The organism is Paenibacillus sp. MCAF9 (assembly GCF_052114265.1).
Lineage (GTDB): Bacteria > Bacillota > Bacilli > Paenibacillales > Paenibacillaceae > Pristimantibacillus.
The window spans coordinates 1-95,245 of the sequence record NZ_JBFREL010000022.1; the positions used below are offsets into that span (position 1 = coordinate 1).

At 44.3% G+C, this 95,245-nt stretch carries 73 protein-coding genes and 2 pseudogenes; 11 read left to right on the forward strand and 64 right to left on the reverse strand.

Features of this window, described 5'->3' with window-relative positions; translation table 11 throughout:
- Positions 1-94: 94 nt before the first annotated feature.
- A pseudogene (locus AB4Z45_RS24175) lies at positions 95-300 on the forward strand (transposase); the annotation flags it as partial.
- Positions 301-422: 122 nt separating this feature from the next.
- Here the strand turns inward: AB4Z45_RS24175 and AB4Z45_RS24180 are convergent.
- From AB4Z45_RS24180 to AB4Z45_RS24235, 12 genes are all read right to left on the reverse strand, one after another.
- Positions 423-1,970, reverse strand: coding sequence for an ABC transporter substrate-binding protein (locus AB4Z45_RS24180; RefSeq protein ID WP_441912157.1), 1,548 nt, complete (start codon positions 1,968-1,970; stop codon positions 423-425).
- An 83-nt stretch (positions 1,971-2,053) separates the two neighbouring features.
- Positions 2,054-2,944, reverse strand: coding sequence for a carbohydrate ABC transporter permease (locus AB4Z45_RS24185; protein ID WP_076267076.1), 891 nt, complete (start codon positions 2,942-2,944; stop codon positions 2,054-2,056).
- Positions 2,945-2,959: 15 nt separating this feature from the next.
- Positions 2,960-3,865: an ABC transporter permease gene (locus AB4Z45_RS24190; RefSeq protein WP_372238971.1), complete on the reverse strand. Its 906-nt coding sequence runs from the start codon at positions 3,863-3,865 to the stop codon at positions 2,960-2,962.
- A gap of 251 nt (positions 3,866-4,116) precedes the next feature.
- On the reverse strand, positions 4,117-5,688 hold the full coding sequence (locus AB4Z45_RS24195) for a response regulator transcription factor (protein WP_441912158.1): 1,572 nt from the start codon (positions 5,686-5,688) through the stop codon (positions 4,117-4,119).
- A 2-nt stretch (positions 5,689-5,690) separates the two neighbouring features.
- The gene (locus tag AB4Z45_RS24200; RefSeq protein WP_441912159.1) at positions 5,691-7,436 is read right to left on the reverse strand and encodes a sensor histidine kinase; all 1,746 of its coding nucleotides are present in this window, start codon (positions 7,434-7,436) and stop codon (positions 5,691-5,693) included.
- A 92-nt stretch (positions 7,437-7,528) separates the two neighbouring features.
- Positions 7,529-9,799, reverse strand: a complete 2,271-nt coding sequence (locus tag AB4Z45_RS24205; RefSeq protein WP_441912160.1) for a glycoside hydrolase family 3 N-terminal domain-containing protein — start codon at positions 9,797-9,799, stop codon at positions 7,529-7,531.
- A gap of 129 nt (positions 9,800-9,928) precedes the next feature.
- A complete protein-coding gene (locus AB4Z45_RS24210; protein WP_441912162.1) occupies positions 9,929-11,032 on the reverse strand; it encodes a Gfo/Idh/MocA family protein in 1,104 nt (367 codons plus the stop codon).
- A 22-nt stretch (positions 11,033-11,054) separates the two neighbouring features.
- A complete protein-coding gene (locus AB4Z45_RS24215; protein WP_441912164.1) occupies positions 11,055-11,924 on the reverse strand; it encodes a sugar phosphate isomerase/epimerase family protein in 870 nt (289 codons plus the stop codon).
- A 506-nt stretch (positions 11,925-12,430) separates the two neighbouring features.
- On the reverse strand, positions 12,431-13,339 hold the full coding sequence (locus tag AB4Z45_RS24220; protein WP_441912165.1) for a fumarylacetoacetate hydrolase family protein: 909 nt from the start codon (positions 13,337-13,339) through the stop codon (positions 12,431-12,433).
- A 41-nt stretch (positions 13,340-13,380) separates the two neighbouring features.
- Positions 13,381-14,154, reverse strand: coding sequence for an SDR family NAD(P)-dependent oxidoreductase (locus AB4Z45_RS24225; protein WP_441912167.1), 774 nt, complete (start codon positions 14,152-14,154; stop codon positions 13,381-13,383).
- 66 nt (positions 14,155-14,220) lie between these two features.
- Positions 14,221-15,381 (reverse strand): UxaA family hydrolase, encoded by a 1,161-nt coding sequence (locus AB4Z45_RS24230; RefSeq protein ID WP_441912168.1) that lies wholly within the window; start codon positions 15,379-15,381, stop codon positions 14,221-14,223.
- On the reverse strand, positions 15,378-15,701 hold the full coding sequence (locus AB4Z45_RS24235) for a UxaA family hydrolase (protein ID WP_441912170.1): 324 nt from the start codon (positions 15,699-15,701) through the stop codon (positions 15,378-15,380). The genes AB4Z45_RS24230 and AB4Z45_RS24235 overlap by 4 nt, the downstream gene beginning before the upstream one ends.
- 212 nt (positions 15,702-15,913) lie before the next feature.
- Here AB4Z45_RS24235 and AB4Z45_RS24240 point away from each other — a divergent pair, with 212 nt between their 5' ends.
- Positions 15,914-16,786, forward strand: a complete 873-nt coding sequence (locus AB4Z45_RS24240; RefSeq protein WP_339204815.1) for an AraC family transcriptional regulator — start codon at positions 15,914-15,916, stop codon at positions 16,784-16,786.
- 134 nt (positions 16,787-16,920) lie between these two features.
- On the forward strand, positions 16,921-17,787 hold the full coding sequence (locus AB4Z45_RS24245) for a phytanoyl-CoA dioxygenase family protein (protein ID WP_441912171.1): 867 nt from the start codon (positions 16,921-16,923) through the stop codon (positions 17,785-17,787).
- A gap of 120 nt (positions 17,788-17,907) precedes the next feature.
- Here the strand turns inward: AB4Z45_RS24245 and AB4Z45_RS24250 are convergent, their stop codons facing one another.
- From AB4Z45_RS24250 to AB4Z45_RS24325, 16 genes are all read right to left on the reverse strand, one after another.
- Positions 17,908-18,705 carry a polysaccharide deacetylase family protein gene (locus AB4Z45_RS24250; protein WP_441912249.1) on the reverse strand — a complete coding sequence of 266 codons (798 nt, stop codon included), beginning with the start codon at positions 18,703-18,705 and terminating at the stop codon, positions 17,908-17,910.
- A 96-nt stretch (positions 18,706-18,801) separates the two neighbouring features.
- Positions 18,802-20,514 carry a hypothetical protein gene (locus AB4Z45_RS24255; RefSeq protein ID WP_441912172.1) on the reverse strand — a complete coding sequence of 571 codons (1,713 nt, stop codon included), beginning with the start codon at positions 20,512-20,514 and terminating at the stop codon, positions 18,802-18,804.
- Between the two features lies 1 nt (position 20,515).
- Positions 20,516-21,598 carry a glycoside hydrolase family 88/105 protein gene (locus tag AB4Z45_RS24260; protein ID WP_441912174.1) on the reverse strand — a complete coding sequence of 361 codons (1,083 nt, stop codon included), beginning with the start codon at positions 21,596-21,598 and terminating at the stop codon, positions 20,516-20,518.
- Position 21,599: 1 nt separating this feature from the next.
- A complete protein-coding gene (locus AB4Z45_RS24265; RefSeq protein WP_441912176.1) occupies positions 21,600-22,670 on the reverse strand; it encodes a TolB family protein in 1,071 nt (356 codons plus the stop codon).
- 26 nt (positions 22,671-22,696) lie between these two features.
- Positions 22,697-25,039, reverse strand: coding sequence for a helix-turn-helix domain-containing protein (locus tag AB4Z45_RS24270; protein ID WP_441912177.1), 2,343 nt, complete (start codon positions 25,037-25,039; stop codon positions 22,697-22,699).
- A 52-nt stretch (positions 25,040-25,091) separates the two neighbouring features.
- Positions 25,092-26,705, reverse strand: coding sequence for an extracellular solute-binding protein (locus AB4Z45_RS24275; RefSeq protein WP_441912178.1), 1,614 nt, complete (start codon positions 26,703-26,705; stop codon positions 25,092-25,094).
- Between the two features lie 79 nt (positions 26,706-26,784).
- On the reverse strand, positions 26,785-27,591 hold the full coding sequence (locus AB4Z45_RS24280; RefSeq protein ID WP_083681751.1) for a carbohydrate ABC transporter permease: 807 nt from the start codon (positions 27,589-27,591) through the stop codon (positions 26,785-26,787).
- A 100-nt stretch (positions 27,592-27,691) separates the two neighbouring features.
- A complete protein-coding gene (locus tag AB4Z45_RS24285) occupies positions 27,692-28,672 on the reverse strand; it encodes an ABC transporter permease (RefSeq protein ID WP_441912179.1) in 981 nt (326 codons plus the stop codon).
- Between the two features lie 419 nt (positions 28,673-29,091).
- The gene (locus tag AB4Z45_RS24290; RefSeq protein WP_441912181.1) at positions 29,092-34,197 is read right to left on the reverse strand and encodes an S-layer homology domain-containing protein; all 5,106 of its coding nucleotides are present in this window, start codon (positions 34,195-34,197) and stop codon (positions 29,092-29,094) included.
- Between the two features lie 102 nt (positions 34,198-34,299).
- A complete protein-coding gene (locus tag AB4Z45_RS24295; protein WP_441912183.1) occupies positions 34,300-35,346 on the reverse strand; it encodes a dienelactone hydrolase family protein in 1,047 nt (348 codons plus the stop codon).
- 4 nt (positions 35,347-35,350) lie between these two features.
- Positions 35,351-36,343, reverse strand: a complete 993-nt coding sequence (locus AB4Z45_RS24300) for a zinc-binding dehydrogenase (protein ID WP_441912185.1) — start codon at positions 36,341-36,343, stop codon at positions 35,351-35,353.
- A 31-nt stretch (positions 36,344-36,374) separates the two neighbouring features.
- Entirely contained in the window at positions 36,375-37,328 is a 954-nt protein-coding gene (locus AB4Z45_RS24305) for a zinc-dependent alcohol dehydrogenase (RefSeq protein WP_441912187.1), read from the reverse strand.
- 9 nt (positions 37,329-37,337) lie between these two features.
- Positions 37,338-38,342: an SGNH/GDSL hydrolase family protein gene (locus AB4Z45_RS24310; protein ID WP_441912189.1), complete on the reverse strand. Its 1,005-nt coding sequence runs from the start codon at positions 38,340-38,342 to the stop codon at positions 37,338-37,340.
- A 22-nt stretch (positions 38,343-38,364) separates the two neighbouring features.
- Positions 38,365-39,183: a carbohydrate ABC transporter permease gene (locus AB4Z45_RS24315; protein WP_076267100.1), complete on the reverse strand. Its 819-nt coding sequence runs from the start codon at positions 39,181-39,183 to the stop codon at positions 38,365-38,367.
- A gap of 5 nt (positions 39,184-39,188) precedes the next feature.
- Positions 39,189-40,058, reverse strand: coding sequence for a carbohydrate ABC transporter permease (locus AB4Z45_RS24320; protein WP_076267101.1), 870 nt, complete (start codon positions 40,056-40,058; stop codon positions 39,189-39,191).
- An 89-nt stretch (positions 40,059-40,147) separates the two neighbouring features.
- The gene (locus AB4Z45_RS24325; protein WP_441912191.1) at positions 40,148-41,524 is read right to left on the reverse strand and encodes an ABC transporter substrate-binding protein; all 1,377 of its coding nucleotides are present in this window, start codon (positions 41,522-41,524) and stop codon (positions 40,148-40,150) included.
- Positions 41,525-41,681: 157 nt separating this feature from the next.
- Between AB4Z45_RS24325 and AB4Z45_RS24330 the strand changes: the two genes are divergently transcribed.
- Both AB4Z45_RS24330 and AB4Z45_RS24335 read left to right on the forward strand, forming a co-directional pair.
- Positions 41,682-43,499 (forward strand): sensor histidine kinase, encoded by a 1,818-nt coding sequence (locus tag AB4Z45_RS24330; protein ID WP_441912192.1) that lies wholly within the window; start codon positions 41,682-41,684, stop codon positions 43,497-43,499.
- A gap of 40 nt (positions 43,500-43,539) precedes the next feature.
- Entirely contained in the window at positions 43,540-45,093 is a 1,554-nt protein-coding gene (locus AB4Z45_RS24335) for a response regulator (protein WP_441912194.1), read from the forward strand.
- Positions 45,094-45,256: 163 nt separating this feature from the next.
- Here the strand turns inward: AB4Z45_RS24335 and AB4Z45_RS24340 are convergent, their stop codons facing one another.
- The 11 genes from AB4Z45_RS24340 to AB4Z45_RS24390 all read right to left on the reverse strand — a co-directional run bounded on the left by AB4Z45_RS24340 (position 45,257) and on the right by AB4Z45_RS24390 (position 62,790).
- A complete protein-coding gene (locus AB4Z45_RS24340) occupies positions 45,257-47,626 on the reverse strand; it encodes an S-layer homology domain-containing protein (RefSeq protein WP_441912196.1) in 2,370 nt (789 codons plus the stop codon).
- Between the two features lie 44 nt (positions 47,627-47,670).
- Positions 47,671-49,293 (reverse strand): extracellular solute-binding protein, encoded by a 1,623-nt coding sequence (locus AB4Z45_RS24345; RefSeq protein WP_441912197.1) that lies wholly within the window; start codon positions 49,291-49,293, stop codon positions 47,671-47,673.
- A 31-nt stretch (positions 49,294-49,324) separates the two neighbouring features.
- Positions 49,325-50,215 carry a carbohydrate ABC transporter permease gene (locus AB4Z45_RS24350; protein WP_441912199.1) on the reverse strand — a complete coding sequence of 297 codons (891 nt, stop codon included), beginning with the start codon at positions 50,213-50,215 and terminating at the stop codon, positions 49,325-49,327.
- A 33-nt stretch (positions 50,216-50,248) separates the two neighbouring features.
- Positions 50,249-51,175, reverse strand: a complete 927-nt coding sequence (locus tag AB4Z45_RS24355) for an ABC transporter permease (RefSeq protein WP_441912201.1) — start codon at positions 51,173-51,175, stop codon at positions 50,249-50,251.
- Between the two features lie 247 nt (positions 51,176-51,422).
- The gene (locus AB4Z45_RS24360) at positions 51,423-52,427 is read right to left on the reverse strand and encodes an N-acetylglucosamine kinase (protein ID WP_441912203.1); all 1,005 of its coding nucleotides are present in this window, start codon (positions 52,425-52,427) and stop codon (positions 51,423-51,425) included.
- A gap of 18 nt (positions 52,428-52,445) precedes the next feature.
- Positions 52,446-53,450 (reverse strand): LacI family DNA-binding transcriptional regulator, encoded by a 1,005-nt coding sequence (locus tag AB4Z45_RS24365; protein WP_441912204.1) that lies wholly within the window; start codon positions 53,448-53,450, stop codon positions 52,446-52,448.
- Between the two features lie 130 nt (positions 53,451-53,580).
- On the reverse strand, positions 53,581-55,809 hold the full coding sequence (locus tag AB4Z45_RS24370) for a family 10 glycosylhydrolase (protein ID WP_441912206.1): 2,229 nt from the start codon (positions 55,807-55,809) through the stop codon (positions 53,581-53,583).
- 503 nt (positions 55,810-56,312) lie between these two features.
- Positions 56,313-57,527, reverse strand: coding sequence for a formaldehyde dehydrogenase, glutathione-independent (gene fdhA / locus AB4Z45_RS24375; RefSeq protein WP_339204842.1), 1,215 nt, complete (start codon positions 57,525-57,527; stop codon positions 56,313-56,315).
- Between the two features lie 91 nt (positions 57,528-57,618).
- Positions 57,619-58,551 carry a hypothetical protein gene (locus tag AB4Z45_RS24380; RefSeq protein ID WP_441912207.1) on the reverse strand — a complete coding sequence of 311 codons (933 nt, stop codon included), beginning with the start codon at positions 58,549-58,551 and terminating at the stop codon, positions 57,619-57,621.
- A 365-nt stretch (positions 58,552-58,916) separates the two neighbouring features.
- The gene (locus AB4Z45_RS24385) at positions 58,917-60,191 is read right to left on the reverse strand and encodes a Gfo/Idh/MocA family protein (RefSeq protein WP_441912209.1); all 1,275 of its coding nucleotides are present in this window, start codon (positions 60,189-60,191) and stop codon (positions 58,917-58,919) included.
- 208 nt (positions 60,192-60,399) lie between these two features.
- Positions 60,400-62,790: an AraC family transcriptional regulator gene (locus AB4Z45_RS24390; protein WP_441912211.1), complete on the reverse strand. Its 2,391-nt coding sequence runs from the start codon at positions 62,788-62,790 to the stop codon at positions 60,400-60,402.
- Positions 62,791-63,027: 237 nt separating this feature from the next.
- Between AB4Z45_RS24390 and AB4Z45_RS24395 the strand changes: the two genes are divergently transcribed.
- Genes AB4Z45_RS24395 through AB4Z45_RS24405 form a run of 3 tightly spaced genes read left to right on the forward strand, consistent with a single transcriptional unit; the run spans position 63,028 to position 66,542 of the window.
- Positions 63,028-63,981 carry an ABC transporter permease gene (locus AB4Z45_RS24395; RefSeq protein ID WP_441912212.1) on the forward strand — a complete coding sequence of 318 codons (954 nt, stop codon included), beginning with the start codon at positions 63,028-63,030 and terminating at the stop codon, positions 63,979-63,981.
- 52 nt (positions 63,982-64,033) lie between these two features.
- A complete protein-coding gene (locus AB4Z45_RS24400) occupies positions 64,034-64,900 on the forward strand; it encodes a carbohydrate ABC transporter permease (protein WP_441912214.1) in 867 nt (288 codons plus the stop codon).
- 49 nt (positions 64,901-64,949) lie between these two features.
- On the forward strand, positions 64,950-66,542 hold the full coding sequence (locus AB4Z45_RS24405) for an ABC transporter substrate-binding protein (protein ID WP_441912216.1): 1,593 nt from the start codon (positions 64,950-64,952) through the stop codon (positions 66,540-66,542).
- 192 nt (positions 66,543-66,734) lie between these two features.
- Here AB4Z45_RS24405 and AB4Z45_RS24410 read toward each other — a convergent pair whose 3' ends face one another.
- From AB4Z45_RS24410 to AB4Z45_RS24425, 4 genes are read right to left on the reverse strand one after another with little or no spacing between them, the layout of a single operon-like run.
- Positions 66,735-68,093 (reverse strand): hypothetical protein, encoded by a 1,359-nt coding sequence (locus AB4Z45_RS24410; RefSeq protein ID WP_441912218.1) that lies wholly within the window; start codon positions 68,091-68,093, stop codon positions 66,735-66,737.
- Between the two features lie 25 nt (positions 68,094-68,118).
- Entirely contained in the window at positions 68,119-68,889 is a 771-nt protein-coding gene (locus AB4Z45_RS24415; protein WP_441912220.1) for a DODA-type extradiol aromatic ring-opening family dioxygenase, read from the reverse strand.
- A gap of 6 nt (positions 68,890-68,895) precedes the next feature.
- The gene (locus AB4Z45_RS24420) at positions 68,896-69,555 is read right to left on the reverse strand and encodes an alpha/beta hydrolase (RefSeq protein ID WP_441912222.1); all 660 of its coding nucleotides are present in this window, start codon (positions 69,553-69,555) and stop codon (positions 68,896-68,898) included.
- Positions 69,556-69,578: 23 nt separating this feature from the next.
- The gene (locus tag AB4Z45_RS24425; RefSeq protein WP_441912224.1) at positions 69,579-69,980 is read right to left on the reverse strand and encodes a DoxX family protein; all 402 of its coding nucleotides are present in this window, start codon (positions 69,978-69,980) and stop codon (positions 69,579-69,581) included.
- 142 nt (positions 69,981-70,122) lie between these two features.
- Here AB4Z45_RS24425 and AB4Z45_RS24430 point away from each other — a divergent pair, with 142 nt between their 5' ends.
- Positions 70,123-70,674 carry a helix-turn-helix domain-containing protein gene (locus tag AB4Z45_RS24430; protein ID WP_441912226.1) on the forward strand — a complete coding sequence of 184 codons (552 nt, stop codon included), beginning with the start codon at positions 70,123-70,125 and terminating at the stop codon, positions 70,672-70,674.
- Positions 70,675-70,832: 158 nt separating this feature from the next.
- On the opposite strand, the gene AB4Z45_RS24435 is transcribed toward AB4Z45_RS24430, so the two are convergent.
- The 11 genes from AB4Z45_RS24435 to coxB form a co-directional block, all read right to left on the reverse strand.
- Positions 70,833-72,182, reverse strand: a complete 1,350-nt coding sequence (locus tag AB4Z45_RS24435; protein WP_441912227.1) for an ABC transporter permease — start codon at positions 72,180-72,182, stop codon at positions 70,833-70,835.
- Complete coding sequence (locus AB4Z45_RS24440) at positions 72,142-73,044, reverse strand: ABC transporter ATP-binding protein (RefSeq protein ID WP_441912229.1); 903 nt, start codon at positions 73,042-73,044, stop codon at positions 72,142-72,144. The genes AB4Z45_RS24435 and AB4Z45_RS24440 overlap by 41 nt, the downstream gene beginning before the upstream one ends.
- 17 nt (positions 73,045-73,061) lie before the next feature.
- Positions 73,062-73,979, reverse strand: a complete 918-nt coding sequence (locus AB4Z45_RS24445; protein ID WP_441912231.1) for an ABC transporter ATP-binding protein — start codon at positions 73,977-73,979, stop codon at positions 73,062-73,064.
- 12 nt (positions 73,980-73,991) lie between these two features.
- A complete protein-coding gene (locus tag AB4Z45_RS24450; RefSeq protein WP_339204857.1) occupies positions 73,992-74,378 on the reverse strand; it encodes a GntR family transcriptional regulator in 387 nt (128 codons plus the stop codon).
- Between the two features lie 29 nt (positions 74,379-74,407).
- Positions 74,408-75,133: a hypothetical protein gene (locus AB4Z45_RS24455; protein ID WP_441912233.1), complete on the reverse strand. Its 726-nt coding sequence runs from the start codon at positions 75,131-75,133 to the stop codon at positions 74,408-74,410.
- A 250-nt stretch (positions 75,134-75,383) separates the two neighbouring features.
- A complete protein-coding gene (locus AB4Z45_RS24460; protein WP_339204859.1) occupies positions 75,384-75,845 on the reverse strand; it encodes a DUF420 domain-containing protein in 462 nt (153 codons plus the stop codon).
- 35 nt (positions 75,846-75,880) lie between these two features.
- Complete coding sequence (gene ctaG, locus AB4Z45_RS24465; protein WP_441912235.1) at positions 75,881-76,777, reverse strand: cytochrome c oxidase assembly factor CtaG; 897 nt, start codon at positions 76,775-76,777, stop codon at positions 75,881-75,883.
- Positions 76,778-76,868: 91 nt separating this feature from the next.
- The gene (locus AB4Z45_RS24470; protein ID WP_076267149.1) at positions 76,869-77,186 is read right to left on the reverse strand and encodes a cytochrome C oxidase subunit IV family protein; all 318 of its coding nucleotides are present in this window, start codon (positions 77,184-77,186) and stop codon (positions 76,869-76,871) included.
- 3 nt (positions 77,187-77,189) lie between these two features.
- A complete protein-coding gene (locus AB4Z45_RS24475) occupies positions 77,190-77,807 on the reverse strand; it encodes a cytochrome c oxidase subunit 3 (RefSeq protein ID WP_076267150.1) in 618 nt (205 codons plus the stop codon).
- A complete protein-coding gene (ctaD, locus tag AB4Z45_RS24480) occupies positions 77,804-79,651 on the reverse strand; it encodes a cytochrome c oxidase subunit I (protein ID WP_076267396.1) in 1,848 nt (615 codons plus the stop codon). The genes AB4Z45_RS24475 and ctaD overlap by 4 nt, the downstream gene beginning before the upstream one ends.
- A gap of 74 nt (positions 79,652-79,725) precedes the next feature.
- Complete coding sequence (gene coxB, locus AB4Z45_RS24485) at positions 79,726-80,778, reverse strand: cytochrome c oxidase subunit II (protein ID WP_076267151.1); 1,053 nt, start codon at positions 80,776-80,778, stop codon at positions 79,726-79,728.
- Positions 80,779-81,146: 368 nt separating this feature from the next.
- On the opposite strand from coxB, the gene AB4Z45_RS24490 reads away from it, so the two are divergent.
- On the forward strand, positions 81,147-81,875 hold the full coding sequence (locus AB4Z45_RS24490) for a YhcN/YlaJ family sporulation lipoprotein (protein ID WP_441912236.1): 729 nt from the start codon (positions 81,147-81,149) through the stop codon (positions 81,873-81,875).
- Between the two features lie 81 nt (positions 81,876-81,956).
- On the opposite strand, the gene AB4Z45_RS24495 is transcribed toward AB4Z45_RS24490, so the two are convergent.
- A complete protein-coding gene (locus tag AB4Z45_RS24495) occupies positions 81,957-82,931 on the reverse strand; it encodes an aldo/keto reductase family protein (protein ID WP_441912237.1) in 975 nt (324 codons plus the stop codon).
- Positions 82,932-83,085: 154 nt separating this feature from the next.
- Between AB4Z45_RS24495 and AB4Z45_RS24500 the strand changes: the two genes are divergently transcribed.
- Entirely contained in the window at positions 83,086-83,418 is a 333-nt protein-coding gene (locus AB4Z45_RS24500) for a winged helix-turn-helix transcriptional regulator (RefSeq protein WP_076267153.1), read from the forward strand.
- A 1-nt stretch (position 83,419) separates the two neighbouring features.
- Here AB4Z45_RS24500 and AB4Z45_RS24505 read toward each other — a convergent pair whose 3' ends face one another.
- The 9 genes and pseudogenes from AB4Z45_RS24505 to AB4Z45_RS24545 form a co-directional block, all read right to left on the reverse strand.
- Positions 83,420-84,292: a DUF421 domain-containing protein gene (locus tag AB4Z45_RS24505; protein ID WP_441912239.1), complete on the reverse strand. Its 873-nt coding sequence runs from the start codon at positions 84,290-84,292 to the stop codon at positions 83,420-83,422.
- 445 nt (positions 84,293-84,737) lie between these two features.
- The gene (locus tag AB4Z45_RS24510; protein ID WP_441912240.1) at positions 84,738-85,475 is read right to left on the reverse strand and encodes a GTP cyclohydrolase II; all 738 of its coding nucleotides are present in this window, start codon (positions 85,473-85,475) and stop codon (positions 84,738-84,740) included.
- A 100-nt stretch (positions 85,476-85,575) separates the two neighbouring features.
- On the reverse strand, positions 85,576-87,339 hold the full coding sequence (locus AB4Z45_RS24515; protein WP_441912250.1) for a glycoside hydrolase family 2 protein: 1,764 nt from the start codon (positions 87,337-87,339) through the stop codon (positions 85,576-85,578).
- Between the two features lie 38 nt (positions 87,340-87,377).
- Positions 87,378-89,852: a family 43 glycosylhydrolase gene (locus AB4Z45_RS24520; protein ID WP_441912241.1), complete on the reverse strand. Its 2,475-nt coding sequence runs from the start codon at positions 89,850-89,852 to the stop codon at positions 87,378-87,380.
- A gap of 3 nt (positions 89,853-89,855) precedes the next feature.
- Positions 89,856-90,692, reverse strand: coding sequence for a carbohydrate ABC transporter permease (locus tag AB4Z45_RS24525; protein ID WP_441912243.1), 837 nt, complete (start codon positions 90,690-90,692; stop codon positions 89,856-89,858).
- 40 nt (positions 90,693-90,732) lie between these two features.
- A complete protein-coding gene (locus AB4Z45_RS24530; protein ID WP_076267158.1) occupies positions 90,733-91,626 on the reverse strand; it encodes a carbohydrate ABC transporter permease in 894 nt (297 codons plus the stop codon).
- 58 nt (positions 91,627-91,684) lie between these two features.
- Entirely contained in the window at positions 91,685-93,061 is a 1,377-nt protein-coding gene (locus AB4Z45_RS24535) for an ABC transporter substrate-binding protein (protein WP_441912245.1), read from the reverse strand.
- A gap of 164 nt (positions 93,062-93,225) precedes the next feature.
- Entirely contained in the window at positions 93,226-94,284 is a 1,059-nt protein-coding gene (locus AB4Z45_RS24540; RefSeq protein ID WP_441912247.1) for a GntR family transcriptional regulator, read from the reverse strand.
- Positions 94,285-94,741: 457 nt separating this feature from the next.
- Positions 94,742-95,245: pseudogene (locus AB4Z45_RS24545) on the reverse strand (ABC transporter substrate-binding protein); the annotation flags it as partial.

Below are 95,245 nucleotides of genomic sequence, written 5' to 3' on the forward strand. Positions count from 1 at the left end.
ACACTTATCTTATTTACTCTCCACTATCGGTTCGCGCACATTACAATCATACGACGATCATCGCCGATGCTGGATATGGTCAGTCTGAGTTATTATGCGCTACAAGCAGCAAGCAAGGGAGAAACTGAGCTGCGAGGAAAGATATTCGCTGTCGGTAAGACGAATGATTGAACCCGAAAGTGTTTTAGGGCAGATAAAGATTAACCAAGGATTCCGGCGTTTCTGCTTCGCAGCTTGCCTAAGATAAGTCTGGAGGTCGGGTGGCTTTCGCTTGCCCATAATCCTATGAACCAAGCATAGACCAGAATAGAAAAATAGCAGTACAGGAATAGCTCTCCTGTACTGCTACCAATACTCCCGTTCAAAGCGAGCTATTCCTCAGCGAGCTTGATGCTTATGGGACAGCCCCATTCAGCTTCTTCCTATTTTTTAGCTGCCGCCCAAGCGTCCAGCTGTTTTTGTTTCTCGGCGATAATTTTGTCTATTCCCGCTGCTTTCAGCTGTTTATTGAATTCAGGCAGCTTCGCAACAGGATCGACCGTTCCGGTCTCCAGTGCAATTTTGTACTGGTTTTGCACATTCGTTACTGCCGCAATTTCTGTTTTGACGGCATCTGCATTAAAAGTAAAGCCAAGCGCTTTTGATTTCACGGCATTTCTATTAAACTCAGCCAGCTGATTCCAAAGCTCTGGATCATCGCCATTCCAAATGTGTGAAAGCGATTGGTTGCCAAACATCCAGCCCATTTGCAGGTTGTAGCCTGAGTTTGTTGCATCCACGCCTTGCGGGTAATCAATGACATTGTCGGAAACCTTCACGTAATGCTTGTTCTCAATCCCGTAATCCAGCAAGTTGATGAAGTCTTTATCGGTATACATCATATTCAGCAGCATCATCGCTCTCTCAGGGTCCTTCGAGTTTCTTGCGATACTCCACATAATGGAAGTAATATTATACGTCGCTGTTGCTGCAGGGCGGAAATGTACCGATACCATCTCTTTGCCTGTAGATCTTGATTCCTGCGTCTCAATACCCGGCTTCATATGGGATATGAACGAGAATGCCTTGCCCGATTTAACTAAGTTGTATTGCGTCTCAGTGCTTGTAGCTGCATCCTTGGCAATATAACCTGCTTGATTCCATCTTCTCACTGTATTCAGCATTTCGGCATATTCCGGCGTCTCATACATATTCACGACCTTCAGGTCGTTGTCATAGCCTGGAAGCACGCCAAAGCCTTCGCCCAAGTTATCAAAGTAGCTGAGAACAAAAATATCGAGAATAGATGTTCCATACTTAACTGTCGGAATCATATCCGGTTCATTATCTTTAATTGTTTTGAATACAGCGTCCAAATCATCCAAAGATTTAATCGCGGCAGTATCAATGTTATATTTTTCAACCAAATCCTTGCGCATCGTGATGCCATAATCTGCTGCCAAATCTCTGATACTTGGTACTGCATATATTTTTCCATCGATTCTCGTCGCATTCAAGAACGCAGTATCAAGGGAGTCTAGCGCTTCCGTAACCCCTTGTCCATTCTCAGCCAAGTATCCATCAAGCTCAAGAAGCTGCCCTTTAGCTACATCTTGGCTGTAGGTTCCAAGTCCGCTTACGATCAAATCCACCTGTTCATTACCCGACATCATTAGTGTCTTCTGCTGAGCCCATGCGCCAAAGCCGATAGGTACCAGCTTTACTGTCGCATTGATTTTTGCCTTCGTCATTTTGTTGATTTCATCCTGAACCAGCTTTAAATCCTTAGGCTCGCCCCCGACTGGAAATACCATAACTAGCTCAACAGGCTTAAGCTCCCCGCTGCCGTTGCCGCTTTTTCCTTCTGCTGTTTTCCCGTCGTTGCCCGCGTTAGTGCCCTTGTTGTCTCCATTGCCGCATGCACTGATCACCATTGCGAAAGCTAGTACGATTAAGAGAAGCGTTTTTGCCACAAACTTGTTTTTTCTCATTGCTGTGACCTCCCTATTTTTATTTGTGATCCGATTCTATCTATAAATGCATGATCCATGCCGTTATAGCGTCTATGAAAGATTTATCCTTTAACAGCACCAATCGTCAGGCCTTTAACAAAATACTTTTGGAAAAACGGATAGGCGATCAACAGTGGAATGACCCCAATTGCGGCCATTGCCATCCGCATTGGAGCAAGCGGAATATTCGCTCCAATATCTGCATTACGGCTGCCTGCCTGCGTAGAAGATTGTAAAAACTGTACGTCCAGCAATATTCGATTGAGAAGGTTTTGAAGGCTATAATAATGACTATCTGTAAGATAGATTAAGCCATTAAACCAGTCATTCCAATATAAAATAGTGTAAAATAATCCTACTGTAGCAAGCACCGGCGTCGATAGCGGCAATACGATCCGGTAAAATATTTTCCATTCCCTTGCCCCGTCGATATAGGCGGATTCAATAATCGCTGTCGGAATCGAGCTTGCAAAAAAGGTTCTCATCAATATGATAAAAAATCCGTTCATCAAAAGGCCCGGTATGATTAAGGCCAGCATCGTATTTTTTAAATCAAAATAGTTGGTGTAAAGCAAGTACGTCGGTACAAGGCCTCCGTTAAACAGCATCGTAAAAAATACATAAAATGCGAGCGTGTTGCGAAACGGCATTTCTAGACGCGAAAGCGGATAAGCGACCATCGCAGTAAGCGTAAGTCCAAGCGTCGTACCAATTATAGTCGTTAAAACCGTAATGCTGTATGCCCTTATAATGTCAGAAGAGCTGTTCCACAAATAGTGGTATGCGGAGAAGCTGATTTTATCTGGGAAAAAAGCATAACCGCTGCGAACGAGCTCCATATCATCGGTAAGGGAAGCGGAGAACAGCAGCCAGAACGGCATGATGCAGAAAAAAGTGAACACTAGCATAACGATGTTAATAATCCATTGATAGAGCTTCCCCGATGCTTGCATAATACATCTCCCTTTCTAAAACAACGCGTTGTCTTTGTTGTATTTTCGTACGACCGCATTCGATAAAATGACCAAAATGAATCCGACCAATGCTTGGTACAAACCTGCGGCCGAGGACATCCCGATGTCGCCGAGGTTAATCAATGCTCGATAAACATAGGTATCAATCGTATTCGTAACTGGCATCAGCGCGCCTGTGTTAAGCGGAACTTGGAAGAATAAGCCGAAATCGGAGTAGAATATACGTCCAATGGCGAGCAAGGTCATAATCGTAATAACCGGCGATACGAGCGGAAGCGTAATCTTCGTAATTTGCTGCCACCGGTTAGCTCCGTCGATCGTTGCTGCCTCGTAATACTCATTATCAATGCCGATGATTGCTGCCAAATAAATGATGCACAAATTGCCTACGCCTTTCCACACGCTTACGAGCGTTAAAATCCATGGCCAATACTTGGTCTCACTGTACCAAGAGATAGGATCAAGCCCCATCATCGGAAGCAAGGTTTTGTTCATGAATCCGTTCTCAACATCGAGGAAGCCGAGCACCAGATAGCCGACAATAACCATCGAGATTAGAAAGGGAAGCAGGATCAGCGTTTGATACAGCCTTGATAAGAAACGTTTGCGAATTTCATTAAGCATTATCGCAAGCGCTAATGCAATCCCCGTATTCAACAGGATAAAGGTAATATTATAAAGCAGCGTATTTCTTGTAATGATGTAAGCGTCCGTTGTTTTGAACAAATACTCAAAGTTTTTAAAGCCAATCCAGTCGCTGCCCATAATTCCTTTCGCAAAATTGATGTCCTTAAATGCGATCACGATTCCGAACATCGGCAAATAGTTGTTAATCAGCAGGTACAAAAGGCCGGGCAGCGCCATCAGCACGAGGGCACGGTATTTCTTAACCTTTCTCATCTCCGATGCGAATGCTGCTTTCTTCTTCGTCTTCAATGAGACCTGCTTCATATTGGAGGGTGACGTCTCAGGATTTGCTTGCACGGGTCTCAACCACCTTTGGCTTCGTTTAATATGTTGCTTAACTAATAGTAGCGCAAACAAAATAGAGCCACTACTAATAATCCGACATCCGACTTTCGAGTTTCCGACATCATAAACGGGAAAAGAAAAATGCCGTCAGAGGGTCTCTAATCCTCTAACGGCATCGTTTATTTGGACGGACAGCCTTTGCGATAATACTGGGGTGTCATCGATACTTCTTTTTTAAACAACGTAGAAAAATACGAAAAATTCGAGAAGCCAACCGCGAGTGCGACGTTGCTGATCGTAGTATCGGTTCTTGCGAGCAGCTCCTTGGCAAGATTGATTCTTTCTTTCAAAATATAATCGGATATCGAGAGCCCCGTCTCTTTCTTAAACAGTTTAACGATGTAATCTGGGCTTAACCCAATATAATCGGCGATATATTGTCTGGACAGCTCCTCATCGATGTGAAGCGCAATGTAGCGCTTGATCTTCTCGACCACCGTCTCCGTCGAATCCAGCTTTTCCATATGGACGAGCGCCTTCTCAAGCACATCCCGCACCCAATTCTGAAGGTTCGTCACGCTTCGTGTCGCTGACAAAATACGCTCTGGCGTCAAATGGTCCGAAAAAATTTCATCCGCGCGCAGCCCCTGCTCATGCAGCGTATGCAGAACCATTTGCAGAAAGCTTTGATAAAATTGCTGCAGCCTTTTGGCTCCTAAGCACTCAATTCGTTTCCATGAATCCAAAAACTGCTGCGATTCATCGAGTACCTTTTTCTTGTTTCCTTGCTTAATGAGCTCCGACCATACATTCATGGGCGGCATTGGAATCTGCGATTCCTTCTTTATTGGATCATCGATGAACATCACACAGTCTGCCATATTAACTTGATCCTTTTTAAAAGCGATCAAGCCTTCCACCATATCCCGCACTTCATGGACTTGTGCCGATTTGCCAATATAGCAGGACACGTGACAATATAAATAATGATTGCTCATCTCAATAAAAGACTGACAGCGCCTTTTGATTTCTTTGCTAAAGAGCTTGCCATCTTCTGTTTGCATAACATCCTGTGCAAACACAATGAGCATGTAATCAGCGTTCATCCGGACGATTTGTGCACTAGCAGCACGCTGAATAACGACCTCCTCAAGGGCGTTGTGGAGCGCATACTCCATAATTTGCAAATCACGGGCGGTTAATGATTTCTCCCAATGCTCGATACTGATAAGAACCGGTAGAAATGTCATAGACCTCGTGTACGGAAGCTTCTGCTTGCCGATAACCTCCAACATTTTATCCTGATTAGACGGAATGGCTTGCTTCAGTACATCCTGCCAAAAACGCTCGGCCGCCATCGTTGCCGATTCCCGCTCCTTCCTGATTTTCTCGATTAGCTTCGTCATCACAAGCTTCAATTCATCATGCGGAACGGGCTTCAACAAATACTCGAAGCTGCCAAGCTGAAGAGCTTTTTTCGCATATTGAAAATCAGCGTGACAGGTAAGGAAAACACATTCGGTTTGGGGATACTGTTCACGCACCCATTCAAAGAGCTCCAGCCCGCTGCCCTGCGGCATTTCAATATCACAAATCATCATATCAAATGGCTGAAGACTAAATTCCTCCTTCGCTTGCCGAAGATTATGTGCGAGAGTGACACTTATAATCCCGAGCTCTCTCCAGTTCACACTCGATTTAATGCCATTTGCGATAAAGATTTCATCATCAACGATTAATAAACGGTACATATTCACGACCTCATTTCTTTCGTTAATGGCATCGTTATTTCAACTGCTGCACCATCTTCGTTATAAAAAGCCATGCTCGCCTTGTCCCCGTATAACAGTCGCAATCTGCGTCTTACATTCCAAATGCCAATATGCTCGCCATCTTCATTCATTAAATTAATTTCCTGCTGCAGCTTCTGCAAGACCTCCTCGGAGAAGCCGCGGCCAGTATCATGAATTTGAATTCGCAGCCTCTCTTCTGGCATCAATTCGCATCTTCCAATCGTTATCGCAATATGAGTCGGCTCATCCGTGTTAATTGCATGTTTTATCGTATTCTCCGCAAAGCTTTGAATAATTAACGGAGGAATATAACAATCCCTCAGCTCGCCATCAACAGCGATGTCGTACGTAAAGCTTCCGGGAAAGCGGAAGGTCTGGATTTTCAAATAGTTTTCACTATGATTAAGCTCATCCTGCAGAAGCACGTAATCCGTCTGGCTGCGGAACATAAACCGGAAGTAGCGGATCAAGGAGAGGGACAGCTCCTGTATTAATTCGTACTTTCTCTCTTGCGCCAAGTAATAGACGATGTTGAGGCTATTCAAAAAGAAGTGAGGGTTAATTTGCAGCTGCAGCTGTTTCAGCTCTGCTTTCTGATTAATCAATTGTTCCTCATAAACGTCAATTTTCAATTGTTGAATATCGCAGACCATGCTGTTGAACGTTTCGTTCATCATTTCGAATTCATTGGAGGTCGGTTTATTCGGTATTCTTGCCTCCATATAGCCTTCTTTGATTTTGCGCATGGCGACAATAATTCGATTGATCGGCAGCAGGACCACTTTACGAAGAAAATACAGAGCAATCACTAGAATGAGAATCGAGCCTGTCGCAATAAGCACAATGATTCTTTGCAGATAAGGAAGCTTCTCCAAAATATTTTGCTCGGGTACGACAGCTACTAATCCAAATTCACCTTTGCCTGATTTTTCGCCCATGACGAGGTAATTGTTGTCTTCGCCGGAAAGCTGATACGTCTTAGAGATATAGGATAAATCGATTTTGTTTTTTTCGAAAAAGTCCTCGTCCTGAAGCGGCCTATTGCTCTCATCAACAAGCAGCGACCTGCCTTCCGAACCGAGGTCTAGAAAGTCCAGCGGGTCCATAACTCCATCCACATTTACCCCTGCCCCAATGTACAGGTTGCCAGCCTTAATCATATGCAGCAAATAATTTTGTTCTTTCAAATTCAGCACAGACCATTTATCGTACTGATAGCTTTTCATCGCTTGTTCATCGTTTAGAAGCGCAACAATTCCATCCTTGATGAAATCATTGTTGGAATAAGCAGAGCCCGTCAGCTTAGGCGCGAACAACAAATCCTGATTCAAGGGTGAATAAATAAAAAAATAGTCCAATGCTTTATAATAAGTCGCATTGTCTCTTAACTCTGTAAATAGCCAAATTCGCTGCAAATTGTATAAATCTACATCTGCTTCTGGGAGACTATCGAGAATATTCAAACCGGATTCTTCCGCAGTAAATTTGAGCATGTAGCTATCTATATCCTCAAGCGTCGTATCAATTAAACCCATGTATAGATTAAGCATATTGCTGTTGGACTGCGCCACTTGATTACGAACGACATCAATGGAATACAAATTGTTATAAATGAGAAAGGAAACCATCGGAATCATAATAAGCATAAGCCCTGTTACCAGCTTAAATCGAAGCGAATTAAAGAGAGAACGATTAAGTAATTTCAAGTTCTGCTAAGCCCCCATTTGCCTCTTAAATAAAAAATAGAGCTATATACAACTATTAGCCGGGGATTAATCCCCGGCCGCGCTTTATCAAACTATTTTTTCTTGCCGTAGCGTTTTGTCCTATCATCGACGATAATCCCGCTCCAGTTTAAGCCATATGCAAAATCATAGGCGTTCCCCTCGGAATCAACATGTACTTCCATATCGTGTGCAACATCTTCCAGCTGCTCCTCAACGGTCTTCATATTAGCAGGCATCTGCATCGGCAGCAGCCCTGAAGGCTCTGCTTCACCGGTAATAATATCTAGAATCGCTTGGTCCTGTACACCAAATGCAGCAATGATTGCATCGGCCTCTGCTTCAAATTCTGCAACGATAGAAGGCTTCGATAATTGCAGCGACACAATGACAGGTTTGCCTTTCATAACCTCTTTCGTTCTCAGTACAGCCTCCAAGTCCGAAGCATTTGTGGTCGTTACCGTTTTCCCCTTATAGGAGCGGTTTAACACATCTCTATCATCGCCGGCTATACTAATTTCCCTAGCATGCTCTGCGGTATAAGGGGCGTATTGCAAGCTTATCGGAACATAACCGTTTCCACCTGCTTCAGCATCTGCCTTGCTGTATCCGCTGCCGGAATCTGCCCCTGTAATGAACACCATTGCAAAATCAGCTGTCTCCGGGTCATCCGTTACCTTGAAATATTTCTGTATAACATCCATATTGACGGGATATCCGTCAAATGCAGCAGTCGGGAATCCGATCCAATTGGTACCTGCTGGTCTGAAGCGTTTAGGAATATAGACCGTCTTCAGTTTCTTTATCGGGAGAACGTTTCCTTTGTTTTTAAGCAAAACGAGTGATTTGAGCTGCGCTTCGTAGCCAGCTGTCATGAATTCAGCATTGCCGACAATGCGAGTGGTTTGTTCTGGATCGCAATACGGGTTCTCGAATAAGCCGACGCGGAACATGTTCTTCAAGAGCCTTACCGCTGACTGCTCAAACCTTGCTCGCATATAGGCTTCACCATGCTCTGCCACACCGATACGGTAAGCTTCAATGACAGGACCCGCGTCATTATTTCCACCGAATTGATCTACTCCGGCCATAAGTGCTTTGTAATGACGCTCCGAAACGCTATAACCTTCCTCAACCCCCCATGCACGTCCTCCTGGAAACAATCGTGTAATATCAGTGCCTTCATCGTCCGTAATTCCCCAGTCCGTGCACACGACACCATCGTAGCCATATTTATCACGAAGCAGGTTGCCGATGATGTGATCGTTGTAGGCGTTGCCCACATTCTCGCCATTCACCTGATCTTGATTATAGGAAATCGTATAATAAGGCATAATTGCCGATGCTTTCTCCGTACCCCCCGAGAGCTTGAAAGCGCCGTCCAAGAATGGGATCAGATGCTCCTCGAAGTTGTTGCCTGGATATACTGCAAATTTGCCGTATCCAAAATGAGCATCTCTGCCGCCTTCTCCAGAACCGCCGCCCGGCCAATGCTTGACCATTGCATTTACGCTTCCTGATCCCCAGCCGTCTGATGGAGACTCTTCTTCAAACGAGGTCTGAAACCCGTCGACATAGGCTTTTGCCAAATCGGCTGACAGTCTTGAATCCTCTCCGAACGTGCCGTCGAAGCGTGACCATCTTGGATCGGTCGCGATATCGATTTGGGGAGAAAGAGCGGTTGCAATGCCAAGCGCCCTGTATTCCTTAGCAGCGATCTTCCCAAACTGATGAACAAGCTCAGGATCAAAAGCTGCTGCAAGCCCCAGCGTTTCGGGCCACATGGAAATTGCGCCTCCCGCCCCTGCATTATATTCCTTGCTCGCATCGGACCCATGGCGCGGATCGCTGCTGTTATTCGCCGGGATGCCCAAACCTGTACTTTCGGCCAAGGCTTGTACTTTATTGTTCCAATGAGCAGCAATCTCCGGGCTTTCTACAAAAGTAAGGAGCACATGCCGCAGATGGTCTTGGGTTAAAAACTTTATTTGTTCATCGGATAAATCATGCGGCTTCGCACCGCTCTCCGAATACGGCTTGCCATTATAAGAGGCGGTGAAAAAGCCATGCGAAGCTGGAACAGCCTGATGCGCGCTGTACAACATCAAACCGGCAATTTGCTCGATGGACATTTTTGAGGCTAAATCCTTTGCTCGCTCTTCTGCCGGCAAGCGCCAGTCCTCGTATTTATCCAGCTTCCCATCCTTATTGAGGTCTTTAAATGCAAAACCATCTTCCACTATAATATTTACGCCTGAATTAGCTGAATATCCGAGTGTTGGGCCACCTTCATTTTTTACATATGTAATCGTTTCCAATTTTGTTTCAGTCCAATGATCACTCATGTCATTACTGCCTCCTAGGACGATTATCATATTCAGACATTAACGTATTCCCTCTCACTAGCGGAAAAACCTTCCCACTGATGGAAAGGCTCCCTTTTATATTGTTACTCCGTTAAATGAATTGAAACTTTATTCAAATTCTACAACTTTGCCCGTTTCAGCTGACTTATAGATCGCTTCTAAAATTTGCGTGACCACATAAGCTTGCTCTGGTTTTACGAGAGGCTCGGTATCATTAATAATACTATCCAGCCATTGTCTTGCTTCTTTCACCCCATCATCCTCAGCCCCTGGACCGAAGTAAGCAATGCCCCCGCTAAAGGAAGGTTTCGTCTCCACAAGCTGTCCGTGTTTGGCGCTATTAAAGATGACATCGCTTTTCCCAAACGTTGAGCTAGCTTTCATCTCTGCTCCGCCTTCTGTCCCGCAAAGCGTAGTCATCGCCTCTTTAGCATCGGTTGTATTTAATATCCACGACGCCTCCAAGAAAATCGTAGCGCCGTTTTCCATTTTAATAAATCCAAAAGCCGAGTCTTCTACATCATATCTTTCCGGGTCCCATGCCCCCATCATATTGCCTTCGAACTTATCCGCCATTTTATGATAGACAGAACCACTCACCGATTTCGGCTTATAGTTATCCATGAACCATAATGCCAAGTCCAGCGCATGCGTGCCTAAATCGATTAACGGTCCGCCGCCCTGCTGCTCTTTATCCAGAAAGACCCCCCATGTCGGTACTCCGCGTCTGCGCACGGCATGAGCTTTAGTCATATAAATGTCTCCTAAATCACCTTCGCGGCATGCCTTATGCAAAATTTGAGAATCATTTCTAAATCTATTTTGATAGCCAATCGTCAGTTTCTTGCCTGTCCGCTTTGCCGCATCTACCATTTTTTTGGCTTCAATTGAGTTGATCGCCATTGGCTTCTCACACATAACATGTTTGCCCGCTTCTAGTGCATCAACTGTTATATAAGAATGCTGCAGGTTCGGTGTTAATACATGAACAACATCAATTGATTCGTCTTCGAGCAGCTTTTTGTAATCGACATAAACTTTAGCGCCCTCGCTTCCAAAATCCTGAGCTGCCTTTTGCGCTTTCTCTTCAATAACATCACAGAAGGCAACCATATCACCCATATGTGAAAGCTTGGCTAACGATGGCATATGCTTTTGGTTCGCGATACCGCCGCAGCCGATGATACCGATTTTAAGTTTTCCTTTGTTCATTGAACATTCTCCTCCTTATGGGCTATACATATTGTTGAAGCACGGTTAGATCCTTGCGAATGCTGCCAAACTTGTCTTCCGACTCGCCCTCGTTCTCCACAAGCGCATAACGGACATGCCCCATTGCGCGGATTTGTTCGTACACAGCTGCAAAATCAAACCTGCCTGTGCCAAGATCAACGAAGTCTCCAGGGCCAATATGCTTCTGATAGATTTGAAATGGTTCAAGCCCCTCTTCGCTGCCTTGCTGCATAGCTTCCATAATATTGAGCTGGCCGGATAGATTATTGCTTATATCCTTCTGGTGGACAATATCACAACGATCGCCAAGCTTCTCTAACACATGAATCGGATCTATGCCTGCACGTACGACCCATGCCATATCGATTTCAAATTTCACATAGGATGGATCTGTATTTTCCAAAATCAAGTCGAACAGCGTTTGATCACCGACCGCTTTAAACTCATGCGCGTGATTATGCAGATAGAACTGGAACCCGCCATCCTTCATTTTTTTGCCGATACTGTTCATTTGCTCCGCAGCTTTCAGCGTATCCTCACGATCTTTGATCCACACGGATGGAAGCACGATTCGTTGGCAACCGATACCCGCGTAATACTTCATAAGCGAATCCCACTCATGAGAAATCAATTCTTGCCCTGGCATCGTGCCTTCATGAACCGCTACTGCATTTAGACCAAGCTCACGAAACTTATCTCGAACCGCTTCCATAGGAATTTCATCGATATATCGTGTAAAGGACTTCATATTGAATCCAATAAGCTCAATATTTACATACCCTGCGGCAGCAACCTTCTCCAGCGTTCCAAAGTAATCCTCACCAAGCTCCCTGTATACGGAAAAAATATTAATGCCTGCTTCAATAGTCATTCGGCGAAATACCCCCATCTCGATTGGTTGATTGTGTTCTTATTTATTATGATAGAATACCGGAGACTTTCTTTCTTTCACGTATCCGTCATTCTATTATTGAATTTCCGCACTGTGGTTGTCGGAATGAAAGATTTGTCGCCAACTTTTTGGATAAAAAAAGGGACTGTCTCAAAAGTAGAATGACCTCCACTTGAAACAGACCCTGCTTTTTTTGGATAGAGCTTAGGCAAAACGATATCCTTCCCTCATCCTACTTATAGCTAGCGAACCTAATAGCCCTTATTTAAAAGATTCATCATGGCTTATAATTGTAACGAACTCTAGAATCGTTATTTCGAGAAACGTTGCTCATAACCCCCTTATAAAGCATGCAATAACGTTAATAAGGTTCGTTAAAATTAAAGAAAGGAAGCCCGTTCATAGCCAACCGCATGTCATTCTTTAGTAATAAAAAAAGAAAGCCTCAATGATACAGGCTTTCTCCACTCGCTGATCTATGCTGTTTACTGAACTTCCTCTACAAACCGATTCGTCAGCGAACCCAGCTTCTCGATTTCGATCGTAACCGTATCGCCAGCCTTCAGCCATACCCGCTTCTCTTCCGGGTAGCCGAGTACAACACCCTCAGGCGTTCCAGTAAGAATAATATCGCCTGGCGACAATGTCATATGCTGTGAGACATAGCTTACGATTTCATCACAGCTAAAAACCATATCCGAAGTATTGGACTGCTGACGCACTTCACCGTTAACAGTGCAGCCAATGGACAGATTGTTAGGGTCTGCAATTTCATCTGCAGTGACCAAATAAGGACCGAGCGGGCTGAACTTGTCCAGTGATTTGCCAAGCAGCCACTGCTGCGTGCGCATTTGCAGATCCCTTGCGGACAAGTCGTTGACGCAGCAATAACCGAATACATGCTCCAGCGCCTGCTCCTTCTCAACATACTTTGTTTTCTTGCCGATGACGATAACCAGTTCAGCTTCGTAATCAACCTGACTTGTCACCTTTGTTGGAAGCGGAATATCTTCTCCATGAGCAGCTACGGTGTTATCGAATTTATTGAACAAAATCGGATATGCAGGAATTGGAGCGTTAGTCTCATGCGCGTGTTTGCGGTAGTTCAGTCCGATGCAAATAATTTTGCCCGGCTCGGTTACACATGGCCCGAATGTAATATCCTCTTCGCGAAATAGGGCATCAGAATATTGTTCTGAAGCTGCGGAGACTTCCTCCACAAACTGGCTTAACGTACCAAGCGCATCCGAACCACCTTCAATCACTTCCATAACTGCTGTCGGTACATTCGGCTTATTGTTGATTTTCAGTGCCTCAACGATATCCAAGACGCCACTCGCTAATTTAACTCCTAAATGAGAGCCATTTTCTTTTTTAATGACAAGCAATTTCATAGTTATCTTCCTCTCTTTTGTGGATGATTCATACTGCCGCGTCAGGCATTTTTGCCGAACACGACGCCTCCATCAATATAAAGCGGTGAGCCCATCATAAAGCTCGACTCATCGGATGCAAGAAACAGTGCTGCCTTCGCTACATCTTCCGGACGGCCTAATTCATTGCTGAGCTGCCGTGATTTTAGCGATGCGATGGCAGCCTCTGGGTCCTCGTAGGAGGTGCGTAAATAGTTTTCAACAAACGGCGTCATAATCGTACCCGGCAAAAGTGCATTTACACGAATATTGTACTTAGCATAATCGACCTGCATCGATTTGGTAAGTGCCAGTACCGCTCCTTTGGTAGCTGCATAAGACGCGCGGTTTGCAAGCCCCATCTCTGCAATACAGGAAGACATGTTAATAATCGTGCCGCTCGCTCGTTCCATCATATGAGGCAGGACATACTTGGAAGGCAAATAAACCCCGCGAATATTGACCCGGATCACGCGATCCCAGTCATCCGGCTCCACCTCATGAAGCGCCCCTACACCGCTAATGCCGGCATTATTGAATAGGACGTCAATTCGGCCGTGCGCGGCAATCGTTTCGCTTACCATGGATTGAACGGAATCTGGATCCGTAACATCCGCATAAACAAACGAAGCCCGCCCCCCTAGGGAGTTGATATCTTCTACCGTTTCCTTTCCTTTATCTGCGTTCAGATCGTTAACAACAACAAACGCGCCTTCCTTGGCGAATAGCAGCGCCGAGCTCCTGCCAATACCTGAACCTGAACCGGTAATGAGGACAATTTTATCCGCTAATCTCATATACTAAGCTCCCTTCTATATTCGAATTCATGCCCCAAAACTAACCACGTGGCTCACAAAATGTTTCTATAGGCTAGGTCCGATACGGTTAATGCTGAATTCTTGATGGCCCAGCGTTTCTGCCTTCGTCCATTTCCCATCCGCTACATCTATGATTTCTTGCCATATTTTCTGTCCTGCCGACTCCAAACTCAGCATGCCGCCCAGCATATCGCTGACGTCCACGTCCATATTATCTTCCATCCGCTCAAACATCCGTTTGTTCCCTGTAATTTTGATGACTGGCACGACTGCTGCCCCCGTTGGCGTTCCTCTTCCCGTCGTAAAACAAACGATATGAACGCCCCCCGCTGCCATGCCCGATACACATTCGATATCATTGCCCGGCGAGTCCATGAAGTAGAGTCCGCCCTCCGGTATTTGTTCTGCGTATTCGATAACTCCTTTAATGGGTGCTTTCCCGCATTTGCTAATGCAGCCTAGTGATTTCTCTTCAATTGTAGAAAGACCGCCTTCAATATTGCCGGGACTCGGATTGCCGCCCCGCATGTCAGCGCCCATCCGCTCTACCTCTTTCTCGAAACGGCCGACAATATGATACAGCATATCCGCCGTTTCCGGCGTGGCACAGCGCTGTGCCAGCACATGCTCGGCGCCGATAATTTCGGTCGTCTCGCCGATAACGATTGTTCCGCCTGCTGCGATTAAAGAGTCCGCGGCCTCGCCAAGTGCCGGATTCGACGACAAGCCGGAAGTGGCATCGGAGCCGCCGCATTTCACGGCTACCTTGAGTTTTGACAGTGGAACAGGTACTTTCGGCTGACGCTCAAGCTCCGCCATCATTTGTTTGGCTAGCTCCGTTCCATGCTGGATCGCTTTCACCGAGCCGCCAACCGACTGGATATCAAATACTTCAACTAGTTTGCCGGTTTTACGAATATCCTCTGCAAGCGCGTAGGGATCCACTACCTCACACCCTAGACTGATGATGATCACTCCGCCTACATTTGGATTTTTCCCAGTTCCCGACAGCACCTCGAAAGTACGTTCCTTGTCCGCTCCGATCTGGCTGCAGCCATGCTGATGAGGAATGGCCACAGTACCTGGTACTAGCTGCATGATTCGGTTGCAAACCTGATTGGAACAGATGACCGTTGGAATGATGAGCAGATGATTGCGAATGCCAATATCTCCGTTCGCTCTTTCGTACCCCATAAATGTACTCATGCTTCCACCTTCCCGGCTATATCGCCTCTGCCGCGTATTCCTTCAATATTGTGGACATGAACATGCTGCCCCGCCAAAATGGCCATACTCGCTCGCCCAATGGTTTCGCCGTATTTCCGCACTTCCTGTCCTTCACTAAGTGCCTTAATCGCCAGCTTATGTCCGAATGGGATAACATCAAGTGCTTTTATTTCATGAATTTCCTCACCATCTCTGTAGCGAATGGTTTCTTCAGCTTCAACATCACGCAGCGCCATCACAACATGATCTCGGTCATCCATAATTAAAGCATCGACGTCATCTGTCATTTGTTGTTTCATTCAGCCACTCCTCCATCTTTTGTTCGTTCATGACTAATCGGTTTACTATTCAATTTTTAATCGTTATCCTTCATAATAATCGAGCATTTAAGATATGAAAATTGCGAGAAAACGCTTAAACATACCCTATTTTGACTATTATTCGGATAGTCATTACACTAGTACCGAACAGCATATTTTTATATCTTCCTCATCAAGGAGGTACCGCCAAAATGAAGCCGATTCGCAAGCAATTTGATGCTGCTGCTTCTTTTCCATTCGAATTCAGCTATCGTGCGGTAAAGGATTCGCATAATGAGCTGCCCAACCACCTGCATGATTGGCATGAAATCGTCTATGTCCATTCGGGAAAAGGCGTGTTTTTTATTGATGGCTCCTTCTATGCCATAGAACCCGGTGATTTATTTCTGCTCCCTGGCAACACCGTCCATCGTGCATTGCCGGATGAAGAAGCTCCGTTGACGGTGAGCGCCATTTATTTTCACGGACGTATCGTTCAATGGGACTCCTTAGGCGATACCTTTTCTTTTGTTCAATGCTTTGAGGAGGCTAACAAGCGGAAGAGCCAGAAGCTCAGTCTGGATACATCCGACCAGCACTTAATAGAAACGATGCTGATTCATATTAACGATGAGTTGACGATGGATAAACCAGGGCGCCGCCATGCTGCCGTCCTTCATCTGCTCCAGCTGCTGCTTCTGCTGAATCGCCAAATACCCGCTCCAACAGCCGAACGGAAACATACGGGTGCACCGGAGTGGATGAGGCTAACGCTTCGTACAATCGACGAACATCCTTTTGGTGACGTCAGCCTATCCACGCTAACCGCCAAAGCGGCAGTGAATCCATCACATTTTACGCGTGTCTTTAAGCTTCTTACTGGTATGACGCTAACTGAATATGTCACGGCAAAACGGATCAGTCACGCCAAGGAGCTCCTTCTATCCTCGGATGCGCCAATCCATGCGATAGCGAGCGAATGCGGGTTTGAGAGCCTGCCACATTTCCATCGCACATTCAAAAAACTAACAGGAACGACGCCAGCCGGCTACAAACGCAGCAGCCTATCGTCAGACTTTAAATAGGCGCAGCAGGGACTTCATGTTAAGCAGTTTAGCGGATGTATTGATAAATCATCGTACTGTTATCTAAATACAGCTTCAGCTCCTATTTGGTACGATGGGTTCAATTGTTGATAACGAATAGGAGGAAATAAAACATGACAAGTCCATCTAATTTCGGTAGTTTAACGAATGAACAAATTGATTTTTATAATGAGCAGGGGTATCTTGTGCTTCCAAATCTGCTGTCGGAACAGGATTTATCGCCCGCCAAAGAAGCGATGAATAAGAAAGTATCCATGATTGCAGATGAGTTAATGCATGCAGGACTTATTAGCGATAAACTGGAGCATCGGCCCTTCAAATATAGGCTCGCGGAGTTGTTTGCGGATTTGACCTCAGAGGAATTTCTGAACTACGGTAGAAGCTGGCGTGATAGACTGCCTGGCTACTTCGATTTAATGAGCAATCCAAAAATTTTGGATGCTGTGGAATCCTTAATCGGGGGAGAGCTTTTTTCCAATCCGGTCTACAACACAAGACCCAAAATTCCGAAGGTTGCTGCTGGAGCAGTGCCTTGGCATCAAGATAAATCGTATTGGCCCGATGCCAATTCTAATCCTGTCATAACCGTTTGGATTCCTCTTGTCGATGCGAACGAAGTCAATGGCTGCTTGCATATCAAGCCTAAGACTCATCGCACGAAGCTATTGGAATGGCATAGCGAAAGCCATACAGGTACAGGCTACACGGCGTTGCATGAAAGCCAGCTGGGTAAAACAAAAACTGTCGTCTTGCCCGTTCCAGCTGGAAGCGCGATTCTTTTTAATGACCGTTGTCTGCATATGTCCACCCCCAATGAATCAGACGAGGTGCGCTGGAGCGTAGATTTGCGATATCAACCAACGGATCAAGATCCTATGCCATCCCATGGCGCAGGTTTTCTAGCAAGAAGCTATCTTCACCCTGAAAGAGTAGCCACTCTGGAAGATTGGCTTGCAGAAAAGCCCGAACACAACACATAAAATAAAAGGGAGGACGCCGCACTACTTAGTTTTTTTCAGCCAGAAGAGCGAGATATGCTCTTCTGGCTGTTTATTTTATACGCTGCAGAACTTCAGGAATGGCGAAAGCTTAGCCTTATTTTAAAACTGAGTAACTTGACCTGCACTAATTCTAATAGGCTTATCGTCCACGCTTATCCAGACGTCGAGCGCAGAAGGGTTATGAACAATGCTTCTATCGACTGAGAATCTAAGTCTCTCGAGCGCTTGCATATAGGCTATAATCTCTGCATTCGTAGCATGCCAGATGGTATCGTTATCCTTTAGCAGCTCCCCCGCTTGATCAATAATCTCCCAGTTATCGTCATTGTCAAACTCATAGCTATGGCCCCAAACATAAAGCAAAGACATTCTACTAAACCATTCCTTAAAGTCTTTGAAAATTTCAACTTGTTCTAGCAATTGTTTATGATGACATGTTGGATGCCAACGAAGCGGATCAGCTGGCATATCGAATCTGCCATTGCTGTTCACCGTTCTAGCATATTCAATTCCAAGCGCTGGAAGCATCGCAACGACTTTGTCATTATAAGTTCCAAAAGGATAACTCATTCCACGTACCGGATATTGTACAAGACTCTCCAGCGTCCGCCGATCTTCCAAAATTTCATGTGCTACTTGATCTGGTGGAGAGATTTCTAGAAAAGGGTGACTAACCGTGTGCGCAGATACTTCATGGCCTTGAAAGAGCGTCCTAACCTCTTCTGCTGTAATATATCCCTCGCGCCCAAGAAAACCAGAGTTAAGATGAAAGGTACCTTTGAAGCCATACTGATTTAATTTCGCTACGAGCTGCCGGTCTTGAGTGCGCCCATCATCATAGCTGAAGGTCATAGCCTTCGTTCGTCCTTCTGGAAATAACGTGTACTGAACTTTCATCACATTTCGTCCTCTCTTATTCTCTTTGCTCAGCTGGACTATACACACTGCTAAAAGAAAAACCCATCAGTTCGATGGGTCAAGCTTTGTGGATAATTACAGCATACTAGGCTTCAACTGCAAAGTAAGCGCTATATCCTCATTATTCCAGCTTGCACTAATAGTTGCAAGCTCTTTTGTACGTTCGATTTGCGGCTTGAAGCTCTCGACTTCTTCTCCTATGCAAAGAGAGAAAAGAAATGCAGCCTCGTTCAGTTTTTGAAAATCAATAACCTTCTTTTCACCGGTATGAAGTACAAGGTCGATGCCGAGCAAGTCACCCTCCCTAGTTACTTCCCAGCTCCAGTCTCTTACTACCTCGCCTGCACTCTGATCATCAAAGGCTGCAAACCAGCTGCGCAGCAATACCAGCGTCTCCCCTATTCGCAGGCTAACACTGCCTTTCTCCACTACGGTGCTGACCTGATCCAAAGCGCCGCCAATTTCCAGACGGAATCGCAAATCTGACGCTTCGATTGAGCCATGAATCATATCCAAATTCGGGTGGGTATCTCCGCCATTGATGACAAAATTCACTCCAAACAACAGATGGTTCTCCCGCTGCTCCCCATGAAAAATAGCAGAACAATAATCATAACCATCGTGCAGCGCACGCAGATGCAAGTAAGTCGCCTCGCCGCCATTATCAACATAGCCGAGCAAAGTCCTTGTCTGGTTCCACATAATCTCTTTGTTGAAGCTGCCGAGTGAATAGGTCGGCGTCATATAAGTAGTTGCCCACTTCTCTTTACCGTTCCCATTGATCCCGAAGCATTCCCTTATCGTCCGCTGACCGAGCGTAAGGAACCCTTCTATATATTGCTCTGGACATACAGCGCCGCACTTATACCAATCTTCATAATAAGGAAGTTCATCCTCCGTATAGAAAGCCAGCTTTCCTCCGGTTGCTAGTTGTAGAAAAGCTTTGCTTTGAGGTGTAAGCAGCGTTTTGTAACAACGGCTGTGCGGACCGGACCACTGCCTTGTACCGGCATGAAAATGATCCGCTACACTTTTCCATGCGATGTTCAGCAAGTTGTTTCCAAGCTGCTTTGCATGGGCATTGCTCGTTTCCGTTACAATAGCAGACAGCTCCAAAATAGCAACATAAGTGTACGTCGGACTATTATATTCTTGGAACGCCTGCCGAGGCATTGTATAGTTATGCAGCTTTTCCAGTCGTTCCAATCCGTATTTTGCATAATCCTGCCGCTCGAACCATTCACCAGCGATGAGCGTAACGAATGCTCCCATAATCGCAATGTTAGTGTAATGCGGTCCAACATTCCGAATGATAATCGCGTCACAGGCATTACAAATAGCTTGTTTCACCGACTGCCGCAGCGTCTCTGGCAGCCTTGCATCGTGCCTTGAAATGATCAGCACAAGCAGCTTGCCGCAAAAGTCAGCCCAGTTCCAATCAGGAGGGGACATTTGATCAAGCGGCTCCTCATAAAACCAAGACCAGATACCGAACGTATTGCGGCTCCGATCTGTATCCTGCAAGGAAACGATTTGCTCAATGATATCGAAAGCACGCTGCTCATAATGTTCTTTCCCTGTATCCAGCAGACCCAGCGCATAGCTGAGCGAACTCCGTGTTGAATGGATAAAATCAGCCTGTTTAATGGTCGTATGATAGCCGGGACTACTGAAGGGTGACCTAAGTAAACGGTTTTCTGAATTGTACTGGGAGTCTAGGGAATCAATCAGCTCAATCAATTTGTTTCTGTTATCGAATGAATGATTAGAATTGTCCACTATGTTCATTTCATCCCTCACCTGTAATCAAGTTATCTTCGTTTGCTTGCTCAGAAGTCAGCAAAAGCTTAAATTCTGTCAACAGCTGTAAAGTTAAGCCTTGCCCATAAAGTGTCGGATAGATCGGAATCTGATTATAAGCGTCCACGGATGGCATAATAGGTGTTCCGCCCGAGACACCTGCAACTTCACCATTAGAATTAATTAGCGACAACACTTCCGATAGCGTTCGCTCAGCCGGCTCCAGAAATGAGGCGTCAAGCATACCTGTGTTGACCCCTCTAAGAAAACCGCATGCAATTCCAGCACTTGCCGAGGTTTCTTTATACGTATCCGTGCGATCCAGCACCGTATGCCACAGCCCGTCTGCAGCCTGACAAGAGCGTAGTGCAGCGGCAAGAGTGGAATATCGTTTGTTAAGCTCTGTTGGTATGGCTGCTAACCCGCTGATTTCACTTACAATCTCGGGTATGCTCATAACGATCCATGCATTGGCGCGAGCCCAACGAACCGCTGATAAATGGTTGCCTGCCTCACAGTTCCAGCCGTGAAATAACAATCCCGAATTCGAATCCTGCAGCAGCTGCAAGTGAAGCATGGTCTGCTCTAGTGCCTCTGTAGCCAACTGTTTATCACCCGTCGTTCTCGCCAGCCTAGCTAGAAATAAGACAGCCATAAATACCGTATCTGCCCAAACCTGTTCACGGAATTCTACCGCCTCCGTAACGGTGTGCTCGAAAGCCCGCTCGCGTGTGCGCGGCGCTTCATTCAGCATCCATTGTGAAATTTCCTGTGACTTGGCGAGCAGCCAAGCCTCTCCGGAGCGGCGATATAAGGAAGGAAATACGGCAAAAGGCGCCATTGCATTAATTACTTTCTGAGCATCGGCCTTATGCTTATTCTGCTCTACCCATTTTTCTACGTACTGGATCGCTTCTTCTTGCCCTGACTTCTCACCATAATCCAAAATTGAGATGATACCGACACCAGGAACCCAGTCCCACTGGTTCATATCCATGCCCCAATTCCCCTTATGATCATCGGTCATATAACTGTAGATCTTGCTCATTGCCTCTGCAATCTGCCCTGTCATATCAGTTCTCCTCAGTTAATTGATCAATGTCAATGATGCCAATCCATAAGTGCTGATCCTCATCTGCAAAAGTAAACGACACCTTTTTACTATCGGGACTGAACATGGGGTGGGGATGCCCAGGATGATCTCTCCATAGAGGCAGCTCGCACAGCAGCTTGGAGGTTCGCTTCTCCAAATTGATGAGGACGATTTTGCTTACCTTCATTCCCTCTTCAAACGTATCCGCAACGGCATAACGCCCATCTGGACTCGGCGCTACATGCCAGTACCTGTAGTCGCCATTGATAAGTTCATGATCTTTGCCCGTTTTTTCAACCCGATATACTCCTGTTGGTTTTAGCGGGCTTTGTGGATACTTGACGAAATACAGATACTCCCCATCTGCTGCCCACATCTCGTGCCCCACATATTCCACATGCTCACCTGTATCCAGCCGCTGCTGGCGAAAAATATTACGTATCTCACGCGTCGTTGTATCCGCAACGTAGATACGATCTGCAATATGGTCCGTCCTGCCCTCATGGGCAAAAAAAACAAGCTGATCATAACGAGGATTAATCATCGAATGATTCGCAATAGGGTAGGGCTCTTTAAACCCCGGTGCAGCAACAACAGAGACCTCACCTGTGAGGACCTCAACAATCCCGATTACCCATTCCTCGCCGCGTTTCCAGTAAGTCCCTATTTTCTTTCCGTCATTTGTGATGGAGAGTGGACCATACACCTCAGTCCCAGCCTCCATTCTGCATACGTTACGAGACAGCATCGTATGCAGATTAAACTCATAAATCGCAGATCCGACATAATAATAGAAATAATCATTTGACGATACAACGCCGCATCCCCAGCTGAGGTTTTCTATCAGTGTTTCAACCGCACCCGTCTCTATATCAAAAAGAACATAACGCCCTTTAAAGCTCGCATCTATATCTGTACAGACCATAATATTGCAGCTGTCTGCCATCCAGGTTTGTGCTGTAAAATAGTTTTGGCCGGTATCCGTACCAGGGTTCCCAACAGCCTGAATAGCGATATTCGTTAAAGGATCCTTCAATTTGCGAATGATCATGCTTCACCTTTCCTCTCCTCTATATTTCAAACCTCTCCATCTTGTTCTCTCCGCGCCCGCTCTCTGAATTCCGTAGGCGTTAGCCCTGTTATTTTCTTGAATAATCTCACAAAGCTATTCACATTTGTATAGCCTACACCCTCCGCAATATCGCGTATTTTCTCTTCTGTATCCTTCAGCAGCTGCTTGGCCTTGTTCATGCGCGTCTCCATCAAATAATCGATAAAATTGCATTCCTGCTGTTCTTTAAACAGCTTGCTGAGATGAGATACGCTCAAATGAAATTCGCTCGCGAGCAAATTAAGCGACAGGTCGCTGCGCATATAATGTTTTTGAATATAGAGCATCACATTGTCAATGACATCATTTCGTTCTCTGCTGCTTCGCTTTTCCTTAATTCGTTCGATGAAGCTCGAGAGTGATTGTATCGTAAAGGCCTCAAGATGGTGCAGCTGCTCATACTGGTTCAACATTTCAACCATGTACTGCTCCGGCAAAATCCCCTCGGGGTCAACGCCAATTTCAACAGTGGCTGTCGCGGCCTTCATCAGGCATTGTACAATCAGCTGCATAATCATTTCCGGCGGCACGACATGCTCGGTGAACGATTCGAACCATCTGTGTACTTGCAGCTTCATCTTGTCTGTATCTGACACCTTAACCGAAGCGACAATCCCATCTGTCATCGCAAATAATCGGTAAAATTGCGGGGATTGCTCACTGAACACATCCTCTTTCGTAATAATCGAATTGCTCCCCATTACGAGCTTATAGCTCAGCGCCTCAAGCGATTGCTTATAGGAGCGATGAATTTCGTTGACCGTTTCAACAATATCTCCGATGCCAATCGTAATCGTGCGGTTAAAATACTCCTGAGCGAAATCCTTCATTAAATCAGCTACTGCGACCGCCCGCATCATATGGCGCTGCGGATCATCTTGATCACCGAAGCTCATAATGACAGCGCATTTGCCAATGCTCACTTCCACTGCAATGCCGCGGCTCTCCGCATTCATCAGCTCCTCTGCTACATTGCAGAGCGCATAGGCATAAAGCTGCAAATCCCGCGGCGAAGCAATTTCATGCTTGTTGTCAAATTCAATGCTCATGACGACATAATGCTCTAGATACAAACTAATGCCAAGCATATCCATATAAGGCTGCAGCACTGCAATATTTTTGCGTTTCTCAGAAAGCAATTCAGTGAGCAGCTGCCATTTGATAAGCGGCTTGCTCTCAATCACCTGCTTATGCAGCTCTTCCCGATCTTGTAAAATATGCTGTACCGTCGATTCGAAATATTGAAATTCATCCGTATATTTCCGTGTTGTTCCTTCCTTCGGATGGATTGTCAAATGCCGAGTCATCGCCTGAATAAAACGATTAACTGGCTTGAAAATCCAGCGGCCTACCATCGCTGCCGATGCCGTCGCCACCACAAACAATACAATGGCAAGAATAAGCAGGCCATTGCGAATGGCATAAAGCGGCTTTAGAAACTGCGCTTCTGGCACTACCCGAACAATATTCCATCCCGTATAGTCTGACTTCACATAAAAAACGGAAGATGCTGTCCTTTCAACCTGCTCAGAAAAATGGCCGCTCGTTTCCGAGGCATTCAATATTTGGTTAATATACGGAAATTCACTAATGTCCTTGCCCAGCTTGCTCTGGTCTGCATGCAGCACCACGATGCCTTCACTATCCATAATAAAGGTCTGTCCTTTATCCATCGCAGCCGTATTGCGTATCAAGCCGTACAGCAGATCCTCCTTAATATTTACGGCGATCGCACCTTCCCGCGTACCTGACGAATGAATAAGCGGATAAGAGCGTACCAGCGTTACAACATTGCGGTATACCGGATATTGCGAATGATTAAGCTGTACCTTGCGAGTCGACATCCAATTGAAGTATCCATCATACTGCTGAAATTCTGGAATCCATGAAAAATCCAGCTTATAATCCTGTTCAGTCAATACATTTCCTGAAACGAGCCGCTGCGTGCCATAGGAATAAAGATCGATGGAAAAGAGATAATCAATACTATTAATCGCATTCGTAATTAGAGTGGATACGCGGAAAGCATTGTTCTTACTCTCCAAATCGGTCAGCTCATCATTGAAGAACCGTCCCACCTCAGACGTCTTCAGCAGCTGAATTGCCGATTTATCAATATGCTTAAGTGACAGCTCCAGCTTCTGATCCAGCTGTCCTAGCAGTTCCATGTTCGTACTGGTCAACTGCCGCTCCAGCTGTCGGTTGAATACGGAGTACGTCAAAAATGCAGAAGAAAAAACGAGGAAGAACAGCAGCATCGATAGTACTGCAACCGCTTTTACAAGCCGCCGATTTTGTACGAGCTTCATATCTGTTCCTCCTTCATTTTTGTCTTATCGCGCAAATGCTATCTAAAAGAATCTAGAAGCTGGCTTTATTGTCTTCATACCACTTCTGGGCAATCTCTTCTGCTTTTTCACCGCCAAGGCGTTTCCATTCCTTGCGAATCTGGTCCAGTGCCCATTGACCTGTATATTTGTCTCCTTGGGTTACGGCATTAGCACGTGTTTCCTTAATGAAGGTATCCAGTGTTGAACGGATTTCATTAATTTCATCAAAGCTTGGCTGATATGGAATATCGCGGCGGAACTCATTTTTCAACGCAATATCGAGCGATTCCATATCAAGCTTAGCAATGCGCTGTGACAAATCATCGCTGGCAGCTTGAACAAGCAAATTCTCAGCTTTAAAGCCGCTCTCGTCACGCAATACCGCGTATTCGCCTGCATAAATCACTTCTTTTGTAAATTTGTCTGGATCCAGACGCTTTGCAACGTCACCTGCCTTCTCATAGTGCACGCCTTCCTCACCATTCACGAGTGTGAACCAGCCCTTCTCCAAAATCCAGTCCAAATACTCCATCGCAGCCTTCGGGTTTTTCATATCCTTATTGAAAGCGACGTAAAATAGCGGCGATGCTTCTTGATACGTACCATATTTGCCATGCGAAGTAGCTACAGCCTCGAGTGGCTCTGGTTTTGCATCCGGCACATTGATGAGCAGATCCTTCGTCATAATATCCATATTGCCGCTTCCCCATTGCCCCATATAGATTCCAGCTTTACCTGTTGTCCACAACTGGGTTGCACGCTGATTGTTGCTATCCGTTAAATATTCACGATCAACAAGTCCCAAATCATACAGCTGCTTCTCCAGTTCAATCGTTTCACCAAAACGATCAAGGGTTGCACCATATACCATTTTCCCATCTTCCACATACCATTGATTGTTCATTGCCGCATATAGAGCAGAGTAAATATCGAATGTCGTATGACCGACTATTGGCGTGCTGTCTGGGTAGCGTTCTTTCATCGCTTTGGCTACAGCAACAAGCTCTTCCACTGTCGTCGGCCTCTCAAGCTTCAATTCGTCAAGCCAATCCTGTCTTATCCACATGCCATGGTTTACAATGCCGGTAATCGCACGTTTCGTCACTGCCGCATAAACTTCTCCATTGAAAGTAATATAGGGCAGCAAATCCGGATTTTCTTCCAAATATTTTTTGTAGGTCGTGCTGTATTTCTCAATATAATCACCGATCGGTTGAATAACTCCTTGGGTGACCAGCTTGCCAATATATGTCCTGTCATATTCCCACAGCAGGTCCGGCGCTTGTTTCGATGCAATCAATACGTTAAGCGCATCCTGTGCTTGGTTACGCGGTACAGGTACGATCGTTACATCAATACCCGATTCCTCGCGAATCCATTTTACCCAGCGATTTTCCTCATAGGTACCCTCATCGCTTGACACTGCTCCTCTATCAAACGTGGAAATGCTGACCTTCTTAGGCATCCCATCATAGGGGTCTTTCTCGCCTGTAGAGGACTCGTTGGCAGGTTTGTCAGTGGCCTTGTTTGTTGTACTCGTAGAGCTGCTGTTTTCCCCACTGTTGGAACACGCCGTTGCCAAGAGTGCCATGATCATAACCAGCATAAGCAACATTTTTCCTTTTTGTATTCTCCTCTGTTTCATACTTGACCTCCTACAAAATAATTTTTTTATATCAAAATGTGCATACTTGGCACCCTTGATATTCAGCTCATGCCGTACATTATCCTTTAATCGAACCAAGCAGCACGCCTTTAATAAAATGCTTTTGCAAAAATGGATACACACACAGAATCGGCACGATAGCAAACACGACTGCTGCAGCCCGAATGCCTTCCGGTGTAATCGAGATTTGCGACACACCTTCACCGCTTCCGCGCAGCAGTTCTGGACTTACCAAATCGATCATCTGGTACAGCTTCACCATCAATGACACTTTATCCGTACTTCGAATGTAAATTAAGACATTCATATAGGAGTTCCACCAGCCCACGGCATAGAACAATGTTAATGCAGCGATGACCGGTTTGGAGAGAGGCAGTATGATTCGCCATAAAATAGTGAAATCACCGGCACCGTCAATCGCAGCGGATTCTTCCATCTCGTCAGGCAGCCCTTCCAGAAACGACTTCATTACGAACATATTGTAAGCGCTTATAAGTGCTGGCAGCCAAAGTGCCCAATACGTATTGGTAAGTCCAATGCTATTGATAAGCAGAAAATTAGGAATCAATCCGCCGCTGAACAGCATCGTAAATAAAATAGCCATCAGCATGACATTTCTGCCTTTTAATCTTGCTTTAGAGAGCGGATAGGCAGCAATGATCGTAAAAATCATATTCAACGCGGTGCCGATGACCGTAATGATGATGGTGTTCTTCATCGCTACGATTAATTGGCCGTCTTTTAGCAGCTTTAGATAAGCTTCCACATTGAAATCAACAGGCCACATGAAAATTTCTGCCGCATTGATTGCCCTGCTGCTGCTGAATGATACAGCAATCACGTTAATAAACGGAAACAACGCCATGTAGGCAAGCAGCGCCAGCAAGATGTAGTTAAGCCAGCGAAATATGACCGAAAAAACGCTTTGTTTTCCAAGCTTCAGGTTGCATCACTCCTTTCATCCCTTACCACAATCCTCGTTCTCCCAGCGCCTTAATGATTCGGTTCACCGACACAATAAGAATGAGCGCAATCAGTGATTGGAATAAGCCTAATGCGGTTGTGTAACTGTACTGCAGGTTGACAATCCCCCTTGTGTACACGAAGGTACTGATAACCTCGGCCACACTCGTTACTGCCGGATTCCGCAGTGCATAGACCTGCTCGAAACCAACGTCCATCATTTTGCCTACTTGCAAAATAAGAAGAATCGCAATCGTACTGCGAATGCCTGGCAGTGTCACATGCCAGATCTGTCTTATTTTATTGGCGCCGTCAATTTTGGCCGCTTCATACAACGTTGGATCAATTGAGGCCATCGCAGCTAAATAAAGAATCGTCCCAAATCCAGCTTCTTTCCAAATGCCCGACACAATGAACGTCACCGGCCACCATAGCTTATCTGCCATAAAATAGATTGGCTCTATTCCAAATGCCTTCAATAAATAATTCACTATGCCTGTAGATGGCGATAACAGTGCAATAATGATGCTTCCGAGGACGATCCACGAAATAAAATGAGGAATGTACAGCAAGTTTTGCAATGTTCGTTTGTACCACTCCACCCGAACTTCATTGAGCATGATTGCTAGCAGAATCGGAGCAGGAAACGCAAAGAGCAAGCTGTACAGGTTAAGCAGCAGCGTATTTTTTAATACGATATAAAACTCGCGACTGGCAAACAACTTTTCAAACTGCTGGAACCCTACCCAAGAGCTTCCCCAAATCCCATCGGATAATCGATAATTTTTGAAAGCAATGATTTCCCCAGCCATCGGTGCATATTTAAATAGCAATAAATAGATGGCTACTGGCACTAGCAGCATATAAAGAAATCGATTGCGTTTTAATTCCTTCCGCATGGATCTTATCCATCTCGAGCCTGCTCCTGCTTTGGGCATTTTAGGCATGGGAGCTAGATCCGCTGACTGCGAATGTTGCTTCAAAGTAATCCCCCTTTCTTTTGGCATGTTATCATTCTGTTCAGCAACGCCTTGCCAACTTAACGTAACATGTACAGCTGAATGCGGAAATCTCCACTTTTTGTGCTGCTATTCCTTCACTCTGAAAGCGCACCTTCCATTTTTGTGATGCTATCCCTTTTTCATTATCTATCGGCTGAAATCCCTTTATTTACTTGAGATCTGGGATTTCGGAATACAAAGTCGAAGTTAGAGAGGCAAGCTTGTGAAGCGCTTGAAATTGTTGCCTACAAGGTTTTCATATGAACAACATCTCGCTAATAATAAAAAAAGATCACCCGTATTAGGTGATCTTTTTGTTTCAACTATAAACTTTGCCCACATTTTATGATTTGAAAAATTCGCTCGTATTTATTAATCCTTTTATATAGTCGATCACTTCATTAAGACTTACTCAAATGATTAATTATTATTAGAATGAACTGTGCTGCCTCTGCTCTCGTAGCATTAGATCTCGGATGGAACATATTATTCCCTTTTCCCTGCACGAGGCCCGCTTCATTTAGTGCTGCCACAGAAGGCATTGCCCAAATAGGTATGTCCTTGGCATCAGCAAACTCGACATTCATATTTGTATCCTTCTTGAGTCCGAGTGCCCTTGCGACTAGTACGGTCATCTCCGCACGCGTTATAGGCGCATTAGGAGCAAATAAATCGAGACTGATGCCAGAAACAAAGCCCGCTTTCACAGCGGCTTGCACGCTTGCTGCATACCATGCATCCTCTTTTACATCCTTAAACATCTGCTCATCCTGAGAGGCTTCGAGGTTTAAAGCACGAACTAAGAGAGAAACAAATTCCGCACGTGTCGTATTGCCTGAAGGCTTGAACATGGAATCATTCACACCGTTCACAATATGCTTTGCCGACAACACTTGAATCGTTCTTGAAGCCCAATGAGTAGTGAGCATATCGCTAAACGTCTTTTTGAATTCCAAAACTGCATATTTGCTCAAATGCTGAAGTTTAACTGTTAATGTTTTGGTACTGCTGTTTACCTTCCCACCTACATACTCCCAAACCTTAGTCAGCTCGTTATAGTAGTAAATCCCGAGAAGCTCCTCATCAACACCATTGGCATCATAGGGTAAAGTAATCTCTACACCGCCYTTTTCCCCTTTAACTTCGACCACGCTGCCGTCTGTCTTTTTTAACTTCATGCTAATTTCATATACCTGACCTGCAATCGTTATTTGTGCAGCTGCATTTTGGGAGGCAGTCCGAATGTCTCCCGATTCTGTCACTGGCTTAACCTCGACTTCAATTGCTGCCCCTGCCTCATTATTGATCTGTCCTTTCCAAGCAGTAAGCAGTTCTCGATCAACAGTAACAATTACCGAACCCGCCACTACGGATAAAGGATGATCTCCAATTTGCGCTAATGGAATCGATACGACAGATAGGTTATTGCCTAGCTTTACTATCGCTTTACCATTTTCTACTGACACTATGCTTCTAGCCGTATTTCCATTGCTTCCGCTAGAACCATTATTACCGCCATTACTGCTGTCTGTCGAAAAGTCTAATTGATCTAAATATTTGATTTGCCCTTTGGGTTCATTCCCATTAAAGCTCTGAATCCAATTCGGATCCGTAATAACCCAAAGCTTTCCATCCCTAATTCCCCAAGCCTTGCCATCCGCCGAACTATAAAGCACCTGTGTCGTACTTGTCGCATTTGGATTAAGTACCTGTACCGTTGTTCCATTCTCCAATACCGTAAATTCATTCGTAAAATAGGCATCAATCTCTGGCAACGCTCCTAGGTTTTTGCGGTAGCCCATATAGACGGTATTTCGTTTGCCAGCCTTTAAGCTTCCCTGTGCCAAAAGAGCTTCGCCGTAGAGCGTTGTCGCTGGATCGTCCTCCAAGCTGACGACTAAGACATTCGTAGCTGTATTGGGATCAAAAGTAGGCACAACCCATTTATTATCGAAGGTTTGAAGCGTGGCTCCGCCCCGATAATCATTACCTGGGAGCACGACATTCCGTCTATTCAGCATCCACCATGTCTCTCCAGCAGGATATACGTAATAAACTTCTGGTAGATAAGTTTCAATATGTGCTAGAGAATCAGGAGCTAGAATCGCATCCTTGTATTCTTTGAGCCAATCGAACTGGATCGGTTTCGCTGTATAATAAGCGTAAGATTCTTGGCATGATGTAAAGTAATCGCAATTAAAGAGAAAATCATAGATGCCTTTGCTCCCTGCCTCCAATACCGAATCAAAATGATTAAACATCGTTTCTTTGTCCGGATAGCCCTTCTCGCCGGATTGATATTTACGTTCCATATTTTCGTCCAGCTGCGTTTCCGTCGTTAAAAACCATAAGGTTTGTGCCGATTGTTCGATTAGCGAAAAGGTATACCCGGATCGTTCTCTCACCAAGTATTCCGTATCGCCGTAAATTTCTCCCCCAACGCCCGCGAACCCTCCAGTCTGCTTGTCATTAATAAAGTATTTCCTTGTGGTTCCAGCGTGTTTGAACACGACGGGCACGTCAACGACACTATTTATCGCATCTGCAAATTTCATTAAATAATCGTTATATGAGCCCTCTCTGAAATCGACAAAATCATCCCATAAAATGCCGTGATAAGCATCCGCCGCATACGTGGAACCCGGGTTACCCTTGTCAACTAAATACAATTGGTTGTTCCACACAGCCGATCCTTCTCCCCGAACTATGGGCACTAAACGCGCCGCCGTTTCATAAGATTCAATGGGACTGCTCATTTTCCAAGCCTCATTTAGAGCATCCAATGTGGCGTATTTCTGCTTTAACCAATCCACAAATTGAGCACTGTATATGGGAGAGTCGAACAGGTAACCCTCGTCGCTGTTGTATATTCCTGATTCGTTCGTAACAGGATCAACAAACAGTCTAAAATTGGGGCCCAAGGTCACCTTGCCAAGCGTGTCTACCATACTATTAATAATTGAATCTCCAGCATCCCAGATGTTCCTCAAAGTATGGCCAGAATACTTAACCTTAGGGGTAAAATAAACCGTATAGGACGTACTATTCGCACTCGGAAGAACAACATCTGCGTAAAGCTCAAGTGTAGTGGAACCCACCTTCCGAATATTCTCTTCACCGGATTGAATAACTTCACCCGTAGCCGGATTCATGACCACATACAGCGCTGATATAGCATCCTCATAGCCTGAGATTTGAGATGTTGGTACCGTTAAGGTCACTTCTCCGCTGTTCACGATATTCTCTTTCTTTAATACACCCGCTCCTTCATACGCTCTTGGCATATAAGCGGAAAGGGTCAACCCTTGGGCTCCTTGAACTTGCAGGCCGTAAGTAAAGCCTTCCTGGTCTAAGTAATCCAGCATTTTCTGCCATGCCCATGCCGGAACCTCCATGACAGCCGTATTGATATACATATCCATTGCGCCATGTGCCTTCATATATTGCAGCACTTCTACATCCTTATCCCAGTTGACTTTATTGGCTGCAGCATCTGTTTTGGAGTAAAAGAGCAAATAATCCGAAGTAAACATACCGCCGATCGGCACGAACGGTTTGCCATCCCAAATCATCGTATGCGATTGGTTAGCATACCAGAAATGAGATTGCCCCAGCTTTCCATCGGTAAAAGTACCGTGCGTTAAGGGCTTGTAATTCGTATTGGACGCAGCGACGTTTACTTCAACTTGTCCTGCTGTCACCTGCTCTGCTTTCAATTTGTGGAGGCCCCATTCCACGGTATAGCTGTCAGCAGGCATTCCTTCCGGCAACTTAAAGCTAAACTGTTCCTTTGCTTCAACATTAGCTTGGAGCCCGGAAGTATTCACAGCAGCAAGCTCGGCAACATACCAAAGGACATCGCCTTTATAAAAGCTTAGATATGCTGTCGTATCGAAATCTATGGCTTGATTCAGTCGATAAGCAACAGCCCCGGAAAATGATCTAGCACTTGTCTGGGTCGGCTGCAGCTGCAAGTTAGTGATCGTTGCTCCTAACACAGGTACAGCAGTGTTCGCATCTTCTTGTTCGATATTCAAATTGCCTACTTTAAGCGATTTCTCTCCATCAGCTGCATTAGTATAATGACTATCCACAATACCGGTACGGATTTCATTTTTTCCTTTTGGAGCATTAAACGGGACCGTTAACTGAATCGTTTCCGTATGCTCCTCACCAGCCGCCCAAGCTGTTTTATTAAACTCCTTAACCGCCCGGGTTACGACTTCTCCCTCATAAACTAATTCAACGAAGAAGCTTAAGGTTGCATTGACTCGCGCTATGGCTTTGTTCGTGACTGTAACTTTTACTTGCTCTTCATGATTCGCCAACGTTTTATCTAGCGTACCTGTTACGTATTCATATTTAACGGCTGCCTTATCAAAAGGTTTAGTTAAACCATTTGGCTGCCATTCCCAACCGACTGGTACGACGGCGATTGCATCGATGCCTTGATTGTACAAACCATCACTTGCTCCTTGCCTTGGCGTATTGGTTAAAAACGCTAGGTTATGCTGTCCTTTGCTCAGCTCTGCGCTGCTTAATTTATGCCAGTAAAAGGGCATACCTTCAGCCACAAATATGGAACCCTCCGTCATAACAGGCGGGGTTGCATTGGAACCTTCGTCCAGCTTCCAGCTCCAAGGGGACATCCAAATGCTTATGCCGGTTGCTAGCACCCAGATGTCGTAGCTTCCTGTTTGAGGTATATCCACTTGATACTCCGCAGTTGCCGCGGTAGCTGGCGTATTGGTTTGCAGTAAGAGATAGGTACCACCGCTTGCCAGTGAATCAGCCGTTCCATGATAACCTCCCTGTACTGAATCAGCATTTTCTCCTTCTGTCCATGAGTAACCTTCTTCCACTGGCTGTTCAGGTATAACGGGAGCTGCCGGTTTATTCAAACCATTCGGCTGCCATTCCCAGTCATCAGGTACGATGGCAATGGCATCGATCCCTTGATTATATAAACTATCGTTTGCCCCTTGCCGAGGAGTGTTCGTTAAAAATACTAGATTATGCTGTCCTTGAGTCAGCTCGGTACTATCTAGTTTATGCCAATAAAAGGGCATGCCCTCTGAAACGAAGATCGCCCCTTCCGTAACTACGGGAGGTGCATTATACGAGCCCTCGTCCAGCTTCCAGCTATACGCAGACATCCAAAGACTCATGCCGGTCGCCAGCACCCATATATCGTAGTTTCCTGTTTCAGGGATATCTACTTCATACTCTGCAGTCGCAGATGTGCCTGGCGTATTCGTATGCAAGGCGAGGAACTTTCCTCCGCTTGCTTGCGATTCATCGTTCCGATAATATCCCCCTGGAGAAACAGATAAATAGTCTTCCCCTTCTGTCCACAAGTAAGCATCTGCCTCTGAGGTACCATCCCTTAAAGTGTTCTCGTCAGATGCTGCCCCATTCGATATAACCGGTAAGCTTGAAAATAATAAGAGGAAGACAATCGTCCATGTCATCCCCTTCTTTAAAGCTTTAAACCTCTTGCTCCTCATGATTAAAACCCCTCTCCTTTTATTAAAGCGCTTACATTAATGATGATATGATGTCGACTCAATATGGTAAATGGAGTATTCGAAAGTCGCAGGGGGAATATTTCACATTCGGACCGCTTGGCAGAACCACTCCATTGCTCTATCGTTTATGTCCAGTTCATGAGCTCCATCAAATACTTCTCTCGACAATCGGTGCATGATATTCAACTGCCCATAAAGCTCAGCTAGTTTGTCCAGCTCTTTACGCGCATGCGCATAGTGGAACAGCTCATCCTTTTTGCCCACCTCAATATGCAGAAATCGCGGACAAATTAATCCAGCTACTTCTGCGTCTAGAAACGTATTGCCAGCATTAAACCAGGTAAAATCAGACCAATCATACTTAAAGCGATCGTTGAAAAAACAGGATGAGTACACTGCCTTAATACGAGTATCCGCTGCTGCTGTAAAGAGGGTATAAAACCCGCCATAAGATAAACCGATCATACCGACTTGGTCAGCGGCGATATCATCCCGTGATAATAAATAATCAAGGCTCCGCTGAATTTTATAAATTTCCACCGCAGCAATCGAGCTGCCTACCTGCTTTAATTGTCTATCGATAGACAGTCTGTCATACGGAGAACCATATTCCCCTTCCTTCCAGAGCAGAAGCTGTGGCGCAAATACAGCGATGCTCCTTTGGAGTACTCTCCGCGTCATATCATGATAATTCGTAGGACCATAGAAACCGGAACATAACTCCGGCGTACCTGCTCCTCCATGCTGTGAGATCACGAGAGGAAACGGCCCCTCCGACAGCGGCAAGAATAACAGGCCATACGTCGTCAGACCATATCCCCCTTCAACGATAACCCTATAAATTTTGCTTAAACGATCCTGGGCAACAAATTCAACCCGAGCATTAGGTATGGATGAATCGAGTGCGGGATCACTCAGCGGCCACCCTAGCATCGCTTTGAATTTCTCTCGATAGAGTTCTAGCTCCGCTTCATATGCATCTATCGATGAGGTGTCCGGACGGAAGAACTCCGCCCGATTCTGATCCCCGGCTGCACGCATACGCTCGATGAAGAGCTCGTATTCAAGCTTTTGTTCCTCACGATACCGGTTGCCGATATTTGGAGCTTCTACATATAAGTCGTCCATAGAATCACTCACCCCAGTTCAAAACCACACCCAAACAGGGTTGATTTTTATCCAGGATGAGATTCCATGCTTCTACTGCTTGATCCGCCGGAAACTGATGCGTAATGAGTGTTTCTGTCTGCAGCCAGCCCTCTTCTATCCCGCGAATCGTCTCATTCATTCTTTGATTATCCCAGCCCGAGGGATTGTGAAGAGTAACTTCCTTCTCCCGTAGAGATTGGATATCAATTCTGCCATCCGTCCCTAGGAACCCCGCTGAAACCAGATGTCCGTTATGACGCAGGTAGGGAAGACATTGGTAGACCGCCGTGAGCGAGCCTACCGTATCAACAATAATGGAGAGATCGGGATACAGCGAAGCAAGCTGCTCGCTTACATCGTTCTTGGAAGTGTTCATCGCGACTGCTTCATCCGGAAGAAGCGCTAACCGATCCTCATGTCGACCCAGCACGGTAACCTTTGCCCCCCTGTGGATTAAGGTTTGAGCTGCCCATTGGCCGACAAGACCGTCGCCAATGACGATAGCCTGATCCCCTTCCTTCACCGGTGGTCGAGAGCCGCAATTATAGCCAACTTGCGTAAGCACAAGTCCCGCAAACGCCACAGCTCTCATCCCGTCTGGAATTTTCCATACTTGGGTAACATCCGTTACTGCTGGGCTGACATGGCCTCCCTCGTTGAATGCCATCCCCTTTACTTTGCTTACCGTGGCAAATACGCGCTCACCTGCTTGAAAGCCCTCCACCTGATCACCCAACGCTCTAATTTTACCGACCTTTTGATAGCCGTTGATCTGTGGAAAAGGCAAAGTATCACCTTCTATGTAAGGGACTTCTCCCGCAATTCGTTCGCCCTTAAGGAAGGAAGATTCCGTTCCAATACTAATCCAAGAATGCTCCACGTCGATGACGATATCACGACTCTCTAGCTCAGGAACGGTTACCTCTTGATATTCAACCTTGCCTTTATCAACGAATACAACACCATAGCCTTTCATTGCCAGATCCCCTCCGCCTTGTATATTGGACTTAAATATCGAAATCGGTTTGCGGATAAAAATATACCTTAATCGCTTCCTGCTTATTTAATAAATCAACGGCTTCTTGATACCGATCAAACGTACAATGATGAGTTTGCAGACATTCCATGTTTAATTTCTTATTCCCCACCAGGTCGATCAGCAGCTCATGATCCCTTGGACCAACATTGCGGTATTTATAAGATTCCAGCTTCATTCCCTTGTACCACAGACGCTCCGGATACTTCACTTCTCCGCGAAGAACGCCAAATATAACGATATGTTCATCTACGTACTCAATCAGATTTTGCACAGAAGCGGCCGCCCCGACACAATCGTAGCCTAAATCGAATTGCTGACCCTGCAGCTCATCGACAAGGCAAGTCTCGCCAAGCCCAAGCTCACGAACCTGCCGTACTCGCGTTTCATTAATATCTACTCCGATAACACGTGAAGCCCCCCATAGGTGCGCCACCTGAATGGCCAGCATTCCCGCAGGTCCAAGACCGGACACGACGATAGATTTGCCCCGCAGATCGCCAAATTGCATGATTCCAATTACTACACATTTCAATAGTTCAAGCGATACTGCTTGTTTATCAGAGATGTGATCTGGCAGTTTGATGAGCTCCTCTTCACGGAAGCATAAATACTGCGCATAAGCCCCATTACCATCCAAATGCTCAAGGGCAGCCACACGGTCCCCCACATTCAGCGTACGCACGCTTTTTCCCACCGATTTGACTACACCAGCCAGCTCATGTCCTGGAAACCCCGGGGGTAATGGGTAATCGGGAGATTCATTATAATTAAACATATTGCGGCCAGCCATCATATTCATATCCCAGCGCGGACAAGTCGACACCATCGTTATTTCGACTAATACCTGATCATCATGGGGCTGCGGAATATCATGGTCTAAAATGGTATACGTATTCGCTCCTGTAATTTGCAAAGCTTTCATAGGACAGCATCACCCTTCAATTAGATGTAAAAATGCTTGATAATAAAGCCAATGGCCATAATCATTTGGATGGTTAATATTATTGAGAAGAAGGCTCTCCGGCGTTTTTCCTGCTAGTAGTTCTCTTTTCCATATCTCATTCACATCGGCAACGCCGATATCATATTCCTTCCCCAAACGACGAAGAACTTCAGCGTAACCATCCATCAGCCCACTCGTATATTTCCACAATGGATTTGGCTCGCAAGGCGTAACAAGCACAATATCTGTTTCACAGCTCCGCATCGTAGATTCTATAATCGTTCGAATATTACTCTCGTAAATAGCATAAGGTACTGCCACTTCTCCCTCGAATAGATTCTGATCATTCATCCCGTAGCCTATCGTTAGAAGATCGGGTTGATTAGACACAATATCCTGCTCTATGCGGGCTGCGCCTCCCGTGCTTGTTTCTCCTCCTATTGCTTTATTAACAACACGAAGGTTTCCATCCGAGCTTATAGCAGATAGCCGATGCGCAAAACGTTGATAAAAAGTATAGCTATCCTCACTTGCCTCTCCGCCTTCGCTAATGCTGTCACCAAAAACCACATAAACCGCTTCTTGTCCGGCATTAAGCTTTTTCATCGTGTTTTTTAATAAACGACTAGCCGCTATGCCCACTCTAACATTAAAATGATGTTGCTCCCGCTCATATTCGTAGTCTATAAACACAGTGAAACTGTGATTGCTGTATTCCTCAAACAAATGATGATCAAAGTTCGGCTTCTGAAAAAATACATGGTCAGCCCAATCCCGTATACTGCTTGCGACCGTTCTTGCAATCAGCCCAGTTTCATAATCAACAATAAAATCCTTTCCTTCTTTATAACTAACCGACTCCACATGCTCGGAATTCGTATGTGTTCTTAAGCTCAAGCTTCCTTTGACGATCGGGTGGAATCGCAGCTGCTGCTGTTCTTGCCCCACAAACACGAGTGACTCCGCTGTTTGTTTCACGTTATGCACTGACATTTAGCAAACCTCACCCTCCCATTTAACTTTTCACTGCCCCTGCCGTTAAGCCTTCAACGATGTACTTTTGCAAGAATAGATACAATAGAATGACCGGCACGGATACCATAACCAAGTCAGCAAAAACCAGATTCCAATCCGAGGAATGCTGACCAAAGAAAAAGTATACGGTCAAGCTTAAGGTGAAGCGGCTCGCCGTATTTAAGAAATAAAACGGGGTAGTGAAGTCATTCCATACCGACATAAATGCAATAATTAGGACGCTGGCGCTTACCGGCTTCAGCAATGGGAAAATAATCTTCCAAAACAAGCCGTAAGGGCTAACTCCGTCAATCATTGCGGCTTCATCCAATTCTCTTGGAATGCTATGAAAAAAACCGATGTATACGTAGGTTAGAAAAGCATAATTCCCAGCAATATAAAGCAAAATCACGCCTAAATAAGTACGAACCAGATGCAAATCAAACATCAGCATATACGTCGTAATAATGGAGGAAGGCAATATTAAGCCGGCAATAATAACCGTTTGCAGCAGCCTGCTCACCCGGTTATCTCTCCGTTGAATGAAATAAGCGGACAGTGAACAGAAAATAACGATAAAGAATACACTAATGACAGTTAAAATCGTTGTATTCCATAATGCCTGAGGAATCTTGGCATTTACGAACACATCTGAATAGTTATGCCATAGGTTCCATTTCGTCGGGAAGGATAATCCTAAATCTGAAGCCTCCGCCTGTGTTTTGAAGGAGTTCACAACGACCAAGTAGATAGGAATGGCGATAATACAGCTAATGAACACAGATAGAGCTTCCCATAATGTTTTACGCAATACTCGCATTCCACTCACCCTCTGTTGTCTTTATTTAGATATTTGTTCGTTATGGATACAAGGACGAGAATGATCACAAACAATAACAAGCTAGCGGCAGTCGCTTCCCCATTTCTTCCTTGCGAGAAACTTTTGTAGATCATTGTGTTAATTACGCTAGAAGCATTCCCTGGACCGCCTCCAGTAAGCGCATAAACGATATCGAATACTTTTAATCCGCCAATGAGCGAAATAATAATGTTGGTATTCACAACGGGGAGAATCATCGGGAATATAATATGCCTCTTCTGCTCCCAATTTGTTGCTCCGTCAATCTTGGCGGCTTCAATCATCTCTTTCGGAATGGTCTGAAGTGCTGCCAGAAACAAGATGACCGTTAATCCCGTCCACTTCCATATTTCAACAAAGGAGATGGAATACATCACGATATGGCTATTTGTAAGCCATTGTTGGGTTAGAAAACCAAGCTGAAGTTTCTCCAATAACACATTGATAAATCCGCGGCTTGGATGATATAGGGCTGTAAATGCCAGTGATACAGCAATCGGGCTTAAGATAACGGGAAAGAAAAGGGCAGAGCGCAAGAAATTTGTCGTTTTCAGCTTTTGATTCACAAAGTTAGCTAATATAAATCCAAGTCCGACTTTACCGACTGTGGTGACCACTGTGAATATAAACGTATTTTTGAATGCAATGGAACTGCTCGAATCATCAAATAGGGAAATGAAATTTTCAAACCCTACGAGCCGCGTGTAATGAAAGGTCGCGTCTAAATTGGTGAAGGCATAAAAAAAATTTGAAATGGCTGGCCACACGAAAAAGATTAAAAAGATACAGAGACCTGGAGCTAGCATAGAGTACCTGTAGTAATGACGCTTCAGCATTTAGTTGCCCTCCAAAAAAGAGAGAGAGTTTCTTTATTTCAGAAACACTCTCCAAATTTGCTTTTCCTATCGACTATTTCTAGCAAGCTTTACTTGAAGTTTGGATCATCCTTGGCTTTGGCGTTTTTCACTAATTCTTTCTGTTCCGCTTCTTGCACCTGCTCAGGAGTTTTCGCGCCTGCTACTAAATCCTGAAGGAAGGCTGGATAATCCCCAGCTGCATATTGAGTAATGCCACTTGAAGGACTGACACCAACTGGGCCGGCTCTCCCTTCTTCTGCAAGCTTCTGAGCATCAAGCTCGGCAGGTGTCAGTAGCGTATTCGTAACCCCTTTAATCGTAGGTATACCACCCTCAGCACCGAAATAAATATTCTGAGTCTCTACGGATTCAAAGTAGTTGACGAACTTCTGTGCTGCTTCTTGCTTACTTCCTTTTACTACATACACTGCACTTGGCGGGAAAATCCCGGCCATATTCTTACCTGTATCATTAAAGGGAATTAGGAATGATCCGATATCATTGACTTGATCTGGGAATTTCGTGGAAATGTCGCTCATGACCCAAGTAGCCATCGGATACATAGCTGCATCTCCATTTGTCAGAGCTTTCTGTGCATTATCATACGTATCGGATAAAAAGTCTTTGTTTACATAACCTTTATCAACAACATCCTTAAGGAACGTAATGCCTTGTCTCTTGGCAGTAAAATCGGACATCGTTCCTTTATTCGTATATGCATTATTTGTTATTTCCTGCAGGTTATCCTGTGCCGCACCGGATTGAAGTGATGGAATTTGCAAGGTCCACGCATCTTTGGCCGACAAATACACCGGAACCTTCCCCGCTTTACTAACCGCCTCAGATAAGGCCCAGAATTCTTCCATTGTGGTTGGGATTTGCAAATTCAAGCTTTCAAAAACCTTTTTGTTATATATCATAACTGCCATATTTGATCCCCCGAAAGGAGCAGCATAGAAGGTCCCCGACGAAGCAAATGCATCTATCCATATATCCTTGTTGAAGTTAGCCATCCAGGGTTGATCGTCCTGCGGAACGAATTGCTCCTCTGGCTTACCTAAGCCGTCGCTTTCTTTAACAGCTGGATAGAAGAACAATAAATCCGGCTTGTCATTCGTCGCAAATCGAGTTTTGATTAGATTATCTCCATCAGTACCCTCTGGAAGCTTCTCGATTTCTAAAGTGAAGCCCATTTTTTCAGATGCATCCTTCAGTACAGCTTCCATACCGCCCTTTAACCAGCTCGTGTGCATAAGTGCTTTTAATGTGACCTTTTCTATCGGTGCTGATGGTGATGCATTTTCTGTAGTTGGAGCAGCAGTGCTCTCCGATGGCGTATTCGTTGCATTACCGTTATTCTTCGCTCCTGCACAAGCTGCTAAAACAAGCAAGGTAAGAACCATTACCATCCATAACAGCGTTCTCTTTGTGGTGAGACCCCTCATGTTCATTCCTCCAAATTTGTGATGTAAATGCTTACAAAACCAATGTTATGTTTTTTGCTTCTTATCGTAAATGGCGAATTTGAAAGTACTAGGGGAAATATTTCACACTGGCCAAGGCTGCATTTTTAATGTGTTATACTGAACGGGGAGGTCGTCTATGCTGTCTTTCAAAAATTTACAAACGAAATTATATGTGACTTATTCGCTTGTCCTCATCGTCATTGCACTCATTATCAGCACTCCGATGTATGTTTATTTGAAAAATAATATTGAAACCAATTTAAAAGAAAATGTGGACAAGCTTGTAAGCGGTTACTCCAATTCTCTGGATGTTTATTCCACCATTAATAACAACGTAACCACCCAGCTATATATTAATCGTGACAATTCCAGCTATACTGCCGTCCAATATTTAAGCTCTATCGCATATCTCAAAAATACGAGTCCCACCGAAACGTTACAGTCCGAAAAGGCCATTCAAAACTCCCTTTACTTGAATGCTGCCGTCTATCAAACGATTCATAGGATTAATTTGTTTACGTCAAAAGGTGATTTCTACTCAACTAACGAAGCTGACGTAGATATTATGCAAACCATCCTTGCGAATGATGGATTTAAGAATGTTCAAGCTGCGAAGGGCTCTTCCTTGTTGAATTTTTCGGAGAAGGACAGATGGCTATCCCGTGATTCCGAAGCCGTCTTTTCATTTCTGCGTCAGATCAGCTGGGACTCGCATCCCGTTGGTTTTCTTGAAATCCAATTCAAAGCCTCCGATTTATTGCATGTAGAGGAATTAGATTCGAAGCACGATAAACAAATTATGATTTTGCAAGCAGGCCAGGTTCTTTATTCGTCTACTCCCCTTCCTACAGAAACCTCTTCCCACAAGCTATCTGCTATCCTTAATAAGGTTGGCATAGCAAGTGCAGGGAACGGGTTCATGACTAATGAACAGGGAATAGATGAATTTTTCATGTACCAGACCTCTGAGAAAACAGGCATAACCATTGTGGCCATTATTCCGAAATCCCAATTATTTGCGCCTTTGCTCTTATTTCGTAATGTCACGATCATAAGCGTTCTACTCCTTATTGCCATCTCGGTTTTTGTTTACTTTATTCTCGCCAAAATTTTAACGCATCCTCTTAAAAAGCTAAAAAAAGCGATTGATTCTATTAATTTAGGTGAAACCAATCAAGCCTTTATTGAAAATAAATTTCATATGGGTGAAATCGAAATTATTAACCGTTCCTTTCTAGCCTTGAACCAGCGTTTACAAGATAGTCTTGAGGAGACTGTTCAATTCCGAACCTTGCAAATGCAAGCAAAATTCGATGTGCTTCAAGCTCATATCAATCCTCATTTTTTATTTAATATGTTAGGTGTCATTACCGTTTTATCAGATAGAGGCCAGCAAAAGGCTGTATCGGACACAAGTAGAAAACTTTCTCAATTCTTACGATATTCGATTTCCTCCGGCTCGTCGATCACAACCGTAAGTGAGGAGCTAGAATTCGCACAGCATTATTTGGATCTATTAAAATCTCGCTATCAACACCGGCTACATTATGATATAGAAGTTCCTGAATGGCTTTTAAATATTCAAATTCCCAAATTAATGATTCAGCCTATTATAGAAAACGCCATTCAGCATGGTTTATCGGATAGCGATAAGCAATTGAAAATTCAAATTATCGGTAAAATAATTGAAAATAAGTGGGAGATACGAATCAGTGATAATGGTGTCGGGTTTGACCCTGCATCTTTGGAAACGTTGAAGCACAACATTCAAGGCTATCTTGAACGCATTCAAAATAATCAAACATTAAACGAGCCTATTTCAATTGGAGGAATGGGCCTAGTGAATACGATTGCTAGACTTCAGCTCATGTTCAAGGAGCAATATCAATTCTCCTTCGGCAATAACGAGGATTGCGGAGCCTATGTATGTTTCCATGGCTACATCAAACTTTAACATAAGTTCCCTAACGTATCATGTAATGGAGGCGGCTGCCATGAGGATTATGATTGTTGATGATGAACCCTTCTACATGGATCATCTTAAAGAAGTAATTGAAAACAGCGACTTTAGCAAAAGAGAGCAGACCCAGATTGTCGCCCAATGTATTAGCGCTAGCCAGGCACTGGAAGCCATACTGACCGTTCAACCCCATTTAATCTTTACCGACATCAAGATGCAGCTCATGAACGGGATCGAGTTTGCAGCCATCATTCGGCAAAATTGGCCTCATATCATCGTCGTAATCGTGAGCGGTTACTCATCCTTTGAATATGCCCGGGATGCCATTCGGGCCAATGTGGAGGATTACCTTGTCAAGCCGGTTGATCCTACAATTATCGAACAATTATTAGATAAGACGAACACACGCATCAGCATGGAATCCTATCTTCAGCAGCAATCTTTATTAAATGAATTGCTCGAAAACAAGAGTATAGAGGGAAGTATCCAAACCACTTTACAGCAGTGCTTTCCATTCTCTAGCTATTATGTGTTTTGCTTCAACAAACCTTCACCTTTACAAGACAAGGAACGATCTCCTTCTCTGACGGAGCAAGAAATTCACAACAAATTATCGTCAAATCCTTTATTGCTAAAGAACGAGAAGGCTTGGATCGTTTCAAGAAATGATTTCAAAAGGGGATTTATTATCCTCGGATTATATCAATGCGGCGACCAGAGGATTAAACAACTTGCTGAGGAAATTGTACTGATGATCGGCGGTTCAGGCAGTCACCCTTCCATCGCCGTTAGCCGAAGCTTTAACGATATCAGGCAGCTTCACCAGGTTGCGAACCAGCTTCACGATGAGCTGTACCATCAACTGGTCATTGGACAATCCAAGACGATCTTTTTATCTGAGCAACAACCCACTTTAGAAAAACTCAATCTGCTCCTAAGCAGCACCGATGAGAAGAAAATTGTTATTGCGGTGGATAAAAAGGATTGGAAGCTGTTAAAAAAAATTATCTTCCATTGGTTTGAGCAGTGGGAGGAGCACTCCTGTCCGAACCTCTATATACAAAGAAATGGCAAGCAAATGGTTCAATGGTTAGAAAAGCATTTCCGCACATTAGAACCCCTCACAAGTATCACAACGGAGAAAGAAATGGAGGAAATCATTGAATCCGCCTACTCCTATTCAAATGCTGCTGAGGATATCTGGAACTTGCTATCGCATATTTTCCGATTTGAAGACCATGACCCCGCCAGTAACAAAGGAGTCCGATTAATTGAACAAATCTCCGACTATTTATCCGCAAATTTGAGCGAAACAATTTCAATGACTCATATTATGGATCGATTTCAAATTTCGAGTACCCATTTAGGAAATCTATTTCGCAAGCATCATGGAGAAACCTTTGTCGAATATTTAACTACTCTCCGCATTAATAAAGCGAAGGAGCTCATGCGAATTCATCCAGAGATGCCTCTAAAAGAAATTTCTGAAATTACAGGTTATACAGATCGGCACTATTTCACCAAAGTATTTAAGCTCGTTACAGGTAAATCCCCGACAGATTATAAAGATCAGCTCCTTCAAGAATAGGAGTTCGAGATTTAGGAATTATCCTCCTAATCAGATTTTATAAGTATTAAGACAGACTAAAGCGTCAGCGTTCCATTTCAAACCTAGAAAAAAGAAAAGAACTTCTTACACCCGCTCCCAGCGGAGCGTGTAAGAAGTTCCGATCTATACAACATGGTTTTTGCTACTTTCCTTCATCTCCTGCGATAACCTGAACATTAGTGTATACTGCCTTATTATCACTTGTACTAGCTGGATTGCTTAGTGCCAAGCCTATATAGACATCATCATTCATATTCGTTTCAAAACTGCTGACTACCGTCCAGTCCACTCCATTATCTGAAATTGAACCGGTAAATACATTGCCGCTGCGATTCAGCTTAAGCCACAATGGCGGACTACCAGCCATCGTCTGATCAACGGTGCCTCCCCCCTCATTTTCCCGATATTGAAAGGTGGCTCCATTAACTGGAGTAACCATCATGTCTACATGCTTGGCGTCCACGTCCAGCGTCTCACGAATCATCAAGCCTGCTTTGGCCCACTCACTCATTTCTTCCATCACAGTCACTTGCGCTATAATCGATCCATCCCCATGCAGTGGCTTATAAATATAATTTAATAGATCGTTATTTCCCCAAATATCGGTTGAACTTCCTGTTAACGTGAATGTCTCGTCCGCCGCATCATAGGATGCATCGCCAGTCTTCAACCCGATATTTCTAGCTTTCCAAGGCTGTGGCAGAACAGCATTATAATCATGCTCCACAGGCGGCTCCCAGCCTGCAGTTGGCCAAGCTCTTCTCGCATCGATTGCCTTAAGCACATTCCAATCCCAAGCGCCATAATTAAAGTAAGAGAGATGTGTAATAGTAGGAAAGCTCTCTCGAATTCCGCCATAAACCGCTTGATATTCGTCATCCGTCCAATTGTCATCGAGCGTCGGCACGATCGCTACTCCAGAACCCACAAGGAATAATGTATCGGATAAAATCCCGTTCTCGTCATAGACCCATTCCTCATCGAATCCCCAATCATCGAAATAAGCCATCGGAGCGACAAAATTTATTGCATCCTTGAACTTCGAAGCATTCTGGCCAACCTCAACGAATTCAGGAGGCAAAATGAAAACGCCCAGCTCCATGCCCGCTTTAATCTCATCGATATCCTCACGAACATCCTGCACATAGCCGCCGATTTGATCCGTTCTCCATTCATTCCATTCATTCCTGCGAGTAGAATCTTCATCAAAGTTAATATCCAGCGGCGAATATCCGTATATGCTCTCGTACAGGTTAACCGTATAGCTGCTTACATCCATATTGTAATTATCGAATCTCAACCAATCGAGAACCACGCCATCTATATCATAATTGCTTACGACCTCTTCAATAATCGAGCGCTCATAAGCTTGAACATCGGGATGGATCGGGTTGACGAAATACTCGCTGCCATTCGAGCCAGTATAGGGAACTGCATTACCGTCTACTAAAGCGTGCATCTGCCAGCTAGGATCCTTATGAAAGGCTGCCTGATCATGGAACTGAGGAATCCATGCACGAACCTCGATACCCTTCAGATGCGCCTGCGTGATCACTTGGGAAAGAGCATCAAAGCTCTCATAGCCATCGGCTATGGGGGCGATCGCACTGTTGTAGAATACATGGCCTGAAGGCACTTCATCGTCTTCGTCCTGCTTGACACTCATATTAATAATATCCACATTGTACTTAACGGCTTGCTCAACAAAGTCCGCTACGTCACTTGCACTCCGAAACTGGTTAACCGTTCGCACCGTGATCTCGGTTTTGAAAGGCGTATTCTCTTCTTTAACTGGCGAGGTTACTCCCCCGTTGCCGTTCCCTCCATTATTGCCGCCGTTATTACCGTTCCCACCAACATTCCCGTTTTCCGGTTTGATGGGAAGCTGGCTTAATTTAACTTGCAGCGAGCGATCCAGGATAACCACCAACTCCGCACGTGTCAATGGATTCAAAGGCTTAAATATGTTTGCAGAATTATAACCGCGCATTATTCCGTGAATGACCACATTACTAATAGCTTCCTTGGCCCATTCGGCAAATTGTTCACTATCCGAAAACTCCATCATCGCTGCATTTTTGTCCACTTGCAATTGAAGCAACCGATTTATGACGACAGCCGCTTGCTGCCTTGTAATGAACTCTCGCGGCGCGAATTGCTTTGCACTCTTGCCGCTGATATAACCCGCTGCGACAGCCCTTGCAACATCTTGATAAAACCAACTATGCTTAGGCACATCTTGGAAGGTCAGCTCCGATTCATTCGTGAATTGAAAGGATCGATTAACAAGCGCTACAAATTCGGCTCTTGTTAAAAGCTGATTCGGCTGAATTGAACCATCCCCGTAGCCTTTCAACCAACCCTTATCCATCCATTCTGTTAATTCCTTATTAGCCCAATGATTGACAATATCCCGTTCCGATTCTGCCTCTGCTGCAAAGCTAAATGAAGTGAATAACATACTAAAAATGAGCATTAATGCAACGATCCTATATGATTTTAATTGACTCATGCTCCGGCCCTCCTATTGTAGATCTGGGTTACACCTTGCTCCAATCAATATTCGGCATTAATTTTCTTAACATTCGCCTGCCATTTCTCGGTTTTAAATTCGAGCAGCCGCTCCAGCCCTGCTTTTTCTGCGTCATTTGCTGTTTTCTCCATGATGGATGCGACCTCATCATCAGATTTAGCAAATACCATATTTGCAAAGGCTACAGTGAAAATATCAGAGATTTGCTGTGAGATAATGCCGAGCTCTGAATCAGGCAGCGGATCCACATTGACGAATTCGGTAATGTCCTTCGATGTCGCCCAAGTGACAGAGCTTTGCGCTATCGTCTCCCATGATCTTAGCTTCTCCGACAAGGCCATCTCCAGGCTTACCTTGGCTTTATCGATAAAGGTCGTGTTGCCCGCCCAGTTGAAATCTTCGAATTTTCTCATCGTTTCCGAACGCTTATTGACGTCCCCACTTTTATAGTTTTCATTCGGAATTGGCGATCCGTCCTCATTTTGCTCATCCCAATAAAGGCCTTGCGGTCCGAAGAATAGAACCTTCTGTCCTTCAGGTCCAGTAAGCCAGTCATAATAAGCGAAGATTGCTTCGGGATCTTTGGCTTCGGTCGTAATAACGTTGACATTCCATCCTAAGCTCTCGAATCCACTCACAAAAATATTCTTTTTGTCCAATCCAGCTTTATGAATCGGCCAAATAATTTCGTAACCACCGTCTGGTTTAACCTTAGTCAATTCACGATGCCCTTCTGCTCCGTAAGTTGTAATATTCGATTCGACCATAACAGCCACTCGGCCTGTGTTTACTTTTTCTTTGACTGCATCCTGGGTTTGTGTAATGGCATCTTGGGTAATCAATCTCTCTCGGAATAGCTTGCTAATATACTTCATCGTTTCCTGAAATGCAGAGTCCTCATAGATCGAGACTAGCTTGTCGCCTTCCAGATAACCTCTCATGCCGATGAATTTGCTAGTTACACCTTCTTTGAAACCTCCGTACAACAATTCCAAGCCTGCGCCTTTCTCCCCAACTTCAAGCGGTACAACATCTGGGTACGTGTCTCTGACTTTAATTAAGTAATTGTATAGATCATCGAATGTTTCCAGCTTCGGCCTGCCAAGTTCAGTATAAATTTCTATGTTGACCATCCATCCGCCGTTCCCAAAGGTTCCCGATGTATACCAATTTGGAATTTGATAGATTTTCCCATCCTCGGAACGAAGCAGATTGAGCGTAGATTCCTTCACATACTTTTTGAAATTGGGATACTTATCGTAATACTCATCAAGCGGCACAAGCTTACGTGCTTGAACCAAGCGATCGACTGTCGCACCGCGATCCGTAAATATGACATCTGGCAAATCGTCAGAGACAATCATCGTGTTCAGCTTCTCTACCGATGCGCCGCCAGATTGAATCGGCTTAACGGTAACTTTCTTGTTGTCCAAAATCCATTTGGTTGCTTCGTTATCCGCCCAAGGTGCCGTAGTTAACCAATCATAATGACCATAAAATGAAAATGTTACCGGCTTTGGACCGTCGTTTCCTCCGGAATTATCCGGGTTGTTCGATACTTGCGGCCCATTGTTGTTGTTTGAACAAGCAGCCAGAAAAACCATCAGGACAATCAATAACGACACCCATCTCAATCTTGTATTCATTTTTTCCCCTACCTTCTTTTTTTTATTGGGACTATCCCTTTATCGAACCGATCAATACCCCTTTGACAAAATATTTCTGCAGGAAAGGGTAGGTCAGAATGATGGGAATAGTAGCAACCATCATCGTAGCCATCAGAAGAGACTTTGTCGTTATGCTTCGGTTTCTGTTGATATGTTCCATTGCAATTGCATTGCCGGACGACATTTCTGTCATAATATTCGAATTCATAATTTGCCTTAATAAGGTCTGAATAGGCAATAGCTCATCCTTGGAAATATAGATAGCGCCGGTAAACCAATCATTCCAATGACCCACCGCCGTAAATAATCCAATGGTAGCTATAATTGGACCCGATATAGGCACAACAATTCGAAAAAAGATTCCGTAATTGCTGCATCCATCGATCTTCGCTGATTCTTCCAGACCATCGGGAAGCGCGGAGAAAAAGGTACGGAAAATGATCATATGATAAACACTGATCAATCCCGGAATAATCATGACCCAGAACGTGTTCATCAATCCAAGGTTTCGCACCAGCAGGAAGGTAGGAATTAATCCGCCGCTGAAAAACATCGTTACAATGAAGAAAATCATATAGTAGTTCCGTAGCTGTAAATCTCTCTTAGACATCCCGTATGCCAGCAGCGACGTAACGAATACGGACAGAATCGTGCCGATCACTGTACGCATCACCGAGATCCAGAATGAATTCAACAATCGAGTATCCTTAAATACAACATTATAATTTTCAAGTGTAAATGCCCTCGGCCAGATCGTAACTCCGCCAAGAGCCGTATCTCTTCCTTCATTAAAGGAAATAACTAGAGAATTCCAGAAAGGATAGAACATCACGATTCCCAAAATGATCAGGCTCGCATATATCAAAGTCTGAAATACTTTATCGCCCGTGCTAAGCCTCATGCTTGCATTCCCCCCTTTATATTGCAAAATGAATTACCAAAGACTAACTCCCGCCCTACGTGCCACTCTATTCGCTATTAGCAGCAAAACAACACTAATAATAGATTTGAACAAACCAACAGCTGTCGCGTAAGAGAACCGTGAATTTTGAATGCCTACTCGATAAACATAGGTATCTATGACATCTGAATATTCTCTGAGAATTGGATTGGAGGCCAGCAATAGAATATCTTCAAATCCAGCACTAAGGATCCCGCCAATGGCCAATATCATGAAGATGATAATAACCGGGGTTATACATGGAAGTGTCACTAAATAAATTTGCTTAAATCGGCTTGCTCCATCTATTGATGCAGCTTCATACAGCGTTGGATCTACTCCAGCAATGGCGGCTAGGTACACAATGCTTGCAAACCCAACCTCCTTCCACACGTTGACGCTTACTAGAATCGACCAGAAGTACTCAGGGATGGATAGAAAATTTATGGGATGCTCTATGAGATCCAGCTTTGCGAGAAGAATGTTCACTGTACCGTTATCAACCGATAACAATGAGACGACGAAGCCGGATACGATGACCCAGGATAAAAAATAAGGCAGATAACTGACCGTTTGAATGATGCGCTTAAACGCCATATTTCGAATCTCATTAAGCATGAGAGCCAAAATAATCGGTGCTGGGAAAGAAATGAGCAGCTTTAAAAAACTGATAGCTATCGTGTTGCGCAGCACATTAAAAAATTCCGGAGCATTAAAAAATAGCCGAAAATTAGTCCATCCCACCCACCGACTATCCCAAATCCCTGCGAAAATGTCATATTGCTGAAAAGCCATTAACACCCCATACATCGGAATATAACTGAATACAAATACGAAAATGATTCCAGGTAAAACCATAGATTGAAGATCCCATTGTTTCATAAATAGGCTGCGTCTAGTTGGCTTTGAGTTGATTTTCATTCGCCTTTTGCTCCTTTGCCAAGATTAAATAAATCAGACAACATAGGTATTTAATATCTCTATTAATACTAGTTCGATCCGCTTCTAACTGCTGCTACTGCTGCAGTTCATCCTTCCGATAGGAATAGTTCTAACAATGCAATGGAACCGCTTTCAGCATACGAAAGATTCAATGGCACCAAATCTGATCAGGAGCATAGCTGGCATGATTCGATTACAGATAATTCCCACTCACTATAATTATTTTTCACATCGTTTTTTGAACATTTTGAATATTTCGAATATTTTTTAGCTTAAATTCGGTTAAGCTATTCATAATATCGGGTGATACCTCCTCACCACTGCTCTCCATGGCTAGAATGAGAGCACCAACCGCCGGCTCTGTATTTAAAATAGTAATCGAACAACGCGGCGCTGCTTGCTTAGCCTTTCGTTCAATAATACTCCGCAGCAGCCCGTCCTGATCGCCGCGTGTCAATATACTGCCTGCCAAGACAATATCGAATTTCTCCTCGTTCATAGCTAATCGATTGATAGTTGCTGCGGCCGCTAAACCCAATTCTTCGCCCTGCTTTACCAAGATACGCCTCGCTACTTCATCCCCTTGCTGCACGGCATCGAACAACAATCTTGCAACTTCGACAGGCAAATAGTTGGAGTAATCAAGGAAATTATCCCTTAACGCCTCGACGCTTTCATACCCTAATTTATTTATCAGCAAATTCGATAAGCTCGTTTCTTCCTCTCTTCCCTCCCAGGCACGCATTACGCTGCGGAATACCTCTATACTCAAATCTTGCCCTCCGCCAAAGTCACCGAACATATAGCCGAATCCCCCGCATTGAAAGGATTCGCCTTTTCTGTTCATTCCCGAGCAATTCACCCCTGTTCCACAGATAAGAACAACACCAAATGGATGATTCGTTCCTGCTCGAAGCGCTATTGTTGTATCACACGAAATATTTGTATTCGGAAGATTCATCTTCTGAATGATTGGCCTTAAGATGCGATAGTCGCTTTCTCTGTCCGCACCAGCTAAGCCAAACCAAGCAAATTCGATTTGATCAACGGTTATCTGGGCTTGCCGTAATGCATCTGAGACTGCACTACGCAGGCTATCTTCCGCTTGATCACGATTTGTTTGGTGATTGCCGTTTCCCCCACTTCCTACACTCAGAATGGTTCCCTCAGAATTAGAGACGAGGGCATAGGTTTTACTTCCCCCTGCATCAATACCCATATAGTATTTCAAGTAAATCGTCACTCCTATTTATATCGAGTTATTTTTTCTCAAGTAGGCCGTTGATTCTCTAATTAATAATTGGGGCGTAAGCTTGGTGATCGTCGTTTCCTGAATCGTGCCGTTAATATGCTTCAGGAGCAGTTCAACACCGATAGTGCCTAATTGTGCTTCAGGCTGCCTTACAGTCGTTAATCTTGGGAAAAACCCAGCAGCCAGCACCTGATCATCATAACCTACGACTGAAATATCATGAGGAACACTTAGCCCTTCTTCGCTTAGAGCATGGATAACCCCAAGTGCAATGAAGTCATCTGCTGCGAATATGGCCGTCGGCAGGCTGTCATCTCTAATCCATTTCTTAGCTACCTTGTAACCATCACTTACCGTAAACTGACTATACTCAATAGCAAATGGGGTTAGGCCTGCTTCGGACAAGGCTTGCAAGTACCCCCTTCTTCGCTCCTTGACACTCAAGAACAGCGTTGGTCCCCCAATATGGGCAATCTCCTTATGTCCTAGATCTATCAAGTGCTTCGTTGCCTCATACCCACCTAAATAATTGTCTACAACCACACTCGATACATCCTCATGCTCTTCTTGATTATCCAGTAGAACGAAAGGAATATTCTTTCTTTTCAACTCGGCGATATAGCTTTCTTCTTCAATCGGGGAGAGGACAATAATGCCATCCACCCTGTCCTTCTGAAATAAGAAATTGCTGGTGTCCCCTTCCCCCTCATTTTCCGAAATAGACAAGGTTAGAAAGTATCCTTGCTCTGCTAATTTCCGATTGGCTGCCTTAATCACTCTATCGTAAAAAGAATCGTTAAGATTCATAATGGTCATGCCAATAATTCCGGTCTTTCCTCGAATCAGGCTTTGGGCAGCGGAGTTGGGCTGATAATTCAATTCTTCCATCGCCTTTAATACCTTCTCCCTGTTCTTTTCACGAACAGATGGTGCATTATTGATGACTCGGGAAACCGTTACAACAGATAAGCCGGATTTTTTTGCCACATCATGTATATTCACTGTAATGTTGTTCTCCTTTTAGTAAGTATTAAAGTTAAATCCTTTTAATTTCAATGTGATGCTAGCATCCATCCAGCATTGTGTCAATCCTGGATGGATGCTAAGCGTTGTGTATCCTATAAATAGCTGCTTAACGCACAATCTTAACCTCATTGAACAAGGCCTGATTGGAGGTAGAACTGCCTGGATTGCTTAGAGCCAGCCCAATGTAAGCTCCGCTGTTCATGGTCAACGTGCGTCTGCCAACCTCTGTCCAGCTGACCCCGTTGGAGGAGATATAGCCAATGAATTGATTGTTTATTCGCTCCAGCTTAACCCAGCGAGGCAAGGACGCGGCAGTTACAGTGTCCGTTGTTACGCCTCCAGCTGCCTGCCTGTATTGAAATGATGCTCCATTGCTAGGGGTGATAAGCATGTCGACATGCTTCGCATTGGCACCCAAAGTCTCACGAATCATGACTCCCGCTTTTGCCCATCCGTTCATATTTGTCATATTGGAAACCTTAGCGATAATCGATCCATTACCGGTTAACGGAAGATAAGCATATCGCATTTTGTCTGCGGTTCCCCATATATCAGTGTCTCTGCTCGATAAAGTATAAGTTCCTGACTGAAAATGGGCAGCTCCTGTAGTCGAGTTAATATCCGTGGTTTTCCACAGTACAGGCAAAGCGCCGCTAAGCGAGACATGATCGATTATCGCTTGACTATTGGCCGAGCTGCTCGAATTGCTCAGTGCCAAACCTATATACACATTACTGCCCATTGCGATTGATGCGCTGCTCACTGCGGTCCAGTTCTCCCCATCTGTAGATATCGAGCCTGTGAACTGATTGCCGCTGCGCTCCAGCATTAACCACGACGGAGGAGCTTCAGCTATAATATGATCGACTGTGTTCCCTTGGTTAGCTGCGCGGTATTGAAATGCGGCTCCATTCACAGGAGTTACGATCATGTCCGCATGTTTAGCATCCACAGCAAGCGTTTCACGGATCATTAAGCCTGCTTTCGCCCAGCCATCCATATTATTCATTCCTGCAACCCTAGCAACAATCGCTCCATCCCCTTGCAGAGATTGATAGATGTAGTTTAATTGATCCTCATTGCCCCATATATCCGATGCGTTGCCTGACAATGTGAAGACCCCGCCGCTATAGTTAGCACTCCCTGGCTTAAAGCCAATATTTCTTGCCTTCCATTCCGTTGGAATATTCGCTGCATAGTCTTGTGCAACAGGCCAGGTCCTTCGCGAATTAATATCGCTTAGCACGTTCTCATCCCAAGCTCCATAGGAGAAGAAGGAGAGATGAGTCACTTGTGGAAAGTGATCTCTAATACCGCCATATACCTCCTGATATTCATTCACTGTCCAATCGTTATCCAGTGTTGGAACAATCGTTACTCCAGAGCCAGCAAGCGACGATGTATCTGACAAAATCCCATTGGCGCCATAGACCCATTCCGTATCAAATTCCCAATCATCAAAATAAGCCATTGGTGCAACAAAATCAATCGCATCCTTGAACTTCGCAACATTCTGACCAACCTCTGTGAATTCCGGCGGCAAAATATAAACACCGAGCTCCATATCTGCTTTTATCTGATCGATGTCTTCACGAACGTCCTCCACATAGCCGCCGATTTGATCCGTTCTCCATTCATTCCATTCATTCCTGCGATTAGAATCCACATTAAAGTTAATATCGAGCGGAGAATATCCGTATATACTCTCGTATAGGTTAACCGTGTAGCTGCTTACATCCATGTTGTAATCGTCAAATCTCAACCAATCGAGTACCACGCCATCTATATCATAGTTGCTTACAACCTCTTCAATTATCGAGCGCTCATAGGCTTGAACATCAGGATGGATCGGGTTGACGAAATATTCACTGCCATTCGAGCCTGCAAAAGGGACTGCATTGCCGTCAACGAAAGCGTGCATTTGCCAGCTTGGATCCTTAACAAATGCTGCCTGATCATGGAACTGGGGAATCCATGCACGAACTTTGATACCATACTGATGCGCCTGCGTGATCACATGCGAAAGCGCGTCGAAATTCTCATAGCCGGCGGCAATCGGGGCAATCGCACTGTCATAGAATACATGACCAGAAGGCACCTCATCGTCTTCATCCTGCTTCACGTTCATACTAATAATATCGACATTGTACTGAACAGCTTTTTGAATGAATGCCGTTACGTCAGCGACATTTCTAAATTGGTTAACGGTCCGCACAATGATCTCGGTTCCGAACGGTGCTTGTTGGCTTGCCTGAACTCCTAATGAATGAGTAGGAAATAGAACACTGACAATTAACACAAACACCAGCAATTTCAAACCTTTTGTTTTAATCACCCTAACATCTCCACCTTTTTCGTTAAAAGTTTAAAGCATTTAACTTTCAGGCTAAAAAAAATGTTAAAACCGTGAGATCACATTTTGAACGACTAACTGTTTGATGATTAAGTCCTAATATTGGTTAGTTTTTCAAGTTGTTATTCAAACTACTGCAAGCATCTCGAAAGTTTAAAGCTTTTAACTTTAGCTAGATATTATCACTCAATCGGAAATACGTCAATAACTGGAAGAAAAAATATTGTTCTTCAGTGCTAAGTGATTCGGTACTATACTGACAAGAGGAACACTACATTCAGGATGTGTATCAGGTGCCTCGCATTTATCCGATCACGTTCGCAGTGGACACAAAGGGAATAAGGGGGTAGAAAAAGGAAAAGAACTCCTTACACCCGTCCCCAAGCGGAGCGTGCAAGAAGTTCCTATCGAAATATTGGAGTTACAGCATCTACTTGTTCAACCTAAGCTTCTTCGACATACTCCCAATCTGGATAAAAACTACATTATTTAACGACGCCATGGGGATCTATAACAAATTTCCGGGAAACGCCGCGATCAAAATCTTGATACGCTTTTGGTGCATCATTTAATGAGATAAGTGTGGCATTCACGGCTTTAGCAATTTGTGCACGTCCGCTCATGATCGCCATCATTAATTCTCTGTTGTATTTCATAACTGGCGTTTGGCCTGTCACAAACGTGTGGGACTTCGCCCAACCGAGACCAAAACGAATTTTCAATGTTCCAATTTTCGAATCCTCATCCACAGCACCCGGATCCCCTGTTACATAAAGTCCCGGAATTCCTAAGCTGCCGCCTGCACGAGTAACTTCCATAATGGAGTTCAATACCGTTGCTGGCGCTTCGCCATGCCCCTCCCCATGCCCATGCGCTTCAAAACCAACACAATCTATCGCCGAATCTACTTCAGGAGATCCCAAAATTTGATCAATTTGTCCAGCCAAATCACCATTCTCACGCAGATTAATCGTCTCACAACCAAAGCTTTTCGCTTGGGCTAGACGCTCTGCATTCAAATCGCCGACGATAACAACCGCTGCCCCTAGCAATTGAGCAGAATGCGCTGCAGCAAGACCTACCGGACCTGCACCGGCAACATATACCGTTGAACCCGGGCGAACCCCAGCACTAACTGCACCATGGTAACCTGTTGGGAAAATATCGGAGAGCATCGTTAAATCCAGAATTTTTTCCATTGCTTTCTCTTTATCTGGGAACTTCAATAACTGAAAGTCTGCATAGGGAACCATGACATATTCGGATTGCCCGCCCACCCATCCGCCCATATCCACATAACCATAAGCAGAACCAGGACGGTCTGGATTGACATTTAAACATATATTTGTATTACGTTCTTTACAACTGCGACAACGTCCGCAGGCAATATTAAAAGGAACAGAGACCAAGTCACCTTTTTTTATAAACTCGACATCACGACCTACTTCAATGACTTCACCTGTTATCTCATGGCCTAAGATAAGACCGGATGGAGCCGTTGTCCTTCCTCTAACCATGTGCTGATCGCTTCCGCAAATATTCGTTGTAATCACTTTCAGAATAACCCCATGCTCACATTTACGTCCTACATTCAATGGATTGACACCCGGTCCATCCTTCAATACCAAGTCTGGATAAGCGGTGTCTCGTACCTCAACACTTCCCGGCTTACTATAAACAACTGCCTTGTTTCCAGACATGTACTCATCTCCATTTACTAGATTATTTAATTACAGTTTAGATGCTTTATCCGCCTGTATGCCTAAATAATGACGATTCTTTACCACGAAATTATGCAAGTGCAAGCTTAGTTATACGTCCATCGAAAATCCATTCCGCAACATAGACAGAACCCTTGGAATCCACACAAATACCATGTGGTGAACTAAATTTATTATCCCTGTAGTAAGACTTAGGCAAATTCGGCCAGCCTGCTTGTTTGTAAGCCTGCTGATCTTCACCTAAATGACAGATCAACCGATCATTTTTGTCGAAGATCGTAATCCGACTGTTTAAGTCTGGGAAGAAGAGATCGTCTCCGTGATAATAGAAGCTGCAGGGCTGATCCATATCATCGACGATGGCTCTTTTGAAATCGCCCTGTAGAGTGAAGACTTGAATCCGATGATTGCCACGATCAGCTACATAAACTTCTTCCATACCGCTGCGAATATCAATCGAAATACCATGCGGGCAGTTCAATTGTCCTAGTTCCGTACCTTTCCCACCCCAGGAACGGATATATTCTCCTGCTGCTGTATATTGATGAATCCAGCTTTGTCCATACCCATCGGATACATAAATATCACCATTTGCCGAAACGGCTACATCTGTAGGGACATATTTAAGCTCCTCGTTATAAATATCAGGACGATCAGGTGTTCCCAATGTCAATAAGTGCTTTCCGCTCAAATCCATTTTAACAACATTACCGCGAGCTGTGTCTGTGATATAAAGGTATTCGCTATTTTGCTCCTTATGAAGATAAAATCCGTGTGCGCCACCCTCGAACTCTTCGCCCCAAGCCTCTTGAAACTCCCCGTTCTGATTAAATTTGAAAATGGAGGGCTTTCCTGTATGAAAGACATAAACATTATCCTGTTGATCTACGACGATTCCATGTGTATAGCCAAACTCCAAGTGAGAAGGAAGCTTTGCCCAGCCTTGAACAAGATTGTAGCTGCGTGCCGTATTTCCTAATTGCGGTGTTTTGTTTGTGATCATATTTAAATCCTCTTTTCCTTAGTTGAGTGATTAACTTTTTTGTTAGCAAACGCTATCATGAATTGGCTCATCATTTGATTTAAGATCAGCTTCTACCCGCCCACGAATCAAAAAATGATAGTGTTGTCTGATATGATAAACTCCCAAACTAAATTAGTCTTTGAACTAACGAGACTTAATTTTGCACTATGTGGACATTTTGATAAAAAAACGGAGATTTGATCATTGGCTTCTTCATTAAAAGAAGAAGGGAAGGCTTTTCTGCCTCTCCCCTCTGTACGAAAAGGCAGGCGTTTTTTCTGCAAACGACGCTTTCGGAGACAAGCAGGACACACACAGGAACAAAGCCAGACTGAAAGGCACAATCAGTTACTATTCTTTAATTCATTGATATAATCAGCCATCAAAATAACTCGGCTTTCCAAACGCGATTTTTCAGCGGCGAAAGCAATCAGATGGCTCTTTACAGAGATACCTGCACCTGTAAGCCCTTCTTCCTTCCCATCACTCCGAACAAGACGTACGAAATCGCTCATTATACCTGTATCACCGCCGCCATGACCTGCCAAGTCCGTATCCAAAGTGATAGTCTCCGTCTCTCGAGTAACGAAGCTTGTCACTTCAATTACATTCTTCTCCATATCGCCTCTGATCTGACCATGAGTGCCCATTAGCTTCACCGAGCGTCCGCCTTCATAAGTAAATGCGCTCATTGTGAACGCAACCGTCACTTCATTTGCAAATTCCATGTTCACTACCTGATGATCGACCACATTGTTATCGCAATGATACACGCATCTTCCATATGGCCCACTTTTCAGTGCTCGAAGCACTCCCTCATCACTTGTATCGTTGCTAACAACCGTGCGAAGCACTTCACCCACCCAATCATCTCGTTCAATATACATTTTAGGTGCATAATAAGGGCAGCTGTCCTGTACCGGGCAACCGTCCAAACAGTACTTAGGCGCGCCTTCCGGTGCACTTTCTTTGCGGAAATGAGTTAATGAGCCGAAAGATGAAACTTTAGTACAATCTGCATCAACAAGCCATTGTAATATATCCATGTCATGGCAGCTTTTTGCCAGAATCATTGGACTCGAAACCTCTGAATCACTCCAGTTTCCTCTTACAAAGCTATGTGCTTGGTGACGATGTTCTACATTTTCAGTATGTTGAATTGAAACGAGTTTGCCGATTTTTCCCTCCGTAATAATCTGCTTGATCGTTGAAAAAAAGTCCGTATACCTAAGTACATGACATATCGAAAATACCCGATTATATTTCTCAGCATATTCCCCCATGACAAGACATTCTCTTGGATCGGGTGACATCGGCTTTTCCATTAGCACATGGTACCCTTTCTCCAATGCTTTCAACGCAGGCTCATAGTGCATTTTATCCTGAGTACAGATGAGAATCGCATCGGCTAGCTTCGGCCCTGCAAGCAGATCCTCCCAGTTCAAGTAACAATTCTCATTCAGAACACCATGGTCTTTTTGGAATCGCTCTATTCGCTCAGGATCGATATCCGCAACGGCAACGAATTGAATGTCGTCTGGATGTTGCAAGGCATATGGAGCGTAAGCCCCTCCCCCTCTTTGTCCAGCTCCAATTAATGCAGCAGTAATTTTTTTCATTCCTGTGCTCCACTCCATCTCTATTGTTAGTTAATATCAGCTTAAATAGGTTCGTCCATTTTGAAAATAATAAAAAGTTTGTATTTCTTCGAAAAGTAATACAAATCGACTACTATTTAATATCTTTTCTCTGAATGCAATCTGATAAATTTCAAGTTAATAAAAAAAGCCCAATATCCGCAATGGAATCAGGCTCTTCAGAACGATGCTAATATTGAAATGGCATATCATTTTCATGATCTATCTCTTGCCCAAGCTGCAGTCTGTAATCACTCAAAGACATGCCAAAATGCTTTTTAAATCGCGTGTAAAAATAATTATTTCTCTCTAGTCCCACCTTTTCAATAATGGATGTTAAAGGAAGCTGCGTATTGCGCATATATTCGTCCAGTTTTTGCATTCGCGTATCGAAAATATACTGCGCAATAGACTGCCCATGTGCAGTTTTGAATATATGGCCGACATAGTTAGATGATAACCGTAATTTTTCGGCGATAGAGCTCAGGCATAATTCCGTATTGGAATATTCTTGCTCGACAATTGCGACAATACGTTGGATTAGATGGTCATTACTATTGGAAGTGTTCCTGAGAACCTCCACTTTATTACACAGCTTCTGTAAAAATGAATCCATTACGCTGTCCATATCTGTACTCACTTCTGCATTTTGAATCCCGCGCAAAAACTTTTGTAGAGTTAAATCCTGGCTATCCTTTACTGCAGGCATCTTGCTTAGCACACTGGAGTAAACACTGTAAATCAAATGAACAATGCAATACAAAATTTCGTCGTAAGTGTATTGATATAACTTTGGACTGATACTTTGATAGATTGCGGCAGCAGATTCATAATTGCCCTCGAGTACTTTCTCAACCAACTGCTCTTCTTTCTTGACGGGTATATGAAAATTATCCGTGTTGATTTCATCCATCATGTAAGGAGTAATAATACAACCATGTCCGTAGCGCATCTTCAACAGAATGGAGCCCTTCATATTATTATACATGCTAGGTAAATGCTCAATCCCCTGAAACATCGTGCTGTACGCCATAGATAAAGAAATACGAAGATACTTAAGTGTATTACTGTGTACCTCGAGCAAGTAACGCTCCATTTTCTCCTGCAGCACTTTATATTGGGTTACTGTGGAACAATCCATAATCACTACGAATTTATCGGGCTCACTGCTGAAAATTTCGCACACACCATAGTCCGCTGCCAGTTCTGTTGCAATATTCACAATAGCATAGCGTAGTGCCCATCGTTCCTTCTGGCTATTCACAGATACAAATTGGCTGTAATTATCGATTTTAATGAGGCACATGCACAACTGACTGGTGGCGATATAATCCAGTTTGATGTCATGTAGTTTCTCCTGCACTTGGTCTATAGAGTGTGTAGTACTATCACTTAATAGTGCATTAAGAAAGTCTTGTTTGACCGCATAGCCAGCTTCATGGATTATTTTATCAAGCTGTTGATTTCTCTCCTTCATAGACTCGAATATAGACAAAATAAATTGAAATTCTTCCATTCTCGAAATGACTACATCGTTTTTCTCAGAAGCTTCGCCGTTAATAATTTTCGTAATCGTTTGAATCGGATGATTCAGTCTGCGAGCCAAGTACAGACAAATTATTGCGCAAATGATAAATACAACAACTACGATACCCGCAGACACCATTGATGCTTTAATTACATCCTTAAACGTTTCTTTTACAGGAGTAAGACCCATAATATACCAATTGTTTGCGTTGCTTTTACTGCTGGATACCAAATAGCTGATACCCCCAATTTCTCGTATCTGATTATTGCTTCTAACAAGTTCATTTGCTTGCTGGCTTAATCCGCCTACTTCACTCATATTATGCTCAAACTCCGTTGTGAGCGTCTTACTTAGAATAGAGCCGTTTGAATCAACGACTAAAAAAGAAGATTTCGTTTCAGGGTCATTGCCATTGATCGCTTGAATAGATTCCGTAAGCGCTTTCGTGCGAATGTTGACGACAATAGCATTTTTCAAGCCCGATAAAGTCTCCCCCGGTTCAAATAAGATATAGGAACATGTATCGGCCGATTGCGTTGCTTCTTCTACAGATGTCACAATAGGCCGACCACGATACTCCGCTATAAAGTTTTTATCAGTTAGCAGCGCTACAATCGCTTGATCTGAGAAGGTAGAGGCTGATTGGCGTTCACCGCTCCTTGAAGAATAAAACAAATCCGCCCCCGCATTGTAAAGATAAACGCTATCGATATCTTTTAGTGTCAGAAAGTGCTTGTCAATGACCTTGCTTGCTAAAATCGCCACGATCTCATCATTTTTCTTCATATTAATAAATTGGATGATATCTTTATCGCTGTACAGTGCATTTCCTAATTTTTTTGCAGTCTCATCTAGGTAGGTAATACTGTAATTGTAATGTTCAATCAGCTCATGATTGAAGCGGTTAATCATCGAGATACTCGTGCGTAAATAAGTAATGGTCAAGAAAACAGTAAGCAATACAGTGATGAGGATCGTAATAATCAGAAAGGAGAAGAATGATTTGCGAAAAAAGCTCGTACTGTTTTTTTCCAATATCCTCGGTAGCTTCATTGTGATCCCCCAGTTCATACGACTTCGATTTTCTATGTATTTACAATTATCATCATAATAGCATAAGTATCCATTTAGCATCACAACGATTAAAGCTCTTTGTAGATTTCATTATTTTTTAGAGATGCCATCTGTCGAAAAACTAAGAGAATGATGGTTTTGATTGTTGTGGATAAAAGTACCACTAAATACAATGAGGGAAGTAAAAGATTAATTGCAAGGAAGGGGGTGAACTCAATGAAACTAACTACAAGACCAATTCATAACAGAACATTGCGCAGCGTACGTAAACAGTTTCCTTTCTATTTAATGATGTCACCTGGTCTACTATTCATTGCAATCATGTGTTATATCCCAATGGGCGGTGTCATAATCGCCTTCAAAGATTACAATGCACGCGATGGTATATTCGGAAGCGCATGGATGGATCCGCTGTTCAAAAACTTCGAATTTTTCTTTAAATCCGAAACAGCGAGAATTGTTACGTTCAATACACTTTTCTACAATATCATAGAGATGGTTACCGTTACGCTCGGTGCACTAATATTGGCCATTCTATTGAGCGAAGTGAAAAATAAAAAGCTCTCAGCCACCTATAAAGGTGCTTTATTGCTGCCAGTTTTCCTTTCATGGATCGTAGTTCAGTATATTGTGTTCGGTATGCTTAGTGTAGACCGAGGTATTGTCAACAATATTATCGAATCAAATGGTGGAGAAGCTATTTACTGGTACAGTGAGCCTTCACATTGGCACTATATTCTTCCCTTAGCCTATTTGTGGAAGAATATCGGTTACTATTCGGTATTGTATGTAGCAGCGATCGCGGGGATTAATACGGACTATTATGAAGCTGCTCAATTGGATGGCGCTTCGAAGTGGCAGCAAGTCAAATATGTTACACTGCCGCTGCTGAAACCAATAATTATCGTCCTCATGTTGTTATGGGTAGGTAAGTTGTTCAATGGCGGATTGGGCGACTGGAATGGATTCTATACCCTTTCCAATGATTCAGGAGCATTATATGGTGCAACAGATGTTATAGACACCCTTGTATTCCGCTCTCTGAAAAAGCTGAACGACTATGGCATGTCGTCTGCAATTGGTCTATATCAGGCAGTGATTGGTCTCGTTCTTGTCCTGATTTCTAACTATATTATTAAAAAAACAGACCCCGACAGCGCCTTATTTTAATCGATCAGCGTAGAGAAAGGGAGGGATTTTCATTTTAGCAAGAAACTTTCACGTGTCAAAGATCGTGATTCATCTCATATTCATTGTATCAGCACTAGCCTGTATTATTCCGCTGCTATTAGTTGTATCGATATCGTTTACAGCTGAAAAGTCGCTTATGGTCGACGGATACAATTTTTGGCCCAAAGTGTTTGATATTTCAGCTTATCGATACGTATTTAGCGGAGCAGGCTCGATTGCCAATGCATACGCAGTAACGATCTTTGTAACCGTTGTTGGTACGCTGCTGCATTTACTTGTTACTTCGATGCTGTCCTATTCGTTGACGCGACCTGAAGTTACCTATCGAAATGCACTCACTTTATTCGTGTACCTTCCCGTGCTGTTCAATGGCGGACTTGTTCCATCCTACATTTTAATAACACGATATTTACATCTTAAGAATACCATCTGGGTTCTCATTGTCGTCTTCCTTGTGTCAGCGATCAACGTGCTCATTATGAAAAACTTTTTCAAATCGATTCCTAGTTCCTTGTTCGAGTCTGCACGCATAGACGGCTCAGGTGAAATTCGTACTTTTTTCAGTATTGCACTTCCACTTTCAAAACCGTCACTGGCGACTATCGGTCTGTTCACAGCGATTTCCTACTGGAATGACTGGACGACCACTGCCTTGTATATCGAAAAGCCGAAGCTGTACACATTGCAATATTTACTGCAATCTTTAATGAACAATATCGGCTATTTGCAAGCCAATGAAGCAGCATCTAAATCTATGGAATCCGCTATCGGCATGCTTCCTAGTGAAGGAGCACGGATGGCGACCTGTGTACTTGCCATCGGTCCGATTATATTACTGTATCCTTTTCTACAGAAGTATTTCGAGAAAGGCTTAACAATAGGTGCTGTAAAAGAGTAATTTTACAAGAATCTAGTTGAGAATAAAATTAGTTTTTAGGGGGATATCAATGAAAAGAATTTCTATGTTGCTGATCAGCGTAACTCTGCTTCTCACCATGATCCTGTCTGGCTGCTCGAAGGCTTCACCAAACGCTAACGGCGATTCTACGACTCCAGCACCTGATACTAAAAATGCTGAAAAAGAAAAGGGAAAAGAAGAACTCGTTACCCTTAACTTCTATATGTCGAACAGCCCTGTCAATGACTTTGACCGCATCATGAACAAAGCTAATAAAATTATTGCTGAAAAAATCAATGCCAAATTGAATTTAGTACTTGTAGACGGCAGTACTTATGCAGATAAAATGAATCTGATGATCAATTCGGGCGACGACTGGGATCTTGCTTTCACTGCATTCTGGGGTGGAATTAATTACTTTGGAAACGCTGCAAAGGGAGCGTATGCTGACTTAACTGACCTTCTTCCTGTACATGCGCCTGAAACGTTTTCCCGCATCCCTCAAGGTCTATGGGATGGTGTGAAAATAAATGATCGTATTTATGCAGTTGTCAATTATCAGCAATGGGGCGTTGCCAAGCGCAGTGGCTTTATCTTCCGCGAAGATGTTCTCAAAGAAACGGGGTTTGACTGGAAAGCTGTTAAAGGCAAGCCAACCATAGAAGCTCTCGAAATGGTAGGACCATTCCTTGGCGAAGCGTTAGCTAAGCATCCTGATATGATCGGATTTGAAACTAGCGCTAATCATAGTTTTTTTGCCAATGAGCCGCTTTACTGGGATATGGAGCCTGTAGGTGATTTGCTAACTCCTGGCTGGGTCAATCTCAATGCGCCAGACAAAGTTATCAACCAGTTTGAAACTCCTGAGTTCGCTAAATACGCAGAAATTATGCGTGACTGGTTCAATAAAGGCTATGTGCGCAAAGATGGTGCAACTGTAAAAGATACAACTCCTGATCGTAAAGCTGGCAAAATTGTTTTTGCGATGCACTATGGCTGGCCTGACAGCATCGATCTTCCAGGTCAAGAGCAAGCTATGTCCATGACAGAATACAAAGATTTCCCTGCTCTATCCGTATCTACTACTCGTACATTGATTTCAGCTGGAGCTGCCTCCAATGCAGCTATTGCTATCAATTCAGGTTCAAAAAACGTTGAAAAGGCTTTGCAATTAATTGAGTTGCTAAACACTGATGATGATCTATACAAACTCATTACATTAGGAGAAAAAGACGTTGACTACACCTACAACGAAAAAGGTGACTTCACTCAAATTGAAGGCAAATATAATTTCAACTGGAATGAATGGCAAATCGGTCAATCCTTCAGCCCAACATTCAACCGTGCCGATCATGCCGAAAATGCGGCTGGCGAAATGAAGAGAAAAGCTCAGTCAATCGTTTTTGAAAATGATCTGACAGCAGATGTTTCGCCATTATCAGGCTTTGTATTTGACCCAACTCCTGTAAAAACGCAAGTTGCCAACGTAGCTTCCGTTATGACTGAGATGATCCCGGCTATCAGCTCTGGTTCGATTGACCCGACTACAGCCGTGCCTAAATTCCTCGAGCGTTTGAAAACTGCTGGCGTAGATGACATCATCAAAGAAAAACAAGCTCAATATGACACTTGGAAAAAATAAAAATCTATCACTCAGTAATGAAATCCGGTGTATCGCTTACACCGGATTTCTATTTAATGAGCCAAGTAGAAGGGAATACGCTATTCGTTATTCATTTATGTGTAAATCTTTTTCACGCTATTCTTTCGATCGAGTCAACTTGTAATGCCCTTACATTTTCTAATGCCAGCAGCCACTCTTTAGTTTTTTGTTCTAATACCTCACAACAACCATTAAAAAAACGATCAAACTGAGCGCCATACAGCCGGCGAACTTGTAATTCGGTGCAGCTATCTCAAACACTGATTTCTTTAGTAAACCGGACAGCAAGTTGTTTACAGCCGAAGCCGGCGAGATGGGATTAGACAAAGCCCAGCTTCCAAGCAGCAGCACCGCAAAATAAGTTGGGCTGATTTGCACGCTCACGGGATCAATGGCTCCAGCGAGCATAGTCACTGGCACGATTGGATGGAGACCAATTATTGAAGTGCTTGCAATCAAAAGAACGGTTAATATCGTGAATGTGAAGGAAATCGGCATTGGAACAAATTCAAGCAAATTCGGAACCTTTGAGCCGAAGTTCGTAATCCCAATTGCGCCACTGAAAAAGCCGGCGGCCAGAAAAAGCGTAATCTCTTTCTGCAAAGCCGGCAAAGTGATTGTTATATGATTTATAATTCCTTCTCTGTATATACTCATGCTCCCCTTTATAATACACCAGAACAAGGGGAAAGCTGCTGCAGCCATACAGATTAATAAGACCATTGGCAGCTTGATCATACGTTCCATGGTTAAGATGACAATAATGGCGCCTATTAAATAGATTCCGAGTCCAACTGGAAAATTCGAGTTCTCCTTTTTGTCTACTGCCTCTTCAAATTCATCTAGACTAGCGTCACGCAATTCCCGAAAATCGACTGCCCAGCTTATGCCGAGGCTAAGAATGGCGAGTCCAAGCATATAGGGCAGAACGGACGACCAGGACAGTCCTAACGTAGAAGTCACTAGTGTCATGGCAGCGAAATAAGGTGACCAGAGAATCGCTCCTGCAAACCCTCGGTTGAGCGCATTTGCAAGCAAACGGCTCATCCCTGGCTGCGGTTTAATAAAGACCATTTGATAAACAACCGGTATCGAACCCACGTTGATAAATACGCCCATAATTTGAGTGAGCAGCTGCGTTCCCAAGAATAGAGCGGCCTTGCTGTGCAGGTTAGCTTCGTAAAACCGCTTCAAGGCCTTAACGTATTCAGGAATACGAACTGGAATTCCGAACAACGGGGCGAATAGGAAAAGTGTTACAATGGTCACGTTTATTCCAGCCGACTCGAACCAAATCCTAGCATTTGCTTTCTGAAGCGCAAGATGTACAACTCCAATAGTCACAAAGAAAATCGTGAGCCAAAACGTCATCCCCTTCAGTTTTGGCAACAGCAAAGCGATTGCAGTAAACACCAATCCACCGAGCAGAAAGACCAGCATTTCAAGCTGCGCCGCTTGCAACGCAATATACACAGCGGCAATGGAAAATATTATTATCCTCTCCGCCGCCGTCTTAAATGCGGATGTCATCCGATCCGCCCTCTTTCATTTCATCTTAATTGAATTGCCAGCAGCTTAAGCTTAGGTTGCCGTATTGGTAGCTGCGGTGAAGAAGTTTTGCGTTGCGGTTGACGTCACCTGCTCCCATGGCGAGAAGAAGCGGAATGAAGTGCTCATTCGTCGGTACGGCCTCTTGGGCATGGGGAGCGAGCTCACGGTATTGAAACAGGGCTTCGGTATCCCATGACTCCAGCTTACTTTGAATCCAGTTGTCGAATTGCTCCCCCCACTCGTCAATTCCCTCGGACCGCCAGTTCAATTTCCGTAAATTATGAACGGTCCCACCGCTTCCGATGATAAGAACATCCTGCTCGCGAAGTTCTGCTAATGCCTTGCCGATTTGATATTGTCTTTCATTAGATAGATAACGATTTACGGATAGCGCTACGACCGGAATATCTGCATCCGGATACAGTAGTTTTAGAACAGCCCATGCCCCGTGGTCCAAACCTCGTTTTTCATTTTGAACGTTCTCAATACCATGCTTTGTAAACAAGTTTTGAATCTGATTTACTAATGATCGGTCGCTTTGTGCCGGATAGGTCATCTGGTAAAGCTCATCTTGGAACCCGCCAAAATCATAAATGGTTTCATAAGTTTCTGCGGCGCTAACCGTCTGTATCGATTCTTCCCAATGAGCGGAGAAGAGAACGATAGCTTTTGGTCTTGGCGTATGCTCTTTAAATTGCTTAAGCAACTTTGTATATTCGTTATCATCGAGCACGATTGATGGTGCACCGTGCGCGAAAAAATAGGATGGCATCATGTGATCTCACTCCTTATTTATGTTTAATTCCGCATCCTTCTTAATCCACTTCATAAAATCTAGCTGGTTCTCTTCAGATATGCCGTGGTCGGTCGGATATAGTTTGAAAGTTAAGCGCTCCGTCTGGTCTTTTAAATAGGCAGCTGTCTCGTGCCCGATACGAACCGGGAATACGGAGTCGAATTCTCCATGCGAGACAAATACGGAAACATCCTTAACACTTCGAAGTGAATACTCCGTTTTCACAAACTCAGGAATATATCCGTTCAACGCTACGATTCCCTTTAATTGATCTCCCATTGTAAGTGCAAGCGTCATGGACAGGATTGCGCCTTGGCTAAAGCCGAGCAAATAACGTTTGTCAGGATCGATTGGATACTCCTCAGTCGCATAATGAATGAATGCTTCGAGATCTGTAACCGCTTGGTCATACATCTCTCGAATTGGGTTTCCTAGGCTTTTCAAATCGTAATATTGGAATCCCGTACCAAGCGGCAAATTACCGCGAACCCCAATGATGATGAACTCTTCAGCCAATGGAGCAACCAAACCGAACATATTTTGTTCATTCGATCCTTTGCCGTGGAAGGTGAAGATCGTCGGATATTTCTTTCCTTGCTCTAGTTTAACCGGTAAGTGAACGTCATATTGATATTTCGGATTCATCTTCGTTTCCTCCATGCTGTAAGTTATTCACTTCGCTTGCGCATAATAAAACCGTCAACAGAGAACGGTGATCGATCGGCAACAACCAGATACAACGAGACCAAGATGAATCCAAGATCCAGCTCATAACCAGCCATTTGACCGTTACCAAGAAGTCCAGCCGATAATTTCGCGGTTATAATTGCACCGATGAGTATAATGACAAACAATCCTGCTGCATAACGAGTAAACAGCCCCAAGATCAACAATATACCGCCGATAAGTTCAATCGCTGCAACAACATAAGCTAAAACTCCCGGGATGCCTATCGAACTGAACCACGCTTCTACATTGCTTATTCCCTGAAACTTATCCACTCCGTGAAATATAAATATGATGCCCAACACCACACGCATGATAATGGAAACAAAAGCTGTTTTAGTCATTCTTTTTTCCTCCAAAAATATTAGTAATAGAAATATATTTTCTATAGGTGTAATTTAAAACGATTTACATTGACTTGTCAATATAAATATTGATAATATAAAATTAAATTTAGTATTACAAATATTCTAGAGGTGTGATTAGATGGATATTGGCTCCACTATACGAGCGATCCGGAAGCGAAAAAATATCACAATCGCTCAAATATGCGAAACAACCGGCCTGTCTCAAGGATTTATGAGTCAGGTTGAAACGAATAAGACCTCACCGTCCATCTCAACATTAGAAAGTATAGCTCAAGCACTTAAAGTGCCACTTGCCTACTTGCTTCTAAAGAAAGAAGAGCGAATGAGAATTGTTCGGAAAAACGAGAGGACAATCACTACAAGCGGTTCAGAAAATCTTAAAGTCGAACACTTGAGTTCCACAAAAAACGTACGGATGATGATTATAGAGTTTCCTCCTGGTTCTACGACTGGCAATACTCCTCATGCACATGAAGGTGAGGAAGTCCATATGGTCATTAAAGGGAGAATTTACGCGGAACAAGGGGAAGATAAGGCTGAATTTGGAGAAGGTGATTCCTTTAGTTGGAATGCTTGTACGCCACATTTAGTAAGAAATATAGGTGAAGATAAGGCAATCGTGCTGATCTCCATCTATAAAGAGAATGAAAATGAAAATGAGAATGGATAGGACCTCATCTAACTAAGCCAAAAACCCACAATCGAGCCAGATAGGCCGAATGTGGGTTTTTTTAATAACTTTTGAATACCGTTATGAGGTAAATTCGAAGCAGATGGAATTTCCAACGATTTAAGGCAGCCGCAATCAGATGGAACCAAGAACAACGCCTAAATCTTATACGCCTTCATAGCCTTGCGGATTTCTTTCAAGCTAGGCCGTTTGCCGTACATAAGTACGCCGGTGCGATAGATCTTAGCGGAGATGTAGACCGCTGCGTAGATCGAGACGAGCAAGATGCCGAAAGAGAGAAGCGTCTGCCACATCGGCACTTCCGTCAGCCCAAGGCGGAGCAGCATGACGAATGGCGAGAAGACCGGAATGTAAGACGTCACCTTCACAAGCATGCTGTCCGGCGCGCTTATGCTGAAGATTGCGATGTAGAAGCCCGCTAGAGAGACGAATGTCAGCGGCATGACCGCTTGACCCAGGTCTTCCGTCCGGCTTACGATCGAACCGACCGCCGCGTACAGCGTCGCGAACAGGAAGAAACCCGTCAGGAAGAACAGCAGCGCGTAGATGAGCAGAATCGGATCGACGAGCGACAAGTCGATGTCGAGATTGCCTAATGCCCCTTTGTTATGCGGCATGGATATGTTCGTCAGAATGACGGCTAAGTAGAATGTGACCTGCACGATGACGACGACGAACATGCCGAATATTTTGCCGAACATTTGCTTCAGCGGCGATACGCTCGTAATGAGAATTTCCATGACACGCGAGCTTTTCTCCGCCGTAATCTCCGACGCGATCATGTTGCCGGAGGTCATGATTGCCATGAACAGGAAGATAATCATGACATAGATGACGCCCATGTTGACGCCTTGCTCTGCCGGTGTTCTGCCCGTGTTGCCGCTGCCCGAACCTTCGCCGGTATAAATCTGAACGGTGCCGATCTTGATTGGAGCCGATAGCTGCGCCATTTGCTCGGCCGTAAGGCCCGCATCCTGGAGCACGTTCGTTTGGCGAATTTGCAAAAGCGCGCCCTGCAGTGATTCCGTCATGCCGAATTCCATCAGCTTCTCGGATTTGTAAGTCATTTCCGGGAAACCGCTGTCCGTCATATCGCCGAACTCAAGGTAGCCTTTGATTTCCCCTTCATCGATTGCTTTTTTCAACTGCTTCTCGTTTGCCGAAGCATCGCCTTTGTCCTCAAAAGGAACCATCACGATGTTCGAATTTCCTTGTTTCTCGTAGTACGCCTTCAAGCTGTCGCCTGTTGCCGTACCGCTCGCCGATTGTTCGCTCTGCGACTGGATATAGCCGATATTTGTTACTTTGTCGCCTTTATCGAACTGTGCAATGATATAAGGAAGATTAATGCCGATGCTGATAATTAACGCGATAATCAACGTAGTAATGACGAAAGCTTTGCCTTTGACCTTATTCCGGATCGTAAACCCTACTACCGTCCAGAAACTATTCATGACGATCACCCACCATTCGGATAAAGATTTCATTTAGCGTCGGTTCCTTGATTTCGAAATGATTCACGTTCGCCTGCTCCATCGCCAAACGCAGAATGTCAGCGCCCGCCGCTTCGTAGGAGATGGCAATGTCGTAGCCGCGCTCCGTGCGCGTGACGCCGGTTACGCCGGCCAGCCGATCGAGTCCGCTAATTTCTTTGTCAGCGCCAAGGATGACCCGTTCTCTCGGGAATTGTTTTTTAATATCCTTCAAACTGCCCTTTAAGACCGTGTTCGATCGATGCAAAATCGTAATGTTGCGGCACAGCTCCTCGACATGCTCCATCCGGTGCGTCGAGAACAGGATGCTCGAGCCGGAGTCGCGCAGCTCCTTCACCGTCGACTTCAACAATTCGACGTTGACGGGGTCAAGTCCGCTGAACGCTTCATCCATGACGACGATGCGTGGTTTGTGGTTGACAGCCGCGATGAACTGAATCTTCTGCTGATTCCCCTTCGAGAGCTCTTCGACCTTCTTGTTGTAATATTCCGGCACCTCGAACCTCTCCAGCCACTGCTTCAGGTTGCGGTCGGCATCCGCCTTCGACATTCCTCTGAGCTGCGACAGATAGATGATCTGATCGCTGACCTTCACCTTCGGATACAGCCCGCGCTCCTCCGGCAAATACCCGAGCAGGCTAAGCTGCTCATTGCTGTAAGGCTTTCCGTTGTAGAGAATCCGCCCTTCGTCCGGATAGATCAAGCCGAGCACCATCCGCATCGTCGTTGTTTTGCCGGCGCCGTTGGCCCCGAGCAGGCCGTAAATCTCGCCCTCGCTTACCTCCAAGCTAATTTCGTTGACTGCTGTTTTATCCCCGTATTGCTTAACTACCTTTTCTACTATTAATGGATTCATTTCATTACTCCCCTCTATTAGTTCATTCTTGTATTTAATCTATCTTGTGTAAGCAAGGCATTCATAATCTCATCCAGCTCAAGTGCTTGCCTGCTTACAATCTGATAGCCTTCCTCAGCACACCATGCTTCAGCTTCTGCAGCCTGATTTGTCGCAATTCGATAGGTCGTACCGCCTGCATGCTCTACAACAGTTTGACCTGGGATTAGTGCTGCTTTCTTCGGAGTCAGATCCGCTGCACTTACAAATAACGTAAACCAACTGCTGAATAATTCATCCTTCTCGTACATGCCAAGCACTCTGCCTTGAGCCATAAAGATGATAAAATCAGCAAGCCGTTTCACCTCTTCGATGATATGGGAGGTCATAAGAATGGTACGGTCTCCTCGATCCATGTACCGATGAAGCACCTCAATCATCGTTTTCCATGCAAGCGGATCAAGCCCCGAAGAAGGCTCGTCGAGCAGGAGCAGCTCCGGATTATGTGTTAGGGCTAGTGCAAATTCAAATTTGCGACGCATCCCCTTCGACATTTTGCCAAGCAGCTGATTATCATCGACCTCAAGAATGCGAAGCAGCTCCCGATAACGATTCACATCCCATTTGTCATACCAGAAGCGATGAAACTCAGCTTTCTCCGTCCCCTTCATGTTGTCCTCATGCGGGGAGGATTGATCATGCAGGTAACCAATTCGTTTTTTAACCTCTGTGCTGAGCCCATTCTCCACTTGCTCTCCAAGCAGCTGAATGGTGCCCTCATCCGCTTTATCCAGATCAAGCATTAAGCGAAAGGTGGAGCTCTTACCGCATCCGTTCGGCCCAACAATGGCAGTGATGTAACCCTGTGGAATACTCATATGGACCGGCCCAAGTTTGAAGCTCGCACGATTTTGCACAACGCCGTCTAATTGTATCGCCATCGTCTCATTCATCATATGTCCCACCCTTTAATCAAAATGCTTGCTCATCGCTTCTTTAAACATCGTCTGCAGCTCTTCTTCTGTGCACTGAACCCGTTTGCCGGCTACAACTGCCAGCTCTAGCGCTTCAATAACAGCAGCAAGACGATGCCGGTCACGTTCCTGATCACCAACCTGTGCTACATAGGTGCCAGTTCCTTGCCTTGTTCGAAGCAGCCCTTCCGCTTCCAAATCGTTATATACTCTTTTTACTGTAATCACGCTGCACTTAACGGTTTGGGCAAGCTCGCGTATCGATGGCAGCAGCATCCCTTCCGAAAGTTGGCCGCTGACGATTAATGCTCGCAATTGTACTTCGATCTGATGATAAAGCGGCTCTGCACTTTGTTCATTAATTTGGATCGGCAGCCGCATGAGGTTCACCTTCTTCCATTCTCAAATATCTATGCTCTGTAGGTTCTTTTCTCCAGCCGATTTTCAATTCGTTTAACGCCGAGGAACGCAGCAGCAACACCAATAGTTAAGGTTATGATTGGCAGCCACCAGCTGCCGTTCTCGATTGCATGCAGCGAACTTGAAACAATATTTCCAATATCCAGAAAGGCTAGACTGATTGAAAAGATAAGCAGAAAAGCGAGATAAGTGATGTTGAAGAAAAAATATGTTTTTCCTGAATGCCCTAATTCCCAGTATACATAACCAGTCCCCATTGTCAGTGAATAGCCAAACCAGCTTGCTCCATATAACACGAAGCTTAAGGCTGAAATATCAACGCCCATATTCCGTGCAATGATAAATTGCAATAGGAAGAAAATAAGTTGAGCAGCAAACAATACGATAGCCAGCTGAATGATTCTCCCTAGTGCAATTTGTTTCGATGAAATCGGCAGCGTTCTCCATTGTGCGATCTTCCTCGTATAGGAATTCTCTTTCCAGGAACGCATCATTGTCTTATTAGCAATGAACCCTAGAACAGGCAGAATCGAAAGGTAAATGAAATCGAGTGACCAGTTTCCGAATGGGCCATTTTCCCCTATGAAGCCATCCCGCATTAAAGGAACGGTAAATAACAATAGATATCCGATAAAAAATAATGTAAAAAGACTTTTCCAACGATCTTTAGCCAGCTCATGCTTCGCTAAATACCATGCACTCTTCCATAACCCCACAGCATTTGCTCCCTTCAATCGCTTAGCGAATATACTGTATATATCTTTATACACAGTATATTCAGTGTATACACTGTTGTCAAGTACTTCCATAAAAAGATTTTTGGAGGAGAATTCCCTTCTACGGTAAATACTCCTGTACAATGGCAATCCCCCTATTTACAAGCCAATCACTTCTGCAAAAACATAAAAAAAGCCATGTTCTCAAAAGAGTAGTCTCTTTTGAAAACATGGCTTACACATTGTTGTTCTATCCGAAAATAGCATCAATAACGGGTTTCGTATGGCCGCCTGGATACATAAGATACAGCAATACGTACACCGCTGTGCCTGTAATAGCTGTAATAAACCAAACCACTGAAGTTACTTTACCCCATTTGCGATGCTTGGCAAACTTCTTCTTATAACCAAGCGTTAGTGTTGTAATTCCGAATGCGCCGCCAACTGTAGCAAGCACGATATGGAACAATAAGAAGACAAAATAGTAAGGCTTTAAGCTGTCTGGGCCGCCCCAGATTGTATTTCCTACGAATATCGAACGCGATACATATACGATAAAGAAGATCGTTGCTGACACTGCTGCATAGAACATAACCTTCTGATGCTCCGCCAGCCTGCGCTTAATCGCGAGCCTCCAGCCTACGGCTACCAGCACCGCACTAAGCACGATGAAGAAAGTACTGATTGTCGGTACAATATTATATTTGTCCACTTTTACCCCACCTAATGTTCGTTAAATAATTGGTATTAAGCTGTTCCTGTATTCGTATTCGGCAATTCATCGTCCTTATGCTCACGCTTGAACCATTGCTTGAATATATACGCCAATATAATGCCGTACATAATTTCCTGCACGAACTTCATGACGATTCCGCCAAGCTGCTGGTCTTCAACAACGTCCATAATATTAAAAAATTGCGGACCGCTAAAGCTCTCCAGCAAACGGCTCGGATCACCCGATACACAGTACCCCATCGCTGTAACCCAAACATTAGGATCGCTATAAATCGCATACATAGACGTTTTGGCAAAAATGATTAAAGCACAAGCTGGTGTCAGAAGCATGCCGTTCGCAAACACATAAGCCATTCTCTTCACATCGCTAAGTCTGCTCCACTCCGGAACAGGTGAGGCAATCTGCCACCACATCATAAACGACGTTACAAGCAAAATAAAATAATAAAGACGATGCACAGAGAAGTGCGTCATCACATAGTCATGGACAATTGGGACATGATAAACCGAGAACAAAATATTAAACAACAAAAGACAAATAATAGGATGCATCATGAAGCTCAGTTTTTTCCAAAACGGAGTGGAGAACATTTTTTGCCATAAGAAGCTTGGAACCCCAAGCAATACTAGCGGCGGTACAACTAAATAAGATACTGACATATTGACCATATGAAATGTAAACATAAGGTGACCTAATAGATTTAAAGGGCCTCCGTGAACCATATAAAACATAATAGCAGCCGAAACAAACATAAACTTCTGAAGCTTTGTCGCTGCATCAGCTTCAGGAGCATTCTTCTCGCGCCATGGTCCAATTAAGTAGAAATATAGAATGACGATTGCGGCCATTCCGAATAGAAACATGGGGGTCCACAATTCCTCGAAGCGAAAATATTGTAAGCCAAGCATCGTGGAAACTCCTTTCAATTACGCTAACTTTTTTACAAAAGAGGAGGGACCCAAGCCTCGGGACCCTCCTCTCCTCCAATAGTTAAATCGGTTACCACCAAGCCCAGTATTCAGCCATAATGACACATGTGAAGACGATGAATACACCAGTCAAAATCCCAATAATTGCGAAAGTATGACCACGGTCTTTCATGTGCATCCAGAATGCCATTTGTACGAACACTTGCAATACCGCTAAGCCGATCAAAATGATGTAGATAAAATCTTTGTTGATTTCTCCGCTTATTACAGTCGCGAATGCGATGAACGTAAGCAAGATCGAGAAAATAAACGCGATAATATGCTTCTTAGGTCCTTCGACCTTATGACGCTTGGGGCTTTCCTCAGTGGCTGTATGATTGCTTGCCATGGATTAAACCACCTTTCCCATCAAGTAAACGACGGTGAAAATGAATACCCATACAACATCGATAAAGTGCCAGTACATACCAGCTACATATACCTTAGGTGCTGTTACTACAGTCAAACCTTTTCTTGCTAATTGAATAATGATCAATGTGATCCATGTAATACCGAAAGCAACGTGTGCTCCGTGGAAGCCTACCAGCGTATAGAACGAGGAGCTGAATGCGCTCGTTGTAAAGCCGTGGCCTTCATGTACATAGTGCCAGAACTCGTAAATTTCAAGAGCAAGGAAACCTGCGCCAAGAATGACCGTAATAATCAGCCAGTTAATTAACGCCTTCACTCTGTTTGTATGCAGCGCATGAACAGCGAACACGCTTGTTAAGCTTGACGTAAGCAAAAGTGCTGTCGCAAGCGCAACGAGTGGAAGCTGGAACAATTCATGTGCTGGCGGTCCATCAAGGACTTGATTCCGTAGTGCTAGGAACGCTGAGAACAACGTTCCGAACAATACAGTTTCTCCGCCAAGGAAAAGCCAAAAGCCTAATACTTTATTGCGTCCCTCGAGGGTCGCCTTTTCGGGCTCATGAGGCAATTGCCCCTCTACATGCGAATGCGCACTCATGCTTTACCCCCCATATCTCTAAGGATTTCTTCTTCTTCAATGTGGAAGCCGTGATCATCGATTACGGAACGAAGGAACATGCAACCGAACAAGATCAGCAAACCAACAATACCGAGAGCATAACCTGATTTGAATGATCCAAACAAGTTGCCCCAATCTTTAGCGTACATGAAACCTAAACCTGCGATAAACAATCCAAATCCCATGAAGAAAGGCAGGATCGAAGGAGAAGGCATATGAATTGGACCAATTGGCTCCGCAGGCGTCATGCCTTTGTGACCGTCCGTTTTTTCTTTCCAATATGCATCATAGCCGCGAACAAGCGGTGTTTGTGCAAAGTTGTATTCAGGAGGTGGAGATGGAATCGTCCACTCTAGAGTACGACCGTCTTCCCATGGATCAGCTGGTGCATTTTGTGGTTTGAAAGCTGTGATAACAACGTTCAACAAGAAGAAAATTGTACCAAAGCCCATCAAGAATGCGCCTACTGTACTGATCATGTTCATTTCGTTGAAACCAAGACCGTCGAGATATGTCCAAATACGACGAGGCATACCTAGCAAGCCAAGGAAATGTTGAATAAAGAATGTTAAGTGGAAGCCAATAAAGAATGTCCAGAACGTCAATTTACCAAGTGTTTCATTCAGCATGCGTCCGAACATTTTTGGCCACCAGTAGTGAAGGCCTGAGAAAATACCCAGTACCAAACCACCTACGATAACATAGTGGAAATGCGCTACGACAAAATAAGAATCATGATATTGGAAGTCAGCAGGTGCTGCTGCCAGCATGACGCCGGTAACGCCGCCCATTACGAAGGTTGGTATAAATCCGACAGCGAACAAGTTAGCTGTCGTGAATTTAATGGAACCGCCCCACATCGTAAATAGCCAGTTGAAAATTTTGATACCTGTTGGAACCGCGATAAGCATCGTTGCAATAGAGAACAGCGCATTCGCAACCGGTCCAAGACCAACCGTGAACATGTGATGCGCCCAAACCATGAAGCCCAAGAAGCCGATCAGGATTGTAGCGAATACCATCGAGCTGTAACCGAACAAACGCTTACGTGAGAATGTACTTATTACCTCGGAAATAACGCCGAAAGCCGGCAAGATGAGGATATAAACCTCAGGATGCCCGAATATCCAGAAAATATGCTCCCACAGAACCGCGTTACCGCCGCCAGAAGGATCAAAGAAATTTGCATCAAACAATCTGTCGAACATGAGTGCCGCTAGACCAACTGCCAGAGCAGGGAATGCGAACAAGATTAGCGCCGAAGTAATGAACGCAGCCCATGTGAACATCGGCATACGCATGAACGTCATGCCTGGTGCACGCATGTTAATAATCGTTACGAGGAAGTTAATACCCCCGATAAGTGTTCCGATACCCGCTATTTGCAAACCTAGTACATAATAGTCAACGCCGTGATCGCCGTTATAGGTCGTCCCCGCGAGCGGTGCATATGATGTCCAGCCTGCATCTGGAGCGCCGCCAGTAAACCAGCTCACGTTAAGCAAAATACCGCCGAACAAGAATGTCCAGAAGCCTAATGAGTTAACGAAAGGGAAAGCTACGTCGCGCGCGCCGATTTGAAGCGGTATAACCGCATTCATTAAGGCGAATAAAAGCGGCATCGCTGCAAGGAAGATCATCGTCGTTCCGTGCATGGTTAAAAGCTCATTATATGTATCCGCGCTAACAAAGTTATTTAGCGGCTTCCACAATTGAACCCGAATCAAAATCGCTTCCAAACCACCGACAAGGAAGAAAAAACCGCCGGCAATCATATACAATATTCCGATTTTTTTATGGTCAACCGTAGTCAGCCAGTCCATCAGACCGCTGTAACGTTTGACCTTATGCGTATGCGCATGAGCCAAAGTAGGTACCTCCTTCAATCACCGATAAATTATTGTTCGTAGTTAAGCTTCAATTCAGATAAGTATTTAGCAATACCTTCAATCTCTTGTTCAGTCAAATCTTCGATTTTACCCATTTGGTTGCCCGGTTTAACTTCGTCCGGGTTTTTGATCCAACGGTGCAAGTTGTCGTATACTGAACCTTCATTGGAATATTGCGGATCATCGGTGTTAACAAGTATACCCCCGACAGTCTCACGGCTTCCGATACCTGTCAAGTTAGGATAAGCAGGTCCGCCCAAATCACCCACTGCGTGGCAAGATAGACATTTGCTTTCAAATGCTTTAGCAATTGCCGGATCGCTTGGAAGCGCTACAGGTTCTTTAAGTGCAGCTACCCAACGATCAAATGACGACTCGTCCACTGATTTAACTTTAAAGTCCATCAAACCATGTGAAGGTCCGCAAAGCTCAGCACATTTACCCAGGTAAACGCCTTCTTTTGGTGCAGAGAAGTACATTTTATTTACGTTTGCACCAGGGTTGGTATCGATTTTCCCAGCAAGCGATGGAATCCAGAATGAGTGAAGCACATCTGCGGATTTCGCTGTGATGGAGATCGTCTTACCTTTTGGAATAATAAGCTCTTGAGCTGTCTTGATTCCGTAAGCTGGGTATTCAAACTCCCACCAGTATTGGTGTGAAGTAACGATGACCTGAACCGCTTCCGGATCTTTGCTGTAGTCTTTAGCAAGATTAAATACGGATTGAACGGTTGGAACACCCAAAATGATAAGCATGATGATTGGAATTACTGTCCAAATAATCTCAAGCTTATGATTTCCTTCCACCTGCTTAGGAATTGTTTTGTCTCCCGGACGTCTGCGGAAACGAATAATTACAAACAAAGAAATCGCAAATACGGCAACAATCACGATCAACATGATTCCAATTGCCAGCTTCATCAGCCCGAATTGTTCTTCCGCTACAGGTCCCTGAGGATTCAGCGTCGACAAATCGCTCCGCCCGCAAGCCGCTAGTACTAGCACCATCATGGCCATAAGCGGCGCAAGCCGTTTTACAAATCGCCACCGTTTCATCATTAATCAACCCCACTTTTGACGTTTTCGCAGCTGCCTAATTTTCACGTGGCATACGGCTGGCTGCGTGTTTCACAGATGTTATTACAACTCCTGCAACTTAAATCACTTTATTAAATATAAAGTTGAAGCCCCTATTTGTCAATGTTCCACAGAGAGTTCACAAATTGTTCTCAAAGCTGTCAAATTCGCATCATTACTGCGTTTTTTCGCATGATAAACTATCTTGTTTAGCCCGTCTGCATGGCATTCTCTCTATCCTACATTGTGCACCAAACCCATGGTCAATTATGTATGCTTGCAAAAACGTATATTTACGGAGCCGCGGCAAAAACTAAAGCCATTATCGTATGAATGGGGGTCCGTTCTTTATGGTTAAACGAATTGCCGCATTGCTGTTGTCGGCAGTCATGATAACAACTTCAGCCGGCTGTGCCTACAAACAGTATGCTCAGCAAAGCGACACCGATTATGGAAGCCGTCAAGCTAACGATCCGAAGATGCTCGGCGGCAGAGCTTATGGCAAGGCTACGAACAATGCTGACCAGCATAATAATTCATTTTTTGAATACAGCTCCGTCATCTCACGCAAAGTAACTGATCTAAACGGCATAGCTTCCGCAATCGTTATGCTGACAGACAAAAATGCTTATGTCGGTTTAATGCTTGATTGGACCGCAGTTGGCACTCGGAATTCAGGCGGCAAAAGCGAGCAAGACAATACAGGTACTAGTGATGGCGTATATAACCATGATACAGGCAGTCCGTATGGCAACAGCAAGATCCTTGTATCACCGTACAACTCCTATTTCTCAGTCAACGATGTTAATGATTTGTCGGATGAACTTAAGCAGACTGTCGCTGTCAGAGTACGCGAGCTCGCTCCAGCTGTACAAGAAGTTCATATTTCAGCCAATATGGAGTTCGTAAATTACTTCAATGATTTTGCCAAGGAAGCATGGGGCGGACGATCCTTAATGCCACATATCGATAAATTCAATACCGTAGTGAAATATCATTTTGCCGGTGGAAAGGATATGCCCCCTCCTATTACACAACCGGGCACCTATAGCCCCTCCGAGACCCAAATGAATCATTAAAAAAAAATCGCTTCTATTATATATATAGCAAAAAGGCACTTCTCTCGAAGAGCCTTTTTGTTATTTCTATCATTTTGCTTTTTAACGCATTGGAGCAAAGCCGCTGATTTCTGCCAAGATTGCTTCAGTTTGTGATAGCAGCTCATCTGTCAGCTCGATGTCTACTGATTTTATATTTTCTTCAATTTGAGCCGGTCGGCTCGAACCGATAATAGCTGAGCTCACATTCGGCTGGCGAAGCACCCATGCTAATGCAAATTGTGATAATGATGCTCCAATCGTTGCAGCCAGCTGCTCCAGCTTCTCTGCAACGCGCAGTACATCTTCACGCAAATAACTGTTTATGATGCCATTTGTTTTATCATTTGCAGCACGACTGCCTGCCGGCACGGCTTGGCCTGGCTTGTACTTACCTGTTAGAATCCCTTGTGCAAGCGGTGAGAAAACAACCTGCCCCATGCCTTCTTGCTCACAAGCTTGGATAACGCCCCGTTCAATATACCGCTCAAACATATTGTAAATTGGTTGATTCGAAATTAGCTTTCGGAGGTTAAGACGTTTGCCTATCGCTGCAGCATCCGTAATTTGCGCAGCTGTCCACTCGCTGACTCCTGCATAAAGCACCTTCCCTTGTGCCGTCAAATCATCGAGTGCCCGCAAAGTTTCTTCAACCGGCGTTTCCGAATCAAAACGGTGGCATTGATAAAGATCTATATAATCTGTACCCAAACGCTTCAAGCTTGCATCACATTGCTCGACGATATGTTTTCTAGAAAGCCCGCGATCATTTGGTCCTGAGCCCATTGGGAAAAACAGCTTTGTTGCGAGAACGTAACTGCTGCGTGTATACCCTTTTAAGGCATCTCCCATAACTTTTTCGGCTTCCCCATTATTGTAAGCGTTAGCAGTATCAAAAAAATTAATGCCAGCCTCATAAGCTTTATGTATACATTCCTTAGCGGTTTCCGCTTCTGTTGCCGTGCCGTAGGTGAGCCAGCTTCCAAGTCCAATTTCACTTACTTTTAAACCGCTGTTGCCAAGTCTTCTATACTTCATCCCAAAACACCCCTCTTAATCGATTTACTCCGCTCTTCATTTGTAGTCTATAGTACAACGTTCTACTATTAAAGTAGTGAATGTTTTTTCACTTTATTATCATGAATATACATACTATACTATTGGTAGCAGGTAACAGAGAGGGGAATTGTCGATGAGTGCACATAATTACATTCCGAAGGAACCGCTTCATATCGAATGTAATATTGAGAAGACATTAGATGTGATCGGCGGTAAATGGGCTTTTTTAGTGCTGAGAGAACTGTTTTGCGGCACCAAAAGATTCGGAGAAATACAGAGGCTTATTCCGGCGGTTAGTCCTCGTGCATTAACAAGCACGCTCCGTCATCTCGAGGATAAGGGCGTGCTTGAACGCAAAGTTTTTCCAACCGTGCCCGTTACCGTCGAATACACACTGACACCTAAGGGCGAGGACTTGCATCATATTTTAAAAGAAATGAAGCTTTGGTCGGCTAGATGGACATAGGCTAATGCTTCAACAGCTGATCAGGCAGTGACTTTGTGCTTGCTTGAAAGCGATCAATAGCAGTCTGATAAACGCGTCGATCGCTTTCATTACGAGACAATCGTTCAAGTCGAATCAGCTCCGCCTCAAACTGCTCAATCAACATAATAACACGATCCTTGGGTTTGGATTGCTGACTATTTTGCGGCTGCTTGCTTTCTTCGCCAGTATCAATAAGCAGCTCGCCGTTACTGTCGATTTGAGCAAAAAACACCTCTGATTCCTTCACATTTCTCTTTTCCAGCTCATGCAGCAGCCACTGCCGGTCATGTCCTAGATTTGAGAGCACTTCATCCTGTATATCCCCATCCATCAAAACGGTCATTGCCTCTCGCTCATTCGGCACCTGCCAGCCAAGCGTATCCGGCGTTAAAGGCTGATAGGCTTTCTTCAACAGCACATTTACTTCACCGCTTGATTCCATAACAGCAAACTCCACATCGGCTACACGGTATACATCCTTTTTCCGCAATTGCTCGAGCATCTCGTCCAAGGTCAACCGTTCCTTGTGCAAGCTTTCTTTGAGCAGCTGGCCATCTTTAATTAGCACAGTACCTTTTCCGTCAATAAAGTCGCGGGCTTTCTTGCTTTTCATGGTCAAAAATTCCATTCCAACCGACACACTAACCCAGACTCCTAATGATACCAGTCCCAAAAACCATAAATTGTCGAGATCAAGCGAGATATATGCGGCTATATTACCGATGGATATACCTGTTATGTACTCGAACAGCGACAGCTGGGAAATTTGGCGTTTTCCCAAAACCTTCGTAAGCGCAAATAAAATAGTGATGGCCGCTAACGTTCGCAATACAATTTCAATCCAACTTGGCATTTTACTTCCCCCTTCCATTTCTAGAGTATCCAGAAAGGAAAAAGTCATTCGCAGTAATTTTTTGTTGCAATTAAATATAATATGTAGTATGATAATGGGAATGTATAATATTTAACCCCATAACATCCCCAGTAAGATTCAATGATTTCCTCAGATTTTGATTTCTTTGCTGTTAATTCCAAACCTGTTACGTGATGTATTTCTGATTCACACTGGCGCGGTCATCGGAGCCGCGAGGACGGAAGAGAGGTAGGGCTTTCGTTGTTTTAGGATGCGAGTTTAAGACAACTTGGTACACATGCTGTTTGCTGTTAACAAGGGGACCCAGTACGGCCTTTCTTATAAGAAGAAGAGGTCCGGTTAAATATATGATACAAACAAGGGCTGTCCGGCTAGCGCATTTATGTGCTATTGGGGCAGCCCTATCCAATTTTTTAACCTTTAATTATTCATTAGGACAACCGCTTGCTGCAAAATGACCCGAACGATTCACTTTTGTCGCGAGGTACCTCTCATTATGCTCCGATCGATCTCCCCAAAGCGGAATACGATTTTTCACATCAAGTCCCGCCGCCTTCAGTGCATCCAGCTTCTTCGGATTATTCGTAATGAGCGACACTGGTTTCTCACGAAGTGCTTTCAATACCAGTATCGCATCACTATAACTGCGAGCGTCATCAACAAAACCAAGCTCCTCATTCGCCTCTACGGTGTCATAACCCTTCTCTTGCAGTAAATAAGCCATCGCTTTGCTGAACAAACCGATTCCTCTTCCTTCATGATTGGCCAAATAAAATAATGCGCCTGTACCTTTTTCCACAATCATATGCATTGATTCATGTAGCTGATAACCGCAATCACAGCGTTTACTGCCAAAAATATCGCCCGTATGGCAAATGCTGTGCATTCGAATCCACGCCTCATCTGCCTGTTCGAAATCGCCATACACCAGCACGCTTGATTGCTGCATTTCTGCTAAATTAATCGACGAAAGCTTTTTGATGATTTGCTCCGCATCGTCAAGCTGCTCTTTGCAGAGCAGCCAACAATACCATTGAAAAATTGCCTCGCCTTCATCAAGCTTTACCGGAAGTTGAATGGGACCGACTAAATAAATAGTGCCGTGATCGCTTTCAATCACTTTTATCTTCTGATCAACTATAGATACTGCTTCTTTAAACATATCGCATTGCTCCTGACCTGTTCATAGTCTTTGTTTCGACTATTATGTTCGGTAAGGACATTAGCTATGCTAAGTGCAGTTCGCAGCATTCGGATGTCGCCTATAGAACCGGGATCATTCCTTTGTTTAACTCTCGGTATGTTTCAATAGGAAGCTTCGGTTCACGCTCGAAGGACAGCAAGCCATTTTTCTCCTGCTCAACATCCGTTAACTGCGTATAACAATAACCTTGCAGTCCGCCAGCCGCTATAATCGGACGCATCACGGCAACTAAACGGTTCAAGAAATCCTGATCGTCTCTAGCCGAAGAATACCCCCAACCTACTTCATTATCCTTAATATACGAAATACCGCCGAACTCCGATAGCTGCACCGGCTCCCCATTATAAGTGAACCCAGGCACAAGTATTTTTCTGCCTTGAGGATCACATTTGACGGACATTTCTGGCGTTGCATATCTACTTGCCAGTATCTCTTCATTGCTCTCGTAATCATGAACCGTGTAAATATCAGATTTCACATGCTCCCAGCCATCGTTTGAGATAACAGGTCTTGTATCGTCGAGAGATTTGGTCAAATAATAAAGAGTAGAGGCATGGTGCTGCTGCCTTTTGTCTATTAATATATTTGGCGTTCCCCAGCTTTCATTAAGCGGAACCCACACGACGATACAAGGATGATTGTAATCACGGTGAACAGCCTCCTGCCATTCATTCATGATACGCGTCACGTATTGTTCGGAGTATTGATACGCATTGGCCATCTCGCCCCAAACGAGCAGTCCTAGCTTATCGCACCAATACAAATAACGCGGGTCTTCAATCTTTTGATGTTTTCTCGCCCCATTGAACCCCATTTGCTTGGTCAGCTCGACGTCCGTACGGAGCATTTCATCGCTTGGAGCTGTTAGCACACCACCTGGAAAATAACCTTGATCCAAAATTAGCTTCATATAATAAGGGCGATTGTTCAAGCAAATAACGCCATCCTCAATCGATATCTTTCTCATGCCGAAATAGCTTTTGACATGATCCAATTCTCGTTCTCCATCAAGCAGCATAAATTCAACGTCATACAAGTTTGGCTTCTCCGGCGACCACCAGCGGCCAAGCCCATGATCATTAAAGTCATGAAGCCTGATAGAGACCTCCTCTTCCTGCTCCATAACACGAATAACATCCTCAGCGATTAATTCACCTTCAAACGATATTTTAATGCTGAGTCGCAAGCCATTATATAATTCCGTTCCCTTAATAAAGCTGCGAATATGAATTTTATTATGATCGATATCCGGCGTCAATCTCACTCGGCTCACATAAGCTTGATTAACAGCCTCCATCCAAACCGTTTGCCAAATCCCAGTCGTTCGCGTGTAGAAAACTTGCTCTGACTGCTCCTTCCAATACTGCTTCCCTCTAGGCAGCGTGACGTCTTTACTATAATCCTGTGCACGCACGACTATGCTATTGGGGCCTATTGCATTCAACACAGCAGTAATATCCGCATGAAATGGGGTGTGGCCTCCCTCATGACTTGCTACTAAATGTCCATTTACCCATACCTTTGCTTCATAGTCAACAGCACCGAAATGGAGAATGATTCGTTTCCCTGCATACTCCGTTGGAACCTCAATACTTTTACGATACCATACGATATCGTGAAACGATTTTTCATTAATGCCGCTTAACTCGCTTTGGTAACAAAATGGCACCTGAATCTTGCGATCAAACTGTTTTCTCTCGAACCATTTATTATCACAACCTGCGTTTGAGTCATCATACTCAAATTCCCATTCCCCGTTTAGGTTTAACCAGGATGATCGCTCAAATTGCGGTCTTGGATATTCATTTCGTATTGCATCCATCATGTTCCCACTCCAGTCCTATTGCTTATGCTTATATATTATTTTTTTAGCGGATTTATCATTAAATGGTTGAACAACATTGTTGAACGTTCTGAACGAATGCCTACCTTGCCATGCAAAAATGGATAAGGGTCGGTATAATCAATAACTGGAGTTGAGCCATCCCCCAGAAATACTTTTATGTTCCCGTCTTTTGCAACAACTCTGAACGAATAGGCTTTACCGGTTTCCAGTTCTGCGCTTTCACTAGCTAATAAATTGGAATCATAGTTCATCCGATTCAAAGTGAGCTGCGAGGAAGAAATGCCGATGTAATAGCCCATGACTGCATCCCTAACCTGAGCCGGATGGTAGGATTCATTGGAAGCTCGAACAAAAACGCCTCCGATATCCGTTTCTGCATTCAACTGCACATCAAAAGCCAGCTCATAATTGTCCCAATTGTCACTGCCCGCAAACAACATGTCATCATCTATGCCGCTGCCGCTATAATCATCCTCCGATTGTCCAAACAGCCCCATTCCCGTTTGTGAGGATAATGAATGGAACGGCTGCTCCTTATCCAGCAGGTCTATAGCGAACAGCTCAAAGGAGTGCATTTCCACTGGTCCAGCTTTCAACTCTATCTTAAGCTCATGAAAACCTGCCGCAATTTCGATTGTTCCGATTCGAAGCTTCGCTGTGCCTTCTACAAAGGCTCGGTCATCGGCTTTGATCTTCGTCTTCACAGCTTCGCCGCCGTCAATTGACCACGCCAAGACAACATCCTTCTCCGGCTTTTTAAGCGTTAGGCCGATCCCGTATTTCGTATGATCCTTCACATTCAGCTTGTATTTCAACCAGTCACCGCCCTGCAGCAGGCTCACGGAATAACTGCCGTCATCCAGCTTGCGAATCGGTACACCGTCTGTTTTCCTAAAATCACTGATCTCGGATGACTTCTGCTCCAAATGAAAGCCGCGATCAGCTTCCTTCAAATAATGGACTGCTTCAATTGCTCCAGGCGCAGGCTTATAAGCCTCAAAATCACTGCTGCCGCCTGCTTCATTCGTAAAGGCTGTATATTCATAAATGGGCTGCGACTGATTGGCGATATAGCCAATTTTCCCGCCGCTCGGCTTAGCTGTATGCTCCTCTATCTTTTTCATTCCGTCGAAGAAGACAAGAACAGTGTCATCACGCTGCTCGACACGAATCGTATGCAGCTTCGAGTAATCAAATTCATTAGGAAGCAGTGCTTGTGCAAGCTGTTTCTCTGATCCATTTTGAACCGTTACATACTCAATCTCATGTTTGCCTGGCCACAGCTTGATTGCTAAATAATTCGCTTCATCTGTATAAGAGAATACAGCTGCAATCGTACCGCTATCCACTGCACTGTCCGAAAGATTCAATCGAAAGTTATATTCCGCAATAAAGGTATCTTCCGTCGAAAGTTTACTCAGCACCTTTTGTTCATCTCCGGATGAGGTTTCATCCCATTGTTCTGAAGAAATGCCGTCTGTGAGCCAGCTATATAATGAAGGCATTGCCGGCGCAGGCTGCATATGATCATGAGATGGACCAAATACAACCAGCTTATCACCGTTATAGGCAAGTCGATCAATGTTCAATTCACGTACTGGCGGGCCTTCAGAAGAATGTCCAACCAGATTATGATAAGTCAAATAATAAGAATCCATATCCGGCCCAAGCACAGTTGCACTATGGCCAAGCCCTTTAAATTCGTCCTTTACGCTGATGACGATAGGATTGTTTGCAGGAATCGTATAATCACCGAAAGGCCCATCCTTGGATACTGCGTAGTTCACCCGATAACCGTTGCTAAATACGTGATTACCCGTATACGTCATATAGTAAAGGCCATTTCTCTTCCAGATCATTGATCCTTCTGTCCAATGTCCAAGAAATGCATTAGTCGTTACGCCAACATCAATCGTTAATGGATCTGGCATTTCATGCGCAACGATGCCTTGCGTGCCTGCATTCGTAAAATACCATTTCCCGTCATCGTCAATAAAAACAGAGCCATCGATAGAATTTCCGAGATTTTCGGTTTTGACGACGAAAGGCCCCGTTGGGCTGTCGCTTTGCAGCACATAATGCCCTTGGCCTGCCGGGGATGTATATAGGTAGAAGCTGCCATTCCAGTAAAAGACTTCAGGTGCATAAGCCCCAGTCGTAATGGGGTCTTCAGTAACTAGCCCTTCATATTTCCAATCTACTAAATTTTCGGAGCTCCAAGCTTTAATGCCCGGACGAAAGTCCTTTGTACTGCAATACAAATAAAACCTACCGTTGTAACGCATGATGAAAGGATCACCGATCCCGTAATCCTCCCACTCTTGCTCCAGCTTCAACGAATTTGTATACAATTTAGCATCCTCCTTCAACAGTACGACTGCTTTTTCTTCTGGCGTGGACTTGCAGCCGCTTAACACGACTACAATGCATACAACGAGGAAGGCGACAAGCTTCGTCGCCCTCATTTGTGTAAGGTTAAAATATCTCATGCACTAACCTTTTAAGCCGCTAATCGCCATAGACTCGATAAAGTAGCGTTGGCAGAAAAAGAATACAAGAATGACTGGAACCATCGATATAATCGATGCTGCCAAGATGACCGGATAGTTAGAAGATCCCATATATTGTGATTGCATAGAAGCAATGAGAACTTGAATGGTTTGTTTCTGCGGAGAGCTTAAATAAATAAGCGGTCCCATAAAATCATTCCAAATGCCCATGAAGCTAAGTGCCGCTTGAGCTGCAATCGCAGGTTTTGCAACCGGCAGTGCAATGGTCCAGAAGGTACGGAAGAAACCGCTGCCGTCCAGCTTCGCTGCTTCCACCAGCTCATTCGGCAAACCTCCCGCCAAGTATTGGCGCAGGAAGAAAATAACGACGATATTGCCAAATAACCCGGGTACGATAAGCGGCAAAAGCGTATCCGTCCAATTAATTGACGAGAAGCCAATAAACTGAGGAATCATAACGACGGAAAAAGGAATCATCATCGTGCCAAGCAAGGATAGAAAAATAGCATCTTTAAACGGAAATTCAATCTTAGCGAATGCATATGCCGCCATTGTTGAAACGAATAATCCAATGACAAGTACAAAGACAACAATAATCATGCTATTCATAAAACCGCTTAGCAACGGAGAATCATTCCAAGCCGTTACATAGTTTTTGAATGTAGCCGGGTCTGGAATCCATTTAGGCGGAATTTCAAAAACGTTGCGTTGATCTTTTAATGAAGTGGATATCGTCCAAACGAACGGCGCCAGCATAATAATAGAGCCGATACATAAAATGAATGCCACCCAAAGGTTTGTTAGTCGTTTCTGTTGCATTTGAAATCAAACTCCCCTCGCAAACTGTAACGGTAAAAGATTAATCGTTGTACACCCATTTTTTCGATAAACGGAACTGAAGGAGTGTAACGATGAAAATAATAATGCCAAGAACCCAAGCCACTGAGCTGGCATAACCCATATTAAAATACTTGAACGCATTTTCGAAAATATAAAATACTACGGTTGCCGCACTATACTCCGGCCCTCCGTCGCCTGCCAATACGTAAATTTGGCTAAACGATTGGAACGCGCCGATAACGCCCATGACAATAACGAAAAAATGAATGTTCGTCAGCAGTGGAATGGTAATTAACCGCAGTTTCTGGAATGCACTCGCGCCATCCACTTCAGCTGCCTCGTAATAGGACGACGAAATCGATTGCAGCCCGGCTAAATAAAGAACCATCGTACCGCCAACGCCGCCCCATACTCCCATCAAAATCATGGAAGGTTTAATCCAATTGGCGTCACCTAACCAGTTAGGCCCTTCGATGCCGAACCAACTCCACATCGTTTGGTTGAGCAAACCAAAATCTTGATTCAATATCCATTGCCATAACAACGACACCGCAATAATGGGTGAAATGACTGGCAAGTAATAGATGGTCCGTAAAAACGAGATTCCTTTGAGCGGACGGTTCATCATAATAGCAAGCAAGAGTGCCACAATCATGCCAATGGGTATGCCAAGCATCATAAATACAGTGTTAAAAAGTGATTTGTACACCTTCTCATCGTGAAAAACTTCGATATAGTTGTCAAAACCTACAAACTCAGGCGGCGTAACCAAATCCCAAGACGTAAAGCTTAACCACGCGGAGTAAAGAAGCGGTGCGACTCCAAAAATGAGAAAGCCAAGCACTGGGGCCGCCACAAACAGGTAGGCCCATGCATATTCTTTGCGGATATAACTAGGTTTACTTTTCCTCATGCGTACACATCCTCGCACTAGCTATTCGTTATTTATGTTTATCATTCGAAACTTTAGTTTACTTATTTCCCTTGTCATACAGCTCTTGAAGCTTCGGCTGCAATTCCTTCGCCCAATCCGCAGCAGTCATCTTGCCATCCCATACTTTGCCGGCCTCTTGCCACATCGTATCGATCCACTTCGTATCCTTTGAACCAAACTCAATTGGCGGATGACCGTAATCTTCAATAATATCAAGGAATACCTGACGATTTGCTGGTGCTTTGTCATAAGCTACAAACTCGCCTTTTGCCATATCAATCAAGTTTGGCACCGCTTGCCCAAGCTCGTAGTTTTGCTTTTGTCCTTCTTTATCCAGTGCAAGAAATGCTGCTAAGTTAAACGCTTCTTGTGCATGCTTCGATTTGCTGGATACTGAGTAACCCATTGAGCCAACCCAAGTTCCTGCTTTGCCTGTCTCCGGATTCACCGGCCATGCCGCGATATCCCATTCAAACGGCAAATCCCAAAATCCCGGTTGATCCCATGGTCCCATTGGGAACATGCCTACTTTGCCGGCTACAAATCGCGAGTACGAATTCATCGCTTTCTCATCCTCCGGCGACGGCGAAACATTATGCTTCAGGCGCAGGTCTGCTACCCATTGCATCGCTTTTGCGAATTCCGGTGTATCAATCGTTACTTTGCCTGTTGTATAGTCGATGAAGTCGCCTCCGCTTGCCCATACCGCGCCTTCCAGCGTAAAGTTGGCTCCGCCATAAATGTCGACTTTGCCGTCGCCATTCTCATCCTTCGTCAGCTTCTTCGCTGCATCCAACCAGTTGTCCCATGTCCATTTGCCAACCTCTGCAGGCGGCAATTCGAGCCCAGCTTCAGTAAACATCGTTTTGTTATATGCCATTGCCCACGGACCTACGTCCTTCGGCAATCCGTACAAATCCCCCTGCCCGAGCTGCTTGCCGTCAAAACGGTAACGATCAAGCGCTTGTTTCCATACGTTATCGGCTTGGAACAGCTCGGTCGATTCTAGAAACGGCTGCAGGTTTTGAATCGTGCCTGCTTCGGCAAACTTGTAAAACTGCGGGCCCGATACATAGAATACGTCCGGTGTTTTGCCCGATGCAACCAGCGTAGACAGCTTCTGATTGTATTCAGCAGGCGGCACGCTTGTGTACTCTACCTTTACGTTCGGATATTTCGTTTCGTATGATTTAATCAGCTTGGCGAATATATCTTTCTCCTGCGGACTGCCATGACCCATAAACGAAATCTTTACTTTTTCTTGCGGTGCGTTTGTTGCTGCATCGCCTTTATTCGCCGTATTTCCATTTGCAGCAGAGCTGTTGCCATTTCCACCTGATGAACAAGCCGATAGCAGCATTCCAAAGCATAATAGCATTACAAGTCCAAGCTTTGTGGATAATTTGCTCTTCATTGCGGTTGTCGCCCCCTATGTTGTGTGAATACTTATTGCGCTCTGTAAGCGCTTAATCCAATGGATTCATTATAAATTATATTGTTATATGTTTATATACTGAATATAATATAAAAAATACCATGCGCTAAAAATCAGCACACGGTATTTTTATGTTTTATTAATTACATTTTGCAAAATTTTACGGGTACGACAATACGCTGCGGCTCGTACTCCCCTTGTAGCTGCGCATGAAGCAATTCAACGGTAACCTTGCAAATCTCGTCTTCATTTTGCTGCAAATACGATACATCCTGAAAATCAGGCCGGTCAAAACAAACGAGCTCGAGATCGTCAGGCACTAACTTCTTCAGCCTCTTCGCTGCGTAATAGGTGTAGTTGGTCAACTCCACATTGACAACGAATGCTGCTGAAACCTCAGGGCGCTCACTCATAAAGGATTCAATAATGTGCTGCGCATTGCCGCTCGATATATCCTCTATTTTGAGAATACACCACAAATCCTTGTTAATCGGAAGTTTTTTGGCTAAATATGCTTTTTCGAATCCGATCACTCTTTCTTCGGTCGCTGTATTCGTAATTTCAGGCGTGATAAGGGCAATATTCTCATGGCCGCTGTCGAGCAAATGAGTGATAGCCTGTTCCGTTCCATTCACATTATCCGAGCTGACGCTGTACGTGCGAATCTCTTTCAAAAAACGATCAATTAGCACATGCGGAAATTTATCGAGCGACAAGCGTAAAATGCTGTCGTTGTATCGCTCCTCCTCCGTCGGAAATACAATTAATCCACGTACACTTGCAGCGACCATCGATTCAATAGCTGCGCTTTCTTCAAGCTGCGACTCTCTCGTAATCCGTACCTGTAGGTTGTAGCCGCTGGCTGTTACGTACTTTTCGATTGAGTCCAGTATTTTCTGATCCACCTTCGTCTTCATGCACGGTAAAATAAGTCCGATGACGTCCCGCACATGGCTTGAAACATCTAAATCCTCAGTCGTCTCGCCATCCTGTCTTACAAACGTTCCTTTTCCTTGTACTCGAACGAGTACGCCTTCATCCGCTAAACCAATCAACGCGTTTTTACTCGTGATTTGGCTTACTCTATACTTGTCCGCAAGCTCCTTCTCGGATGGGACACGATCTCCAGGACGCAATTTCCCAGCTTTGATTTGCCCTAAAATATCGACTTGAATTTGCTTATATAAAGGGAAATTTTTCATAACGACGCCCTCTCATTATATTAATATATTAATTATACTAAATTAATTTTATTTTGTCTGCAATGGAAATTGTGGTGATCTTTTTTAAAGACGATGGAATCCTCTCAGATTCAATTATTGGTCTCGTCGGCTATGCACAAGATCCACGAATCGTTTCTTTAACGAACGGTATGATGCTTATTATGTAGAAAACTGCTTTTAACGAACCTGAATAACGTTATATCACGTTTTGTAAGGTGTCATGAGCTGCTTTTCTCGAAATAACGATTCTGGAGTTCGTTACATTTTTAATCCGTTATAAATGCCCTAAATAAGACTTACTAGGTTCGTAAGCTATATGTATGATACGTGGAAGGACATCGTTCTTCCTAAGCTCCATCAAAAAAACAGGGCTGTTCCAAAAGTAGAATAATCTACTTTAGAAACAGCCCCTTAACCTCACTATTGCATAATCCTATTATTTATTGCCCTTGTCATACAACTCTTGAAGCTTCGGCTGCAATTCCTTCGCCCAGTCCGCAGCAGTCATCTTGCCGTCCCACACTTTGCCGGCCTCTTGCCACATCGTATCGATCCACTTCGTATCCTTCGAACCAAAATCAATTGGCGGATGACCGTAATCTTCAATAATATCAAGGAATACCTGACGATTTGCTGGTGCTTTGTCATAAGCTACAAACTCGCCTTTTGCCATATCAATCAGGTTTGGCACCGCTTGCCCAAGCTCGTAGTTTTGCTTCTGTCCTTCTTTATCCAGTGCAAGAAATGCTGCTAAGTTAAACGCTTCTTGTGCATGCTTCGATTTGCTGGATACCGAGTAACCCATTGAGCCAACCCATGTTCCTGCTTTGCCTGTCTCCGGATTCACCGGCCATGCCGCGATATCCCATTCAAACGGCAAATCCCAAAATCCCGGTTGATCCCATGGTCCCATTGGGAACATGCCTACTTTGCCGGCTAC

Bases quoted from the DNA above. Each gene is read 5' to 3' on its own strand.
- AB4Z45_RS24255 (WP_441912172.1), bottom strand. From the start codon at position 20,514: ATGAACATAGTGGACAATTCTAATCATTCATTCGATAACAGAAACAAA.
- AB4Z45_RS24500 (WP_076267153.1), top strand. From the start codon at position 83,086: ATGAGTGCACATAATTACATTCCGAAGGAACCGCTTCATATCGAATGT.
- AB4Z45_RS24440 (WP_441912229.1), bottom strand. From the start codon at position 73,044: ATGAATCCATTAATAGTAGAAAAGGTAGTTAAGCAATACGGGGATAAA.
- AB4Z45_RS24390 (WP_441912211.1), bottom strand. From the start codon at position 62,790: ATGAAGCTACCGAGGATATTGGAAAAAAACAGTACGAGCTTTTTTCGC.
- AB4Z45_RS24280 (WP_083681751.1), bottom strand. From the start codon at position 27,591: ATGGCGTTGTTTCCGTTTATTAACGTGATTGCTGTATCATTCAGCAGC.
- AB4Z45_RS24250 (WP_441912249.1), bottom strand. From the start codon at position 18,705: ATGAAAGTTCAGTACACGTTATTTCCAGAAGGACGAACGAAGGCTATG.
- AB4Z45_RS24185 (WP_076267076.1), bottom strand. From the start codon at position 2,944: ATGCAAGCATCGGGGAAGCTCTATCAATGGATTATTAACATCGTTATG.
- AB4Z45_RS24220 (WP_441912165.1), bottom strand. From the start codon at position 13,339: ATGAAATTGCTTGTCATTAAAAAAGAAAATGGCTCTCATTTAGGAGTT.
- AB4Z45_RS24445 (WP_441912231.1), bottom strand. From the start codon at position 73,979: ATGATGAATGAGACGATGGCGATACAATTAGACGGCGTTGTGCAAAAT.
- AB4Z45_RS24520 (WP_441912241.1), bottom strand. From the start codon at position 89,852: ATGAGATATTTTAACCTTACACAAATGAGGGCGACGAAGCTTGTCGCC.
- AB4Z45_RS24330 (WP_441912192.1), top strand. From the start codon at position 41,682: ATGCTGTCTTTCAAAAATTTACAAACGAAATTATATGTGACTTATTCG.
- AB4Z45_RS24470 (WP_076267149.1), bottom strand. From the start codon at position 77,186: ATGGCAAGCAATCATACAGCCACTGAGGAAAGCCCCAAGCGTCATAAG.
- AB4Z45_RS24525 (WP_441912243.1), bottom strand. From the start codon at position 90,692: ATGCAACAGAAACGACTAACAAACCTTTGGGTGGCATTCATTTTATGT.
- AB4Z45_RS24395 (WP_441912212.1), top strand. From the start codon at position 63,028: ATGAAACTAACTACAAGACCAATTCATAACAGAACATTGCGCAGCGTA.
- AB4Z45_RS24510 (WP_441912240.1), bottom strand. From the start codon at position 85,475: ATGTTTAAAGAAGCAGTATCTATAGTTGATCAGAAGATAAAAGTGATT.
- coxB (WP_076267151.1), bottom strand. From the start codon at position 80,778: ATGATGAAACGGTGGCGATTTGTAAAACGGCTTGCGCCGCTTATGGCC.
- AB4Z45_RS24215 (WP_441912164.1), bottom strand. From the start codon at position 11,924: ATGACTATTGAAGCAGGCATTAATATTTTTTCCGTATACAGGGAGCTT.
- AB4Z45_RS24505 (WP_441912239.1), bottom strand. From the start codon at position 84,292: ATGCCAAGTTGGATTGAAATTGTATTGCGAACGTTAGCGGCCATCACT.
- AB4Z45_RS24405 (WP_441912216.1), top strand. From the start codon at position 64,950: ATGAAAAGAATTTCTATGTTGCTGATCAGCGTAACTCTGCTTCTCACC.
- AB4Z45_RS24270 (WP_441912177.1), bottom strand. From the start codon at position 25,039: ATGAAGCTCGTACAAAATCGGCGGCTTGTAAAAGCGGTTGCAGTACTA.
- AB4Z45_RS24345 (WP_441912197.1), bottom strand. From the start codon at position 49,293: ATGAATACAAGATTGAGATGGGTGTCGTTATTGATTGTCCTGATGGTT.
- AB4Z45_RS24320 (WP_076267101.1), bottom strand. From the start codon at position 40,058: ATGCTGAAGCGTCATTACTACAGGTACTCTATGCTAGCTCCAGGTCTC.
- AB4Z45_RS24335 (WP_441912194.1), top strand. From the start codon at position 43,540: ATGAGGATTATGATTGTTGATGATGAACCCTTCTACATGGATCATCTT.
- AB4Z45_RS24540 (WP_441912247.1), bottom strand. From the start codon at position 94,284: ATGAAAAATTTCCCTTTATATAAGCAAATTCAAGTCGATATTTTAGGG.
- AB4Z45_RS24325 (WP_441912191.1), bottom strand. From the start codon at position 41,524: ATGAGGGGTCTCACCACAAAGAGAACGCTGTTATGGATGGTAATGGTT.
- AB4Z45_RS24225 (WP_441912167.1), bottom strand. From the start codon at position 14,154: ATGAGATTAGCGGATAAAATTGTCCTCATTACCGGTTCAGGTTCAGGT.
- AB4Z45_RS24295 (WP_441912183.1), bottom strand. From the start codon at position 35,346: ATGGACGACTTATATGTAGAAGCTCCAAATATCGGCAACCGGTATCGT.
- AB4Z45_RS24300 (WP_441912185.1), bottom strand. From the start codon at position 36,343: ATGAAAGGCTATGGTGTTGTATTCGTTGATAAAGGCAAGGTTGAATAT.
- AB4Z45_RS24315 (WP_076267100.1), bottom strand. From the start codon at position 39,183: ATGCGAGTATTGCGTAAAACATTATGGGAAGCTCTATCTGTGTTCATT.
- AB4Z45_RS24265 (WP_441912176.1), bottom strand. From the start codon at position 22,670: ATGATCATTCGCAAATTGAAGGATCCTTTAACGAATATCGCTATTCAG.
- AB4Z45_RS24535 (WP_441912245.1), bottom strand. From the start codon at position 93,061: ATGAAGAGCAAATTATCCACAAAGCTTGGACTTGTAATGCTATTATGC.
- AB4Z45_RS24205 (WP_441912160.1), bottom strand. From the start codon at position 9,799: ATGAGTGATCATTGGACTGAAACAAAATTGGAAACGATTACATATGTA.
- AB4Z45_RS24515 (WP_441912250.1), bottom strand. From the start codon at position 87,339: ATGGATGCAATACGAAATGAATATCCAAGACCGCAATTTGAGCGATCA.
- AB4Z45_RS24275 (WP_441912178.1), bottom strand. From the start codon at position 26,705: ATGAAACAGAGGAGAATACAAAAAGGAAAAATGTTGCTTATGCTGGTT.
- AB4Z45_RS24495 (WP_441912237.1), bottom strand. From the start codon at position 82,931: ATGAAGTATAGAAGACTTGGCAACAGCGGTTTAAAAGTAAGTGAAATT.
- AB4Z45_RS24425 (WP_441912224.1), bottom strand. From the start codon at position 69,980: ATGACTAAAACAGCTTTTGTTTCCATTATCATGCGTGTGGTGTTGGGC.
- AB4Z45_RS24305 (WP_441912187.1), bottom strand. From the start codon at position 37,328: ATGAAAGCTTTGCAAATTACAGGAGCGAATACGTATACCATTTTAGAC.
- AB4Z45_RS24430 (WP_441912226.1), top strand. From the start codon at position 70,123: ATGGATATTGGCTCCACTATACGAGCGATCCGGAAGCGAAAAAATATC.
- AB4Z45_RS24260 (WP_441912174.1), bottom strand. From the start codon at position 21,598: ATGACAGGGCAGATTGCAGAGGCAATGAGCAAGATCTACAGTTATATG.
- AB4Z45_RS24380 (WP_441912207.1), bottom strand. From the start codon at position 58,551: ATGATCACAAACAAAACACCGCAATTAGGAAATACGGCACGCAGCTAC.
- AB4Z45_RS24385 (WP_441912209.1), bottom strand. From the start codon at position 60,191: ATGAAAAAAATTACTGCTGCATTAATTGGAGCTGGACAAAGAGGGGGA.
- AB4Z45_RS24435 (WP_441912227.1), bottom strand. From the start codon at position 72,182: ATGAAATCTTTATCCGAATGGTGGGTGATCGTCATGAATAGTTTCTGG.
- AB4Z45_RS24245 (WP_441912171.1), top strand. From the start codon at position 16,921: ATGACAAGTCCATCTAATTTCGGTAGTTTAACGAATGAACAAATTGAT.
- AB4Z45_RS24350 (WP_441912199.1), bottom strand. From the start codon at position 50,215: ATGAGGCTTAGCACGGGCGATAAAGTATTTCAGACTTTGATATATGCG.
- AB4Z45_RS24210 (WP_441912162.1), bottom strand. From the start codon at position 11,032: ATGAACAAAGGAAAACTTAAAATCGGTATCATCGGCTGCGGCGGTATC.
- AB4Z45_RS24195 (WP_441912158.1), bottom strand. From the start codon at position 5,688: ATGTACCGTTTATTAATCGTTGATGATGAAATCTTTATCGCAAATGGC.
- fdhA (WP_339204842.1), bottom strand. From the start codon at position 57,527: ATGTCTGGAAACAAGGCAGTTGTTTATAGTAAGCCGGGAAGTGTTGAG.
- AB4Z45_RS24450 (WP_339204857.1), bottom strand. From the start codon at position 74,378: ATGCGGCTGCCGATCCAAATTAATGAACAAAGTGCAGAGCCGCTTTAT.
- AB4Z45_RS24340 (WP_441912196.1), bottom strand. From the start codon at position 47,626: ATGAGTCAATTAAAATCATATAGGATCGTTGCATTAATGCTCATTTTT.
- ctaG (WP_441912235.1), bottom strand. From the start codon at position 76,777: ATGCTTGGCTTACAATATTTTCGCTTCGAGGAATTGTGGACCCCCATG.
- AB4Z45_RS24490 (WP_441912236.1), top strand. From the start codon at position 81,147: ATGGTTAAACGAATTGCCGCATTGCTGTTGTCGGCAGTCATGATAACA.
- ctaD (WP_076267396.1), bottom strand. From the start codon at position 79,651: ATGGACTGGCTGACTACGGTTGACCATAAAAAAATCGGAATATTGTAT.
- AB4Z45_RS24240 (WP_339204815.1), top strand. From the start codon at position 15,914: ATGAAGCCGATTCGCAAGCAATTTGATGCTGCTGCTTCTTTTCCATTC.
- AB4Z45_RS24410 (WP_441912218.1), bottom strand. From the start codon at position 68,093: ATGACATCCGCATTTAAGACGGCGGCGGAGAGGATAATAATATTTTCC.
- AB4Z45_RS24420 (WP_441912222.1), bottom strand. From the start codon at position 69,555: ATGAATCCGAAATATCAATATGACGTTCACTTACCGGTTAAACTAGAG.
- AB4Z45_RS24415 (WP_441912220.1), bottom strand. From the start codon at position 68,889: ATGATGCCATCCTATTTTTTCGCGCACGGTGCACCATCAATCGTGCTC.
- AB4Z45_RS24180 (WP_441912157.1), bottom strand. From the start codon at position 1,970: ATGAGAAAAAACAAGTTTGTGGCAAAAACGCTTCTCTTAATCGTACTA.
- AB4Z45_RS24530 (WP_076267158.1), bottom strand. From the start codon at position 91,626: ATGAGGAAAAGTAAACCTAGTTATATCCGCAAAGAATATGCATGGGCC.
- AB4Z45_RS24230 (WP_441912168.1), bottom strand. From the start codon at position 15,381: ATGAGTACATTTATGGGGTACGAAAGAGCGAACGGAGATATTGGCATT.
- AB4Z45_RS24475 (WP_076267150.1), bottom strand. From the start codon at position 77,807: ATGAGTGCGCATTCGCATGTAGAGGGGCAATTGCCTCATGAGCCCGAA.
- AB4Z45_RS24190 (WP_372238971.1), bottom strand. From the start codon at position 3,865: ATGAGAAAGGTTAAGAAATACCGTGCCCTCGTGCTGATGGCGCTGCCC.
- AB4Z45_RS24235 (WP_441912170.1), bottom strand. From the start codon at position 15,701: ATGAAACAACAAATGACAGATGACGTCGATGCTTTAATTATGGATGAC.
- AB4Z45_RS24310 (WP_441912189.1), bottom strand. From the start codon at position 38,342: ATGTCAGTGCATAACGTGAAACAAACAGCGGAGTCACTCGTGTTTGTG.
- AB4Z45_RS24355 (WP_441912201.1), bottom strand. From the start codon at position 51,175: ATGAAAATCAACTCAAAGCCAACTAGACGCAGCCTATTTATGAAACAA.